We start from the raw sequence: 111672 nt of genomic DNA, 5'->3' as shown, positions 1-111672 counted from the left end.
GCGTCGGCGTTCTGGTGCACCCGATGATGCAGCCCTGTGCTTATCCCTGGACCGATTCGCTGCCGTTGGTGGCGCGTCCGAACGTCGGCGCGCTGCTGGCGCTGTGCGAGGAGAACTTCGCGCGTTTGGGGCGGCTGGCGCCGGATCTCACCGCGCTCAGCGGGCGGCGGTGCTCGAGGCGCCAGGATGGGGTCGATCTGGTGCTCGAGATCGAGTCGCAGACCCGCTACATGACCCTGCTGCGTCTGACCTACCTGTTCCCGGTGGGCGAGACCGGGGTACGGGCCGATCCGGACGCACGTCTACGCGCCTATCACGACGCTCGCCAGCTCGAGGTGCTCACACTCGAGCAATCGCTGTGGTCGATGCGCAATGGATATGCACCGCCAACGCTCGCGCACAAGTGGCGCGCCAACCTCTTTCTCGCCAAGTGGTTGAATTACTGTCTCGGACAGGGCCACTGTTTCCTCCTCGCCCAGCCTCCGTTCCCGGAGCCGGCTCGGCCCGATCGGCAACAGCCGACCTGCCCCTGAATCCCGGCGTACGAGTCCATCCGTCGACATCCACCGTGGCGGATGTATTGAAATAACCCCTTGCTTGACAAATTTACTAGGAGGGTCGGGTGATCGGGTCCTACTCGGTCTCCTTGTCAATCAATACCTTGCATGGGCATGCGACGATGAGACTCTCAACCAAGGGCAGATATGCGGTGACCGCCATGCTGGATCTGGCGCTGCACGCGGGCAAGGGCCCGGTCACCCTGGCCGATATCTCGGCAAACCAGGGCATTTCGCTCTCTTATCTCGAGCAGCTGTTCGCTGCGCTGCGCGCCAAGCAGTTGGTGCGCGGGGTGCGAGGGCCGGGCGGTGGCTACTATCTCGGCAAGCCGGCCGCCGAGATCTCGATCGCCAATATCATCTGTGCCGTCGACGAGTGGGTGGAATTCACCCGCTGTGGTGGGCGCGAGAACTGTCGCGACGGTCAGCGCTGTCTGACCCATCACCTGTGGGATCAGCTCAGCGACCAGATCTTCCAGTTCCTCAGTGACATCTCGTTACAGGATCTGGTCGAGCGTGGCGAGGACGAGGCCTTTGCCGCCGAGGGCAAGCGCCGGGCGGCCTAACCCCGGGTCCGCGTGCCGTCTTCCCCGACCGGGTACGCGGACGGTGCAATCCCCGTAGACGACCGACTGAACAGCGGGAGCCAAGGATGGTATCCTTCGCGGCTTGTTTCCTGGCGTGGCGGATGAGTCCGGGCGCCAGTCCATGTACCGGACCATGCTTGAGCCGCGATGTCAGCACAACCCGACGGTTTGATCACCATCCAGGACTTCGTGCGCTGGGGCGCGAGTCGTTTCAAGGCCGCTGGCCTGTTCTTCGGACACGGCACCGATAACGCCCTCGACGAGGCCGCCGAACTGGTGCTCGGCGCGCTTGACCTGGATCATTCCCTGCCCGCCGCCTTCCATACCAGCAGACTCACCCTCGCCGAGCGCGAGCACATTGCCGCGTTGATCGAGCAACGTGTCGCCGAGCGGGTGCCGGTGGCCTATCTCACCGGTCGTGCCTGGTTCGCCGGGTTCGAGTTCGGTGTCGACCGCCAGGTGCTGGTGCCGCGCTCGCCGATCGCCGAGCTGCTCGAGGTCGGTTTCGATCCCTGGATCGATCCGTCCGAGGTGAGCCGGGTACTCGATCTCTGTACCGGAAGCGGTTGCATCGGTATCGCTGCGGCGCTGTATCTGCCCGATGCCGAGGTCGATCTGGTCGACCTCTCGCCGGCGGCGCTGGCCGTGGCGCGCGCCAATGTCGAACGCTACGGACTCGATGAACGGGTGCGGGCGATCGAGTCCGACCTCTTCGCCGCGCTCGATGGCGTCTGTTACGACGTCATCGTCTCCAATCCCCCCTATGTGCCGCGTGACGAGTACGAGACCCTGCCCGCTGAGTTCCTGCGCGAACCCGAACTCGGGCTGGTCGCCGCCGATGCGGGCTTGGCGCTGGCATTGCGCATCCTTGAGCGCGCCCCGGCGCATCTGAGTGAGGGGGGGATCCTGGTGCTCGAGGTCGGCAACTCGGCCGCCGCGCTCGAGCAGCGCCTGCCCGAGGTGCCCTTCACCTGGCTGGCGTTCGAGCGCGGCGGGGAGGGCGTGCTAGTGTTGACGCGCGAACAGCTGGTGGCGCATCGGGCCGAGATCGCCGCCGCGCTCGCCGCATGAGGGCGGCGCCTGCCGCGCGACCCCCGGGCCGGCGCGAGTCTGGCTGGGCGTGGTCGCGAACGGAGGCGCCGGACCAAGATCGTGGAAGAGATTCCATTCCATACCCTGCTCGTGCAGATCGACGCGCCCCGGTGGGCCTCGGTGAGCGGGGATGATGCCTGAACGGGCGTTACGAAGAATGCCGTACCGGGCCGGACGCACGGCACCGCTCGGCTGGAGGGTTGATTAGGTGGAACAAGGCGTTTCCTTCGACATTGAGCTGATCCGTCGCTACGACCAGAGCGGTCCGCGCTATACCTCGTATCCGACTGCGGTCGAGTTCGCCGCGTCCTTCAACGAGGCGGCCTACCGCGCCGCCTGTGCACGCAGCAACGAGAGTGGGCGCCCGCTCTCGCTCTATTTCCACATCCCGTTCTGCGATACGGTCTGTTTCTACTGCGCCTGCAACAAGATCGCGACCAAGGATCGCTCGCTGGTCGCCCCCTATCTCGACCGCGTCTATCGTGAGCTGGAGATGCAGGCGGCGTTGTTCGACGACTCGCGTGTGGTCGAGCAATTGCACTGGGGTGGCGGCACCCCGACCTTCCTCAACGACCAGCAGATGACCGAGTTGATGGAGACCACGCGGCGTCACTTCAAGCTCGCCGACGACGAGGTCGGGGAGTACTCGATCGAGATCGACCCGCGCGAGGCCGACGCCGATACCATCGCGCTGCTGCGCCGCCTCGGTTTCAATCGCATGAGCCTCGGCGTGCAGGACTTCGACGAGCGGGTGCAGAAGGCGGTCAACCGGGTGCAGAGCGAGGCCGAGACCATGGCCGTGCTCGAGGCGGCGCGCGCCGAGGGCTTCCGCTCGATCAGCCTGGATCTGATCTACGGCCTGCCGTTCCAGTCGGTCGAGACCTTCATGAACACCCTCGAACGGGTGATCGCGGTCGATCCGCAGCGCCTGTCGATCTTCAACTACGCCCACCTGCCCTCGCGCTTCAAGCCACAGCGGCGCATCCGCGACGAGGACCTGCCGACCGCCGAGGTCAAGCTCGATATCCTCCAGGCGACCATCCAGCGGCTCACCGACGCCGGCTACGTCTATATCGGCATGGACCACTTCGCCCGTCCCGACGACGAGCTGGCCATCGCCCAGCAGGCCGGTACCCTGTACCGCAACTTCCAAGGTTATTCGACTCACGCCGACTGTGATCTGATCGGTATCGGTGTGACCTCGATCGGCAAGATCGACAACACCTACGGTCAGAATCAGCGTGAACTCGAGGCCTACTACGCCGACATCGACGCCGGTCGCCTGCCGGTGTTCCGGGGCATCGAGTTGACCCGCGACGACATCATCCGACGCGACGTCATCACCCGGCTGATCTGTAACTTCGTGCTCGAGATCCCCGCTGTCGAGGCGGCCTGGGGTATCGACTTCAAGACCTACTTCGCCGACGCACTCGACAAGCTGCAGGTAATGGTGGAAGACGGTCTGGTCGAACTCGACGCCGAGCGGATCCGCATCCTGCCGCGTGGCCGGCTGCTGGTGCGTAACATCTGCATGACCTTCGACGCCTATCTCGCGGCCAAGAGCGGCCCGGTCGGCTTCTCCAAGGTCATCTGAGTCGCGCGCATGGAGGCAACAATCGAGTTCGCGGACATCCCCGCTCGGTTCCGGGCGTGCGCGGCCCGCTACGGCGAGGCGCCCGCGTTGTACGACGACAGTGGGGTGCTCGATTATGGCGAGCTCGATCGCCTCTCTGATGCCATGGCCGGGGCGCTGGTCGGCGCCGGTCTGCGCCCCGGTGCCCGTGCCGCGCTGCTTTGTGCCAACGGGCGTGAGTTCGTCATCGCCTATCTGGCGATCCTCAAGGCCGGCGCCACCGTGGTGCCGATCAATCTGTTGTCGAGTGCTCAAGAGGTCGCCTATATCCTCGCGGACGCAGCCCCTGTGCTGTTGCTCCACCAGCCGGCCTTCGCCGCGGTCGCTGAGGCCGCCTGTGCCTGCTGTGCGGGGGCGCCGATCCGGATCGAGCTGGCCGCCGACCGGCCCGACTTCGCCGCGTTGCTCGCACACCCGCCGCTGGCGCCGCGATCCGGGGCCGAGGTCGCGGCGGTGCTCTATACCTCGGGCACCACGGGGCGCCCCAAGGGCGCGATGCTCAGTCACGCCAACCTGATCGCCAATGCCGAGGGTTCCTGGCAGGGCTTCGAACTGGTGCCCGGTGATCGTCTGCTGGTGGTGTTGCCGCTGTTTCACTCCTTCGCTGCGACCACCGCGATGCTCACCCCGTTGCTCCACGGCTTGGCGATGATCCCGGTGGCGCGCTTCGAGCCGCGACTGGTCACCCAGGCGATCGCCCGGCACGGTGCCACCGTGTTCCTCGGCGTGCCGAGCATGTACGGGGTGCTGTTGCGCCATGCCGAAGTCCTGGTCGAGCACTGGCGCGGGGTGCGGCTGTGTATCAGTGGCGGGGCCGCGCTGCCGGTGGCGCTGTTGCGTGAGTTCGAGGCCCGCTTCGAGGTGATCCTGCTGGAGGGAGCGGGCGCGACCGAGTGCAGCCCGGTGTTCTGCGTCAATCGTCCGAGTCTGCCGCGCAAGCCCGGCTCGATCGGGCCGGCGCTGCCGGGGGTGGAGCTGTGTGTGCGCGACCCCGCCGGACAGGTGTTGCCCCGTGGCGAGACCGGTGAGCTGTGTGTGCGCGGTCCCAATGTGATGCACGGCTATTTGGGGCTGCCCGAGGCCAGTCGTGAGGCCTTCTACGATGATTGGTTCCGTACCGGTGATCTGGCGCGGATCGATGCCGATGGTCATGTCTATCTGGTCGACCGGATCAAGGACCTGGTCATCACCAACGGCATGAACGTCTATCCGCGGGTGGTCGAGGAGGCGCTCTATGCGCATCCGGCGATCGCCGAAGTGGCGGTGGTCGGTGATCCCGACCCCAAGCATGGCGAGGTGGTGGTGGCGCACGTGTCCCTGGTCGCCGGGGCCGAGGTTAGTACTGCGGCGCTGCGCGCTTGGTGTCGTGATCGCCTCGGTGCGCACGAGGTGCCACGTCGCCTGGTGCAACACGATGCGTTACCGAAGAACGCCTCGGGCAAGATCCTCAAGCGTGCGTTGCGTCGTTACGGTGTCGAGACCGCTGCCGACGGGCCGCCGGAGGGTGGGGCGTCGGTGTAGATGGCGCTTGGTGGGGCAAAAAACCACGCGTTATACTGAACAACTTTTGATCGTGCGGGCGCTTGCCCGCATTCGTTTTTTCAGCAAGGTGCGGGCCTGATCAGATCCCGGCGCCGACAGGAGATGAATCAATGCAAGTTTCGGTGGAATCGGGTGAGGGTCTCGAGCGTCGCTTGAAGGTCGAACTGCCCGCCGAGCAGATCACCGGCGCGGTCGATCAGCGTCTGCAGCAGCTCGCGCGTAGCGCCAAGCTGCCCGGTTTTCGCCCTGGTAAGGTGCCGATGAAGCTGTTGCGCAAGCGCTATGGCGATCAGGTCCTCGAGGAGGTGTTCGGCGAGCAGGTGCAGTCGACCTTCTACGAGGCGCTCAGCCAGGAGTCACTGCGTCCGGCCGGACAGCCGCAGATCGAGCCCGAGATCGACCTCGAGGCCGACCGCTTCGCCTATGTCGCCACCTTCGAGGTGATGCCGGAGTTGGAGCTGGCCGCGCTCGAGGGGCGCGCGCTCAAGCGCCCGGTCAGCGAGCTCGCCGAGAGCGATCTCGACGCACTGCTCGAGCGGCTGCGTGATCAGCACAAGACCTGGAGCCCGGTCGAGCGTGCCGCGGCGCAGGGCGATCAGCTCACCATCTCCTTTGCCGGCACCATCGACGGCGAGGCCTTCGAGGGCGGCTCGGCCGAGGACGTCGAGCTCGAACTCGGTTCCGGGCGGATGATCCCTGGCTTCGAGGACGGCCTGGTCGGTGCCGCCGCTGGCGAGACCCGGACCGTTGAGGTGACCTTCCCCGAGGAGTATCAGGTCGAGGCCCTGGCTGGCAAGCCGGCGAGCTTCGAGATCACCGTCAGCCAGGTCGCCGAGCCGGTGCTGCCCGAGGTCGATGGCGAGTTCGTCAAGCGCTTTGGCATCGAGGACGGTGACGTCGAGCGCTTCAAGAATGACGTGCGCGAGAACATGGGGCGCGAGTTGAAACAGCGCCTCGAGGCCCGCACCAAGGAAGCAGTGATGGACCTGCTGCTGGAGGCCAATCCGGTCGAGGTGCCGCAGGCGCTGGTGCGCGACGAGATCCGCTCGATGCAGGACGAGATGCGTCGCTCGGTGGGCGCGCAGGGCGATGTGCAGCTGCCCGATGCCCTGTTCGAGGAGGCCGCCCAGCGTCGTGTCGCCCTCGGTCTGATCGTCGGTGAACTGATCAAGCAGCATGAACTCAAGGCCGACCAGGAGCGGGTGCAGGCCATGCTCGACGAGGTGGCCGCGACCTACGAGGATCCGCAGGCGGTGGTCGATTACTACAAGGCCGAGCGTGGTCACATGGCCGCACTCGAGGCCGCAGTGCTCGAGTCGCAGGTGGTCGACCTGGTGCTCGAGCAGGTGTCGGTCGAGGACGAGCCGACGAGCTTCGAGGCGCTGACCAACCCGGGCGCCGCGAGCTGAGCGGCACCTAGCCCGCAGGACGTACGCGCCCGCCGCTAGCGGTGGGCGCGTCACAGAGTCAATACCGCAGAGAGTTGAAGGCGTATCCCATGAGCAACATCGAGAGTCGGACCGACTGGAGACCCGAGGGGCTGGGGCTGGTGCCAATGGTCATCGAGCAGACCGCCCGCGGCGAGCGCTCGTTCGACATCTACTCGCGCCTGTTGAAGGAACGCGTGATCTTCCTGGTCGGCCCGGTCGAGGACCACATGGCCAACCTGGTGGTCGCGCAGCTGTTGTTCCTGGAGTCGGAGAACCCGGACAAGGACATCCATCTCTATATCAACTCGCCCGGTGGCGCGGTCACCGCAGGCCTGGCGATCTACGACACCATGCGCTTCATCCGCCCCGACGTCAGCACCATGTGCATCGGTCAGGCGGCGAGCATGGGGGCCTTGTTGCTCGCCGGTGGTGCTGCGGGCAAGCGCTACTGCCTGCCGCATTCGCGGATGATGATCCATCAGCCGCTCGGCGGCTTCCAGGGTCAGGCCACCGACATCGACATTCACGCCCGCGAGATCCTCTACATCCGCGAGCGTCTCAACCAGATCCTCGCCGAGCACACCGGCCAGTCGATCGAGAAGATCGCCGAGGATACTGAGCGTGATCGTTTCATGGGCGGCGAAGAGGCCCAGGCCTATGGGCTGATCGATCGTGTCATCAGCGAGCGAGGGCCTGCTTCGGGGAAGGAGTGAGCGGTACGACGCCTGGCGTCGCAATCGACTGGAGTCTGGAGGCTTGTCGGGCGTCGCCGCAGTGTGACGACTGGCAAGCCTTCGTCTCTTCACTCTCTTGCCATATAAGCGCAAACCGTTATGATTGAATTCGCCTCGATGGGGATTGCCGGATCCCCATCCCCAACCGACCCCCCGGAGAGCTATTCCCGATGAGTGGAAACAAGAGCGACGAAGGCAAGCTGCTCTACTGTTCGTTCTGTGGCAAGAGTCAGCATGAAGTCCGCAAGCTCATCGCAGGGCCGTCCGTGTTCATCTGCGACGAGTGTGTCGAGCTGTGTAACGACATCATCCGCGAGGAGATGCAAGAGGGCGTCGGCGAGGCCGCCAGCAGTCTTCCCAAGCCGCGTGAGATCAAGGCACGTCTCGATGAGTTCGTTGTCGGCCAGGAGTTCGCCAAGAAGGTACTCTCGGTCGCCGTCTACAACCATTACAAGCGTCTCGAGGTGGCCGAGGCCAAGGAAGACATCGAGATCGCCAAGAGCAACATCCTGCTGATCGGTCCCACCGGTTCCGGCAAGACGCTGCTCGCCGAGACCCTGGCGCGACTGCTCAACGTCCCCTTCACCATCGCCGATGCCACGACCCTCACTGAGGCGGGCTATGTCGGCGAGGATGTCGAGAACATCATCCAGAAGCTGTTGCAGAAGTGCGACTACGACGTCGACAAGGCGCAGAACGGCATCGTCTACATCGACGAGATCGACAAGATCTCGCGCAAGTCCGACAACCCCTCGATCACCCGTGACGTCTCGGGCGAGGGCGTGCAGCAGGCGCTGCTCAAGCTCATCGAGGGGACCGTCGCCTCGGTGCCGCCGCAGGGTGGGCGTAAGCACCCGCAGCAGGAATTCCTGCAGGTCGACACCTCCAACATCCTGTTCATCGTCGGTGGTGCCTTTGCCGGCCTCGACAAGATCATCCAGAATCGTTCCCGCAAGACCGGCATCGGCTTCTCGGCCGAGGTCCACAGCAAGGACGACGGGCGGATGATCGGCGAGCTGCTCAGCGGCGTCGAGCCCGAGGACCTGATCCGCTATGGGCTGATCCCCGAGTTCGTCGGCCGCTTGCCGGTGATGGCGACCCTCGAGGAACTCGACGAGGCGGCGCTGATGCGTATCCTCACCGAGCCCAAGCACTCGCTGGTGCGTCAGTATGCGCGCCTGTTCGAGATGGAGGACGTGGAGATCGAGCTGCGAGAGGACGCGCTGCGTGCGATCGCAACCAAGGCAATGGAACGCAAGACCGGGGCTCGCGGCCTGCGGACGATCATGGAGCAGGTGTTGCTCGACACCATGTACGAGCTGCCCTCCATGGAACACGTCAGCAAGGTCGTCATCGACGCCTCGGTGATCGCCGGTGAGAACAAGCCGTTCCTGATCTACGACGGGATGGAGAAGCAGGCGGCATCGGGAGACTGATCGATCGCGCTGTCCCACCCCCAGGAGGCGGACGGACACCCGCCGCTGGACTGTCCGCCCGCCCTCAATCCAGGTGCGTCGGCGCGTTGAACTGCGCGCCGGCCGCCCCGATCCTTTCCCCATCATCCAATCGTACCGACGTCGGCGTCCGTGGAATGGTCCCAGGGCTCGGCCCGATCGTACCGACCACGGCCCCGCGGGCCGTCGCTTTCAATGAGAACGGGTTTCCATGGCGCAACACGATTCCAACCTGACATCCACGACCCCGCAGGAGCTGCCGGTGCTGCCGCTGCGCGACGTCGTCGTCTATCCGCACATGGTGATTCCATTGTTTGTCGGGCGCGACAAGTCGATCCGCGCGCTCGATACCGCCATGGCGAACGACAAGCAGATCCTGCTGATCGCGCAGAAGAGTGCGGAGGTCGATGACCCCGAGGCCGGTGACCTGCATGAGATCGGCACCCTGGCCAACATCCTGCAGTTACTCAAGCTGCCCGACGGCACCGTCAAGGTCCTGGTCGAGGGTAATCAGCGTGCCCGCATCGAGCGTTTCCTCACCACCGAGGATGCCTTCTCGGCAGTGATCGAGCCGCTCGAGGAGACGCTCGAGGCCGACGAACGTGAGCAAGAGGTGTTGATGCGCTCGGCCGTCGGGTTGTTCGATCAGTACGTCAAGCTCAATAAGAAGGTGCCACCCGAGGTGTTGACCTCGCTCTCGAGCATCGACGAGGCCGGGCGTCTGGCCGACACCATGGCTGCGCACATGTCGCTGAAGCTCGACGAGAAGCAGCGGGTGCTGGAGATGACCGATGTGCAGCTGCGCATCGAGCACCTGATGGGGCTGATGGAGTCGGAGAACGACATCCTGCAGATGGAAAAGCGCATCCGTGGGCGCGTCAAGCGCCAGATGGAGAAGAACCAGCGCGAGTACTATCTCAACGAGCAGATGAAGGCGATCCAGAAAGAGCTCGGCGAGCTCGAGGACGCCCCCAACGAGATCGAGGACCTGGCCAATCGTATCGAGGAAGCCAAGATGCCTCGCGAGGCGCACAACAAGGCCCAGTCCGAACTCAACAAGCTCAAGCTGATGTCACCGATGTCGGCCGAGGCCACGGTGGTGCGCAACTATATCGAGACCCTGGTGCAGGTGCCGTGGAAGAAGCGCTCGCGCATCCGCAACGACATCAAGGTCGCCGAGTCGGTCCTCGACAAGGACCACTACGGGCTTGAGCGGGTCAAGGAGCGTATCCTCGAGTACCTCGCGGTGCAGCAGCGGGTGCGCAAGCTCAAGGGCCCGATCCTCTGCCTGGTCGGACCACCCGGTGTCGGCAAGACCTCGCTCGGTCAGTCGATCGCGCGTGCCACCAACCGCAAGTTTGTGCGCATGTCGCTCGGCGGGGTGCGTGACGAGGCCGAGATCCGGGGCCATCGCCGGACCTATATCGGCGCGCTGCCGGGCAAGATCATCCAGAACCTCTCCAAGGCCGGTTCGCGCAATGCGCTCTTCCTGCTCGACGAGATCGACAAGATGGCGATGGATTTTCGTGGCGACCCGGCCTCGGCGTTGCTCGAGGTGCTCGACCCGGAGCAGAACCATGCCTTCGCCGACCACTACCTGGAGGTCGACTTCGACCTCTCCGAGGTGATGTTCGTGGGGACCGCCAACACCCTCAACATCCCCCCGGCGCTGCTCGACCGTATGGAGGTGATCCGGCTCTCGGGCTACACCGAGGACGAGAAGGTCGCCATCGCCGAGCGTTACCTGATCCCCAAACAGATCAAGAACAACGGCCTCAAGCCTGGGGAACTGGTGATCCGCGAGGCGGCGCTGCGCGACATCATCCGTCACTACACTCGCGAGGCCGGGGTGCGCAACCTCGAGCGTGAGATCTCCAAGATCTGCCGTAAGGTAGTCAAGGAGGTGCTGTTGAAGAAGCGCGACAGCGCTACCACGGTCACGGCCAAGTCGCTCGAGAAGTATCTCGGGGTGCAGCGTTACCGCTATGGTCAGGCCGAGGAGCACGATCAGGTCGGGCAGGTTACCGGACTGGCCTGGACCGAGGTCGGTGGCGAGTTGCTGCAGATCGAGTCGGCACTGATGCCGGGCAAGGGTAAGCTCAGTTACACCGGTCAGCTCGGTGACGTGATGCAGGAGTCGATCCAGGCGGCGATGACCGTCGTGCGTTCACGTGCCGCAGCACTTGGCGTCCCGACCGACTTCCACAGCACCTTCGATGTTCACATCCATGTCCCCGAGGGGGCGACCCCCAAGGACGGGCCGAGCGCAGGTGTGGCCATGTGCACGGCGTTGGTCTCGGCGTTGACCAAGATCCCGGTGCGTTCGACGGTGGCGATGACCGGTGAGATCACCCTGCGTGGCGAGGTGCTGCCGATCGGTGGACTCAAGGAGAAGCTGCTCGCGGCACATCGCGGCGGCATCGAGACGGTGATCATCCCGCTGGAGAACGAGCGCGATCTGGTCGAGATCCCTAAGAACATCAAGCAGCACCTGGAGATCCATCCGGTGCGCTGGATCGACGAGGTCCTCGACATCGCCTTGGTCGAATCGCCGCGCCCGGGTGGTGACACGGCCAAGGCCGAGGAGGCCGAGGAGGAGTCGGCCGAAGGTGCCCGTGAGCTGGGGGCGCCACTGCACCATTGAGGATCGGTCCCGATGCCGATCGACGTCGGTTGGCATCGGGGACCATTCAGCCGCCAGCCCGTAGGTTGGGCCGCCCGCGCAACCCCAGCGACATCGCGCCATCCCAGAACGGGCAACCCAACATCGACGCCGCCGCGGCGTTGGGTTGCCAACGGCAACCCAACCTACGTCCGGGCGCATGTGCAGGCTCACTGCTTTGTGTTTCGCCGTTTTATCGACGGAGTCTGAATCGATCGTTAAGCTGTTGGCCGGTGTCAAAGGGCACCCGGGCGGAGAAATCTGCCATGTCAAGGGTCGGTGCTCTGCTTAACGGCGGGTTTTTGTGGTCAACTGGTACAAAAGCCGGTTGCCCTCGCCGAGACTCCGATTTAGCATGCGTCAATCTTGAAGAAGGCTTGCGCACAGGGGCTTTGCCCCGCGTCTGATGCGTGGCATCCGCCTCATCGTCGTCGCGCAGTCAGTGTGTCCCAAACGAGACAGGTAACAGGGGGATCAATGAATAAGTCTGACCTCATCGAAGCCATGGCGGATGCCGCGGATATCTCCAAGGCGGCGGCCGCGCGTGCCCTCGATGCCTTCACCGACTCGGTCGCCGTGACCCTTAAGGACGGCGGTACCGTGTCGCTGATCGGCTTCGGCACCTTCAGCGTGAAGGAGCGCGCAGCCCGCACCGGCCGTAATCCGCAGACCGGCGCGACCATCGAGATCAAGGCCTCGAAGACGCCTGCATTTAAGGCTGGTAAAGCGCTCAAGGATGCCGTACAATAGCGCTTCGCCTTTGGGGGGGAGCAACTCGATGCCTTCCTCCCAAGCCGAAGGGTGGGGTGCTTAGCTCAGCTGGGAGAGCATCGCCCTTACAAGGCGAGGGTCACAGGTTCGATCCCTGTAGCACCCACCAACACCGAAAAAAAGGTGTTGCAACGAAAAACAATTGCTGTATAATGGCAATTCTTCTGGAGCGGTAGTTCAGTTGGTTAGAATACCGGCCTGTCACGCCGGGGGTCGCGGGTTCGAGTCCCGTCCGCTCCGCCAGATTCGATAAAGAACGGGGCATCCGCAAGGGTGCCCCGTTTTTTTTGGCCCACACCTTCGTTTTTGGATCGATCGCCATGCTTCAATCCATCAGGGATCGTGCCCAGGGCTGGATCGCCTGGGTCATCGTCATCTTGATCAGTGTTCCGTTCGCGCTCTGGGGTATCCAGTCCTATCTCGGCATCAGTGGGGAGACGGTGACCGCGACCGTCAACGGTATCGAGATCACCGAGCGCGACCTCGATCGTCGAGTCCAGCAGACCCGTATGGAGCTGCGTGAGCGTCTCGGTGCTGCCTATGACCCGGCGGCCTTCGCTACCGCCGACCTGCGACGCATGGTGCGCGAGGAGATGATCCGCGAGGTCCTGCTCGTTGAGGTCGCACAGCGACTCGGGTTGCGTGTCTCCGACCAAGAGCTCAAGCTGCGCATCCTCTCCGAGCCTGCCTTTCAGCACGACGGCCGCTTCGACAACGAGGCCTTTCAGCGCCTGCTGCAACTACAGGGGTTGAGTGAGCGGCAGTTCGTCGAGCAGCTGCGTCAACAGCTCACCGGCACCCAGTTGATCCGTGCGGTCGTGGCCAGCGAGTTCGCGACCCAGCGTGAACTCGAACAGTTTCAGCGACTCTCGGCCCAGCAACGTGAGATCGACTATGCACGCTTCGCCGCTGCTGATTATCTGAGTGATGAGCCCGTCGCCGATGAAGCGGTCGATGCCTATTATCAGGAGCACGCCGAGCGCTTCCGCAGTCCCGAGCAGGTCAAGCTCGACTACGTGGTCCTCGACGTCGCCGAGCTGGCAGAGGAGATCGAGATCGACGACGCGGCCCTGCGTCAGGCCTACGCCAGTGAGCAGGCGCGTTTCGTCACCCCCGAGCAGCGCCGGGTGCGGCACCTGTTGGTGGCGCTGCCGCAGCAGGCCGATGACGAGCAGGTGGCGGCGGCCGAGGCCGAGATCACGGCACTGCGCGAGCGTATCCTCGCTGGTGAGTCCTTTGCGGAACTCGCCACCGCGCACTCGGATGACCCCGGGAGCGCCGGGGAGGGCGGTGCGCTCGGCCTGATCGAGCCGGGGATGATGGATCCGGTGTTCGATGAGGCGGTGTTCGCGCTGCCCGAGGGCGAGTTGAGTGAGCCGGTGCGGACCCGCTTCGGGTTCCATCTAGTCGAGGTCGAAGCGGTCCGTCCGAGCGAGACCCAGCCGTTCGAGGCGGTCCGTGAGCAGCTCCATGAAGAGCAGGCTCGCGCCCAGGCCGAGTCGCTCTACTACGACCTTGGCGAGCGTCTGGCCACCCTGGCCTATGAGCGACCGGACAGCCTCGAGCCGGTGGTCGAGGAACTGGGGCTGGTGCAGCGTCAGAGCGACTGGATCGGACGCGAGGGCGGTGAGGGGTTACTCGCCGAGCCCGGGGTGCTGTCGGCTGCCTTCAGTGAAGAGGTACTGATCGAGGGCAACAACAGCGAGCTGATCGAGCCCGATCGCGAGCGCTTGCGGGCCGTGGTGGTGCGGGTGCGCGACCATCGTGAATCGGCGCAGCGTCCGCTCGAGGACGTCCGCGAGGACATCGTCACCGCGCTACGTCAGCAACGCGCCGAAGCGGCGGCGCTGGCCGCGGCCGAGACCGCGCTGGCACAGGTCCGTGACGGCGAGGCCGATTGGGCCGAGGCGATGACCGGCGCGACCCTCGAGTCCGTTGGTCTCGTTGGACGTGGTGCGGCGCTGCCCGATGCTGTGCTTGACCTCGCCTTCACGCTGCCGGCACCGCAGTCGGATGCGCCCGAGCTGGAGGCTGCGGCGCTGGCCGATGGTGATGCCGTGGTGGTGCGTCTGACTCGGGTCGAGGATGGTGAGGTGACGGTCTCCGAGGGTGCCACCAGCATCCCTGAGGCCGGGCTGCTCGCCGAACTCGCCGGGCGTGAGCTCTATGATACGGTGCTTGCTGACATCGAGCGTCGCGCCGAGATTACCCGCGAACCGCTGCCGGAGGCGTCTGACGTCGACTGATCCATCGTCGTGACCGGGGGGCGGGTCCCCTCGGTCTGGGGCACGTGTTGTGAGCGTCGTGCCCTGTTGATCGAATCCGAACCGCCAGGGTGTGGGCCCCCGGGAGTCGTCTCGGAGGCGCGTGCCGGGCGGTTTTTCGTATCCGCTGCACGCCTGTCGTGGGGTCGGGCTGGGGCACCGACCGGGTGTGCCCGGTCGGTCCGTGGCAAGGGTCAGCCGAGGCCGAGGATGTGGTAGCCGGTGTCGACGTAGACCACGTCGCCGGTGATGCCGCTGGCCAGATCCGAGCAGAGGAAGGCGGCAGCGTTGCCGACCTCCTCGATGGTGACGTTACGGCGCATCGGGGTGCGCTCCTCGACCTGCTTGAGCATGTCGCGGAAGTCGGAGATGCCGGCGGCGGCGAGGGTGCGGATCGGCCCGGCCGAGACGGCGTTGACACGGGTGCCGCGCGGGCCGAGTGAGGCGGCCAGGTAGCGCACGTTGGCCTCCAGGCTGGCCTTGGCCACGCCCATCACGTTGTAGTTGGGGACCGCGCGTACTGCGCCCAGATAGGTCATGGTGAGCAGCGCGCCGTTGCGCCCTTCCATCATCGCACGGCCACCCTTGGCCAAGGCGGCGAAGCTGTAGGCACTGATCTCGTGGGCGGTGTTGAAGCCCTCGCGGGTGACCGCATCGACATACTCACCCTCGAGCTGATCACGCGGGGCGAAGGCGATCGAGTGGACGATGCCATCGAGCCCGTCCCACTGCTCGCCGAGCGCGGCGAACAGTGCGTCGATATCCTCGTCGCGGCTGACGTCGAGCGGCAGCACCAGATCCGAGCCGCACTTGGCGGCCATGTCGGTGACGCGCGACTTGAGCTTGTCGTTCTGGTAGGTAAAGGCCAGCTCGGCGCCCTGGCGGTGCATCGCCTCGGCACAGCCCCAGGCGATCGAGCGGTTGCTCGCCACGCCGGTGATCAGAATCTTTTTGCCTTCAAGGAATCCCATGTTCGGTAGTCTCTCGCGTTCGCTGGCCGGGCGCAGGGCGCCGGCGACCGTTCGGGTCGGGATCTGATGAAATCCCGTCCCCCCTTGGATTTTCGGTCAGATCATTCGATGATTGGGGCCGCGGATCGGGGCTCGGGCGCGGACGGCCCGGTCCGTTGGGACCGGGGTCGGGGCGCTGGCGCCGGCTGGGGCTCGACGAGCCCCGTGGCCTCGCCGATCGCGACCGATACCCCGTGTTCGGGGACCGATAACAGTACCGAAACTCGTATTGAGGTGAAAGGGTGTGGGCTAGGGAAACAGGTCGCGGTGAGACGCATGCGGGTGGGCTCAGGCACTCATGTCGAGGTGGGTGGCGATGATGCCGTGGCCTGGCAGCGGGGTTCAGGTTGCTTGGGCGTTGGTGCTGGCACTGGTGTTGGCGCCTTGGCTGGTCGGTTGCGATGACCGCCCCTGGAACGATCCCTATCCGCGTGACACGGCCACCAGCAACACCCTCTACAGCTCCTTCGGCGAGCGGCCCAAGCACCTCGATCCGGCGCGCTCCTACACCAGCAATGAAAACACCTTCATCGCCCAGATCTACGAGCCGCCGCTGCAGTATCACTTTCTCCACCGGCCCTACCAGCTGATCCCGCTTGCTCTGGCCGAGATGCCGCGAGTGCGCTTCTACGATGCCGCCGGCGAGCCGCTGCCCGATGACGCGCCCGCCGCGGCGATCGCCCGCAGCGAGTACGAGCTGCGCGTCCGCCCCGGCACCCGCTACCAGCCGCACCCGGCCCTTGCCCGCGACGCCGAGGGTGCGCCGCGCTATCTTGACCTCGATCCCGGCGCGCTCGCCGGGATCGACACCCTCGGCGACTTCGCCGAGCACGGCACCCGCGAGCTGGTCGCCGCCGACTTCGCCTATCAGATCAAGCGTCTGGCCGCGCCCTGGCTGCACTCGCCGATCAACGGGGTGATGCGCGAGCACATCCTCGGCTTCGCCGCGCTCGGCGAGCGGCTCGAGGCCGAGGACCCGGAGCAGGCGCGCGCCCGGGTGGCGCTGCTGCGCGACACTGAGTTCGAGGGCGTCGAGGTGCTCGATCGCTATCGGCTGCGCATCACCCTCGAGGGCAAGTATCCGCAGTTCTCCTACTGGTTGGCGATGCCCTTCTTCGCGCCCATGCCCTGGGAGGCCGAGGCCTTCTACGCCCAGCCGGGGATGCGCGAGCGCAACCTGGTGCTCGACTGGTACCCGGTCGGTACCGGTCCCTACATGCTCACCGAGAACGACCCCAACCTGCGCATGGTGCTCGAGCGCAACCCCAACTTCCACGGCGAGCGCTATCCCGACAGCGGCATGCCGGGCGATCGTGCCACCGGCATCCTCGATGATGCCGGGGCACCGCTGCCGTTCATCGATCGCGTGGTCTACAGCCTGGAGAAGGAGAGCATCCCGCGCTGGAACAAGTTCCTCCAGGGCTATTACGACTTCTCCGGGATCTCCTCGGACGCCTTCGATCAGGCGGTGCGGGTCGACGCCAGCGGCCGCCCCATGCTCACCGAGACGCTGGAGGCGCGCGGGGTCGAGCTGATGACCGCGGTGCAGCCGACGATCTTCTTCATGGGCTTCAACATGCTCGATCCGGTGATCGGAGGCGACGGCCAGCGCGCGCGCCTGCTGCGTCGGGCGATCTCGATCGCGGTCGACATGGAGGAGTTCATCTCGATCTTTCTCAATGGTCGTGGCGTCGTCGCTCAGAGCCCGCTGCCGCCGGGCATCTTCGGCCATCGCGCGGGTGAGGCCGGGATCAATCCCTTCGTCTACCGTTGGGAGGCGGGGCGGGCGGTGCGCCGCTCGCTCGACGAGGCGCGCACGCTGATGGCCCAGGCCGGCTATCCCGGCGGGCGTGATCGCGACACCGGTCGGGCGCTGACGCTCAACTACGAGGCGGTGGCCACCGGCCCCGACGATCGCGCCCGACTCAACTGGCTGCGCAAGCAGTTCGCCAAGCTCGGCATCGAGCTGGTGATCCGCTCCACCGACTACAACCGCTTCCAGGACAAGATCCGCAACGGCACCGGTCAGATCTTCTTCTGGGGCTGGAACGCCGACTATCCCGACCCCGAGAACTTCCTCTTCCTGCTCTACGGCCCCAACGGTCGGGTCGAGCACCAGGGCGAGAACTCGGTCAACTACACCAACCCCGAGTTCGACCGGCTGTTCGAGCGCATGCGCAACCTCGAGGACGGCCCCGAGCGCCAGGCGCTGATCGATCGTATGGTCGAGATCGCGCGTACCGACGCGCCCTGGATCTGGGGCTTCCACCCGCGCGCCTTCAGTCTCTATCACCGCTGGTATCACAACGCCTACCCCAACCAGATGGCCAACAACACCCTCAAGTACCGTCGTATCGATCCGGCGCTGCGCGCCGAGCTGCGCCGTGCCTGGAACCAGCCGGTGCTGTGGCCGCTGGGGGCGGCCGCCGCCGTGCTGCTGGCGCTGCTGCTGCCGGCCTGGTGGCTGGTGCGCCGGCGCGAGCGGAGTCGTGCGCTATGAGTGCCTATATCCTGCGTCGGCTGCTCTATGCCATCCCCATCCTGATCGGGGTCAACCTGCTGACCTTCGTGCTCTTCTTCGTGGTCAATTCGCCCGACGACATGGCGCGCATGCATCTCGGCGAGAAGCGGGTGACCGCCGAGGCGGTCGCGGCCTGGAAGGCCGATCATGGCTACGACAAGCCGATGCTCTACAACGCCGAGGCCGAGGGGCTGGGGCGGCTGACCGAGACCATCTTCTTCGACAAGTCGGTACGGCTGTTCGTCTTCGACTTCGGCAGCTCCGACGATGGGCGCGACATCGGGCGCGACATCGCCCAGCGGATGTGGCCGAGCCTGGCGATCGCGCTGCCGGTGCTGCTGGTGGGGCTGGCCTTCAACATCAGCTATGCGCTGTTCATCGTCTTCTTCCGCGCCACCTATGTCGATCTGGCCAGCGTGGTGCTGCTGGTGACGATGATGTCGATCTCGGGGCTGTTCTACATCATCGGCGGCCAGTTCCTGCTCGGTAAGCTGTTCCAGCTGGTGCCGATCTCGGGCTACGACACCGGGCTCGCCGGGTTGAAGTTCCTGGTGCTGCCGGTGATCGTCGGGGTGATCGGCGGTATCGGTGCGGGGACACGCTGGTATCGCACCCTGTTTCTCGAGGAGATCGGTCGCGACTATGTCCGCACCGCGCGCGCCAAGGGGCTGGGCGAGCGTCTGGTGCTGTTCCGTCACGTGTTGCGCAACGCCCTGATCCCGATCCTCACCGGGGTGGTGGTGGTGCTGCCGCTGTTGTTCATGGGTAGCCTGATCACCGAGTCCTTCTTCGCCATCCCGGGGCTGGGCAGCTACACCATCGATGCGATCAGCAACCAGGACTTCGCCATCGTCCGCTCGATGGTGTTCCTCGGCGCCGTGCTCTACATCCTCGGGCTGATCCTCACCGACATCTCCTACACCCTCGCCGACCCACGGGTGCGGTTGCAATGAGTGGAGCGATGCCATGCCGTTGATGCCGGTGGTGCTGTGGACCGACGCGCTGCTCTATCTGTTGCTGGTGCTGCTCGGCGGGTTCGCCTGGCACGCCGCGCGCCACGAGCACCTGCGCGCGCCCTGGCGTCGGGTGGCGCGCTCGCGCATCGGGGTGGTCACCCTGGTGGTGCTCGGCTGCTATCTGCTGGTCGCGGTGCTCGACTCGGTGCATCTGCGGCTGCGCCTCGCTGACCCGCCCGGCGCGACGAGCGCCGAGACACGCTACTCGCCCGAGGTGCTGAGCCTGCTCGATCTGGCGCTCGATGGGCTGCGCAGCCAGTCGGAGAAGACCTACTCGGCGCCCTTCGCCACCCATCTCTACGTCAAGGAGGCGATCGAGCTGCCCGATGGCCGGGTGCTGCGCGACTATCCCCGCTTGGTGCATGGTGGCGCCCATCTCGACGACCCCGACGCGCGTGGTCTCGACATCCTCTGGCGCGGGCTGCTCGGCGCGCTGCTGGGGCTGGCGCTGTGGGGGGCGATCCTGTTCGCGCTGAGCGCGGCGCTGGCGCGGCGGCGCGGCATCGCCCCGGCTTTGATGCGCGCGCGCATCAAAGCCGGGCGCACCGAGGTGCCGTGGCGCGCGGCCCTGCTCACCCTCGGGCTGATCCTGGCGCTCGTCGGGGCGGTGGCGCTACTTGCCGGTCACTATCATGTCCTCGGTACCGATAAGGTCGGCGAGGACGTGCTCTACCAGGCGCTCAAGAGCGTGCGCACCGGGCTGCTGATCGGCACCCTGACCACCCTGGTGATGCTGCCCGCGGCGCTGCTGCTGGGGATCATGGCCGGTTACTTCAGGGGCTGGGTCGATGACCTGATCCAGTATCTCTACACCACCCTCAACGCCATCCCAGGGGTGTTGCTGATCGCCGCAGCGGTGCTGATGCTGCAGGTCTACATGAGCAACCACGCCGAGGACTTCGCCAGCCTGGTCGAGCGCGCCGACCTGCGCCTGCTCTTTCTCTGTCTGATCCTCGGTGTGACCAGTTGGACCGGGCTGTGCCGGTTGCTGCGCGGCGAGACGCTCAAGCTGCGCGAGTCGGACTATGTCCAGGCCGCCAGCGCGCTCGGGGTCGGTCACTTCACCATCATCGGCCGTCACATCCTGCCCAACGTGATGCACATCGTGCTGATCACCCTGGTGCTCGACTTCAGCGGTCTGGTGCTGGCCGAGGCGGTGCTCTCCTATGTCAACATCGGGGTCGACCCGACCATGAACAGCTGGGGCAACATGATCAACGGCGCGCGGCTGGAGCTGGCGCGCGAGCCGGTGGTGTGGTGGTCGCTGAGCGCCGCCTTCGTGTTCATGTTCACCCTGGTGCTGGCCGCCAACCTGTTCGCCGACGTGGTGCGCGATGCCTTCGACCCGCGCCTGCGCGGCGCCGCCTGAGCCGTCGTGTCCACCCAACCCCGGAGGTCCCTCGCCGTGATCCGCCATCGTCGCCACGCGTCCGTCATCCTCGTCGTCCCGGGGGGCTGGCGATGAGCGCGCCGCTGCTCGAGGTCGAGGGGCTGAGCACCACCATCGGCGCGGCGCGGGTGGTCGACGGGGTGCGACTGGAGCTGGCACGCGGCGAGACCTTCGCGCTGCTCGGCGAGTCGGGCTGCGGCAAGTCGATGACCGCGCTGTCGCTGATGCGGTTGCTGCCGCCGGCGGGGCGGATCGAGGCCGGCGCGGTACGGCTCGACGGGGTCGACCTGCTGCGCCTCAGCGAGGCCGAGATGCGTCGGGTGCGCGGCGCGCGCCTGGCGATGATCTTCCAGGAGCCGCAGACCTCGCTCAACCCGGTGATGCGGATCGGTGCGCAGATCGCCGAGGCGGTGCGGCTGCACGCGGGCGCCGCCGCGGCGGTGGATGCGCGGGTGCTGGAGCTGCTGCGCGCGGTCGGCATCCCCGACCCCGAGCGGCGCGCGCGCGAGTACCCGCACCAGCTCTCGGGCGGGATGAAGCAGCGGGTGATGATCGCCATGGCACTCGCCGGCGACCCTGAGCTGCTGATCGCCGACGAGCCGACCACCGCGCTCGATGTCACCATTCAGGCCCAGGTGCTGGGCCTGCTCAAGACCCTGCAGCAGCAAAGCGGGTTGGCGGTGTTGCTGATCACCCACGACCTCGGGGTGGTGGCCGAGACCGCCGAGCGGCTGGCGGTGATGTATGCCGGCGAGATCGTCGAGACGGCGACCACCGCCGCCTTCTTCGCCGCGCCCGCGCACCCCTACAGCCGTATGCTGCTCGAGAGTCTGCCGACGGCGGACAAGCGCGGCGCGCGGCTCGCGGCCATCCCCGGGCGGGTGCCGCCGCTCGATCGCGCGTTTACCGGCTGTCGTTTCGTCGAGCGCTGTCCGCGCGCGCTCGCGCGCTGCGTCGAGCAGTTGCCGCCCTGGCACGAGGCCGGGGCGGGGCACTGGGTGCGCTGCCATCTGTGGGACGCCGACCTGGTCGACACCGCCACCGTGGCTGAGCCTGCGGTGGCGGAGGGTGAGCAGGTGCCCGTCGGGGAGGATGCCGCCCCGCTGCTCGAGGTGGCCGATCTCAAGGTGCACTTCCCGATCCACCGCGGGGTGCTGCGCCGGGTGGTCGGGCAGGTGCGCGCGGTCGACGGGGTCTCACTGCGGCTGCGCCCGGGGCGCACTCTGGCGCTGGTCGGTGAGTCCGGCTGCGGCAAGACCACCGCCGGCAAGGCGCTGCTGCAGCTGATCGCGCCCACCGCCGGCTCGATCCGCTACCAGGGCCACGAACTCGCCGGGCTCAGCCATCGCCGGATGCGCCGCTTCCGCAAGGACCTGCAGATCATCTTCCAGGACCCGCATGCCTCAATGAATCCGCGCATGCTGGTCGGCGACGTGATCGGCGAGGGGCTGCAGGCGCTGGGGCTGGCGCGCACCCGCCCGGAGCGGCTGCGCCGTGCCGCCGAGCTGCTCGAGCTGGTGGGGATGCCGGGTGCGGCCGTCGAGCGCTATCCGCACGAGTTCTCCGGCGGGCAGCGCCAACGCATCTGTATCGCCCGCGCGCTCGCCGTCGACCCCAGGGTGATCGTCTGCGACGAGCCGACCAGTGCGCTCGACGTCTCGGTGCAGGCGCAGATCCTCAACCTACTCAAGGATCTCCAGGCCCGTCTCGGGCTGTCCTATCTGTTCATCACCCATGACCTGTCGGTGGTCGCCTATCTCGCCCACGAGGTCGCGGTGATGTATCTCGGTCGGGTGGTCGAGCAGGGGCGGGTCGAGGAGGTCCTCGAGCGTCCGCGTCATCCCTATACCCGCGCGCTGCTCTCGGCGGTGCCGGTGGCCGACCCCCGGGCCGAGCGGCGCACCCTGCGTCTAGAGGGTGACATGCCCTCGCCGAGTGCGCCGCCGCCGGGCTGTCACTTCCATCCGCGCTGCCCCGAGGCGCGTCCCGAGTGTGCCCTGGCCTATCCCGAGGGGCGGGCGGTCAGTGCGACGCATCGTGTCCACTGTATCCTCGTCGAGGCCGAGGGTTGAACGCCCACCGAGGGTGTGATCGTTCAGGCCGATCGTTTTGTAAATGAGAATCTATTTCATTTAAGAGTGATCTGGGTCTATCCTTGTCCTCAAGGTAAGCGAGGAGGGTAGCGACCATGATCAAGACACTCACCTTCGGCACGGTGCACATGACGGTGGCCTTCACCGTGGCCTATGTGATGACCGGCAGCTGGGTCGTCGGCGGCGCCATCGCCCTGGTCGAGCCGGTGATCAACACCGTGGCCTATTTCTTCCACGAGTTGGTGTGGGAGCGGATCCGCGCCCGCCCCTCGGCGCTGGCCGCCGGGGAGGCCCCCTAAGGGGAGATGAGACGGCGAGCGCCACTCGGTGAGGGGGGTGTGGACGGGGTCCTGTTGATCTCTGCGATAGGCTTGATCTGGGCCGGCTGCGCGGCGAAAACGCGACTGCGCAGGGTTGCGTTGGCCTGGCGCGCGGCTTATTTTGGGCCCCCAGGACACGCCGTCCGTGCAACCCGTATTCACTGGACCTCGGATGATCGAAGAAAAGCACATCCTGTGTGTTGACCCGGAACCCGTCAAACTCCGTATCCCCGCCCTGCTCAATCGTCGAGGTATCAAGGTCGCCCTGACTGCGATCAGTAGCCAGGATGCGCTCGACCAGGCCCTGCGCGAACCGGGGCGCTGGGATCTCGTGCTTTGCGAGGCTGGCTGCTTCTTCGATCTGGCCTTCGACGAACGTCTCGAATCGATCGGTGACGGCCTCGATGCCTCGATGGTCCTAGTCAAGCCGCGTGATAGTCAGCTCTCGCCGGCCGAGGGGTATCGCTGGGGGGCGGCCGACGTGGTGATGGTCGGCGATACCGATCATCTGCTAATGGTCTGCGAGCGTGAACTCAGCAATGCCGTATTGCGCCGTCGGTTGCGCCAGCTTGAGCAGTCAGGGGCGATGGTGGCCGAGGCCACCCCGCGCGAGCGACGTCGCGATGACGGGCGCGGGATGGTCATCCCCACCATCACCGACCTGAGCAAGGGGCGAGCGGAGGAGTCCGAACCGCAGACCGAGTTCGTTGCCGAGACCACGGTGCACGAGGCCGGGCTGCCCCCGGATCAACTGCGTATCAAGTCGTTGATCGACGATGGTGGACTAACCCTAGAATTCCAGCCGATCGTGCCGCTCAAGGCTCCGGACCAGCCGCGCAGCCAATTCGAGGCCCTGGTTCGGCTCAAGGACGAGTCCGGCGAGCTGATGCTGCCCGGTGACTTCCTGCCGACCATCGTCCAGGCCGGCTGGATGGGTAAGATCGACCTATGGATCTACCGGCGCGCGCTGACCATCCTTGAGGAGCTGCAACGGGCCGGTCGCACCAATGCCATGCTGTTTGTCAACCTCGCCAGCGAGACGCTGCGCTCGAGTGCCTTGATCAAGGCCATCGGGGGGTTCACCGCAGCGGCGCGGATTTCGCCCGGATCGATCGTCGTCGAGCTGCATCGCGATGCCTTCATGCGTGAACCCGAGGGGGTCGAACAGCTTGCCGAGTTGCTGCGTCTCGGTGGTCATGGCCTCCTCCTTGAGGACCCCGGGGTCGGTGACTGTCGTTTCCTCGAGCGCCACGGGGGGCTGATGACCCATATCAAGCTCAACCGCAAGATCACCCGAGGTCTGGTCGAGGGCGGGATCGATCAGCGCGCGCTCGATCATCTCGTCCGTTGTGCCCACGCGCGCGACATCCGGGTGATCGCGCTGGCCGTTGAAAGCGCGCGGCTGCTGCCGATGCTGTTCACCGCCGGGGTCGATGCCATCCAGGGACATTTCGTCAGCATGCCCTACCAGGACCTGATGTACCCGGCGGTTCAGCGCATCGAATCCGAGTCGAGCTTCATCGACACCTGAGGTGACAGATGCGGCAGACGCAGATTTTCGTCGCCAAGGACGGGATTCAGGGGTACACTAGCCCGTATCAGGATTTCCATCCCGTTTTACTGAAGGTCGTTTCCGTCGCATCTCTCCCCCCTGCGGTATCTCCGCCGATCACCCCCAACCTCGCTCATAGACGTTGTCTGGATACACATGCCCATCGGGCTGTGTGGCGCAGGAAAGGTGTATCCGAAGATCGTGTCGGGACAATGACATTGACGACGATCGATCTCGATTGTCGTCATGTGTTGATGGGTACGGCAATGAAGAACACAAAGACGGGTGGATCATGATGCGATCACTATCTCCGGTTTACACTGGTGAAAGAGCATCGCATAATGACGTCGAAGCATTGGTGGTGCAGGATGCATCACCGTTGAGAACGAATACGCCGGATGCGTGTGCTTGATGGAAGGATAGTTGTGCGGGACCCCATGGAATCGGAGTCCGCTGCCGAGCCGTCGACCTTGTCGCGAGTGCTCGATCAGCCGCCCCCGTGTCGCCAGTTTGTCGGCGCTGCGTGGTCGTCCCGCCCGGAACCAATACCGCTCGATCAATCGCATGGGGCCACTGGTCTCGAGGTCGCTGAGGAGGTTGCTGTCGCCCGGAAGGGCGGGTTGCGACGACTCTGTCGGTGCTCGAGCAGGACGATGCCCCTTCCCCCCGGTCACGACTGCCATGGTCATCCCCACGTGGTGACATCGTGTTCGTGCCCGTGGTGGTAAACCGATCCTCAAGACCCTGCTGGCGGGGTTCGCTGATCGGTGTACCAAGCGGAAGCCTGGTCTCGTTCATCGACTGCGGTCGATAACGGATGTGGTGCGACACCCTGTGTCGTGACCGATTTTGCGGGTGCCTTATGGCCCCGTTCGATTCTTCGCCATGTTGTGGCATGGTGACGAAGCCGCTGCCGTATTGCTTGCGGATGGCGGGTTTTTTAGCAATACCGGCGAGATCAATGCCGGTGCTTTATATTGTGATGAGGTTGATATGCCAGGCGAAATGGTTTCCGGGACGGTGAAGTGGTTCAACGACGAGAAGGGCTACGGTTTCATTGCACGTGAAGGCGGCAAGGACGTCTTCGTGCATTACAGCGCGATCAATGGCGCTGGCCGCAAGACCCTGCTCGAGGGCCAGCAGGTGATGATGCAGGTCACCCAGGGCCCCAAGGGTCCGCAGGCCGAGAACGTCACCCCGGCCTAATTCCTGCTCCCACCTGGCCCCGTTGGGCCGAGTGGGTCAGGACGCGGATCGGGTGCTTGCCACCCGATCCGCCTAGCACTCATGACCATGCGCGCGCAGCGGTTGGCGCTGACTCAGTCGGCGCGCTTGCGAAAGTGCATAATCCCCCAGCTCAGATACCCGGCGCGCCCGGCCTCGACCCAGTGCTCGAGTCCGGTCTTCATGCGTGTCACGTAGTCCGTCGATACCTTGCCGGCGAGCTGTTCACGAGAGGCCTCCAGTACTGCGCCGACCCGGGCATAGTGCACCGGAAGCTGATCGGTGAGATCGACGATCTCGACCTCCTCGAGCCCATGGCGTGCCGCGGCCTGACGATAGAAGGCGAACGAGCCCAGGGTGCTGAGATGGATGCGCTCGAGCACCGGCTGTAGCACCCCGGATGGACAGTCATCGGCCTGCATCGGGTCGGTGAAGACGAAGTGCCCGCCCGGGCGCAACACCCGCGCGACCTCGGTGACCACCCGGTCACGCTCGCCGCTATGCAGGATGGCGTCCTGCGACCACACCAGATCGACGCTGGCATCGCCGAGCGGGATCGATTCGAAACTGCCGTCACGTACCGCGATGCGGCCGTCGAGTCCCTGGTCGCGATTCATCGCGCGATTGCGTGCGTTCTCCTTTTCGCTGAGATTCAGACAGGTCACCGTGCAGCCGAAGCTGGCGGCGAGGTAGCGTGCTGCGCCGCCAAATCCCGAACCGATATCGAGCACCCGGGTCTGCGGGGTGATGGGGGCGGCGATCCCGGCCATGCGTTCGATGGTACGGCGGCTGGCCGTGGCGATCGCCTCGTCGGCGTGTCGGTAGAGGCCGATATGGATGTCTTCGCCGCCCCAGATATGGAAGTAGAAGTTGTCGGCATCCTCGCTGTTGTAATAGTTGCGGGCGGTCTCGACGACCTCGGAGTAGGGCGTACTCATGCGTGCTCGTCCTCCTGGCGATAGTGTTTCTCGGCGACGTGGATGAAGAAGTCGGGCTGGTCCTCGCGATAGGTCTCCTTGAAGTCCCCGTAGGTCGTTACCCGCTGGAAGCCGACCTCGTGCAGCAGCCGACGCAGGTAGTCCTTGCGCAGCGGGAACATGTTGAGATGGAAGACGTGATCGCCGGGGAACTCGTAGCGGAAGCGGGCGAGCGAGTCGTCGACGTGCTCGGGGGTGGCGCGGACGTTGTCGCCACAGTAGTAGAAGTTGTGGCTGGGCTCGACCTGGTGATCGAGCAGGGCGTCGTAGTTGCGCTGGTCGATGATGAGGATGCCGTCGTGACGTAGCGTGGCATAGAACTCGGCGAGCGCCTTGCGGCGGTCACGCTCGTCGAACAGATGGGTGAAGGAGTTGCCGAGGCAGATGGCCGCGTCGTAGTAGTCGTGGACGTCCTGATTGAGCCAGCGCCAGTCGGCCTGGACGGTGCGCAGCAGCTTGCCGTGGCTGCGGGCGTTGGCGAAGGCCTTGGCCAGCATGTTGGGGTTGCCATCGGCGCTGGTGACCTCGAAGCCCTCCTTGAGCAAACGGACCGAGTGGAACCCGGTGCCGGTGGCGACGTCGAGGACCTTGCGCGCCCCGTGCTCGCGCAGCATCCGGACGAAGAAGTCGCCCTCGCTCTGGGCGCGCCCGTCCCAGTCGATGAGCTGATCCCACTTCTCGACGAAGGACTGGATGTATTCGGCCTGGTAGTGATCGGTGTGTCTGACCGCAAGTGGGTCGTTGCCATAGTCCTGGTGCGTATGCGTGGGGTTGTACATGGCTGCGCTCCTTGGGGCCGGGTGATGACGGCACGCGTACGGCGCGAGGCTGGCGGCCGTCGTGACAGGTATCGCCGATACTGGCAATACACGATTAGTCTTCGATCGGCACTGGTCTGTGCCGTGATAGGCGGGGCCTGCCCGCGAGATGCTGCGCGAACGCGTACGGATGTGACGGTCGGATGCCGCCGGATGGTGGTCGGTAGGCACCGACCGGAAGAGGTTTTTATCCTACAGGGATGCCCCCTCGAATCAACTAGGTTGGCGGGTTGCAGCCCCTTAAATTTTTGCTTTGTCTATCAGTGGATTTGATCGCCGGGCGTGGCGTGGGCCTGGTGGTCGGTCGGTGCGCGCCGAGCGTCGGTCAAAGGCGAGGGCAGATGGCGACTCAGACGGGCGAGTACGTTGCGTGTTATTTTGCGCTAGGGGCGATGATGACGCCGAGGCGCTGGATCTGGGCTGCGACCTCCGCGAGAGTGGCTGTGGCGCGTTGTGCATCTCCGATGCGTGCGGCCCGTTCGAGTGCAGACAGCTCGGCATCGAGTGCCGGTACGCCGCAGTGACGGATGACGATGCGCATCTGGTGGACGTAGTCGGCCAGCCCGGGCCAGTCGGCTTCGGCGCAGCAGGTCCGTAATGCCTCGAGCTCGGCAGGTAGCTCGGCGAGCAGCACGGTGAACAGCTCAGCGGCCAGAGGGCGGTCGCCGCCAACGCTGGCGAGCGCTGCCGCGGCATCGTGGATCGGCAGTTCGGATCTGGGGGGCTGCATCCGCGCACTCCTCCGGCGGTGATGCGCCGACTCTAACCCGGGTTCGCAGGGGCGTCCAATCAGGGGCATATCGTCATTGCTGGTGCAGCGCCTGTACCGGGTCGAGCCGTGCTGCGCGTAGTGCCGGCGCCACCCCGGCGAGCAGCCCGAGCACGGCGGCGGCGACCTCGGCAAGCAGCACGAAGTCCCAGGCCAGCTGTAGTGGCACCCCTGGTACGACGAGTCCCGAGACCAGGATCAACACGGCACCGGCGCCGAGACCGCCGAGTCCGCCGAGCAGGGCCAGCAGCATCGCCTCGAGCAGGAACAGCCAGCGGATCTGCTCGCGCCCGGCGCCGAGCGCGCGCAGCAGCCCGATCTCGCGTCGACGCTCGCCGACGGCGATGGTCATGATGGTGAAGATGCCGATCCCGCCGACCAGCAGTGAGATCGCGCCGAGTGCCCCGACCACCGTAGTCAGCGCGCCGAGTACCGACCCGAGCACCGCGAGCATCTGGTCCTGGGTGGTGATGGTGAAGTCCTCGGTGCCATGACGGCGGATCAGCAGCGCGCGTATCCGTTCGGCCACCATCGCGCTGTCGGCGTGGCGGTCGTAGAGCAGGTCGATCTCCATCAGGCCGTCGCGGTCGAACAGTGCCAGCGCCCGCTCGGCAGGGATGTAGAGAGTGTCATCGAGGTCGAAGCCGAGCATCTGACCCTTGCGCGCCATCACCCCGATCACCCGATAGGGTTCACCGCCGACGCGGATACGGGCGCCGAGCGGCGAGCGCTGGCCGAACAACTGCACCGCCAGCTCCGCCCCCAGCACCGCGAAGGCTGGCGGATTGGCGCCGCGCTCGGGGAGGAAGCGACCGCTGGCCAGGCGCATCGACCAGATCTCGGGTACCCCGGGACCGGCGCCGAATACCGTGGTGCGGCGGCTGCGCCCGGCGTGCTCGACGGCGACATTGCCCTGGACCACGGGGACCACCGCCTCGACCTCAGGGAGGCGCGCGAGCGCGCGGGCGTCATCCAGGCTAAGAGGTCGGACGTTGGAGACCAGCGCCCCGGACATCCCCAGGGTGGTGGTGCGCCCCGGCGAGACGGCGATCAGGTTGGTACCGAACTGGCTGAACTCGGCGAGCACGAAGCGGTGCACGCCCTCGCCGATCGCCGTCAGCAGCACCACCGCGGCGACCCCGATGGCGATCCCGAGCACCGTCAACAGGCTGCGACCGGGGCGCTCGCCGACCGCGCCCAGGGCATAACGTATCAGGTCCGTGGTGCGCATCCTCACCTCCGCATCAACGACCATCGAGCGCCGCGACCGGGTCGAGTCGTGCGGCCCGTCGTGCCGGCAGCAGCCCGAACACCAGCGCGCTGCCCAGCGCGGTGAGCACCGCCGCCAGGCTCGCCCAAGGGGGCGCGGCGAGGGTGAATCCGGCGAGCTGGCGGTCGATCGCCCAGAGCAGGGCGTGGCCGCAGCCCAGCCCGGTGAGACTGCCGAGCGCGCCGAGCATCAGGGCCTCGGTGAGGAAGAGTGCGCGCACCTGGGCCGCGCTCGCCCCCAGCGCCTTGAGCAGCCCCACCTCGGCGCTGCGCTGCGAGACCGATACCAGCATCACGTTCATGATCAACACCCCGGCGACCACCAGGCTGATCGCGGCGATCGCCGCCACCGCCAGGGTGAGCGTCGAGAGGATCTGGTCGAAGGTGCCGAGCAAGGCGTCCTGGGTGATCACGGTGACATCGTCCTCGCCCTCGTGGCGGTCGCGGACGACGGCGCGAATCTGCTCGGCGGTGACCGCTAGGTCGGCGCCGACTCGCCCCTGGACCAGCACCCTAAACAGCCCGGGATTGTCGAACACCGCCTGCGCCGAGGCCACCGGGATCAGCGCCAGATCGGCCATGTCGGTGCCCAGCGACACACCGCTGCCGGCGAGCACGCCGATCACCCGGAAGCGACGGTCGGCGATCCGGATGCGTCGGCCGAGCGGGTTGGCGGTGCCGAACAACTCGCGCGCCAGGGTCGCGCCGAGCACAGCCACCGGCGTTGCGCGTTCGGGGGCCGCGGCAGGCAGGAAGCGTCCGGCGGCCAGTGCCAGTTCGCGGATGGCGAGATAGTCGGCGGTGGTGCCGAGGATGCCGACCTCGCGCGCTAGCGCCCCGGTCGAGACCGGGGCCTCACCCATCGCCACCGGGGCGACCCGCGCGACCCCTGGGGCGCGCAGCAGCGCCAGGGCGTCGTCCAGGGTGAGGTCGCGTGGGGTCTCGCCGAGTAGTGGTGGAGCGCCCCCGGTGGTCTCGTTGCGCCCGGGGACGACGATCAGCAGCCGGGTGCCGAGCTGGCTGAACTCGTCGAGCACGAAGCGGCGCGCGCCCTCGCCGATCCCGGACAGGGTCACCACCGCGGCACAGCCGAGGGCGACGGCCAGCAGGGTCAACGCGCTGCGGGCACGATGGGCGACGAGCGCACGCAGCGCCATGGTGAGGGTGTCGCGGGGGCGCATCAATCGGATGCCGCTGCGGTGGTGGCCAGGGCATAGCCGTCACGTCCCTGGTGCTTGGCGCGATAGAGCGCCTGATCGATGGCGCGAAAGAATGTCTCGCGATTGCTGTTGGGGCAGAAGGTTCCGACGCCCATGCTGGCGGTGACTCGTCCAGCGCGGGGGTAGTGGTGGGCGCGGATCGTCTTGAGCAGCGTGCGGGCGAGTACCTCGGCCTGATTGAGGTCCGTGTTGGGTAAGATCAACGCAAATTCCTCGCCGCCCCAGCGCGACAAGCTGTCGCTTGCCCGGGTTCGGGTGGTGAGTAGTTGTGCGAACTCACGCAGCACCGCGTCGCCGATGTCGTGTCCGTATTCATCATTGATCCGCTTGAAGTGATCGAGGTCGAGCAGGATCAGTGAGAAACAGTGCTGCTGTCGGCGGCTGACGGCGATCTCGTGGGTGAACATCTCGTCGAACATGGTGCGGTTCCAGATGCCGGTGAGCGGATCGGTCATCGACAGGATGCGTACCCGGTTGAGTGCTGCCTCACGGGTGTGCTCATAGTAATAGATGATGCCGCCGCCGATGAGCAGCGCGATGGTGATGTTGAACAGCGTCTGGGCAGGGTTGCTGATGCTCCAGCGCCCCCAGCCGTAGACGAAGATGGCGAGGACTGCCGCGACGAAGAGGAGATAGGCGAGGGTGGCGGCACGCAGGCCGTGCAGCGGATAGACGAACAGCGGGTAGAGCAACAACAGCACATAGGGGTTGGTGTCGCCCTGGGTGTGGACGATCAGATATAGCAGCATCGCACCGGCGGTGGACGAGGCCAGCCACGCCGGTCCCTGCAGGCTGGCGTGACGACGAAAGCGCCACAGCGCCAGCAGTGTGGCCGTGACCATCGCTAGCTCGATCAGGGCGAGTCTCGCGTCGCCGATGACGAGGAGATTGAACAGTGCGGCGACGCTCATCACCGCAGTCAGTGTCAGCAGGATGAAGTTGAGCAGCTGCGCGCGCCGAAACAACAGCGGGTCGTGGGCGAAGGGCTGCGGGGTCTCGAGCAGGAGTACGAGTGCCGATAGCGGACGGACCATCACCATCTGCTCGGCCGTGGTCGTGGTCTTGCGCATGGGGCGCTGCTGGGGAGAGCGGAAGGTCTGGGGATGATGACGTCCATAGATTGCGGCCCTCGTGCTCGACTCAGGGGGAACGGATGTGACCGTCGTCCATCAGGATACGTCGTCCGGCGCGTTCACCGACGGCTGGGTCGTGGGTGACGATCACCAGGGTCATGCCCTGTTTGTTGAGCGCCTCGAGGGTGGCGATCACCTCCTCGCCCGAGCGTCGATCGAGGTTGCCGGTGGGTTCGTCGGCGAGCAGCAGCCCCGGTCGCATCACCGTGGCGCGGGCGATCGCCACGCGCTGGCGCTGGCCGCCGGAGAGCTGGTCGGGGCGGTGGTCGGCGCGCTCCGTCAGCCCCAGCCGCTCGAGCGCTTGGGTAACCCGCGCGCGGCGCGCGGCGGGTGCGACGCCGGCGAGCATCAGCGGCAGCTCGACGTTCTCCGCGGCGCTCAGTCGCGGGATCAGGTGGAAGGACTGGAAGACGAAGCCGATCCGGCTGCCGCGCAGCGCCGCGCGTGCCTCCTCGTCGAGGCCGGTGGTCTCGATGTCGTCGAGCCGATAGCGGCCCTGGTCCGGGCGGTCGAGCAGACCGAGGATGTTGAGCAGGGTGCTCTTGCCCGACCCCGACGGCCCCATGATGGCGATAGAGGCGCCGCTGTCGATATCCAGGTCCACCCCATGCAGTGCCTGCACCTGTTGCTCGCCGACAAGGAAGCTGCGACTGATCCCACGCAGCACGATCATGGTGCCGGCTCGATACGGACGCCGTCGGTCACCTCCTCGCCGCCGAGTGAGCGCACCACGCGGTCGCCGGGTGCGAGACCGGAACGGATCTCGGTGCGTTCCCAGTTCTCGATCCCGGTGCGGATCTCGCGTCGCTGCAGTCGAGCGCTGGTCGGATCGAACAGTAGTACGCTCGGCGTGAGGCCGGCCTGGATCGCCGCGGTGGGCAGTTGCAGGACCTGTTCGCGGCGCTCGACCACGATCTCCACGTCGGCGCTGTAGCCGGCGAGCAGCGGCGCGTCGGTCGGCGGTTCGGTCATCACCACCTCGATCTCGACGGTGCGCGCCTGCTTCTCCTGATCAAGGACATAGGGGGCAATCCGTCGGACCACGCCGGTGAAGACCCGATCGCCGAAGGCATCGAGGGTGATCCGCGCCTCCAGCCCGAGGGCGATGCGCGCAGCGTCGACCTCGTCGATGGGGGCGGAAATGTAGTAGCAGGCGTCGTCGATGAGGTCGATCGCGGGGGGCGTGGGGATACCCGGCGGTGACGGGGTGACATATTCATTGAGTTCGCCCGAGACCTCGGCGACCACCCCGGCGAAGGGGGCGACGAGCCGGGTCCGCTCCAGCTCGGCGCGGGCCACCCCGACCTGGGCCTGGCTGACCTCGGCGTTGGCGCGCGCCGCCTCGCACTCGGCCGCGCCGGCGCGGGCGGCGGTCAGGGCGCGGTCGAGCGCCTCCTCCGAGGTCATGGCGCGGGTATCGAGCCGGCGCTGGCGCTCGGCCTCGCGCTCGGCCTGCTCGGCGTGCAGACAGGTGGCGCGGGCGCGGGCCGTGGCCGCCTCGGCCTCACGCTCGGCGAGCTCGACGCGGGCGGCGAGGTCGTGGTTCCAGAGTTCGAGCAACAGCTCGCCGGCGCCCACCCGGTCGCCCTCGTGGACCTCCAGTCGGGCGATCTGACCGCCCAGGCTGGGTGCGAGCCGGGCACGCCGACAGGCCTTGACGGTGCCGGCGCGGGTGTTGGCGACGAGACGCTCGATGCCGCCCTCGCTGACCGCGACCAGCTCGACCCGGGGTGGTCCGGGGCGACTGGCGTACCACCACAGCAGCAGCGCACCGCCGAGCGCGAGGGTGAGCAGGAGGGTGGGCGGTGGCCGTTTCATCGGTGGCGGCTTCCGGGACTGGGCGTGGCGTGTTACGGCACTGTCGCCGGGCGTGGCATGTGGCTCAGGCCTCGCGCCTACCGAAGGCCTCGGTCGGCAGCACCAGCAGCAGTAGCAGCAGCAGCAGGTCGAGACCGGCGATCAGCTCGTGACCGAACAGCGCCCCGATGGTCAGACTGAGCAGCGCGATCAACAGCAGTATCCACCAGCCGGGCAGCCCGGCGTCACGGATGCGCTTGGCAGCGATATTGGCCTGGGCGATCAGCAGCACGGCGGCGATGGCGACCAGGACGGCCAGCTTGATGTCGGCGATCAGCGCCGAGTCCTCAGGGCCCTTGGCGAGGCCGAAGCTGGCCAGCACCAGCAGGGCGATCAGGGCGGCGTGACAGCCGAGATAGGCCAGGCGGGAGAGACGACCGTGCTTGATGTCGCCAAAGAAGATCGTGAGCATGTCTGGGTCTCGTTGCGGGGTTCTCGTTCGGGGCGCGATCGGCTGGCGGTGCGCCCCACGGGTGCGGCCGCTCGGCGCGCGTCCCCCAGAGTATACCCGGCCTGCGTCGCCTGCCCGGCTGCGCTAGCATGCACGACGAACGGTCGAAACCTTGGGGATGGACAGTGTCGCAACGCCAGGTCATCGAGTCATTGCGCGCCGCGCCCCTGCTCGCGCGGCTCGAGCCGACGCAGCTCGAGCGGGTCGCCGCGCGGACCACCCGTCTCACCCTGGTCGCTGAGCAGTCGCTGTTTCTCCAGGGCGATGCGGCCGAGCGCTTCTTCCTGGTGTGCGCCGGGCAGATGCAACTCTACCGGCTCGCGCCCGATGGTGCGCGTAAGGTCATCGAGATCGTCTCCCCCGGACAGACCTTCGCCGAGGCGCTGATGTTCCTCAACCGCCCGAGCTATCCGGTGTGCGCCAGCGCGCTCACGCCGACCGAGCTGATCGCGATCGACGCGGCCGACTTCGCCGCCATGCTGCGCGAGTCGGTCGACACCTGCTTCCTGCTGCTCGGGTCGCTGAGTCAGCGGCTGCGTGGGCTGATCGGCGAGATCGACCATCTCACCCTGCATACCGCCAGCGGTCGGCTGGCGCGCTATCTGCTCGAACGCTTGCCGCCGGAGCGGCGCGCGCTGCGCCTGGAGGTGCCCAAGGGGGTGCTTGCCTCGCGTCTGTCGATCCAGCCCGAGACCTTGTCGCGGGCGCTGCGTCAGTTCGTCGACGCCGGGGTGATCGCGCTCGAGGGGCGTCATGTCACCCTGCTCGATCGTCCCCGGCTGGTCGAACTCGCCGCCCTCGAGCCTGGGCTCGGGCCGGACTGAGCCTCAGGCGGCGGCCAGCGCGCGCGCCAGATCGCCCTCGGGGTCCTGGCCGGTGAGACGCAGGTCGTAGCGCTGCTGCAGGATCGCGAACACCCCGGGGGTGATAAAGGCCGGTGGGTTGGGGCCGAGGGTGATGCCGCGCACGCCGAGGTGCAGCAGGCTCAGCAGCACCGCCACCGCCTTCTGCTCGAACCAGCTCACCACCAGGGTCAGCGGCAGATCGTTGATGCCGCACTCGCAGGCCTCGGCCAGCGCGGCGGCGACGGCGATGGCGCCATAGGCGTCGTTGCACTGGCCCATGTCGAGTAGCCGCGGCAGCCCCAGGTGCTCGCCGTAGTCGTGGTCGCGGATGCGGTACTTGCCGCAGCCGAGGGTGAGGATGAAGGAGTCCGGCGGGGTGGCGCGGGCGTAGTCGGTGAAGTAGTTGCGCCCCTTCTCGGCGCCGTCGCAGCCGCCGATGACGAAGAAGTGGCTGATCGCGCCGGACTTGACCGCCTCGACGAGGGTCGGTGCCTGATCGAGCAGCACCTGGCGGTGGAAGCCGATGGTCGACTCACCGGCGGGCGCCTCGGGGCAGGGCGGGCAGGTCTGAGCGGCGGTGATCAGCGCCGAGTAGTCGCCATCGGGGAGACGCCGGGCGTTGGGGACGCCGGTGGCGCGGATGGTGTAGAGCCGGTCGCGATACTGCTCGGGCGGAATCAGCACGCAGTTGGTGGTGGCCAGTACCGGGCCGGAGAAGGCGGCGAACTCGCGCTTCTGATCCTGCCAGGCGCCGCCGTAGTGACCGGCCAGGTTGGGATGATCGCGCAACCTCGGGTACATGTGCGCGGGGAGCATCTCGCCGTGGGTGTAGACGCGGATCGCGGTGCCCTCGACCTGGCACAGCAGCTCCCAGAGATCGAGCAGGTCGTGGCCGGTGACGAGGATGCCGGGACCGGCCTCGGTGCCCTCGCGCACCTGGCTCGGGGCGGGGGCGCCGAAGGTCTCGACATGGGCCGCGTCGAGCAGCTCCATCACCCGCAGGTTCATCTCGCCGCAGCGCAGACAGTAATCGAGCAGCGCCTCGGGGTCGAAGTTGACGTTGGTCATGGTGACGAACAGCGCCTCTTCGATGAACGCCGAGACGGTCTCGTCGTGGTGGCCGAGGCGGCGTGCGTGATGGGCGTAGGCGGCCATCCCCTTGAGGCCGTAGAGCAGGGTCTCTTGCAGCGACTGTACGTCGGCGTCCTTGCCGCAGGTGCCGGGCGAGTTCACACAGGCGCTGTTGCGGAAGGTCTGTTCACACTGGTTGCAGTACATGGGGCGGTCTCCTGTGGGTGGACGGGGCCTGTCCCGCACCTCTGACGGCGGGGGCGGGCGCAGTCTCGTCCGGTCCCGTCGATTACCCCTTGATGGAGGTCAAATCCGCCCCTGCAGGTCAGAACTCGCCGACCGCCGCCCCCTGCATGATGCTCCAGATGGTGTCGCGCACCCGGGTGGCCGATTGCTCTAGCTCGGGGGGCAGACTGGTGCCGCCGTGGATCATCAGGTCGAGGTTCATGCTGTAGAGGTGCAGCCGTCCTGCGGCGTCCTCGACCAGGGCGATGCGACAGGGCATGAAGCCGCTGTACTCGTTGCGGTGCTCGAGCATCTGGCGCCCGACCCGGGCGTCGCAGAAGGAGAGGAAGTTGACATAGCGATAGGGCTCGCCGGTGATCGCCTCGATCTGCTGATAGAAGGGTGACTCGCCGACGAACAGCAGGTTGTTGGAGACGGCCAGGCTCTTGAGCGAGTCGATCACGTCCTCGACCGTCAGTCCCTCCTCGACCGGCACCGACCACATCATCGCCATGCCGGGGTCGCCGGTCGCGAGCAGGCGCTGGCCGAACTCGGCATAGACCCGGGGCGCCTCAGGGTCGAAGGTTGTGATGAGCGGCGCTAGTCGTGCCGCGCCATAGCCGATGGCGAGTGCGCAGAGCACCCCGAAGATGGCGAACAGGTTGCGGGCGAGTTTCATCCGTGATCCCTCCACTGACGCTGATGTACCCCCTGGCGGGGCGGTGCGCGCCGGTGCGCTCGGCACGCGATCGCGCTTGAACGTGGCGGTGGGCCGGGTGCGCTGGTGTCTCGAGGCGCCAGCGCACCCGGGGTATCCCTGCCGCGGCGCGGGGTGTTGTAGGTCGCGCCGCCGGCCTGAGTCAGCCCTGGGTGAGACGCTGCTCGGCCTCGTGGTACTTGGCGGCGGTGCGGTCGATGATCGACTGCGGCAGCTCTGGCCCCGGCGGGGTCTTGTCCCAGTCGAGGGTCTCGAGGTAGTCGCGCACGAATTGCTTGTCGAAGCTCGGCGGGCTGGTGTCGGGACGGTATTCGTCGGCCGGCCAGAAGCGCGAGGAATCGGGGGTGAGTACCTCGTCGATCAGGTGCAGTCGGCCGGCGTCGTCGAGCCCGAACTCGAACTTGGTGTCGGCGATGATGATGCCACGTTCGCGTGCATAGGCCGCACAGCGGGTATAGATGGCGATGGCAGTGTCGCGTACCTGCTCAGCCAGTTCGCGACCGAGCAGATCGACGGTGCGGGCGAAGTCGATGTTCTCGTCGTGATCGCCGATCTCGGCCTTGGTCGAGGGGGTGTAGATTGCCTCCGGGAGCTGGTCGGCCTGACGCAGCCCCTGGGGCAGGGCGATGCCGCACACAGCGCCGCTGGCGCGATAGTCCTTCCAGCCCGAGCCGATCAGGTAGCCGCGCACGATCGCCTCGACCGGCAGCGGCTTGAGACGGCGCACCACCATGGCGCGATCGCCGAGCGCGGCGAGGATCTCGGGGTCGGTGACCACCGCCTCGACCGGGATGTCCGAGAGCTGGTTGGGGATCAGCTCGGCGATGCGTCCGAACCAGAAGTTGGAGACCCGGGTGAGCACCTCGCCCTTGCCGGGGATCGGTTGTGGCAGCACCACGTCGAAGGCAGAGAGCCGGTCGCTGGCGACCACCAACAGGTGATCCTCGCCGACGGCATAGATGTCCCGGACCTTGCCACGGCCGAGCAGCGGGAGTGAGGGGATGTTCGATTCGTAGAGCGCAGGCATGACGGTTGATCCCAGAACGACAAGGCTGAGATTATAACGGTTTACGCCTGGTTCGTGGGCCAGCGGAGACGATCTCCGCCGCCCGTCGGCGTCATCCAGCGCATGTGAGGTCCTTCGATGAACAAACGCGTGATCTCTACCGATCAGGCCCCTCAGGCCATTGGTACCTATTCGCAGGCGGTACGAATCGGCGATACCGTCTATCTTTCGGGTCAGATCCCTTTGATTCCGGAGACCATGGCCCTGGTCGATGGCGATATCGAGGTCCAGGTGCGGCGGGTCTTCGATAACCTCGCGGCGGTCGCCCGTGCCGCCAACGGCACCCTTGCCGATATCGTCAAGCTCAACGTCTTTCTCACCGATCTGGGCCACTTCCCGGTGGTCAACCAGGTGATGAGCGATTACTTCGCCGAGCCCTATCCGGCGCGCGCGGTGGTTGGGGTGGCGGCCCTGCCCAAGGGTGCCGGGGTGGAGATGGATGCGGTGATGAGCCTGAGCGATTGAGCGCGCACCGCCCGGGCGGGCGAATTGTAGTATTCGGCTGATGGCATACCATTGGCGATAGCCGCCCGGGTCTTCCGGGGCGAACGCAGGCCCTCCACGGGCTCTGGTGCGCGGGCATCGGTCATCTCTCAATCTTCACTCAGCCAGGAAGCGGGTCTCCACATGCGTCGTCTCAGTCTCTTTCTCGTGTTCTGCGCGTCGCTGCTGGTCGCCGGCTGCAGTGCCAGTGCCCAGCAACGTGTCGCCCTCGATCCCTTCTCCAGCGCGGCCCTGCCGTTGACTGCCGACGGTGAGCTGGGGGGCGACTTTGCCGCCAGCGCCCCTGCCTCGCGTTTCGTGGTGCGTATGGCCCGGGAGCATGGCTTCGCCCCCGAGGTGATCGCCGGGGTGCTCTCCGAGGCCCAGCGCGAGCAGTGGATCATCGAGCTGATGGACCGTCAGGCGCCACGCGCCTCTCGTTCCCCGAGCGGGGCCTGGACGCGCTATCGCGGCAAGTTCGTGACCGCCGACAATATCGCTGGCGGGGTGCGGTTCTGGCGTGCCCACACCGCACCTCTGGCACGCGCTAGCGCGCGCTACGGCGTGGCCCCGGAGTACATCGTCGCCATCCTCGGGGTGGAGACACGCTATGGCGGTTATGTCGGCACCACCCGGGTGCTCGACGCCCTGGCTACGCTCGCCTTCGCCTATCCACGTCGCGCCGATTACTTTAGCGGTGAACTCGAGGCCTTTCTGCTGATGGCTCGCGAGTCCGGGATCGATCCGCGCGAGCCGCGTGGTTCCTATGCCGGGGCCATGGGGCTCGGTCAGTTCATGCCCACTAGCTTCCAGCGCTATGCGGTCGACTTCGACGACGATGGGGTGCGTGATCTCTGGAACCCGAATGATGCCATCGGCAGCGTCGCCCACTACTTCAAGGCCCATGGTTGGCGCAGCGGCGAACCGGTGGCGGTGCGTGTGTCGGTGCGTTCGGGGCAGGGTGTCGGGGCGCTCAAGACCGGCTTCAGCAGTCGTCATGGTCGTTCCACCCTCAGTGCCCACGGGGTCGACCTCGATGGTGTGCCGGGGCGTGGAGGCTTGAGCCTGCTGTCGCTCGATGCCCGCGGTGGCCCTGAGTATTGGGTAGGCTTCGACAACTTCCGGGTGATCACCCGCTACAACCGCAGTACCTATTACGCGATGGCCGTGCATCAGCTCGCCACCGCGATCCGTGCCCGTCATGGCGCGGCCTTGGCCGGCCGCTGAGTCGGTCTCAGACGCCGTCGAGTGTGAGGGTCAGCCGTCGGTGCTGCGCGCCGGTGCGGTGCTCGTAGAGGTAGACCCCTTGCCAGGTGCCGAGCGCGCAGCGCCCGTCGCTGATCGGGAGGGTGAGGTCCATCTTGGTGAGGATGGCGCGCAGGTGCGCCGGCATGTCGTCCGGACCCTCGGCGGCGTGGGTGTAGACCGGGTCGCCGTCGGGGGCGAGCCGGGCGAGGAAGTGTTCGAGGTCGTGACGCACCGAGGGGTCGGCATTCTCGCACAACAGCAGCGAGGCACTGGTGTGATGCACGAAGACGTGGCAAAGTCCAGTCATGATGCCGCTTTGGCACACCCGTTGCTGTACGGCGTTGGTGATCTCGTAGGTGCCGCGACCCTGGGTCGCGATGCTGAGGCTGTGCTGTTCGATCATCGGCGAGAGGAGGTCGATCTCCGGGGCCAGTGCTGGTGGCGGGGTCGCGGTACCGTACAACGGCGGGCGCCATGACGGGGCCCGCATGGCGATTAGAGCAGATACCAGCGCCTTGATTCAATCCGCACCAGATCGCACGCTTGCCGACACCGAGGCACTCGACCAGATCCCGGTCGAGCGGCTGCATCGGGTCGGCCCTCGTATTGCCGAGCGTCTCGCCCGGCTGGGGATCCATAGTGTCCAGGATCTGCTGCTGCACCTGCCGACCCGCTATCAGGACCGGAGTCGGGCAATACCGCTCGCCGAGCTGCGGGTCGGTCAGGAGGCGTTGGTCGAGGCCGAGATCAGCGAGGCCGGGATCGCCCTCGGGCGCCGGCGCTCGTTCAAGGTGTGGCTCACCGACGGTGGTCTCGGTGCGCTGATGTTGCGCTTTTTCCACTTCTCTAGTCAGCAGGTCACGGCGCTGCACCCGGGGGTACGGCTGTCGTGCTACGGCGAGGTCCGCCAGGGGCCGCGCGGCCTCGAGATGGTGCACCCAGAATATCGCATCCAGGGGGCGGGGCAGGAGGGGCTCGAGCCTGGGCTGACCCCGGTCTATCCCGCGACCGAGGGCCTGAGTCAGGCGTCGCTGCGTGGTCTGACTGAGCAGGCGCTGGTGTTGCTCGAGACCCGTGCCCCGGCCGAGTGTCTGCCGGCGACTGTGCTCGCGCCGTTGGGGTTGCCGACGCTGAGCGAGGCGCTGCGTTATCTCCACCGTCCACCCGCCGAGGCGACGCTAGAGGCGCTGGTCGAGCGCCGTCACCCGAGCTTCCAACGACTGGCCTTCGAAGAGCTGGTGGCACACCAGGTGAGCCTGCGACGCTTGCGCGAGACCCAGGCGGCGCAGACCGCGCCGCCGCTCGTCGGCGACGGCGCGCTGCGCGCGCGCTTGCGCGCGCGCTTGCCGTTCTCACTGACCCCGGCGCAGGAGCGAGTGGTCGGTGAGATCGCTGCCGATCTCGGCCTCGCCCGGCCGATGCATCGGCTGTTGCAGGGGGATGTCGGTGCAGGCAAGACGGTGGTCGCCGCCCTCGCTGCGCTGCAGGCGATCGAGTGCGGACATCAGGCGGTGCTGATGGCCCCCACCGAGCTGCTCGCCGAGCAGCACCATCGTACCCTTGGTGGTTGGCTCGGCGAACTCGGTATCACTACGCTGTGGCTGACTGGTCGTCACAAGGGGCGTGAGCGCGCCGAGCTGCTGGCGCGCATCGCCTCGGGCGAGGCGCGACTGGTGGTCGGCACCCATGCGCTGTTCCAGGACGAGGTGCGCTTCGCCGAGCTGGGGCTGGTGATCATCGACGAGCAGCATCGTTTCGGTGTGCACCAGCGCATGCGGCTGCGTGAAAAGGGTGGGGGAGAGGGCGCGCTAGCCCATCAGCTGATCATGACCGCTACGCCCATCCCGCGTTCGTTGGCGATGACGATGTACGCCGATCTCGACCTCTCGGTGATCGATGCCTTGCCGCCGGGGCGTCAGGCGATCACCACGGTGGCGGTGCCCGATGGTCGTCGTGAGGAGGTGATCGAACGGGTGCGCGAGGCCTGTGCCCAGGGGCGTCAGGCCTACTGGGTCTGCACCCTGATCGAGGAGTCGGAGGTGCTCGAGTGCCAGGCCGCCGAGGAGACCGCGCGCCAGCTCGCCGAGCGGCTCAGCGGGCTGCGCGTGGGGCTGGTGCACGGACGCATCCGTGGCGCCGAGCGCGAGGCGGTGATGGCCGCCTTCGCTGGCGGTGAACTCGACCTACTGGTGGCGACTACGGTGATCGAGGTCGGGGTCGATGTGCCCAATGCCAGTCTGATGATCATCGAGAACCCCGAGCGCTTGGGGCTCGCCCAGCTCCATCAACTCCGGGGCCGGGTCGGGCGCGGTGCGGTCGAGAGCTACTGCCTGCTGCTCTATCGCGCGCCGCTCTCGGCAGTGGCGCGCGAGCGCCTGGGGATCCTGCGCGCCACCAACAGCGGCTTCGAGATCGCCGAGCGCGACCTGGCGTTGCGCGGTGCCGGTGAGGTGCTGGGCACCCGCCAGACCGGGGCGGTGCAGTTCCGTATCGCCGATCCGCTGCGTGACCAGCAACTGCTCTCAGCCGCCCAGCAGGCCGCCGACCGGGTGCTGAGCGAGCATCGGGGTCTGTTCGAGCCGCTGGTACAGCGCTGGCTCGGGGACCGGGTCGACTACGGGCGTGCTTGAGCGCGGGCGTTGGGCGTCTGTCGGTTCGATCGCGTGCGGCTGTGCGATAATCCCCGCACCTGCAGACGATGCCGGGGCCCGTCTGCTGCGGCCACGTCGTCACGATCCCTGACCGTTCCCCCATCCGCCGTGCCGGCGGGCATCGTCGCCAACTTCACGAATCGGGTGAGAGTCGACCTGCGATATGAGTCTTCAAGAGGTAACAGCTAAGGCGCTGCGTCCCGCCTTCTGGCGTGAGCGGTTGCATGAATATCTGCTGCTGGTGCGGTTCAACCGGCCGATCGGCAGCCTGCTGCTGATGTGGCCGGCGCTCTGGGCACTGTGGTTGGCTGGCGCGGGGCAGCCGCCCTGGTCGGTCGTGCTGATCTTTGTGCTCGGGGTGCTGCTGATGCGCTCGGCCGGGTGCGCGATCAACGACTATGCCGATCGCGACTTCGACGGTCATGTGCGGCGGACCAACCAGCGTCCACTGGCCACCGGTCGAGTGAGCGCCGGTGAGGCGCTGGGCGTGTTCATCGCCCTTTGTCTGGCCTCCTTCGGGCTGGTGTTGATGCTCAACTGGCAGACGGTGGCGCTGTCGGTGGTGGCGGTAGTGCTGACCGCGCTCTATCCGTTCATGAAACGCTATACCCATCTGCCACAGCTCTTTCTCGGTGCCGCCTTCGGTTGGGCGATCCCGATGGCCTTCACTGCGGTGACCGGGACCATCCCCTTCTATGCCTGGGTGTTGTTCGTCGCCACCTTGATCTGGGCGCTGATCTACGACACCCAGTACGCCATGGTCGATCGTGATGACGACCTCGAGATCGGGGTGAAGTCCACCGCGATCCTGTTCGGGCGCTGGGACCGTGTCATCATCGGGCTGTTGCAGCTCATCATGCTGGCGCTGTTGCTGTGGGTCGGCACGGTCACCGGGCGCGGTGGCTGGTACCTGCTGGGGTTGGCGGTCGCCGCCGGGCTCGCCCTCTACCAGCAGTGGCTGATCCGCAAGCGTGAGCCTGGCCCCTGCTTCGCCGCCTTCCTCAACAACAACTACTTCGGCATGGCGGTGTTCGTCGGGCTGGTGCTCGACTACGCGCTCGGCTGAGCGTCGTCATCGATCCGTTGCGCGGCTGGGGCGGGGTAGCGCGCCACCACCCAGGCCGGTAGCCGTGCCTCGTGGGCGTGGTAGAGGGCGTCGGACTCGACGATCACCAGTACCAGTACGGTTGCCATCACCGGCAGGATGCCGGTGCCGGCAACCAGTGCCCATACCGCCTCTTGCATCATCCCACCATAGGTGTAGCCGACCCAGCCGAGGGTTGCGCTCGCCACCAACAGCGACAGCATGGTCAGGAAGATGCGGCTGCGCCGCGCGCACACCTGCCAGTGACACATCACGTACCAGGGGTCGCGCCCGCGGGCGCGGCGCGCGCGCCACAGGGTGAAGCCGAGGATGGCAAAGGAGGTCGTCGGGATCAGCGCCAGCAGCCAGGGGAAGCTGCCGGCGATGCCGCCGATGGCGACCGTCATCAGGATGTGGTTACCGATCAGATTGGTGAGAAAGAGTTCGTGCGGTACCTTGGCGCGGCGAAGTTGGTCGGGGCTGACTGCGAATCGCATCTGAGAGGTCTCCGGCTGTCGGGGCGCGTGGCGCGGCTTGCTGGTCATCCGTGCCCGCCGCACACCGGGCAGTCGGGGTCGGGGGGGAGGGTCAGGCTGCGCCACTGCATGCGCAGTGCATCGAGCAGCAGCAGCCGACCGAACAGCGGCTCGCCGAGGCCGGTGAGGATCTTGATCGCCTCGGTGGCCTGGGTGGCGCCGATGATGCCGACCACCGGTCCGAGCACGCCGCGCACCGCGCAGCCCTCCTCCTCGCCGACCTCGCGCGGATAGAGGCACTGGTAGCAGGGGCCGCCGGGACGCCCGGAGAAGGCGCTGACCTGGCCCTCGGTGCCGATCGCCGCGCCCGAGATCAGGGGCACGCCGGCGTTCATGCAGGCGGCGTTGATGGCGAAGCGGGTGGCGAAGTTGTCGCAGGCGTCGATCACCAGGTCGACATCGGCGACTAGCTCGGGCAGCCGGGCGGCGGTGGCGCTGCCCTTGAGTGGCACCAGCTCGACCTCGGGGTTGAGCGCCGCCAGTCGAGTCATCGCCGAGTCGACCTTGGGTTGGCCGACGGTGGTGGTGTCGTGGACGATCTGGCGGTGCAGGTTAGAGAGATCGACGGCGTCAAAGTCGGCCAGGTGGAGCTTGCCGACACCGGCTGCGGCGAGGTACATGGCGATCGGCGAGCCGAGTCCGCCGAGCCCGATCAGCAGCACGCGCGCCTGACGCAGGCGTTGCTGACCGTCCTCGCCGAACCCGGGGAGCAGGATCTGGCGGCTGTAGCGTGGGTCTGGGGTCATGGTACGGCGTGCGGGACAGCCCCGGCGGCGGGTCTGCCTAGAGATAGCGCCGCCAGTGCTCGGGGCGCTGGTCGCGACAGCCGTGCTCGATCAGCGCGTAACGCTTGGCGAACACCTGCTTGAGACAGTTGCCCTTGCACCTGGGATAGCCGAGATTGGCCCGCTGGGTCTCCTCTGTGTAGTCGTAGAGCGCGCGCTTGACCCTAGGGAGCAATCCGTTGTCGAGGTGCAGCCCGAGTTCGGCGAGTGCCTCTTCGATCTCCCGCAGGGTGAGCTGGAGGACATCGTAGCGTATCCGCAGCAGGGTCGGTGAGGAGGTCTCGGTGAGGAGCACCCCCTCGACCTCGGCGAGAAAGGCCGCCGCGGTCGCGGCCTGATCGGGGTTGGGGTGCAACTCCTGGAACGGGATCTCGCGCTCCTTGATACGGTCGGCGTCGACGCTGTCCATATGGCTGCCCAATGCTGGTCGTGGTCGCGGGCATCGACCCGATCGGGGGGGCCGGCCTGCTGCAATGGTGGCGATATAATCGGGCCTGACGGCGGTTGGGGCGGTCGCCTCCGGGCGGTCGACGCTCGGCCCGCTGTCGAAGAGATGGGAGCACATTTGCCGATGTACAACGACAAGGCCGACCTGGAGGTGTGGCTGCGCAGCCTCCTGTTCTTCGTCCTCTACAACCTGATGGGGATCGTCCACAGCCTGCTCGCGCTGCTGCTGGCCCCCTGGATGGACTTCGCGCAGCGCTATCGTTTCGTCAATCTGTGGTCGCGCGCCACCATGTGGCTGTTGCGCCGGCTTAACGGCATCGAGATCGTCGTCGAGGGGCGCGAGCACATCCCCGCCGGTGAGGCGGTGGTGGTGATGGCCAATCACCAGAGCCAGTGGGAGACCTTCTATCTGCAGTTGCTGGTCTCGCCGCAGGCCACGGTGCTCAAACGCGAGCTGCTGTGGGTGCCCTTCTTCGGCTGGGGGCTGGCGCTGCTCAAGCCGATCGCGATCGATCGCGGCCGCCCGGTCAACGCCTTCAAGACCATCCTCAGGATCGGGCGCGAGCGGTTGCGTGCGGGCATCAGCGTGGTGATCTACCCCGAGGGTACGCGTCAGCCGCCGGGGCGGATCGGACGCTTCAACGGGGGGGGCGCCAAGCTCGCCTGCAAGGCGGGGGTGCGGGTGTTGCCGATGGTGCACGATGCCGGTCGTTGCTGGCCGGCGCGTTCGCTGTTGCGTCGTCCCGGGCGCATCCGGCTGATCATCGGGGCGCCGATCGGCTGTGACGACGGTGATCCTGAACGGCTCAACGCGCGGGTCGAGCAGTGGATACGCGAGACTGCGGTGCGGCGGCTGGGGATGGGGGGCGAGGCGCCGGGGCCGCGTTCAGCGGCGCCCGAGCGTGACCCGGTCGAGTCCGGCGAGATCGTTTAGGGTCGCGACCTCGACGAGCCCGGCGGCGTTGAACAGGGTACGCGCCGCGGCCCCCTGGTCGTAACCGTGCTCGACCATCAGCCACCCGCCCGGACGCAGGCAGCGCCGGGCGTCGGCGAGGATGGCGCGAATCGCCGCCAGTCCGTCGGCGCCCGGGGTCAAGGCGTTGCGCGGCTCGAAGCGCAGGTCACCCTGGTCGAGATGGGGGTCGGCGCCGTCGATATAGGGCGGATTGCTGAGGATCAGGTCGCAGCTCCGGGGGGCGATGGTGGCGAGCCAGTCACTGGCGAGCAGGTCGAGGTCGAGTCCCAGACGGTCGCGGTTGGCGCGTGCCACGGCGAGCGCCGCGCTGCTGCGATCGGTAGCGGTGACCCGCCAGTGCGGGCGTTCGCTGGCCACGGCCAGCGCGATCGCGCCGCTGCCGGTACCGAGGTCGAGCACGGAGGCCCTGTCCGCCGGGCCTCGCGCGAGCGCGGTCTCGACCAAGAGTTCGGTCTCTGGGCGTGGGATCAGGGTCGCGGGGGTGACCCGCAGCTCCAGGGTCCAAAATGCCTGGGTGCCGCGGATGTAGGCGATCGGTTCGCCGTCGAGTCGCCGTCCGAGTTGGGCGGCGAAGGCCGTGGCGGTGGCCGGGTCGAGCCGGCGTTCTGGCCAAGCGCGCTGGCTGGTGCGTGACCAGCCGCTGCACTGCTCGAGCAGTAGCTCGGCCTCAAGTCGCGCCGCCGTGCCAGCTGCCTGGGCCAGCGCCGCGGTGGCCCGGGTCAGGCTCTCGTCGGTGCGCTGCTCGATGAAGAGGCCGGGGGAGGGCGGTCGCTCCACCCTCAGGCGCTCATCATCGCGGCGAGCTGTTCGCCACGGTACTCGGTGAGCAGCGGCTCGATGACCTGGTCGAGCGCCCCAGCCATGATCTCGTCGAGCTTGTAGAGGGTCAGGTTGATGCGGTGGTCGGTGACCCGGTTCTGCGGGAAGTTGTAGGTGCGGATGCGCTCGGAGCGATCGCCGCTGCCGACCTGTAACCGGCGGGACTCGGACTGCTCCGTGGCCTGGCTGCTCTGGGCCTCGGCGAGCAGCTTGGCCTGTAGCAGCGACATTGCGCGCGCGCGGTTTTTGTGTTGCGAACGCTCCTCCTGACACTCCACCACGATGCCGCTGGGCAGATGGGTGATGCGGATCGCCGAGTCGGTCTTGTTGACGTGCTGACCGCCGGCGCCGGAGGCGCGATAGGTGTCGATGCGCAGATCGGCGCTGTTGATCTCGATCGAGTCGATCGCCTCGACCTCGGGCAGCACGGCGACGGTACAGGCCGAGGTATGCACCCGGCCCTGCGACTCGGTCTCGGGGACGCGCTGCACACGATGGGCGCCGGGCTCGAACTTGAGTCGAGAGAATACGCCGCTACCGCTGATGCGCAACACCACCTCCTTGTAGCCGCCGAGTTCCCCGGGGCTCTCGGCGATCGGCTCGGCGCGCCAGCCGAGCAATTCGGCATAGCGCATGTACATGCGCATCAGGTCGCCGGCGAACAGTGCCGCTTCGGCCCCGCCGGTCCCCGCGCGGACCTCGAGGAAGGCGTTGCAGCGGTCGTTGGGGTCGGGTGGGATCAGCAGGGTGATGAGTTCGGGTTCGAGCGCCGCGCAGCGTGCCTCGGCCTCGGCCAGCTCCTCGCGGGCGAGCGCGGCCATCTCGGCATCGGCGAGCATCTCGCGGGCCGTGGCGATGTCGTCCTCGGCCTCGAGATAGCGCCGATAGCAGGCCATCAGCGGATCGAGCTGGGCATACTCGCGGCTGAGATCCCGGAAGCGGTTGGGGTCCGCCTGGGTCTCGCCGTCCGCGAGCAGCGCCATGAGTTCGTCGAAGCGATCCGAGATACGCTCCAGCTTGCCCCGGATCGATGGGTTCATGAATTGGCGGTACGGTTGTTGGTGGTATCGAGCTGGAACAGCTCGTTGGCCGCCTCGAGGATCTCCGCGTCACCGTTACGCGCTGCCTGACGCAGCCGCGAGCTGGGGGTGTGCAGCAGCTTGTTGGTGAGGGTATGGGCGAGGAACTTGATGATCTCGGCCGGGGGCTTGCCAGCGTCGAGCTGGCGCAGTGCGCGGGCCAGCACCTCGTCGCGCAGCACCTCGCCACGGTGACGGTAGTCCTGGATCAGGCCGGCGGCATCGAGCGAGCGCAGCCAGGCGAGGAACTCCTCGGTGTGGAAGGCGATGATCTCCTCGGCCTGCTCGGCGGCGGCCTGACGCGAGCGCAGGTTCTCGTCGATGACCTCCTTGAGGTCGTCGATGGTGTAGAGATAGACGTCGTTGAGGTCGGCGACCTCGGGCTCGATGTCACGCGGCACGGCGATGTCGACCATGAACACCGGACGATGCTTGCGCTTCTTGAGCGCGCGTTCCACCGTGCCCTTGCCGAGCACTGGCAGCGGGCTGGCGGTGGAGGCGATGACGATATCGGCATCGGCGAGATGACCGGCGATCTCGGTCAGGGCGATGGCGAAGCCGTCGAACTGGGCGGCGAGTTCGTGTGCGCGCTCGACGGTGCGGTTGGCGACGATGATCCGTCCGACGCCGTTGTTGTGCAGGTGGCGGGCGGCCAGTTCGATGGTCTCGCCGGCGCCGATCAGCAGCGCGGTCTGCTGCGACAGGTCGCTGAAGATCTGGCGCGCGAGGTTGACGGCGGCGAAGGCGACCGAGACCGGGTTGCTGCCGATGGCGGTCTCGGTGCGGACCGTCTTGGCCACCGAGAAGGTGTGCTGGAACAGTCGACCGAGCAGCTTGCCGGTGGTACCGCAGTCCTTGGCGGTCTGGTAGGCGTTCTTGACCTGGCCGAGGATCTGCGGCTCGCCGAGCACCAGCGAATCGAGACCGCTGGAGACGCGCAGCAGATGGGTGACGGCGTCGCGTTCGGCGTAGGCGTAGAGGAAGGGGTCGATGCGCTCGAGTTCGATGCCGTGGAACTGGCTCAGCCAGTGGCGCACGGACAACTCGGCGCCGTCCTCGACGGCACAGTAGAGCTCGGTACGGTTGCAGGTGGAGAGGATCACCCCCTCGCTCACGTCCTGGCATCCGGTCAGGTCACGCAGGGCACCGGCGATGATGTCTGGACCAAACGCCAGCCGTTCGCGGATGTCGACCGGGGCGGTCTTATGGTTGAGTCCGAGAACAAGCAGCTTCATATCGGTATCTGTCTTGGAATTTCGCTCAGCGATAGGAGAGGTCGGGCTGCCGTTATCGGCGCCGGCCCGGCCATGGGGCGTCACGGTCGCATCATCTCTAAGGGCGTTTACGTCCGAGTTCCTGCCACCGATAGACTGCGCATCCAATGGGTGCAAGCAGCAACATAGTAGCAATTTTTGGGCGCTTCGGACCAATGCCGTTGGCCTGGCTCGCGTCGCAAAAAGGAGGGTGGATTGACCTGGCGCAGTCGTCGTCGAGGTTTCTTCCATCGGCGTGGCGGTGTGGTCATCCGGCCGTCAGGGCGGCGCTTGCCGGTTGCGCGCCGCTGGCGCATGTTGATGCACAATAGAGCCGGCCGGCTGCCGCGTGCAAGCGCCCGAGGCGTCGACGCCATGTCCCGCAGTGTCGCGAGACCCCATTTACCAGAGGCCAAGTGCCGGAAGCCCATGTCATCGATCCCTCTCAAGCCCATCCTCGCCAGTCTGCTCGGACTGTCGCTGGTGTGGTTGCAGCCGCGCCCGGCCGCCGCCGGGGCGGACGGCACCACCCCGGATGCCGAGCGGGTGTTTGCCGTACTCGCCGCCGAGATCGCGGTGCAGCGTGGCGAGCTGGTGCGCGCGCACCACTATTACATGCAGGCCGCGATGCTGACGCGTCGTCCACGCTTGGCCGAACTGGCCGTGCGCAGCGCGATCGCCGCCGACGACGATGAGGCCGCTTGGCGCGCGTTGCGATTGTGGCTGGAGCTTGCCCCCACGGCGGAGGCGGCACACCAGGTGGCCGCCTTCCTCAGTCTCCGTGCCGACGACATGGCCGCAGCGCTCACCCATCTGCGCCGGCTCGTCGAGCTGGCCGGTGACGGGATCGCCGAGGCCTATGCCCAGGTGGTCTCGATCGTCGCCCGTGCCCCCGATGTCGAGACCCGGTTGGCGCTGATGCGCGCGCTGGTCGAGGCTTTCCCGGAGAGTGCCGAGGCCCGCCAGTCGCTGGCGATGGTGGCGGCCAGCGCCGGGCGCTTCGAGCTTGCCGCTACGGCGGCGCGACATGCCTTGGGGTTACGCCCGGACTGGAACAAGCCGCGGTTGTTCCTGGTTCGACTGCTGCTCTCGGAGGGGCGGCGTACGGAGGCCCGGGAGCTGATCGAGGACTTCGTCGCCAACAGCCCGGATGATGCCGCCTTGCGCATGCTCTACGGTCAGCTGTTGGTCGATGATCGCGACTACGGGAGTGCGCGCGAGGTGTTCGCGCGACTGCTCGCCAATCAACCTAAGCAGCCCGATGTGCTCTTTGCGCTCGGTATCCTGTCGCTGCAGCTCGATGATCTCGAGGCCGCATGTGGCTACTTCGAGCGGCTCTACGCCACCGGCCAGCGGCGCGATGAGGCGGCCTTCTATCTCGGTCAGGCCGAGGAGCGTGCTGGGCGCGATCGCCAGGCGGCGTCCTGGTACGCGCGGGTGGGGGATGCCAACCACACCGATGCCCAGGTGCGGATCGCGTTGATCGAGGCCCGCGGTGGCGATCTCGCTCGTGCCCGCGAGATCCTGCAGCGGTTGCGTGATCGCGCCCCCGAGGATGCCATCGCGCTGTACATGGTCGAGGCCGAGATCCTCGCCGAGGTCGGGCAGCCGGGACAGGCGATGGCGGTCTATGCTGCGGCCCTCGAGGTCTATCCGGAGGAGCCGAACCTGCTATATGCTCGCGCGCTCTATGCCGTGGAGCGTGATCGACTCGAGCTGGCCGAGCGCGACCTTCGTCAGATCATCGCCAATGATCCCGAGCACGCCGATGCGCTCAATGCACTTGGTTATACCCTCGCCGATCGCACCGAGCGCTATGACGAGGCACGTGGCTACATCGAACGCGCCTACGCGCTCAAGCCCGACGAGCCGGCGATCCTCGACAGCATGGGCTGGGTGCACTACCGCCTCGGCGACTATGACACCGCGCTCGAGTATCTGCAGCGTGCCTTCGCCGCCCTCGATGATGGCGAGATCGCTGCGCACCTGGGCGAGGTGTTGTGGGAGCTGGGGCGCCACGACGAGGCGCAGGCGGTGTGGGCGCGCGCGCTCGAGGCGCATCCAGGGCATGCCTACCTGACGGATGTGATCGAGCGTTATCGCTCTTCACGGACCGCCGCCGATGACAACCAATCGCAGCCAAGAGAATCGCAACCATGATCGATGCAGCCCTCACCGACAACGACGCCTGGACCGCCTGGCCGGCACCGGCCAAGCTCAACCTGATGCTGCGGGTGGTGGGGCGGCGCGCCGATGGCTATCACGAGTTGCAGACGGTGTTCCAGTTCGTCGATCGTTGCGACCGGCTGCATCTCCGGGTGCGCGATGATGGTGCGGTGTGCCGTGCCGGCGAGCTGCCCGGGGTCGCCGCCGAGGCCGATCTCACGGTCCGTGCGGCGCGGGCGCTGCAGATGGCGAGCGACTGCCGGCTCGGGGTCGATATCCGCTGTGAGAAGGTGTTGCCGATGGGTGGCGGGCTCGGCGGTGGTAGCTCGGACGCGGCCACCACCCTGGTGGCGCTGAACGCGCTCTGGGGCACTGGGTTCGACACCGAGGCGTTGGCTCGGCTGGCACTGCCGCTGGGGGCCGATGTGCCGGTGTTCGTGCGTGGTCAGGCCGCCTGGGGCGAGGGGGTCGGCGAGCGGCTCAGCCCCGTTGAGCTGCCCGAGCCCTGGTTCCTGGTGCTGGCGCCGCCCTGCTCGGTGTCGACCCAGGCGGTGTTCACGCATCCGCGATTGACACGCGACTCGAAACCGATCACACTTGCGAACTTTCTAGACGGGGATGTCGTCAACGACTGCCTCCCTGTCGTCCGCGACGAGTATCCAGCGGTTGCCGACGCCCTCGAGTGGTTGTCTCGATGGGGGGAGGCCAGGCTCACCGGGACTGGGGCCTGTGTATTCGCGGCGTTCGCTGAGCGTGATCAGGCGCTCGCTGCCTGGGAGCAGCGACCGGCCGGGATCGACGGCTTTGTGGCGCGTGGCTGCAATCGTTCTCCGCTGCTCGATCGACTCGATGATTTCTCCGGTCAGGTCGAACGGGTCTAGATTAAGGAACTACGCGACTCGTTGTGTCGCATCCGAACATCGTCTTTCATCTTTTGGGGCGTGGCCAAGCGGTTAAGGCACCGGGTTTTGATCCCGGCATCCCCAGGTTCGAATCCTGGCGCCCCAGCCATATCAGCTCTGCAGCCGCGCAGACAGGAAGATGCCAGTGCCCGCCAGCCACATGATGGTCTTCTCCGGGAATGCCAACCCGGAGCTTTCGGCTGAAATCGCAAGTCGCCTCAATCTCCCGTTGGGCAAGGCCGTCGTCGGCCAGTTCAGCGACGGTGAGGTGATGGCCGAGATCCAGGAAAACGTGCGTGGGCGCGACGTCTTCGTCGTCCAGCCGACCTGTGCCCCCACCAACGACCATTTGATGGAGTTGCTGGTGATGGTCGACGCCCTGCGCTGGGCCTCGGCCAAGCGCGTCACCGCGGTGATCCCCTACTTCGGCTATGCCCGCCAGGATCGGCGTCCGCGCTCGGCGCGGGTGCCGATCAGTGCGCGGATGGTCGCGAAGATGATCGGTAAGGTCGGCGCCGACCGCGTGCTGACCGTCGATCTGCACGCCGATCAGATCCAGGGCTTCTTCGACATCCCGGTCGACAACGTCTATGCCTCGCCGATCCTGCTCGGTGACATCTGGCGCCAGAAGTACGACGACCTGATGGTGGTCTCGCCCGACGTTGGTGGTGTGGTGCGTGCTCGTGCCGTGGCCAAGCGTCTCGACGATGCCGACCTGGCGATCATCGACAAGCGCCGACCGCGGGCCAACGAGGCCCAGGTGATGAACATCATCGGTGACGTGCGAGGTCGCTCCTGCGTGATCGTCGACGACCTGGTCGATACCGCCGGTACCCTGTGTCGGGCAGCCGAGGCGCTGAAGAACCATGGTGCCAAGATGGTGGCGGCCTACTGTACCCACCCGGTGCTCTCCGGTCCGGCCATCGACAACATCACCAATTCGGTGCTCGATGAGCTGGTGGTGACCAACACCATCCCGCTGCGCGGGCCGGCGGCGGAGTGCCCAAAGGTGCGCCAGCTCCATATCGGGGAACTGCTTGCCGAGACCATGCGGCGCATCTCGACCGAGGAGTCGGTCAGCTCGCTGTTCGTCGACTAAAACCGCTTGTGTCGTGTCTTGCTCCGGCGAGACGCGCGACCTGGTCACCTGTTCGAGTGACCACCGAGCGCCGGGGTCCTGGTCGCGGGACCCCGGCGTATTTCATTTGAGTCCCTTATCGATTTGGAGAACGCCAATGAGCGTCGATTTCAACGTCATTGCGCAGCCGCGCGAAACCGTGGGGAAGGGTGCGAGCCGCCGCCTGCGTCGCGCCGGCGAGGTGCCCGCTATCGTCTACGGTGGTCACCAGGAACCGCAGATGGTCACCGTCTCCCACAACGAGATGCTCAAGCACCTCGAGCACGAGGCCTTCTACTCGCACGTGCTCAATCTCACCATCGGTGAGGAGACCTCGACCGTGGTGCTCAAGGACCTGCAGCGTCACCCGGCCAAGCCCTTCATCCTGCACGTCGACTTCCAGCGTGTTACCCAGGACGAGCAGCTGCGCATGAGCGTGCCGCTGCACTTCCTTAACGAGGAGGAGTGTGTCGGGGTTAAGGCCGGTGGTCAGATCGCCCGCTCGCTGACCGAGGTCGAGGTGAGCTGCCTGCCTAAGGATCTGCCTGAGTTCGTCGAGGTCGACATGGCCGCGATGGAGATTGGCGCCATCGTTCACCTCTCCGAGCTGGCGCTGCCGGCCGGTGTGGAGCTGGCTCATGCCGCTGCCGGTGACGAGGTGGTGGTCGCGGTCCACGCTGCCCAGGGTGGTGATGCTGACGACGACGCGTCCGAGGAGGGCGCCGAGGAGGCCTGATCGGTCTCCTGTGTCCGGCGGCATCGGGCCGCCGGGCGCATAATCATCCCTCCCTTCCTGTGGTGTCTTCTGCACCCTGCCTGTCCCTTCAGTACGGAAAGCCCTCTAGATGTCGGATGATGGCATTCGCTTGATCGTCGGTCTCGGTAATCCTGGTGCCCAGTACGAGGCAACACGCCATAACGTCGGTTTCTGGTTCGTCGATGCCTTGGCCAGGTCGGCCAATGCGGACTTTCGCCCCGAGAGCCGTTTCCACGGTGCGCTCTGTCGCTGTGTGGTCGGGGGGTACGATCTGCGTCTGCTCAAGCCCTCGACCTATATGAACCACAGTGGCCGCTCGGTGGCGGCGGTGGCGCATTATTTCGATATCCCGACCGAGCGTATCCTGATCGCCCACGACGAACTCGACCTGCCGGTTGGTACGGTGCGACTCAAGCAGGGCGGGGGGCACGCCGGCCACAATGGTTTGCGTGACTCGATCTCGGCCCTCGGGGGGCGGGATTTTTGGCGTCTGCGGATCGGGATCGACCACCCGGGTGATCGTTCGCTGGTCACCGGTTACGTGCTTGGACGGCCCTCCGGCGCTGATCGTCAGGCGATCGATGGGGCCCTGTGCGATGCCGAGCGTGTGCTCGAGCAGCTACTGCAGGGGCGCTTCCAGCAGGTCATGAATCATCTGCACGCGGGGCGTTGAGCCTCGTGGCGTGAGGACCTCGGTCTGCGTTCCTGCCTGCCGATCCACTCCCATCCGATCTCATGCTGCTGGCGTGAGCATTGCCTGTTCTCATGTTGACGATTGTCGGTCTTTGACAAATCGCAACCGTTCCAGCAGCATCCTTTCCTAACCCCTTGATCAGTCGTCGCCCTGCAGGTGTTGCCAGGCTCGGCGTATGCCTGGGTGGCGTGGTCGCGGTACAGGGAGTGCTCCGCTTGTCGAATACATCGTCTCAGCTCGCGCAATGGAGGGGTCGTGGATGGGATCAACGTTTCGAGGGGCCCTGGTGGTGTCCCTGGTGTTGGGGGGTGTGCCGATGCTTGCGTCGGCGACCAATGGTTATTTCGCGCACGGCTGGGGGGCGCGTTCCAAGGCGATGGCGGGGGTCGCGGCTGCGCTCCCTCAGGATACCCTGGCCGCGGCGACCAATCCCGCAGGGATGGCCTTTGTCGGTGAGGGATTCGACCTCGGTGTCGCCTTTTTTCGTCCGTCGCCGCGTGGTTATGTGGCCAATCCCGATTTCACTGTCGATCCGGCCAGTGGTTTTCCGGCCGGTCCTTTCGTCACTCCCGGCGACTATGACAGTGATGCCGACTGGTTCCTGATCCCGAGCTTTGGCTACAACCGTGCGCTCGGTGCCAACGCTACCATCGGGGTCAGCCTTTTCGGCAACGGCGGCATGAACACCCGCTATCGCGATCGTGCGGTGTGGGAGAATTTCGCCGCGGCGCCGGATCAGCTCGCCGGGCCCCCGGGCGCGGGTGAGATCGCCAGTCCGGGTGGCTTGCTGTTCCTGCCGACCAACCCGCCGCAGCCGGTGACCGATCCCGGTGTGCCGCCACCGCCGGCGGGTAACAACGCCAACCCCAGTGGCTATTTCACCGCCACCACTCCAACCGGTGTCGATCTCGAACAGCTGTTCATCGAGATCCCCTACACCTATCGGCTCGCCGCTGGTCGTCAGGCGCTGGGGGTCGCGCCGGTGTTTGCCATCCAGCGCTTCGAGGCCGAGGGGCTTGAGCCCTTCCGGGGCGCTTCGGTCGCGCCGACCCGGGTGACCAACAGGGGTGGGGCGTGGTCCTATGGCGCGGGCCTGCATCTGGGGTGGTACGGACGGGTGGGCGAGCGTCTGGCGCTCGGCGCCTCTTACCGCACCCGGATCTTCATGACCGATCTCGATGACTACGAAGGACTGTTCGCCGGGGGGGGTGAGTTCGACATTCCGGCGATGCTCAATCTTGGTTTGAGCTATCGACCTACACGTGACTTGACCCTGGCGTTCGACTACCAACGCATCTTCTATGGCGACATCGACGCCATCGCCAATTCCAACGCGCGCGATATCTCCGCTTGCTTCATGCCTGGGAAGAAGCCGTCCTACTGTCTCGGTGGCGACGACGGCTTAGGGTTCGGTTGGAAGACCATGGATGTCTTCAAGTTCGGTGCGCGCTATGACGTCGACGAGCGGCTCAGCCTGATGGGTGGGGTGAGCTACAACAGCGACTTCACCGATGGGTCCGAGGCGCTGTTCAATATCCTCACCCCGGCGACCATCCGCTGGCACCTGACGCTGGGGGCGAGCTATCAGGCAAGTGACCGCGATCGCTTTACCCTGGCCGTGTCCTATATGCCGGAGGAGCGGCTCGACGGCGTCAATCCGAGCCTCACCCAGGGGCAGACTGGCGAGCTCTACATGCAACAGCTCGATATCGAGCTCGCCTGGAGTCGACGGTTCTGAGGGCGAGGAGGGCGGCCGCGCCGAGGCGCGACCGCATGGCGAGAGGTCTTAGGCGGGGGTGGCCGGTGCGCGACCGATCGAGAGGTAGGTCAGGCCGGCGGCGGTGACCTGTTGCGGGTCGAGGATGTTGCGTCCGTCGAGTAGCAGTGGCCGGGTTAGGGTGTCGCGGATGAGGCGGAAGTTGGGGCTGCGGAACTGCGCCCATTCGGTGACGATCACCAACGCATCGGCGCCGACGAGCGCGGCATTGGCGTCCTCGGCGAGAAGGAGGTCGGGGCGCTCGCCGTAAATGCGTTGTGCCTCGTCGGCGGCCACCGGGTCGAACGCCTGCACCTTGGCGCCGGCCGCCCACAGCGACTCCATCAGCACCCGGCTCGAGGCCTCGCGCATGTCATCGGTGTTGGGCTTAAAGGCCAGCCCCCAAAGCGCGATGGTGCGTCCGGCAAGGTCGCCGTCGAACTGGGCCTTGAGTTTGTCGAACAGCAACTCCTTCTGGCGGAAGTTGACTGCCTCGACCGCCTGTAGCAGCTGTGGCTCGTAACCGAGTCCGCGCGCGGTGCGCTCGAGCGCACGGACGTCCTTGGGGAAGCAAGAGCCGCCGTAGCCGCAGCCGGGATAGATGAATTGGTAGCCGATCCGAGGGTCGGAGCCGATGCCGACACGCACTTTCTCGATGTCGGCGCCGACGGTCTCGGCGATGTTCGAGAGTTCGTTCATGAAGCTGATCTTGGTCGCCAGCATGGCGTTGGCGGCGTATTTGGTCAGCTCGGCTGAGCGCACGTCCATCACCATCAGTCGATCGCGGCTGCGGTTGAAGGGGGCGTAGAGCGCACGCAGCAGCTCTGCGGTGCGTGGGTTGTCGGTGCCGACAATGATGCGGTCGGGGCGCATGAAGTCCTCGATTGCTGCCCCTTCCTTGAGAAACTCTGGGTTGGAGACGACGTCGAAATCGGCACTTCGGCCGCGCTCGCTGAGGGCAGCGCGCACGGTGTCGGCGACCTTGTCGGCGGTGCCGACGGGGACGGTCGATTTGTCGACCAGGATGCGGTAGCCGTCCATGTGCTGACCAATGGTGCGCGCGACCGAGAGCACATATTGCAAGTCGGCCGAACCGTCCTCGTCGGGCGGGGTGCCGACGGCGATGAACTGGAATAGCCCGTGCTTGACCCCGGCCTCGGCGTCGGTCGAGAAGTGCAGGCGGCCGGCCTCGCGATTGTTGCGGATGAGTTCGTCGAGCCCGGGTTCATAGATCGGCACCCCGCCGCTGTTGAGTAGATCGATCTTGTCAGGGTCGACATCGATGCAGAGCACGTCATTGCCCACCTCGGCGAGGCAAGCGCCAGTGACCAGGCCGACATAGCCGCTGCCGAAAATCGTTACTTCCATCAGGAGACCTCCGAGTCTGAGTGAATTGATATGAGATGGATTGGGTTGCGTACGGGGGCATGAAGAGAGTATCTTAGGGGACTACTCCGGCGCTGACGAAGGGACGACCTTGGCAAGGGTTTCGAGTCGGCAATCGGTCTCTTGAGTTCCGTCTTCAAGCTTCGCGAGCCATAGTACCAGCTCACGGTGCCCCAGGCGTTAACAAGACCAAGCGGCAGCTAGAGTAAAAAGTTTCAAAAGGGCGTTGACAGGCGCTGTGTAGGCGTCTAAGATAAGCAGCTCTTTTGGAGGGGTTCCCGAGCGGTCAAAGGGATCAGACTGTAAATCTGACGGCTCAGCCTTCGGAGGTTCGAATCCTCCCCCCTCCACCAAGTTTCCTACCTGCGGGTAGGCGTCGCGATGCGGTCGCGACACTGCGGTGATCGGCCTTATGTTGAAGGCGAGCGTCGCAGGCTGGTTCGCCAGTCTTGCGGGTGTAGTTCAACGGCTAGAACCTCAGCCTTCCAAGCTGATGATGTGGGTTCGATTCCCATCACCCGCTCCAAAGAAGAAGGCGCCGTTAGCGCAGTAATAAAGAAAGCAAGTTTGCCCATGTAGCTCAGATGGTAGAGCACACCCTTGGTAAGGGTGAGGTCACCGGTTCAATTCCGGTCATGGGCTCCATTTTCTCGGTACGGTTGCGCGCATCCAGGCGCGCCTGGTCGATTTGAAACATGCGGGGAGCCGTTCATGTCCAAAGAAAAATTCGAACGTAGTAAGCCACATGTCAACGTTGGCACCATTGGCCACGTCGACCACGGCAAGACCACGCTGACGGCTGCGATGACCACGCACCAGGCGCGCAAGTACGGTGGTGAGGCACGTGCCTACGACCAGATCGACAACGCACCCGAAGAGCGCGAGCGTGGTATCACCATCGCCACCGCGCACGTCGAGTACGAGTCCGATACGCGTCACTATGCACACGTCGACTGCCCCGGCCACGCCGACTACGTGAAGAACATGATCACTGGTGCGGCGCAGATGGACGGCGCGATCCTGGTGGTGTCGGCCGCTGATGGCCCGATGCCCCAGACCCGTGAGCACATCCTGCTCTCCCGTCAGGTTGGCGTGCCTTACATCATCGTCTACCTGAACAAGGCCGACATGGTCGACGACGCCGAGCTCCTCGAGCTGGTCGAGATGGAAGTGCGCGAGCTGCTCTCGAGCTACGACTTCCCCGGCGACGACACCCCGATCATCACCGGTTCGGCGAAGCTCGCCCTCGAGGGTGATACCTCCGAGATCGGTGGTCCGTCGATCGACAAGCTGATCGAGGCACTCGACAGCTACATCCCCGAGCCGGAGCGTGCCGTCGACGGCGCCTTCCTGATGCCGATCGAGGACGTGTTCTCGATCTCGGGCCGCGGCACCGTGGTGACCGGTCGTGTCGAGCGTGGCGTGATCAAGGTCGGTGAAGAGATCGAGATCGTCGGCATCAAGGACACCACCAAGACCACCTGCACCGGTGTGGAGATGTTCCGCAAGCTGCTCGACCAGGGCGAGGCCGGTGACAACGTCGGCGTGCTGCTGCGCGGCACCAAGCGTGACGACGTCGAGCGTGGTCAGGTGTTGGCCAAGCCCGGCACCATCACCCCGCACACCCACTTCGAGGCCGAGGTGTATGTGCTGAGCAAGGAAGAGGGCGGTCGTCACACCCCCTTCTTCAATGGCTATCGTCCGCAGTTCTACTTCCGCACCACTGACGTGACTGGTGCCTGCGAGCTGCCCGAAGGCATCGAGATGGTCATGCCTGGCGACAACGTGAAAATGACCGTCAAGCTGATCGCGCCGATCGCGATGGAAGAAGGGCTGCGCTTCGCCGTTCGCGAGGGTGGTCGTACCGTCGGCGCCGGCGTGGTCTCCAAGATCATCGAGTAATACTCGATCTCCGATCGCGCACCCAGAGGGTGCGCGATCCGGAAAACCTAGTTTCTAGGCCAGTAGCTCAATTGGCAGAGCAGCGGTCTCCAAAACCGCAGGTTGGGGGTTCGAGTCCCTCCTGGCCTGCCATACAACCCATCGCTTAGGCGACACGCGATTCCATGAATTCACGCGCAGAAGCCCGTGGCGCCAGCTTGGATACCCTCAAGCTGGTCGCTGCTGCTTTTTTGTTGGTCGGCGGTATCGTTGCCTTCTACCTCCTCAAGCCCCTCTCGACCCTGTTGGCGGTTGTCGGCCTGCTGATCATCTGTGGTGTCGCGGCATTCGTGGCCTTCAAGACCGAGCGTGGTCGGACCTTGTGGCAGTTTGCAGCTGACGCCAGGATGGAGGTGCGTAAGGTCGTCTGGCCTTCGCGGCAGGAAACCACTCAGACCACCTTGGTGGTTATCGTCATGGTGCTGATCGTCGGTATCGTGCTCTGGTTGTTCGACATGATGCTGATGTCGATCCTGCGTCTCCTCACTGGACAAGGTGGCTGAAGATGGCGAAGCGATGGTATGTCATCCATGCCTACTCGGGTTTCGAGGGGCAGGTCAAACGTTCACTCGAAGATCGCATCAAGCGTGCGGGTCTCGAAGAGCTGTTCGGCATGATCCTGGTGCCGACCGAAGAGGTCGTCGAGGTGCGCGGCGGTCAGCAGCGCAGGAGTGAGCGTAAGTTCTTCCCGGGTTACGTCTTGGTCAATATGGAGATGACCGACGAAACCTGGCATCTCGTCAAGAGCGTTCCCAAGGTCATGGGCTTCATCGGCGGAACCGGTGATCGTCCGGCACCCATCCCCGAATCCCAGGCTCAGGCCATCCTGCAGCGTCTTGAGGAAGGCGGCGAAAAGCCACGTCCGAAGGTGCTCTACGAGCCGGGAGAAGTCGTGCGCGTGATCGATGGTCCCTTCACCGATTTCAACGGTGTGGTCGAGGACGTCGATTACGAGAAGAGCCGGGTCAAGGTCTCGGTGCTGATCTTCGGGCGTGCCACTCCAGTCGATCTCGAGTTCTCTCAAGTCGAGAAGGGTTGATCGCAGTCCGTTTCGCCCCCGCCTGGGTGCGATACGGTGCATCCCGGTCGTTGCCGCTGTGGTGGCGACCTTCGTACCAACCCCCCGCCCGGGGGTGTGACATGGGGAGCCAAGGTCTCAGTCCCCTGGCGTTTGCACCCATTGGAGAATCATCGTGGCAAAAAAGATCACAGCCTATATCAAGCTGCAGGTCAAGGCAGGTGAGGCCAACCCGAGCCCGCCAGTCGGTCCTGCACTCGGTCAGCACGGCGTCAACATCATGGAGTTCTGCAAGGCGTTCAACGCCAAGACGCAGGACGTCGAGAAGGGTCTGCCGATCCCGGTGGTCATCACCGTCTACTCCGATCGCAGCTTCACCTTCATCACCAAGACGCCGCCGGCCGCCATTCTGCTGAAGAAGGCCGCAGGCATCGGCAAGGGCAGTGCTACGCCCAACACCGCCAAGGTTGGTGTGGTGACCCGTGAGCAGCTCGAGCAGATCGCAACCACCAAGATGCCCGATCTCACCGCCGCTGATATGGACGCCGCCGTGCGTACCATCGCAGGTAGTGCGCGTGCAATGGGTCTCGACGTCGAGGGGGTGAACTGATGGCCAAGCTGACCAAGCGTACGCGCGCAATCCGTGAGCGTGTCGAGCCGGGCAAACTCTATGCACCCGAAGAGGCCTTCGCGCTGCTCAAAGAACTCTCCCAGGTGAAGTTCTCCGAGAGCGTTGACGTCGCCGTCAACCTCGGTGTCGATCCGCGTAAGTCGGATCAGGTCGTGCGTGGCTCCACCGTGCTGCCCAACGGCACCGGTAAGACCGTGCGTGTGGCGGTCTTCACCCAGGGCGCCAACGTCGAGGCAGCCAAAGAAGCCGGTGCCGATAAGGTCGGTTTCGAGGATCTGGCCGAAGAGGTTAAGGCCGGTAATCTGGACTTCGATGTGGTCATCGCCTCCCCGGACGCGATGCGTATCGTCGGCCAGCTCGGTAAGGTGCTCGGTCCCCGCGGCCTGATGCCGAACCCGAAGGTTGGCACCGTCACCGCCGACGTCGCCGAGGCCGTGCGCAATGCCAAGGCCGGTCAGGTGCGCTATCGCACCGACAAGGCTGGCATTATCCACTGCCCCATCGGAAAGGCCGACTTCGAGCCGGCGCAGCTGCGCGAGAACCTCGAGGCCCTGTTGGCCAATCTGGTCAAGGCCAAGCCGGCTAGCGCCAAGGGCGTATACATGCAGCAGGTCACGGTCTCCACCACCATGGGGCCGGGCCTGACCGTCGACCACTCGGCCCTGGTCTGAGTTCGACGTCTCCGGGCCGCGAGGTCCGGAGTGCGGAGGCCCGACCTCCGCGTCAAAACATCTTTGGGGCCCCGGTCGATTGACCGGGGACCGTCAAAGACCGCAGGTGTCGCCGGGCACGCAGTGGACGTGCGTCTCAGCGACTCAATGGGATCCCCGCCTGCGCAGACGGTGCTCCAGAATCAAGTCAGTGACTGATGACGGCGCACGCTCTCTGCTCGTCGTGGAGACGCAGGATGCGTATTCATGTCGTGCGCCCCGGTAAGACCGGGGTTTATACACTCAGGAGGTGACGAAGTGGCGCTGAATTTCGCCCAGAAAGAAGCGATCGTCGCCGAAGTCGCGGAAGTCGCCAAGAGCGCTTACTCGGCCATCGGTGCCGAGTACCGGGGCTTGACCGTCGACGAGCTGACTCAGCTGCGCGTGGAAGCACGCAAGGCCGGCGTCTATGTTCGTGTGGTCAAGAACACCCTGGCACGTCGCGCGCTGGAGGGCACGGACTTCGCGTGCATGCAGGAGGGCCTCACCGGTCCGCTGATCCTTGCATTCTCGCAGGAAGATCCGGGCTCGGCCGCTCGTGTTGCCGAGGCCTTCGCCAAGGACCATGACAAGTTCCAGGTGCGTCTCATCGCCCTGGGCGGCAAGCTGCTCCCCGCCACGGAGCTCGGCAATCTCGCGAAGATGCCGACCTACGATCAGGCGATCAGCATCCTCATGGCCACCATGAAGGCTCCGGTGCAGAAGCTCGCAGCGACCATCAACGAGGTGCCGGGCAAGCTCGTGCGCACCGTTGCCGCGATTCGCGATGCCAAGGAAGCCGCCTGATAGGCGCTTCCAACCCCGTACCAGTTCGATCAACAGTATTCATCCCTAGGAGATCCCCATGGCCGTTTCGAAAGACGAGATTCTCGAAGCGATTGGTAACATGACCGTGCTCGAGGTCGTGGACCTGATCGAAGCGATGGAAGAGAAGTTCGGCGTGACCGCCGCTGCCGCCGTCGCTGCTGCCCCGGCCGCCGCTGGTGGCGAGGCTGCCGCCGCTGAAGAGAAGACCGAGTTCGACGTCGTGCTCGCCTCGTTCGGCGCCAACAAGGTTGCCGTCATCAAGGCTGTCCGTGGCCTCACCGGCCTCGGCCTGAAGGAAGCCAAGGAGGCCGTCGAAGGCGCTCCGGCGACCCTGAAGGAAGGCGTGTCGAAGGACGAGGCCGAAGAGGCCAAGAAGCAGCTCGAAGAGGCTGGCGCAAGCGTCGAAATCAAGTAAGGGCGCATTGCCTCGCCACGTCTTCGGCGGAGCGTTCGGGCTGGCGGCGACGAGCCGCCGGCCTTTTCCCGTTGGGGCCGAACAACCCCGCGGCGTCTCGCATCGAGGCTCCGACGCCGAGGTTGGCGCTAGATCCCAGATCGGCTGCGCGGCTGATCCTCGCCGACCGCAACCTGCACCAGAGTCCATGCCCCGTTAGGGACCATAGTAAGCACCTCGAGGGAAGGCATAATGGCCTATTCGTTCACCGAAAAAAAGCGCATCCGCAAAGACTTCGGCAAGCGTCCCAGCATCCTGGACGTGCCGTTCCTGCTGGCCACGCAGATCAACTCTTATCGCGAGTTCCTGCAGGTCGATACCCCTGAGCGGGGGCGGCGGGACGTCGGATTGCATGCCGCCTTCAAGTCCGTTTTCCCGATCGAGAGCTATTCCGGCAATGCCGTCCTCGAATATGTGAAGTATCGGCTCGGCGAGCCGGTCTTCGACGAGCGCGAGTGTCACCTGCGCGGCGCCACCTTCGCCGCACCGCTGCGCGTGCTGCTGCGCCTGGTGATCTACGACAAGGATGCCCCCGCCGGCACCAAGGTCGTCAAGGACGTCCGTGAGCAAGAGGTCTACATGGGCGAGCTGCCGCTCATGACCGAGACCGGCACCTTCATCATCAACGGCACCGAGCGCGTCATCGTCTCGCAGTTGCACCGCTCGCCCGGTGTCTTCTTCGACCACGACAAGGGCAAGACCCACTCCTCGGGTAAGCTGCTGTTCTCCGCGCGCGTCATCCCCTATCGTGGTTCCTGGCTCGACTTCGAGTTCGATCCCAAGGACAACGTCTTCGTGCGTATCGACCGTCGCCGCAAGCTGCCGGCGACCGTGTTGCTACGTGCACTCGGTTATACCGTCGAGGAGATCCTCGAGCGGTTCTTCGAGACCGACACCTTCCATCTCGCCAAGCGTCAGATCTCCTTCGACCTGGTCCCCGAGCGGTTGCGCGGCGAGACCGTCGGCTTCGACGTCAAGATCGGCGACGAGGTGCTGGTCGAGTCCGGTCGTCGCGTCACCGCGCGCCACATTCGTGAGCTGCAGAAGGCCGGCGTCGAGCAGCTCGAGGTCCCGATTGAGTTTCTGCTCGGACGCATCCTCGCGCGTGATCAGATCGATACCGATACCGGTGAGGTGCTGGCCGAGGCCAACAGCATCGTCACCCCCGAGGTGTTGCAGACCCTGTTCGAGAAGGGCATCGAGCGCATCGATACCCTGTTCGTCAACGACCTCGACCAGGGCCCTTATATCTCCGAGACCCTGCGCATCGACAACACCACCAGCGATCTCGACGCCCAGATCGAGATCTACCGGATGATGCGCCCGGGTGAGCCGCCGACCAAGGAGGCCGCCCAGAACCTGTTCCACAACCTCTTCTTCACCCCGGATCGCTACGACCTCTCCGCAGTCGGTCGGATGAAGTTCAACCGTCGTCTCGGTCGCGAAGACGAGGAAGGTCCGGGTGTGGTCTACGACGGTCACTACTTCCGTGACCGGGCCGATAGCTTCTCCCAGGAACTCGTCGCCAAGTACGGCGACAGCTCCGACATCATCGATGCGCTTAAAGTGCTCGTCGAGCTGCGCAACGGTCGCGGTGCGGTCGACGACATCGACCATCTCGGCAATCGCCGCATTCGCTGTGTTGGTGAGATGGCCGAGAACCAGTTCCGCGTCGGCCTGGTGCGTGTCGAGCGTGCGGTCAAGGAGCGTCTCTCGCTGGCCGAGTCCGAGGGGCTGATGCCGCAGGAGCTGATCAACGCTAAGCCGGTCTCGGCGGCGATCAAGGAGTTCTTCGGCTCCAGCCAGCTCTCGCAGTTCATGGACCAGAACAACCCGCTCTCCGAGGTCACCCACAAGCGCCGTGTCTCGGCCCTCGGCCCGGGCGGTCTGGCCCGTGAGCGCGCCGGCTTCGAGGTGCGTGACGTGCACCCGACCCACTATGGTCGCGTCTGCCCGATCGAGACCCCGGAAGGCCCGAACATCGGCCTGATCAACTCGCTAGCGGTTTACGCTCGCACCAACGCCTACGGCTTCCTCGAGACCCCCTACCGGCGGGTCGAGAACGGTCGCGTCACCGACGAGATCCACTATCTCTCGGCGATCGAGGAGGGCAACTATGTCATCGCTCAGGCCAACGCCGCGCTCGATGAGCATGGCCAGCTGAGCGACGCCCTGGTCTCCTGCCGTCACGCCAACGAGTTCACCATGAAGGCACCCGAAGAGGTGAACTACATGGACGTCTCGCCGCGTCAGGTGGTGTCGGTGGCCGCCTCGCTGATCCCCTTCCTCGAGCACGACGACGCCAACCGCGCCCTGATGGGCTCGAACATGCAGCGCCAGGCGGTGCCGACGTTGCGTGCCGAGAAGCCGTTGGTCGGCACCGGCATCGAGCGCGTGGTGGCCAAGGACTCCGGCGTCTGCGTGGTGGCGCGTCGCGGTGGTGTGATCGAGTCGGTCGACGCTGCGCGTATCGTGGTTCGGGTCAACGACGACGAGGCCCTGCCCGGCGTGCCTGGTGTCGATATCTACAACCTCACCAAGTACACCCGTTCCAACCAGAATACCTGCATCAATCAGCGCCCACTGGTACGCCCCAACGATGTGGTGGCGCGTGGTGACGTGCTCGCCGACGGGCCCTCGACCGATATGGGTGAACTCGCCCTCGGCCAGAACCTGCGCGTGGCCTTCATGCCCTGGAACGGCTACAACTTCGAGGACTCCATCCTCATCTCCGAGCGGGTGGTGCAGGAGGATCGTTTCACCAGCATCCACATCGAGGAGCTCTCCTGTCTGGCGCGCGACACCAAGCTCGGCCCGGAGGAGATCTCCAGCGATATCCCCAACGTCGGCGAGGCGGCGCTCTCCAAACTCGACGAGTCGGGCATCGTCTACGTCGGTGCCGAGGTGCGCGACGGTGACATCCTGGTCGGCAAGGTCACGCCCAAGGGCGAGACCCAGCTCACCCCCGAGGAGAAGCTGCTGCGCGCGATCTTCGGTGAAAAGGCCTCGGACGTGAAGGACACCTCGCTGCGCTTGCCCACTGGTATGAACGGCACCGTGGTCGACGTCCAGGTGTTCACCCGCGACGGCGTGGAGAAGGACAAACGTGCCCAGCAGATCGAGGAAATGGAACTCGATCGTGTGCGCAAGGACTTCGCCGACCAGCAGCGGATCATGGAGAACGACACCTTCCACCGTGTCGAGCGCATGCTCGTCGGCAAGGTTGCCGACGGTGGTCCTGGTGGTTTGCGCCCCGGCGCCGAGGTCACCAGCGAGTACCTGAGCGACCTGGTGGCACGCGGTTCGCGCGATCTCTGGTTCGAGATCCGTATGCAGGACGAGGACATCGCCACCCAGCTCGAGGCGGTTGCTGCGCAGGTCAAGCAGCAGCGCGAGGAGTTCCGCGAGCGCTACGAGACCAAGAAGCGCAAGATCGCCAGCGGCGACGACCTCGCCCCGGGCGTGCTCAAGATGGTCAAGGTCTACGTGGCGGTGAAGCGGCGCATCCAGCCCGGTGACAAGATGGCCGGTCGTCACGGTAACAAGGGTGTCATCTCCAAGGTGGTGCCGATCGAGGACATGCCGTTCTCGGCTGACGGTGAGCCGGTCGACATCGTCCTCAACCCGCTCGGCGTGCCCTCGCGCATGAACGTCGGTCAGGTGCTCGAGACCCATCTCGGCTGGGCCGCCAACGGTCTCGGCGTGAAGATCGGCAAGATGCTCCAGGCCCAGGCCAAGGTCGCCGAGCTGCGCGAGCTGCTCGACAAGATCTACAACAGCAGCGGCAAGCGTGAGTCGCTCGACGATCTCGGTGACGACGAGGTCCTGGAGCTTGCCCAGAACCTCACCAAGGGCGTGCCGCTGGCCACCCCGGTGTTCGACGGCGCTACCGAGCAAGAGATCAAGGCCATGTTGCGTCTGGCCGATCGTGACAACACCGCGCAGGGCGTGCCTAGTGGTCAGACCATCCTGTTCGACGGCCGCACCGGTGAGCAGTTCGAGCGTCCGGTCACCGTCGGCTACATGTACATGATCAAGCTCAACCACTTGGTTGATGACAAGATGCACGCCCGCTCCACTGGCCCCTACAGCCTGGTCACCCAGCAGCCGCTCGGCGGTAAGGCGCAGTTCGGTGGTCAGCGCTTCGGTGAGATGGAGGTCTGGGCATTGGAGGCCTATGGTGCCGCCTACACCCTGCAGGAGATGCTCACGGTGAAGTCGGACGACGTCAACGGTCGGACCAAGATGTACAAGAACATCGTCGACGGTGACCATCGCATGGAGGCGGGTATGCCCGAGTCGTTCAACGTGCTGGTCAAGGAGATCCGCTCGCTCGCGATCAACGTCGAGTTGCAGCAGGACTAACCGAGCCATCAAGCCGCGGGACGCATTCCCCCTCGCGGGAGGGGGAGTGCGTCCTTTCAATGATCTGGCGACCGTGCGGTTCGTGCCTCACCGCACCCTACGCACCACGCACGTGACGCATGTGGGGCTAGCGCTTAGCCGGTTATCGCAGGCAGGAGATTAAGGTCTTGAAAGATCTACTGAAAATCATCAAGCAACAGGGCCAGGCACTCGAATTCGACGCGATCAAGATCGGACTTGCCTCCCCCGAGATGATCCGTTCCTGGTCCTTCGGCGAGGTCAAGAAGCCCGAGACCATCAACTATCGCACCTTCAAGCCGGAGCGCGACGGGCTGTTCTGCGCCAAGATCTTCGGCCCGATCACCGACTACGAGTGCATCTGCGGCAAGTACAAGCGCCTCAAGCACCGTGGTGTGGTGTGCGAGAAGTGTGGCGTCGAGGTGACCCTGGCCAAGGTGCGCCGTGAGCGCATGGGGCATATCGATCTCGCCAGCCCGGTGGCGCACATCTGGTTCCTCAAGTCGTTGCCCTCGCGCATCGGCTTGCTGCTCGACATGACGCTGCGCGATATCGAGCGCATCCTCTACTTCGAGTCCTTCGTGGTCATCGACCCGGGTCTGGTGCAGGAACTCGAGCGTGGCCAGCTGCTCAACGACGAGCAGTACCTAGAGGCGCTCGAGGCCTATGGCGACGAGTTCGACGCGCGCATGGGTGCCGAGGCGGTCTACGAGCTGCTGCGCACCATCGACATGAACGCCGAAGTGCGGCGGATGCGCGAGGAGATCGAGAGCACCAACTCCGAGACCAAGATCAAGAAGCTCTCCAAGCGTCTCAAGCTGCTCGAGTCGTTGCTCGAGTCGGGCAACCGTGCCGAGTGGATGATCCTCACTGTGCTGCCGGTGCTGCCGCCGGAGCTGCGTCCGCTGGTGCCGCTCGACGGTGGCCGCTTCGCGACCTCGGACCTCAACGATCTCTACCGTCGCGTCATCAACCGCAACAATCGACTCAAGCGTCTGCTCGATCTGGTCGCACCCGACATCATCGTGCGCAACGAGAAGCGCATGCTCCAGGAGTCGGTCGACGCGCTGCTCGACAACGGCCGTCGTGGTCGGGCCATCACCGGCACCAACAAGCGTCCGCTGAAGTCGCTCGCCGACATGATCAAGGGCAAGCAGGGTCGCTTCCGCCAGAACCTGCTCGGTAAGCGTGTCGACTACTCCGGGCGTTCGGTCATCGTCGTCGGTCCCTACCTCAAGCTGCACCAGTGCGGCCTGCCCAAGCGCATGGCCCTGGAGCTGTTCAAGCCGTTCATCTTCAGCAAGCTGCAGTTGCGTGGTCAGGCGGCCACCATCAAGGCCGCCAAGAAGATGGTCGAGCGTGGTACCCCCGAGGTCTGGGACATCCTCGAGGAGGTCATCCGCGAGCACCCGGTGATGCTCAACCGCGCGCCGACCCTGCACCGTCTCGGCATCCAGGCCTTCGAGCCGGTGTTGATCGAGGGCAAGGCGATCCAGCTCCACCCGCTGGTCTGTACCGCCTTCAACGCCGACTTCGACGGCGACCAGATGGCCGTGCACGTGCCGCTCTCGCTCGAGGCTCAACTCGAGGCGCGGGCGCTGATGATGGCCTCGAACAACATCCTCTCGCCGGCCAACGGTGAGCCGATCATCGTGCCCTCGCAGGACGTGGTGCTCGGGCTCTACTACATGACCCGTGAGCGCATCGGCGCCAAGGGTGAGGGGAGCCTGTTCTCTGGGATCGACGAGGCGCGCCGTGCCTACGAGACCGGCCACGCCGACCTGCAGGCGCGCTGCCGGGTGCGTATCCACGAGGTGATCCAGGACCAGGACGGCAATCGCCGTGAGCAGACCTCGATCAAGGAGACCACCTTGGGGCGCGCCCTGGTGTTCGCCATCGTGCCCAAGGGCATGCCCTTCGACCTGGTCGATCGCGCCCTGGGTAAGAAGCAGATCTCGCGCCTGATCAACGTCTGCTATCGCCGTCTTGGTCTCAAGGACACCGTGGTCTTCGCCGACCAGATCATGTACCTGGGCTTCCGCATGGCGACCCGTGCCGGGGCCTCGATCGGCCTCGAGGACATGGAGGTGCCGGAGGAGAAGACCGAGATCCTGGCCAGCGCCGAGAAGGAGGTCAAGGAGATCCAGGATCAGTACTCCTCAGGTCTGGTCACCAACGGCGAGCGTTATAACAAGGTCGTCGACATCTGGTCGCACACCAACGACCGGGTCGCCAAGTCGATGATGAGCAAGCTCGGTGGCTCGGTGGCTGAGACCCGCCCGGCTTACGAGGCGCTGCGTTTCCTCGGCGAGTATCGCCAGGCCGTCTACGAGCTGGTCGCCGATGACGCCGAGCAGTATCTGGCCGCGCGTCGGCTGTTCGACCGGCTGCAGGGCACCGCGCTCGAGATCTGTGACCGCCTCAAGCGCGGCGCGCTCGACACCGCAGCCTTCGCCGCCGAGATCGATGCCCTGGTCGCCGGCGCACGCGCCGAGATCGATGTCTTCGGTGACCTCGATCAGGTCGACTCGGTGGAGATACGTACCCGGGTCAAGAGCGCCCTGGCCGCGCTCGATCAGCGTCTGGCCGAGCAGCGTCGTCAGGACTCGTTCAACTCGATCTTCATGATGGCCGACTCCGGCGCACGTGGTTCGGCGGCGCAGATCCGTCAGCTCGCCGGTATGCGTGGCCTGATGGCCAAGCCAGACGGTTCGATCATCGAGACGCCGATCACCGCGAACTTCCGCGAGGGTCTGAACGTCATCCAGTACTTCATCTCGACCCACGGTGCGCGTAAGGGTCTGGCCGATACCGCGCTGAAGACCGCCAACTCGGGTTACCTGACCCGCCGTCTGGTCGACGTCGCCCAGGATATGGTGGTGCTTGAGCAGGATTGCGGCACCGACCAGGGCCTACTGATGGCACCGATCATCGAGGGTGGTGACGTGGTCGAGCCGCTACGCGAGCGCATCCTCGGTCGCGTCGCCGCCATCGACGTCTATCGTCCCGGTACCGACGAGCTGGTCTGCCCCGCGGGCACCCTGCTCGACGAGCGCTGGGTCGAGCGCTTCGAGGAGAAGGGCATCGACCAGGTGCGGGTGCGCTCGCCGATTACCTGTGAGTCGCGTCTCGGCGTCTGTGCCCAGTGCTACGGTCGTGACCTCGCGCGTGGCCATCGGGTCAACATCGGCGAGGCCGTTGGTGTCATCGCCGCGCAGTCGATCGGTGAGCCGGGTACCCAGCTCACCATGCGCACCTTCCACATCGGTGGTGCGGCCTCGCGTGCCGCGGCAGTCAGCAGTATCGACATCAAGAACAGTGGTTCGGTGCGGCTGCACAACATCAAGACCGTCGAACACCACTCGGGTAACCTGGTGGCCGTGTCGCGATCCGGTGAGCTGACCGTGGTCGACGAGCGCGGCATGGAGAAGGAGCGCTACAAGGTGCCCTACGGCGCCACCCTGCGGGTGGCCGATGGTCAGCAGGTCAGCCCCGGCGACGTGGTCGCGACCTGGGATCCGCACACCCATCCGGTGGTCACCGAGGTGGCCGGTAAGCTCGCCTTCGTGGACTTCATCGAGGGTGTCACGGTGCAGGCCCAGACCGATGATGTGACCGGTCTGACCTCGCGCGTGGTCATCGACCCCAAGCAGCGTCCTGCCGCCGGCAAGGATCTGCGCCCGATGGTCAAGCTGCTCGACGAGCAGGGCAACGAGCTCAACATCGCGGGCACCGATCTGCCGGCGCGTTACTTCCTGCCCTCGGGCGCGATCGTCAGCGTCGACGACGGTGCCCTGGTCGGGGTCGGTGACGTCCTTGCCCGTATCCCGCAGGAGTCGAGTAAGACGCGTGACATCACCGGTGGTCTGCCGCGCGTGGCCGACCTGTTCGAGGCGCGCAAGCCGAAGGAGCCGGCCCTGCTCGCCGAGGCCAGCGGGACCATCAGCTTCGGTAAGGACACCAAGGGCAAGCAGCGCTTGGTGATCACCACCGACGATGGCGAGACGGTCGAGGAGCTGATCCCGAAGTGGCGTAACGTCAACGTGTTCGAGGGTGAGCGTGTCGAGCGGGGTGAAGTGATCGCCGATGGCGAGCTGGCACTGCACGATATCCTGCGCCTGAAGGGCGTGACTGCGCTGGCCGAGTACCTGGTCAAGGAGATCCAGGATGTCTACCGGTTGCAGGGCGTGAAGATCAACGACAAGCACATCGAGGTGATTGTTCGCCAGATGCTGCGCAAGGTCGAGATCACCGCCTCGGGCGACACCCGTCTGTTGCGTGGCGAGCAGGTGGAGTACACCACTGCGCTCGACGAGAACAAGCGGATGATGGCCGAGGGCAAGCAGCCGGCGCTCTACGAGCCGCTGTTGTTGGGGATCACCAAGGCCTCGCTCGCCACCGAGTCGTTCATCTCGGCGGCCTCCTTCCAGGAGACCACCCGAGTGCTGACCGAGGCGGCGGTGCGGGGCTCCGTGGACCACCTTGCCGGCCTCAAGGAGAACGTCATCGTTGGTCGTCTGATCCCCGCCGGTACCGGCCTGTCGTCGCACATCGAGCGGCGGCGCAAGCGTCAGCTCGAGCTGCAGGCCGCGGGTGGCAAGGTCGAGATGGATGCCGAGGAGTTGGAAGAGGCACTGAAGAAGGCACTCAACACCTCTGCGGCGGACTGACCGCAGCATGCCGAAAGGCATTTCATTCCAAGAAAGATCGGGCAGTTAGGGAGGTTGACACGTCTTTGGTCACTCCCTATACTGCTCTGTCTCAGCTAGCCGGCCGAAGGGTTGGCTGGCCTTATTTTTTCTTGGTCCGGTTCCTTGGTCTGGGCAAACCCGCCCGGTCCCCGAGTCAATCGATCGAATCCGTGCGGACGTACTGGCTGCGATGCGGCCTGCTGCCGTGCAGGCGTCGTTTGACTCCCTGAATTTGGCGCCTGGGCGCCCCTGGAGACTGATTGCATGGCAACGATCAACCAACTCGTGCGGAAGCCCCGCAAGCGGAACGTGGCGAAGAGCAATGTGCCGGCCCTCGAGGCTTGTCCGCAGCGTCGTGGTGTCTGCACCCGTGTGTACACCACCACCCCGAAAAAGCCGAACTCCGCACTGCGTAAGGTCGCTCGTGTGCGTCTGACCAACGGCTACGAGGTGGCTTCCTACATCGGTGGTGAAGGGCACAACCTGCAGGAGCACTCGGTGGTGCTGATCCGCGGTGGTCGTGTCAAGGACTTGCCGGGTGTTCGCTACCACACCGTGCGCGGTACGCTGGATACCTCGGGTGTCGAGAAGCGGCGTCAGGCACGTTCCAAGTACGGCGCCAAGCGCCCGAAGAGCTGAGTCAGTATCCCAGATTAGGTCGGAGTAGATCATGCCGAGAAGACGCGTTGCCGCCCGTCGCCAGATCCTGCCGGATCCCAAGCACGGAAGCGAGCTGTTGACCAAGTTCATCAACATGATGATGGAAGACGGAAAGAAGTCCGTCGCCGAGCGCATCATTTATAACGCGCTCGATCAAGTCGCCGAGAAGAAAGGCGCCGAGCCCGTCGAGCTGCTCGAGCTGGCGATGGAGAACGTGCGCCCCGCAGTCGAGGTCAAGTCCCGCCGTGTCGGTGGTGCGACCTACCAGGTTCCGGTTGAGGTGCGTCCCGCGCGTCGCAACTCGCTGGCGATGCGCTGGCTGATCGATGCTGCGCGTAAGCGCTCCGAGAAGTCCATGGCGCAGCGTTTGGCCGGTGAGCTGATGGACGCGGCAGAGTCGCGTGGCTCCGCGGTCAAGAAGAAAGAAGATACGCACCGCATGGCCGAGGCCAACAAGGCCTTCTCGCACTACCGCTGGTAGTTTCGCAACGCATTTTTTGATCAATCAGGGCGGATTCAGTCGTGGCACGTAGCACCCCAATCGAGCGGTATCGCAACCTTGGCATCATGGCGCATATCGATGCCGGGAAGACCACCACCACAGAGCGCATCCTGTTCTACACCGGGGTCTCTCACAAGATTGGTGAAACGCATGATGGCTCGGCCACCATGGACTGGATGGAGCAGGAGCAGGAGCGTGGTATCACCATCACCTCCGCAGCGACCACCTGCTTCTGGAAAGGCATGGATCGCGACCGCCCTGAGCACCGCATCAACATCATCGACACCCCCGGGCACGTCGACTTCACCATCGAAGTCGAGCGTTCGCTGCGTGTGCTCGATGGTGCTTGCGCCGTGTTCTGTGCCGTCGGTGGCGTCGAGCCCCAGTCCGAGACGGTGTGGCGTCAGGCCGACAAGTACGGCGTGCCGCGTATCGCCTTCGTCAACAAGATGGACCGCATGGGCGCCAACTTCCTGCGCGTCGTCGGTCAGGTCGAGGATCGTCTCGGCGCCAACCCGGTGCCGATCCAGATTCCGATCGGCGCCGAGGAAGACTTCAAGGGTGTCGTCGACCTGGTGCGCATGCAGGCGATCTACTGGGACGAAGACAGCCGCGGCATGGAGTACGAGGCGCGCGACATCCCCGAGGATCTGGTCGAGCTTTGCAACGAGTGGCGTGAGAAGATGGTCGAGGCCGCGGCCGAGGCCAACGAAGCGCTGATGGACAAGTACCTCGAGGGCGAGACGCTCAGCGAGGACGAGATCAAGGCCGCGCTGCGTGAGCGTACCCTGAAGAGCGAGATCGTGCCGATGATGTGCGGCTCGGCCTTCAAGAACAAGGGTGTGCAGGCAATGCTCGACGCCGTGCTCGACTACATGCCCTCGCCGGTCGACGTGCCCGCCATCCGCGGCATCCTCGACGACAAGGACGAGACCGAGGCGACCCGTGAGTCTAACGACGATGCGCCCTTTGCCGCGCTGGCGTTCAAGATCGCGACCGACCCCTTCGTTGGCACCCTGACCTTCTTCCGCGTGTACTCGGGTGTGATCAGCTCGGGCGATACCGTCTTCAACCCGGTCAAGGGTAAGAAGGAGCGTGTCGGCCGCATCCTGCAGATGCACGCCAACGAGCGTAAGGAGATCAAAGAGGTCCGCGCTGGCGACATCGCTGCGGCAGTCGGTCTGAAGGACGTCACCACCGGTGATACCCTGTGCGACCTCAATCAGGTCATCACCCTCGAGCGCATGGAGTTCCCCGATCCGGTGATCTCGGTGGCGGTCGAGCCTAAGACCAAGAGCGACCAGGAGAAGATGGGCATCGCGCTGCAGAAGCTGGCGCAGGAAGACCCCTCGTTCCGCGTCCACACCGACGAGGAGTCGGGTCAGACCATCATCTCCGGTATGGGTGAGCTGCACCTCGAGATCATCGTCGACCGTCTGCGTCGCGAGTTCAAGGTCGAGGCCAACGTCGGCGCACCTCAGGTCAGCTATCGCGAGACCATCCGCGCGACCGTCGAGCAGGAGACCAAGTTCGCCCGTCAGTCCGGTGGTCGTGGTCAGTACGGTCACGTGCACATCCGCATCGAGCCGCAGGAGGCCGGTGCCGGTTACGAGTTCGTCAACGCCATCGTTGGTGGCGTGGTGCCGAAGGAGTACATCCCTTCGGTCGACAAAGGTATCCAGGAGGCCATGAAGAACGGCATCATTGCCGGCTTCCCCATGGTCGACGTCAAGGTCACCCTCTACGACGGTTCCTACCATGAGGTCGACTCGAGTGAGATGGCGTTCAAGATCGCCGGCTCGATGGCGATCAAGGAAGGTGCTGCCAAGGCCAAGCCGGTGCTGCTCGAGCCGGTCATGAAGGTCGAGGTGGTGACCCCCGAGGAGAACATGGGCGACGTCATGGGCGACCTGAACAGCCGTCGCGGCATGATTCAGGGAATGGAAGACGCGCCTTCCGGCAAGATCATCCGTGCCGAGGTTCCGCTGTCCGAGATGTTCGGCTATGCGACCGACCTGCGCTCGGCGACCCAGGGTCGCGCGACCTACAGCATGGAGTTCTGCAAGTACAACGAGGTGCCCGCCAGCATTGCCGAAGCGGTCTCCAAGAAATAGTAACGATTGTTAAGGGTAGAGCGGGATGTCCAAAGAGAAATTCGAACGTAGCAAGCCGCACGTCAACGTTGGCACCATTGGCCACGTCGACCACGGCAAGACCACGCTGACGGCTGCGATGACCACGCACCAGGCGCGCAAGTACGGTGGTGAGGCACGTGCCTACGACCAGATCGACAACGCACCCGAAGAGCGCGAGCGTGGTATCACCATCGCCACCGCGCACGTCGAGTACGAGTCCGATACGCGTCACTATGCACACGTCGACTGCCCCGGCCACGCCGACTACGTGAAGAACATGATCACTGGTGCGGCGCAGATGGACGGCGCGATCCTGGTGGTGTCGGCCGCTGATGGCCCGATGCCCCAGACCCGTGAGCACATCCTGCTCTCCCGTCAGGTTGGCGTGCCTTACATCATCGTCTACCTGAACAAGGCCGACATGGTCGACGACGCCGAGCTCCTCGAGCTGGTCGAGATGGAAGTGCGCGAGCTGCTCTCGAGCTACGACTTCCCCGGCGACGACACCCCGATCATCACCGGTTCGGCGAAGCTCGCCCTCGAGGGTGATACCTCCGAGATCGGTGGTCCGTCGATCGACAAGCTGATCGAGGCACTCGACAGCTACATCCCCGAGCCGGAGCGTGCCGTCGACGGCGCCTTCCTGATGCCGATCGAGGACGTGTTCTCGATCTCGGGCCGCGGCACCGTGGTGACCGGTCGTGTCGAGCGTGGCGTGATCAAGGTCGGTGAAGAGATCGAGATCGTCGGCATCAAGGACACCACCAAGACCACCTGCACCGGTGTGGAGATGTTCCGCAAGCTGCTCGACCAGGGCGAGGCCGGTGACAACGTCGGCGTGCTGCTGCGCGGCACCAAGCGTGACGACGTCGAGCGTGGTCAGGTGTTGGCCAAGCCCGGCACCATCACCCCGCACACCCACTTCGAGGCCGAGGTGTATGTGCTGAGCAAGGAAGAGGGCGGTCGTCACACCCCCTTCTTCAACGGCTATCGTCCGCAGTTCTACTTCCGCACCACTGACGTGACTGGTGCCTGCGAGCTGCCCGAAGGCATCGAGATGGTCATGCCTGGCGACAACGTGAAAATGACCGTCAAGCTGATCGCGCCGATCGCGATGGAAGAAGGGCTGCGCTTCGCCGTTCGCGAGGGTGGTCGTACCGTCGGCGCCGGCGTGGTCTCCAAGATCATCGAGTAAGGATATGAGCAGCCAAAGAATTCGTATTCGACTGAAGGCGTTCGATCATCGTCTGATCGATCAGTCCGCACGCGAGATCGTCGATACCGCCAAGCGCACCGGCGCCCAGGTTCGTGGTCCGGTTCCGCTGCCTTCCAAGAAGGAGCGCTTCACGGTGCTGGTCTCCCCGCACGTCAACAAGGACGCGCGTGATCAGTACGAGCTGCGCACCCACAAGCGCCTGATGGACATCGTCGATCCGACCGACAAGACGGTCGATGCGCTGATGAAATTGGATCTGGCCGCGGGCGTCGACGTCCAGATCAAGCTGAGCTGAGGACGAAACGATGACGATCGGAGTTATCGGGCGTAAGGCTGGCATGACCCGGCTGTTCAACGAGGACGGGGAGAGCATCCCGGTCACCGTGATCGAGGTCCAGCCTAACCGTGTGAGTCAAGTCAAGTCCGCCGAGACCGATGGCTACCGCGCCATCCAGGTCGCCTTCGGATCGCGTCGCGCCTCGCGCGTGACCAAGCCGATGGCGGGCCACTTCGCAAAGGCCGGAATCGAGGCCGGCGAGGTGCTGCGTGAGTTCCGTCTCGAAGACGAAGAGGGTACCGACCTCGAGGTCGGTCAGGAGATCTCGGTCTCCATCTTCGAGGCTGGCCAAAAGGTCGACGTGCGTGGCGTGACCAAGGGTCGCGGCTTCGCCGGCACCATCCGCCGCCACCACTTCCGTGGTCAGGATGCGACCCACGGCAACTCGCTGTCGCACCGTGCGCCGGGTTCCATCGGGCAGAACCAGAGCCCGGGCCGCGTGTTCAAGGGCAAGAAGATGGCCGGCCAGCTTGGTGCCGCCAACCGCTGCCAGCAGGGTGTCGAGGTCGTGCGTGTCGACGCCGAGCGTAACCTACTGCTGGTCCGTGGCGGCGTGCCCGGCCCGGCTGGTGGCCGCGTGGTCGTGCTGCCGTCCGTGAAGCAGAAGAACAAGGGTTAAGTCCATGGAACTCGCCATTCGAAACGACAACGGCGGTGCCAGCGTGCAGGTCTCGGACACCGTTTTCGGGGCCGACTTCAAGCCCGGTCTGATTCACCAGGTGGTCACCGCCTACATGGCCGGCGCCCGCGCCGGCACCAAGGCCCAGAAGAATCGCTCCGCCGTCTCCGGCGGTGGGGCCAAGCCGTGGCGCCAGAAAGGCACTGGTCGTGCTCGCGCTGGTACCAGCCGTAGCCCGCTGTGGCGCTCCGGCGGCGTGACCTTTGCTGCGCAGCCGCGTGATTACAGCCAGAAGGTCAACCGCAAGATGTATCGCGGTGCCGTGCGCTCGATCCTCTCCGAGCTGGTGCGCAGCGAGCGTCTGGTGGTGGTCTCCGAGCTTGCGCTCGCCGCCCCCAAGACCAAGGAGCTGCTCGCGCTGCTCGCTGGCCAAGAACTCAACGACGTGCTGATCCTCACCGACGGCATCGATCCGAACCTGTTCCTGGCCGCGCGCAACCTCAAGGGCGTCGACGTGATGTCGGCTCAAGAGGTCGATCCGGTGAGCATGATCGCCTTCGAGAACGTGCTCGCGACCGAGGCGGCAATCAAGAAACTCGAGGAGCGCCTGGCATGAACAATGAGCGTCTGATGAAGGTGCTGCTCGCGCCGATCGTCTCCGAGAAGTCGACCCGTGCCGCCGAGTCTGGCCAGGTCGTGTTCCGGGTCGCAACCGACGCGACCAAGCGTGAGGTGAGCCAGGCCGTCGAGCTGCTGTTCGAGGTCAAGGTCGACAGCGTGCAGATCCTCAACGTCAAGGGTAAGGCCAAGCGCTTCGGTCAGCGCCTGGGCAAGCGTCAGGACTGGCGCAAGGCCTATGTGCGCCTGGAGGCTGGTCAGGATATCGATTTCGGCGGCGGCGCGTGAGCGCAGCGGCGGACAGCAACGGATAGACCAAGATGGCAATCGTAAAGACCAAACCGACGTCCGCCGGGCGCCGCTTTGTCGTGAAGGTGCAGTCCCCCGAACTGCACAAGGGCGCCCCCTACGCGCCCCTGATCGAGAAAAAGACAAAGAACGGCGGACGTAACAACTTCGGACGCATTACTGTGCGCCACCAAGGTGGTGGTCACAAGCAGCGTTACCGTGTTGTTGATTTCAAGCGTAACAAGGCTGGTGTGCCGGCAGTGGTCGAGCGGCTCGAGTACGACCCGAACCGCACGGCTCACCTGGCACTGCTGAAGTATGCCGATGGCGAGCGCGCCTACATCATCGCCCCCAAGGGCTTGACTGCAGGCGATCGCGTGCAGGCTGGTGAAGACGCTCCGATCAGCGTCGGCAACTGCATGCCGCTGCGCAACATCCCGGTCGGCACCCTGGTGCACTGCATCGAGATGCGTCCGGGCAAGGGCGCCCAGCTCGCCCGTTCGGCCGGTGCATCGGCCCAACTCGTCGCGCGTGATGGCGCGATGGCCACCCTGCGCCTGCGCTCCGGTGAGATGCGCAAGGTGCACGCCGACTGCCGCGCCGTGATCGGCGAGGTCGGTAACTCCGAGAACAGCCTGCGGAAGCTCGGTAAGGCCGGCGCGACCCGCTGGCGTGGCGTGCGTCCCACGGTGCGTGGTGTCGTCATGAACCCGGTCGATCACCCGCACGGCGGTGGTGAGGGCCGGACCTCTGGTGGTCGTCATCCGGTCACCCCCTGGGGTGTGCCGACCAAGGGCCATAAGACGCGTAAGAACAAGCGGACCGATGGCATGATTGTGCGTCGTCGCGGCCGCAAGTAAATAAGGCGAGGTTGAGCAAGTGCCACGTTCGATTCGAAAAGGACCCTTTGTGGACCACCACCTGATCAAGAAGGTGGAAGAGGCGGTCGCCCAGAACAGTAAACGGCCTATCAAGACCTGGTCGCGTCGCTCCATGGTGTTGCCGGAAATGGTTGGGCTGACCATCGCAGTCCATAACGGGCGTCAGCACGTGCCGGTGCTCGTCAACGAAAACATGATCGGCCACAAGCTCGGCGAGTTCGCGCTGACGCGCACCTTCCGCGGGCACGCTGCCGATCGCAAGGCGAAGAAGCGCTAGTCGGAGACCCGCAATGCGAGCCGAAGCAACATTGAAATACGCACGGGTCTCTGCCCAAAAGGCCCGTCTGGTCGCCGATCTGATTCGCGGCCAGCATGTCGAGGAGGCCCTGAATACCCTGACCTTCAGCAACAAGAAGGGCGCCGAGATCCTCAAGAAGGTCCTGGAGTCCGCGATCGCCAACGCCGAGCACAACGAAGGCGCTGACATCGACGAGCTGAAGGTCGCTGCGATCCAGGTCAACGAGGGTCCGACCATGAAGCGGATTCGTGCACGTGCCAAGGGCCGTGCCAACCGCATCATGAAGCGTACCAGTCACATCAGTTTGACGGTGTCGGAAGCGTAAGGAATTTCAGGGGACCAGTATGGGACAGAAAGTTAATCCGAACGGCATCCGACTTGGCATCGTCAAGGACTGGACGTCCAAGTGGTATGCAAGTTCGAAAGACTATGCCGATCTGCTCAACACCGACCTGCAGGTGCGCGGCTTTTTGCGCAAGAAGCTTGCAAAGGCCTCGGTGAGTCGCATCCAGATCGATCGTCCGGCGAAGAACGCCCACATCACCATCCACACCGCGCGTCCTGGCGTGGTGATCGGCAAGAAGGGTGAGGACATCGACAAGCTGCGTGTGCAGGTCTCGAAGATGATGGGGATCCCGGTGCACATCAGCATCGAGGAGATCCGCAAGCCTGAACTCGACGCTCAGCTCGTCGCTGAGGGTATTGCCCAGCAGCTCGAGCGCCGCATCATGTTCCGTCGTGCGATGAAGCGCGCGCTGCAGAACACCATGCGTCTGGGTGCCGAGGGCATCAAGATCAACGTCGCCGGTCGTCTGAACGGTGCCGAGATCGCCCGCAGCGAGTGGGCCCGTGAGGGTCGCGTGCCGCTGCACACCCTGCGTGCCGATATCGATTACGGCTTTGCCGAGGCGCAGACCACCTATGGTGTGATCGGCGTTAAGGTCTGGATCTTCAAGGGCGAGGTGTTCGGCGACCAGGTCCCCGAGGAACCGGCATCCAAGGCGGCCGGAAGAAAGGGTTAAGTCATGCTGCAACCGAAACGCACCAAGTTCCGAAAGCAACACAAGGGCCGCAACCGCGGTCTTGCCCAGAGCGGCAACGAGGTCAGCTTCGGCGAGTTCGGCCTCAAGGCCGTCGGCCGTGGTCGGTTGACCGCACGCCAGATCGAGGCAGCGCGTCGTACCATCACCCGTCGCGTCAAGCGTGGCGGTAAGCTGTGGATTCGCGTCTTCCCTGACAAGCCGATCTCCAAGAAGCCTCTCGAGGTTCGAATGGGTAAAGGTAAGGGTAACGTCGAGTACTGGGTCGCTCCGATCCAGCCCGGTCGGATGCTCTACGAGATCGAGGGCGTCAGCGAGGAGCTGGCACGAGAGGCCTTCAAGCTCGCCGCCGCCAAGCTGCCCGTGCAGACCACCTTTGAGAAGCGGACGATCCTGTGATGAAGGCTAACGAACTCCGACAGAGCAGCCTCGACGAGCTGCAGACGCGGCTGATGGACCTGTTGCGCGAGCAGTTCAACCTGCGGATGCAGCAGGGCACCGGTCAGCTGTCCAAACCCTCGCAGATGAAGGCCGTGCGCCGGGATATCGCCCGGATCAAGACGGTCATGGCGGAAATGGCGGGCAAGCAAGCATGAGCGACGAGAACAACAGCAACCGCATCCAGGAAGGACGCGTCATCAGCAGCGCGATGGACAAGACCGTGACCGTGCTCATCGAGCGTCGCGTTAAGCATCCGCTCTATGGCAAGTTCATGCGTCGTTCGACCAAGATTCATGCCCACGATGAAGAGAACATCTGTAACCAGGGTGATCTCGTCCGTGTCGAGCAGTGCCGGCCGCTCTCCAAGACCAAGACGTGGCGTCTGCTCGAGGTCATCGAAAAGGCGCGCTGAGGCGACGCGCTTCGACAATGTCCCGGACGTTCGCTCGTTTCGTCGCTCGTCCGTCTCGCGATTCGCTCAGCAGCCGGTTTAGCCCCGGAATCAGCAATAGGCGTAGGTAAACAAACATGATTCAGATGCAGACCAATCTCAGCGTCGCTGACAACAGCGGCGCCCGGAGCGTGCAATGCATCAAAGTGCTTGGCGGATCGCATCGGCGCTACGCGGGCATCGGCGATGTCATCAAGGTCACGGTCAAGGACGCGATCCCACGCGGCAAGGTCAAGAAGGGCGACGTGTTCAACGCCGTCGTTGTCCGCACCCGTAAGGGCGTGCGTCGTCCCGACGGTTCCCTGATCCGCTTCGACGGCAATGCCGCCGTGCTACTGAACAACCAGCTCCAGCCCATCGGCACCCGCATCTTCGGCCCCGTCACGCGCGAACTGCGTGGCGAGCGCTTCATGAAGATCATCTCGCTGGCGCCCGAAGTGCTGTAAGGAGACGACGGCATGCAAAAGATCAAGAAGGGTGATGACGTTACCGTCATTACCGGCAAAGACAAGGGTAAACGTGGTACTGTGCTGCGCGTCGTTGACGCCGAGCACGTCATCGTTGAGAACGTGAACATCGCGCGCAAGCATCAGAAGCCGAACCCCCAGGCCGGCGAGCCTGGCGGTATCGTCGACAAGCCGATGCCGATGCACGTCTCGAACGTGGCGCTCTACAACCCGCAGACAGGCGGGCCGGACCGCGTCGGTTTCAAGATCCTGGAAGACGGTCGCAAGGTTCGCGTGTTCAAGTCGAACGGCGAAGTCGTCGACGTCTGACCGAAGGAAGCGAGATGTCCACCAGACTACAGACAGAATACGAACAGCGCATCGTCGGTCAGCTCAAGGAGCGTTTCAGCTTCAAGAGCGTGATGCAGGTGCCGCGCATCGAGAAGATCACGCTGAACATGGGTGTGGGCGAGGCCGTGGCCGACAAGAAGGTCATGGACAACGCCGTTGCCGATATGCGTGCCATCGCTGGTCAGCAGCCGATCGTCACCTACGCCCGCAAGTCGGTCGCAGGCTTCAAGATCCGTGAAGGCTGGCCGATCGGCTGCAAGGTGACCCTGCGTCGCGAGCGCATGTACGAGTTCCTCGATCGCCTGATCAATGTTGCCATCCCGCGTATCCGCGACTTCCGCGGTCTCAGCCCCAAGGCCTTCGACGGGCGCGGCAACTACTCGATGGGTGTGCGTGAGCAGATCATGTTCCCCGAGATCGATTACGACAAGATCGACGCGCTGCGCGGGCTCGACATCACCATCACCACGTCGGCTCGGACGGACGAAGAAGGACGGGCTCTGCTCGAGGCGTTCAACTTCCCCTTCCGTACCTGAGGTAGAGACCATGGCGAAAAAGAGCATGATCGCGCGCGATCGCAAGCGCACCCAGATCGCCGCCAAGTTCAGCGCCAAGCGTGCCGAGCTCAAGGCTGTGATCAACGACCGTAACGCCACCCCTGAGCAGGTCGACGAGGCCGTGCTGAAGCTGCAGAAGCTCCCGCGCGATGCCAGTCCCTCGCGTCAGCAGCGTCGCTGCCGCATCAGTGGTCGTCCGCATGCCGTCTACCGCAAGTTCGGTCTGGCGCGCAATAAGCTGCGTGAGGCCGTGATGCGTGGCGATGTCCCTGGCGTTGTCAAGGCAAGCTGGTAGAATTCCCGCCTCGGGCCTTCTGGCCCGAGCACACTGAAAACCCAAACCCCCCCAATGGGTATCGCACCCCCAGCGGTGGTCTGACCCGAGGAGAAGCCAATGAGTATGTCGGATCCGATTGCGGATATGCTGACGCGTATCCGTAACGGCCAGCAGCGCGGCAAGTTCACCATCGTGATGCCGTCCTCCAAGCAAAAGGTTGCGATTGCGAACCTGCTGCAGGAAGAGGGCTATATCGCCGACGCGCAGGTCGAGGAGAACGAGGGCAAGCCCCAGCTGGTCCTCAGACTCAAGTACTATCGCGGCAAGCCCGTGATCGAGTACCTCAAGCGCGTCTCGCGCCCCGGTCTGCGTATCTATCGCAGCAAGGACGAGCTGCCCCAGGTCTGGGCCGGTCTCGGCGTTGCGATCGTCTCCACCTCCAAGGGTCTGATGACCGACCGCGAGGCCCGTAAGGCGGGTCACGGCGGCGAGATCATCGCCTACGTCGCCTAAGGGAGGGTCGGTACTATGTCACGCATTGCAAAGGCACCGGTCACCATCCCCAACGGGGTCAAAGTCGAGCTTCAGGGTCAGGACGTCAAGGTCTCCGGCCCCAAGGGTTCGATGGAGTGGACCGTGCATCCGGCGGTCCGCGTCTGTGAGCAGGACGGTCAGCTGCTGGTCGAGCGTGCCGAAGGGTACGAGAAAGACTGGGCCATGGCCGGTACCACCCGGGCGCTGATCAACAATATGGTTGTGGGTTGTGGCACGGGCTTCACCCGTAAGCTGACCCTGGTTGGCGTGGGTTATCGCGCCCAGGCCAAGGGCAAGGTGCTCAACCTCAACCTTGGCTTCTCGCACCCGATCGATTTCCCGGTGCCCGAGGGCATCACCATCGAGACCCCGAGTCAGACCGAGGTCGTCGTCAGCGGTGCCGACAAGCAGCAGGTCGGCCAGGTCGCGGCGAAGATCCGTGGGTTCCGTCCGCCGGAACCCTACAAGGGCAAGGGCGTGCGTTACGCGGACGAGAACGTCCTGCGTAAGGAAGCCAAGAAGAAATAAGGGGTCTAGGCAATGGATAAGAAACAAGCTCGTCTGCGCCGCGCGGCGCGGGCTCGCGCCAAGATCCGGGAGCTCAGTGTCTTCCGTCTGTGCGTGCACCGTACGCCTCGGCACATCTACGCCCAGGTCATCGCCCCCGAGGGCGACAAGGTCGTGGCCAGTGCCTCGACCCTCGACAAGGACCTGCGTCAGTCGATCGAGGGCCACAAGGGCAACATCTCCGCCGCGGCCATCATCGGCCAGGCGATCGCCGAGCGTGCCCGCTCCGCTGGTGTGGAATCGGTCGCCTTCGATCGTTCCGGCTTCCGCTATCACGGCCGTGTCAAGGCGCTTGCCGATGCCGCCCGTGAACACGGACTGAAATTCTAAGGACTCGACCATGGCGAACTTCAATCCAAAGACAGAAGGCGACGAGCTTCTGGAAAAGCTGGTAACCGTCAACCGGGTTGCCAAGGTGGTCAAGGGCGGACGTCAGTTCGGCTTTGCGGCGCTGACCGTGGTCGGTGACGGCAAGGGTCGGGTCGGCTTCGGTCGCGGCAAGGCGCGTGAGGTGCCGGTGGCGATCCAGAAGGCGATGGAAAACGCCCGCAAGAACATGATCGAGGTCAAGCTCAACGGCACCACGCTGCAGTATCCGCTGCAGGGGCGTCACGGCGCGGCTCGCGTGTTCATGCAGCCGGCCTCCGAGGGTACTGGTATCATCGCCGGCGGCGCGATGCGTGCTGTCTTCGAGGTGCTCGGGGTGCAGAACGTGCTGGCCAAGTGCATCGGCACCAACAACCCGATCAACGTCGTCCAGGCGACCATCGAAGGCCTGCGCAAGATGAACGACGCCGAGCTCGTCGCTGCCAAGCGCGGCAAGACCGTCGAAGAGATTCTGGGGTAAGCGATGGCTGACAAGAAGATGATGAAGGTCAAGCTGGTGCGCAGTGTCCATGGACGTCTCGAGCGTCACCAGGCCTGCGTCCGCGGCCTCGGTCTGCGGCGCATGCACCAGGTCGTCGAGGTCGAGGACACCCCTTGCACCCGCGGCATGGTCAACACCGTGTCCTACATGGTTAAGGTCGTGGAGGAGTCTTGAGATGCGACTCAATGAGCTGAAGCCCAACGAGGGCAGCCGCAAGGCCGCCAAGCGCGTCGGTCGTGGAATCGGCAGCGGACTCGGCAAGACCTGTGGCCGTGGCCACAAGGGTCAGAAGTCGCGTTCGGGCGGTTTCCACAAGGTCGGCTTCGAGGGCGGTCAGATGCCGCTGCAGCGGCGCTTGCCGAAGGTCGGTTTCCGGTCGCGTAAGGCGCTGGTCCAGGCCGAGGTGCGACTCAACGAGTTGGCCCTGGTCGAGGGCGATACCGTCGATCTCGGCGCACTGATCGCTGCCGATGTGCTGAATCGTCGCATCCAGTCGGCCAAGGTCATCGCCTCGGGCGAGATCTCGCGGCCGGTGACCGTGCGCGGTCTGGGCGTGACCAAGGGCGCGCGCGCAGCGATCGAAGCGGCGGGCGGCAAGGTCGAGGACTAATCGGGAAGGCGCGTAGCAGATGGCCAAGAACGTCGGATCCATGGGAAGTGCGCTCGGTGGCATGGGGCGGTTGACCGAATTGCGGCAGCGCTTGCTGTTCGTGCTCGGCGCACTGCTCGTCTATCGTATCGGTACCTTTATTCCGGTCCCGGGCGTCAACCCCGAGGCCTTGGCCATCCTGTTCGACCAGAACCAGGGGTCGATCCTGGACATGTTCAACATGTTCTCGGGTGGGGCCCTGGAGCGCGCCAGTCTGTTCGCGCTGGGCATCATGCCCTACATCTCCGCTTCCATCATCATGCAGCTGATGACGGCAGTCCTGCCGAAGCTCGAGCAGCTGAAGAAGGAAGGGGAGTCGGGACGGCGCAAGATCACCCAGTACACCCGCTACGGCACCGTGGTGCTCGCAACCTTCCAGGCTATCGGTATCTCGATGGCGTTGCAGGGGCAGACTGCGGGTGGCTCGGCGCTGGTCTCTCACACCGGGCCCGGGTTCGTGTTCACCGCGACCGTGTCGCTGGTGACCGGGACCATGTTCCTGATGTGGCTGGGCGAGCAGATCACTGAGCGCGGCATCGGCAACGGCATCTCGCTGATCATCTTCGCGGGTATCGTCGCCGGTCTGCCCTCGGCGCTCGGCGGCACCCTGGAGCTGGCTCGCACCGGTGAGATGAACTCGCTGGCGGTGCTCGCGTTGTTCGCCCTGGCGCTGGCGGTCACCGCGTTCGTGGTGTTCGTCGAGCGGGGTCAGCGACGGATCACTGTCAACTATGCGCGGCGCCAACAGGGGCGGCGGATGATGCAGGCGCAGAGTACGCACCTGCCGCTCAAGCTCAACATGGCCGGTGTCATCCCGCCGATCTTCGCCTCCAGCATCATCCTCTTCCCGGGGACGCTGGGGCAGTGGTTCGGTAGCAACGAGGATCTGCGCTGGCTGGCTGACATCACCGCGAAGCTCTCGCCCGGTGAGCCGGTCTACGTGCTCTTCTACGCGACGGCGATCATCTTCTTCTGCTTCTTCTACACCGCGCTGGTGTTCAATGCGAAGGAGACGGCCGACAACCTCAAGCGCTCTGGGGCTTTCATTCCGGGGATCCGTCCGGGGGAGCAGACGGCGCGCTATATCGATACCGTCATGACCCGGTTGACGGCAGCAGGCGCGATCTACATCACCGCTGTCTGCTTGCTGCCTGAGTTCCTGATCGTGGGTTACAACGTGCCGTTCTATTTCGGCGGCACCTCACTGTTAATCGTAGTGGTCGTGGTCATGGACTTCATGGCGCAGATTCAGGCTCACCTGATGTCGCATCAGTACGAGGGCCTGATGAAGAAGGCCAATCTGAAGTCGCCCGGCGCCGGCATGTTGCGCTGAAGAAGGCCCCGACTCTTAGGAGACAAGAATGAAAGTGCGAGCATCGGTCAAGAAGTTGTGCAGAAACTGCAAGGTGATCAAGCGGAATGGAACGGTGCGGGTCATCTGTTCCGACCCCCGTCACAAGCAGCGCCAGGGTTGACGGGATCCCGTTGACTACAGTAGGTATTTTGTTATACTGCGCGGTTTACCCGCTGAGCATTTAGGACTGAGGGGTTCGTAGCTATGGCCCGTATCGCCGGCGTCAACATTCCCGACAAAAAGCACGCCGTGATCGCGTTGACCGCGATCTACGGCATCGGCCGCACCCGCGCGGGCGAGATCTGCGACGCGGCAGGCATTCCGCGTGACACCAAGATCCAGAGCCTCACCGAGGAAGAGGTCGAGAAGCTGCGCAGCGAGGTTGCCAAGTTCTCCGTCGAGGGCGATCTGCGTCGCGAGGTGTCGATGAACATCAAGCGCCTGATGGACCTCGGCTGCAACCGCGGCATCCGTCATCGTCGCGGTCTGCCCCTGCGTGGTCAGCGCACGCGCACCAACGCACGGACCCGTAAGGGGCCGCGTCGTCCGATCAAACGCTAAGCGCTCAGGCGCAGCAGATTAGCTGGATTACGTCGAATGGCTAAACCGATTCGCAGCACCAAGAAAAAGGTCAAGAAGCAGGTTGCAGACGGCATTGCGCACGTCCATGCCTCCTTCAACAACACCATCATCACGATCACCGATCGTCAGGGCAACGCCTTGGCCTGGGCCACCGCTGGTGGTTCGGGCTTCCGCGGTTCGCGCAAGAGCACGCCCTTCGCGGCTCAGGTCGCCGCCGATCGTGCCGGTCAGGCCGCCAAGGAATACGGCCTGCGCAACCTGGACGTGAACGTCAAGGGTCCGGGGCCGGGACGTGAGTCCGCCGTGCGCGCACTCAACAACGCGGGTTTCAAGATCACCAGCATCACTGATGTGACCCCGATCCCGCACAACGGCTGCCGTCCGCCCAAGAAGCGGCGCGTCTGACAGATCAACAGGAAGAGACATGGCACGTTACACAGGCCCAACCTGCAAGCTGGCGCGTCGCGAGGGGACCGATCTCTCCTTGAAGAGCCGCGCGCGCGCTCTGGATACCAAGTGCAACCTCGAGAAGCAGCCCGGGCAGAGCACCGACCGTCGTCGGCGTCTCTCCGACTACGGTCTGCAGCTGCGCGAGAAACAGAAGGTGCGTCGCACCTACGGTGTGCTCGAGAAGCAGTTCCGCAATTACTACAAAAAGGCCGCTGCCACCAAGGGTGCCACCGGCGAGAACCTGCTCCAGCTGCTCGAGCGTCGTCTCGACAACGTCGTCTACCGTATGGGCTTTGGTGCTACTCGCGCCGAGGCACGTCAGCTGGTCAGTCACAAGGCCATCCTGGTCAACGGCCGTATCGTCAACATCCCCTCCTTCCAGGTTGGGATCGATGATGAGATCGAGGTCCGTGAGGCGTCGCGTAAGCAGGTCCGCGTGCAGAATGCACTGTCGCTGGCCGAGCAGTACGGCTTCTCCGACTGGGTCGAGGTCGATACCAAGGCCATGAAGGGCGTCTTCAAGCGTGTTCCCGATCGTTCCGATCTGCCGGCGGACATCAATGAATCGCTGATCGTCGAGCTGTACTCCAAGTAAGGAGCTTCCAGAGGGGCACTAATGACTGACGCTATTGGCGAATTTTTGAAACCACGCATCGTCAAGGTCGACCTGGTCGATGGCAGCCCGAACCACGCCAAGGTTTCGCTAGAGCCCCTGGAGCGTGGTTTCGGGCACACCCTGGGCAATGCGCTGCGCCGTATCCTGCTCTCCTCGATGGACGGCTATGCCGTCACCGAGGTCGAAATCCAGGGCGTCCTTCACGAGTACACCACCCTTGAGGGGGTGCAGGAAGACGTGCTCGAGATCCTGCTCAACCTCAAGCAGCTTGCGATCACGCTCGACGGCAAGGACGAAGCGACCTTCACCCTGAGCAAATCCGGCCCGGGGCCAGTGACCGCCGCTGACATCGAACTCGACCACTCGGCCACCATCGCCAACCCCGAGCTGGTGATTGCCAACATCACCGAGGGTGAGTTGAGCATGACCTTGACCGTGCGTCGTGGCCGTGGCTACGAGCCGGCGACCGCGCGTGAGGGTGAAGAGGGTGAGGAGCGACCGATCGGCAAGCTGCCGCTCGATGCTTCCTACAGCCCGGTGCATCGTGTCGCGATCGATGTACAGTCGGCGCGTGTCGAGCAGCGTACCGATCTCGACCGTCTGGTGATCGACCTGGAGACCAACGGCACCATCGACCCCAAGGAGTCGATCCAGCGCGCCGCGACCATCCTGCGCGATCAGCTCTCGAGCTTCGTCGTGCTCGAAGGGACCGGGGCCGCGGACAGTCAGTCCGTCGAACAGCGCGATGAGTCGCCCTACGACCCGATCCTGCTGCGCCCGGTCGACGACCTGGAGCTGACGGTGCGTTCGGCGAATTGCCTGAAGGCCGAGAACATCTACCTGATCGGCGATCTGATCCAGCGCACCGAGGTGGAGCTGCTCAAGACCCCGAATCTCGGCAAGAAGTCGCTCACGGAGATCAAGGACGTGCTCGCCACGCGCGGTCTCTCGCTGGGGATGCGGCTCGAGAACTGGCCGCCTGAAAACATCGCCGAACTGAGCGTCCGCTGAGCGCGTTCAGGTTCTAGAAAACAACACTCGATCACAAGATATTCGGGAAAAGGATCATGCGTCACCGCAAAGCCGGAAGGCATTTGAATCGCACCAGCTCGCACCGCGAGGCGATGTTTCGCAACATGGCAGCCTCGTTGTTCCAGCACGAGCTGATCAAGACGACGGTGCCGAAGGCAAAAGAGCTGCGTCGGATCGCCGAGCCGCTGATCACCCTGGCGAAGGAAGATTCGGTTCACACCCGCCGTCAGGCCTTCGCACGTCTGCGCGACAAGGACGCCGTGGGCAAGCTGTTCGCTGAACTCGGTCCGCGTTACCAGGGCCGCCCCGGCGGCTATCTGCGCATCCTCAAGTGTGGCTATCGTTCCAGCGACGCGGCCCCGATGGCCTATGTCGAGCTGGTCGACCGCCCGGTGCAGACCGAGGTCGAGGACGAGGACTGAGTTCCGACGTTTCCGGCGTGGCCGCATGAAAAAAACCGGGCATCTGCCCGGTTTTTTTTCGTCCCGAGGTTGTCTGCATGAGGTCCATCGTGATGGAGATCCCGGCCATCGAACGTATTGCCCTGGTCACCGATTTCGGCGCCGGCCCCTATCTCGGGCAGATGCAGGCCGCGCTCGATGCCTGCCTGCCCGATCATGCGGTGATCGACCTGATCCACGATCTGCCGCCCTTCCGTCCCGATCTCGCCGCCTATCTGCTGCCGGCGCTGGTGCGCGACATGCCCCCACGTACCCTCTATCTCTGCGTCGTCGATCCCGGTGTCGGTGGGGTGCGTGACGGTGTCATCGCACGCATCGGCGAGGACTGGTTCGTTGCCCCGGACAATGGTCTGCTCGCGCCGCATCTGATGGCCGGGGTGGGGCAATGCTGGCGGATCGGCTGGTTGCCGCCACGGCGCAGTGCGACCTTCCACGGGCGCGACTGGTTCCTGCCGGTAGCCGCGCGATTGTGCCGGGGCGAGGACGTCGGCCCCATCCCGCTCGACCGGCCCGTAGGGCACGACTGGCCGGGGATGCTCGATCGGGTCCTCTATGCCGACCATTATGGCAATCTGATGACCGGTCTGCGGTCGGCCGACCATGCGCAGTGCCTGCGCGTCGGCGAGCGTCTGTTGCCCTGGGCGCGCACCTTCTGTGCGGTCGAGGCAGGCGGGGCCTTCTGGTACGAGAATGCGCTCGGGCTGGTCGAGATCGCGGTCAACCAGGGCCGCGCTGATCGAGTCCTTGGCCTGGCTCCCGGCGACCCGGTTGGGCCATTCGTCATGCCGGAGTGACGGCGCTGCGCGTTCCGGGTGCTAGAGTGATGGCATCCGTGCGCGGCATCGGTCGCGCCCAACTCGGCGGGAGTCAAGGCATGGCAGGTTTCGGCGATCTACTCGGTTCACTGTTGCAGAACAACCTCTCCAGCACCGGGACGCAGCGTCTTACCCAAGGGCTGGGGCAGCACTCCGCTACGTCCGCTGAGGGTGGTGGCGGCGGTCTGAGCGCACTGCTTGATGGCGCGCGCGGGGTGCTCGGTCAGGCTGCCGACAACCCGCTCCAGGCCGGTGGGCTGGGGGCGGCGCTTGGCTCGGTGCTCGGTGGCGGCGGGGATGCGGTACGTGGTGCGCTCACCGGCGGTGCCCTGGCGATGCTCGCCGGGGTGGCCTACAAGGCGCTCGCCAACGCCGAGGGGCAGGGCGCTGCCCAGCCACCGGCGCCACCGGCGGCGCTGCCCGAGCCGGTGCAGGCTGATGCCGCGCGTGACGACAAGGCGCGGTTGTTGGTGCGGGCGATGATCAATGCCGCCAAGGCCGACGGCCAGATCGGGGTCGACGAGATGCAGCGGATCGTCGACCAGGCCGCGGCGAGCGGACTCGAGGCGCAGGTGCGTCAATGGCTCGCCGACGAACTGCTGCGCCCGCTCGACCTCGACGCTTTTGCCGCCGAGATCCCGGACCGGGAGACGGCCGCCGAGGTCTATGCCGCCTCGCTGCTGGCGATCGAGGTCGATACCCCGGAGGAGCGCGCCTATCTCGACGGCCTGGCCGCGCGCACTGGGCTGGGCTCCGAGGTTACCGCCCAACTCCAAGGCGCCCTCGGGGTCGCTGGCTGAGCGCGCGCCCGGCTCGACTCAGCGCTCCTCCGTCCCGCCCTCGTCACGACGCTTGCGGCTCAGCGGGGCGTGGCCGGCCTCGACCCCTTTGCTCGATGGGGTGCGGCGCTTGCCGATGTTCTTGCGATCACGGTGGCGCTGCTTGTCCTTGGTCTTGGCCGCACTGCGCGCTGTCACCTTCTTGGTCTTGGCGCGATCAGCCGGGGTCTTGCGCCGCTTTTTCGCCGCCGCCCCCTTGAAACGCGCCTCCAGCCCGTCGATCGCGCGCCACTCGAGGTCGAGACCGAGGAAGCGGCTGATGCTCTCCATGCGATTCCATTCGGTCGAGCCGACCAGGTTTACGGCGACGCCTTGCTCACCGGCGCGGCCGGTGCGACCGGTGCGGTGTAGATAGTCCTCGCCGTTACGTGGTACCTCGAGGTTGAACACCCGCTCCACCCCGGGGACGTCGATCCCGCGCGCGGCCAGATCGGTGGCCACCAGTACCCGCACCTTGCCTTGGTGCAGCAGCCCCATCACCCGGTTACGTTCACGCTGCTCAAGCTCGCCGTGGAGCACGGCGACCCGCTCGCCTTGAGTGCCGAGCCAGGCGCCGAGTTCGGTGGCCAGGTTGCGGCTGTTGACGAACACCAGCGCCTTGTCGAAGGACTCATGGGTGAGCAGCCAGCGCAGTTGCTCACGCTTGTGCGCGATCTCGTCGCTGAGTAGGCACTGGTGGCGGATGTCGGGGTGGGCCTCGCGCACCGCGTCCAGGGTTAGTCGCAGCGGATCGTCGAGCAGGATTGAGGTGATGCGTTCCAGGCCTCGCCGTTCCAGGGTGGCCGAGAACAGCAGTGACTGGCGTGCCGGATTGCTGTTCTCGATGATGGTCACCACGTCCTCGACGAAGCCCATCTCGAGCATCCGGTCGGCCTCGTCGAGCACCAGGAACTCAAGCTCGTCGAGCTCGGTGCGGCTGTGCTCGAGCATCTCGCGAAACCGCCCCGGGGTGGCGATCAGGAACTCCGGGTTCCTGCGTAGGGTGGCGATCTGGTGGGCGCGCGAGTCACCGCCGGTGATGACCCCGACGCCGAGTCGGGTGTGGCCGCCGAGGCGCATGAAGTGTTCACGCACTTGGCGTGCCAGCTCGCGGGTCGGCACCAGGATCAGCGCCCGGGTGCCGCCGTCGGGCTTGGGGGTCTCGAGCATGTGCTGCATCAGCGGCAGCAGGAAAGCGGCGGTCTTGCCCGAGCCCGTGGCGGCGCAGACCATCAGGTCGCGCCCGTCGAGGGCGGGTTCGAGGACCGCCTGCTGGACCGGGGTGGGTTGCTGATAGCCGGCCTGCTCGATGCCACTCAGTAGAGTCGGATCGAGCGGATAGTCGGTGAAATGCATGTTCATGAGGGGAAACCTGGGGGTTCTGGCGCCCGCCCGGGGTGGGCGCGGGCTTCAGGCGCGCACGCCGGGGGCGGCGCGGTCCTGGCGTTCGAGGGAGACGAAGCGCTGGTCGTCGTCGACGGTGAGGCAGAAGTCGCCGTGGATCCCGGCGCTGCTGACGAAGCGGCGCAGATTCACTGCAGGCAACGACAGGGTGCGCCCGTCCTGCACCCTGACCAAGACCCGTGCCGCAGCACCGCTGTAGTAGCGCAGGTATTCGCTGGCCGGGATGTCAAGGGAGAAGTAGTAGCGTTGCATCGTCGGGTCTGGGGCGCGGTGATCGGCACATTGTAGCCGCATGATCGGCTCCTGTCCGGGGGACGTACCCGTTGAAAAGTAAATGAGAGGCGTTATTTGTATTGATGAGAGCATTGATGCCGACACGGCAAAAACGGTTGCCTCGGTGCTCGTCGATTCGATTGCAGATCGTGGGGCTCGCCCCGAAGGAGAAGTGGAGATGCGTGCGTTCCTGGGTGGTTCGATGGCTGCGGGTATGGTGTTGGTATCGCTGATGGGGTTGGGTTGGACCCAGGGCGTCGAGGCGGCAGTATCCGGGGTGTTCTAGGGCGGGTGTTGCGACCCTCGAGCGGGGCGTTCACCATCGTCCCGTCATCCACTCACTGAAACGTCGTGATGCACACCCTCAAGCTCAATATGCGCGATATCGCCCGTTCCGGGCACGTCACCCGCTGGCACTCGGTGCGCTGTGCCCGCAACCAGACCCTGGCCGAGCACCACTATCTGGTGGCGATGATCACTCGCGAGCTGCTCACTCGGGTGATGCCCGAGGCGCCGGGGCCCGAGGTGCGGCTACAGGCGCTCGAGTATGCGTTGGTGCACGACGCCCCTGAGCTGCTGATGGGCGACATGCCCTCACCGCTGAAGCGCCGCGTCGCCGAGGTGGCGGGTCGCGCCGATCCGCTCGAACGGATCGAGCGCGAGATCGCCCCCGAGGTGGTCGCGCGTAAACAGGCGTTGCGCCATACCCCGTTGGCCTTCATCGTCAAGCTCGCCGATCTGATGGATGCCTGTCTGTTCATCCGTGAGGAGGGCATCGGAGCCCATGCCGCAGCAGTCGCCGACAAGAGCGAAGCGGCGCTGCGCGACAAGCTCGCCGAGGCACGTGGCGCCTTCCCGACGCTCGACTGGACCGAGGTCGAGCGTCTCTATGCCGAGATGGCCGGTTGCGCTGGGACCGACAACCGAATGCTGCTGGAGTGAATAGCGGGCACGCTCAGACGTGTTGACGCACCGCGCGGGGGCGCACGCTGCCGACCACCGCCTCGGCGGCGAGGCGACCACCGACCAACGCCCAGTGGATCGAGGTCGGTCCAGCCGCTTCTCCGCACAGCCATAGCCGTTCACCGCGCTGGGGTGCCTTGGTCTGCGCCATCACCGGCGGGCGCTGTAGCGGTAGTGCCTGGGGGATGCGATGGACCGCAAGCCGCTCCCACTCGGCGACCGACTCCCCGAACCAGGTCACCAGTTCACGCCTGAGCTGGGTCTCGAGGGTGTCCGGGTTGTGGCTAGCGCCGAGACAGTTGACCGTCACCAGGGCGCGTTCCGGTGGGGCATAGTATTCGGAGAGGTTGCTCGGGCACAGCAGGCTGTTGATCACCCCTCGACCGCTGCCGTTGATCACCAGCTCGTTGCCACTGAACGGTGGGTGGGGGGCGGCGAAGTGGATGCTGGTGGTGGCGCGCATCGGTTGCTGGGGCTCGCCGAGCAACGTCGCGGCGGTGTTGCCGTCGGTGGCGATCACCACCGCCCGGGCGCGCAGCCACTGCCCTGAGGCGAGCTGTACCCGCCCGCGTTCGAGTCGCTCGACCCGACTGCCGAGCCGGATCACGCCGCTGGGCAGACGTGTGGCGAGTTGGCGTGGGAGCTGTTCCATGCCCTGGGCAGGGAGTGCGGTGTCGCCGAGCGCGAAGGCGCGGAAGACGAACTCGAAGGCGTGACTCGAGATCTCGAGTTTGGGGTCGAAGAAGACCCCGGAGAAGAACGGCAGGAAGAAACGCTCGCGGATCCGTGGCGAGAAGCCGAGTGCCTCGAGGCGTGAGGCGGCGCTGGTTTCGGGGCGGGTGTAGAGCGTGGTGAGATCGCCGGCGAGTGCCTGGTGGCGGAATCGCAGCAGCCGCCACTTGTCGGCGACTGTGCCGACGGGGGAGGTGATCATCTGGGGGAGGCGCAGTGGGCGGCGCCAGACGTCGCTGACGCGATGCAGGCGGCCGTCGAACCAGCTCAGTGCGCCGGGGTAGAAGGGGCGCAGGTCGAGTCGCTGGTAGTCGAACATGCGTCGTGCCTCCGGGTACCAGGTCTGAAGCACCTGGAAACCGCGGTCGAGCAGGAAGCCGTCGCGTCGCTCGGTGGCGACGCGTCCGCCGATGCGTTCGCCGGCCTCGAGCACCAGGGGGGTGAGCCCGGCCTCGTGAAGATGGACGGCGCAGGCGAGGCCGGAGAGCCCGGCGCCGATGACGATGACGTCTGCGTCCATGGGGTGCCTCGATCTGATTGCGTCGCTAGCGGTGACCCCGGACGGGGGCGACGCGCGATTGGGTGACTCAGGGATTGAGGTTGTGGCGATCCGGGGTGAGTTCCAGCGTCGCGCGTCGCGGTGTTGCGGTCAGCTCGGTGTCAGGCAGGAAGGGCCGGCACAGGCGTTGACCTCGACGGTGAGGTGGGCGATGCGGTCGAAGTCGGCAAGCAGCTGCTTGTAGTGTTCCACTGGGCGTGGCTCGTGGGTCACCAGCGAGATGATGGCGGCATAGTGGTTGGCGCCGACGCGCCACACGTGCATGTCGGCGACGCGGTTGTCGGCATCGGCCTCGATTGCCGCACGCATGGCCTCGCGGTAGCGGGGCTCGATGCTGGTGTCGACCAGGATCGGTGTGGTCTCACGCAGCAGCCCATAGGCCCAGACGGTGATGATGGCAGCGCCGACCATACCCATCACCGGATCGAGCCAGTGCCAGCCGAGCAGCTTACCGGCGAGCAGCGCGGCGATCGCCAGCAGCGAGGTCAGCGCATCGGCGATGACGTGTACATAGGCCGCGCGCAGGTTGTGGTCGTGATCGTGGTGGTGGGCGTCGGGGCCATGGTGGTGGGCATGGCCATGGTGGTGGTGAGCGTCCTTGAGCAGCAGGGCGCTGGCGAGGTTGACCCCGAGCCCGAGCAGGGCGACCAGGATCGACTCGTTGAAGTGGATGGTCTGCGGGTCGATCAGCCGCTGCAGCGACTCGATCAGCATCATCAGCGCGACGGTGCCGAGCGCGATCGCGCTGGCGAAGCCGCCGAGCACGTTGATCTTGCCGGTGCCGAAGCTGTGCGCGGGGTCGTGGGCGTGACGAGCGGCATAGCGATAGGCGAGGATGGCGATGAGAAAGGCGGCGACATGGGTGCCCATGTGCCAGCCGTCGGCGAGCAGGGCCATGGATCCGTAGACGGTCCCGGCGCCGATCTCGACGACCATGGTGACTGCGGTCAGGGCGAGCACGTAGTAGGTGTTGCGTTCGCCGCGATCGTTGTGGACTGCGAAGTCGTGGCTGTGTTGCCAGCGCTCGAGGGTATGGACGTGCATCTTGGGGCTGGTTGAGTGGGGTGGTTGTCTATGGACCGGTCGATTCTGCTCCGGTCCTCTGTGCTTGCCAGGCCCCGCTCAGACTGGAGCGGGGCGGGCTGGGTCGACGGTGATGGGCTCAGAACTCGACGGCGAGTTGCGCCAGGATGGTATTGGCCGACTCGCCGGTGCCGCCCTCGGCACGGTCGTAGTCGGTATCGTACGACCATTCCAGCGACAGTGCGGTGTTGTCGAAGATGCCGACCGAGACGCCGACCAGCCAGCGCTCTTCCGGCAGCTCCAGTGCGAGGGCCTCGGTGGAGCCCTGGTAGGCTGCTGCGGCGACCACCTCCTTGCCCATCACCTCGAAGGTATAGCCGGCCTCGATGTTCCAGGCGGTGGGCTTGGCGCCCTGGCCCTCGAAGCTGAGGCTGCCGACCTCGAACTCCTCGGTGGCGGCGAGATACTCACCGATCAGGTTGAAGGGACCGAAGGCCGCTGCGGCACTGGCGGTCCAGCCGCCGGTGCGCTCGGTGGCGTCGCCCAGCCCGGCGCGATTGTCGGCGATCACGTCCTGCAGGGTGTCGGAGTCGCCAAGGTCGCTGATGTAGCCCACACCGAGACTCCAGGCCCGGTCGTCGAAGGCTTGGGCGAAGCCGAGGTTGGCGCCCCAACTGCCGATCTCGTTCTCGCCATCGATCTTGCGATCGCCGTTGAAGGTGTAGACGCTGCCGTTGAAGTCACCGTGGACGAAGCCAAACTGGGCGCTGGTCTCGCGGGTCTCACCGATCTCCTTGGTCAGCGGGCTGGAGATCAGGTTGCTCTCGTAGTTGCCGAAGGGGACATAGAACTGACCGGCGCTGAGGAACAGCGGGCTGTGATCGAGGTTGGCGATGGTGACATAGGCGTTGTCGACCTCGAGGTCGGTGTCGTCTTCCTCGTAGAGCAGCGAGGCGTTGGCCTCGACCCAGTCGTTGACCTGCGCCGCGATGCCGAGTTCGAAGGTCGCCAGCACGATGTCGCTCTCGTCGCTGCCGGTATAGGGGCTGGTGTGGTTGGCCTCGACCTCGATCAGGCCGGCGATCTCGATGTTCTGGAACCAGCCGCCGCCCCAGTTCTGCGCCATCCGCTTGTCCTCGAGCGTGGTCTCGAGACGCTTGATGCGTTCGGGCTGGCCCGCGAGTGCCGCCTGCTGTTCTGCGATCAATCTTGCCTGTGTCTGATTCTCTTGCTCGAGGCGCATGACGCGTTGCTCGAGGGTGTCGGCATGGGCTGGGATCTGACCGGCGAGCGCGAGCGTGATGGCGGCCGAGACGGTGCGTACGGACATGTTGCTGACTTCTCCTGCGGGATAGTGACAAACGCGAGCGGGTGCGTTACGTAAAGACGGCAAAGCATACATTAACGCGAATCGTTTTTGTTTATGATTTAATGACAGGGTACTTGTCAAGCATGACCGTCGTTCACGACGAGGTCGTGAACAGGAGGTGTCAGGGGGGTGATATCGCTGCTTGAGGGGCGTCGAGCGGGGCAAGGAGCCCGGCGCCTGAGAGGCGCCGGGTCGAAGGATCAAGCGCTTTCGCGGGCGATCTCAGGCTGTCGGAGTTGATCGATCGAGGGGGCCGCCTCGGTCCGCAGGCGGTGGGCAACTAGGTCCTCGATGGTCAACACCGGCATCTGGTGACGCAGCGCGAAGTCGACGATCTCGGGTAGCCGCGACATGGTGCCGTCAGGGTTGGTCAGCTCGCACAGTACGCCAGCGGGGGCAAACCCGGCCAAGCGCATTAGGTCGATCGTGCCCTCGGTGTGGCCGCGGCGGGCGAGGACACCGCCGGGACGGGCTCGTAGCGGGAACACATGTCCTGGGTGGGACAGGTCCTCGGGGCGGGCGTCGGGGGCGACAGCGGTGCGGATGGTGGTGACGCGGTCGGCCGCCGACACGCCGGTGGTCACGCCCTCGCGCGCCTCGATGGTGACGGTGAAGGCGGTGCCGTTACGGCTGGTGTTGTGCTCGACCATCATCGGTAACTCGAGCTGGCGCAAGCGCTCTTCCTCGAGGCAGAGACAGACGATGCCGCTGCACTCGCGGATGAGCAGCGCCATCTGTGCCGGCTCGATGGTTTCGGCCGGGAAGATGAGGTCGCCCTCGTTCTCGCGGTCTTCGTCGTCGACGAGCAGCACGCCGGAGCCTGCGCGCAGGGCGGCGATGGCGTTGGCGACACGCGTTTCGGGGTCACCGAAGCGGTTGAGTAAGGGAAATGCTTGGATCTGATTCATGGCTCGCTGAAACGACGTCCGAGTGATCTGAATCAGGGCAGTGAAGGGGAGCGGGCACAGCACGGTCGCGCCCCCACGAGGGGACGGACCGGGTCGCGACCCTATCCTCTGTCATCCGGACTCTCACCGTCGGCCCCGGAGTCTCACCGGATCTGCTGACCCCGCCGTTGGCGGCGGGCGCTCGCGGGCTGTCCGCATCTCGCGGAGTCACCGCCGGTCGGGAATTTCACCCTGCCCCGAGAATAGGTGCGCCTTGAGTTTGGTCGAGTCGATGTCCGCACGCTGCGAGCATCGGCGAGGCCGGATCCGGCCGGTGTGGCCCGGGCGGCGTCTCCCAAGGTGCTGAGTGCGGGGTCGCTTGGATCCCGCGCGCGATCGTTCACTCAAATGGTTGCATGGATTGCGGGTGGCGACGTACGACCGTTGGTCGGTGTCGCGACACTGAACGGGGGCTGGCCCCGTCGGTCCGTCGCTGCGACCTGGGGGTCGCGCCGACGCCGCCTCCCTGCGGCGTCCGGATGCCGGAGGGGTCCGGCATCAGGGGAAGCGGCGGGTGCCGATTCCCCTAAATACTATGGGGTCTAAGTTTGGGCTTGGCAATCCCGTGGGAGTCAGCTCAGGCTCGGCTCGGCGTTGCTCGCGGCGGCACTAGCGCGTCGCTTGGCGGCCTGGCTCAGCCATTTGTCGACCAGGTTCTTGAGTGCGATCAACAGCCCCAGGCCGATGAAGGCCCCGGGTGGCAGGATCGCGATCAGCGCGCCCTGGAAGTCATCGCCGAGGGTCATGGTGAGCCCACGCGCGGCCTCGCCGAGCAGCAGGTGGGCCTGGTAGAAGAGGGTGCCTTGACCCGCCAGCTCGCGTAGCGCGCCGAGTGCCATCAGCACCAGGGTGAAGCCGGCCCCCATCGCCAGTCCGTCGACCAGGGCACGATCGACCCGGTTCTTCGAGGCGAAGGCCTCGGCACGACCGATGATCGCGCAGTTGGTGACGATCAAGGGGATGAACAGCCCCAGCACTAGATAAAGCTCGTAGAAGTGCGCCTGGATGGTCAGCTCGACGGCGGTGACGAAGGAGGCGATCACCAGCACGAACACCGGCAGCCGCACCTCGGGGCGTACCAGGTTACGGATCAGCGAGATGGTGACGTTGGAGAGCACCAGCACCGCGGTGGTCGCCAGGCCCATGCCGAGGCCGTTGGTTGCGCTGGTGGTGGTCGCCAGCAGCGGACAGAGTCCGAGCAGGGCGACGAGTGCCTGGTTGTTGTGCCACAGCCCCTCGGTGACGAGTGACAAATAACCTTGCTCCTTCGCCATCAGGAGGCCTCCTGGTCGGTCGTGGTGCGCCGCGTCGCGGTCTGGGTCGCGGGTTGTTCGTAGAGACGCTCCCCCTGTTGCTCGACATAGATCAGGGTGTTCTTGACCGCCTTGACGATGGCGCGTGGGGTGATGGTGGCGCCGGTGAACTGATCGAAGTCGCCGCCATCGCGTTTCACCGCCCAGCGCTCGAGCGGTGGATCGCCGAGCGAGGTGCCGGCGAAGTCGTAGACCCAATCCGACTTGGCCTCCTCGATCTTGTCGCCGAGCCCGGGTGTCTCGTGGTGGGAGAGCACCCGCACGCCGCCGACGCTGCCGTCGGTGAGCACCGAGACCAACAGGCGGATGGGGCCGGCGTAGCCGTCCGGGACCACCGGTTCGAGGATGACCGCCACCGGTGCCTCGCCCTTGCGGACCCGGTAGACGCGGGTGGTGTCGGCGCCGAGCAGCTCGCGGGCGCTGACCTCGATGGTGTCGGTGAGCGGGTCGTTGTCGGACTCCCCGGCGGGGAGGATGGCTGCGAGTTTGCGCTCCATGGCCTGGCGCTGGTTCTCGGCGATGCGATCGGCCATCACCGTCTGGGTGATCACCACCAGGGCGACACCACTCACGGCGAAGGCACTGAGTACGAAGGCGGCGAGCAGGATGGGTTTGATCTTCATCGGGCGCGTTCTCTACCGTGTCCGAAGACGCGAGGCTGGGTGTAGTAGTCGATGGTGGGGGCGGCGATGTTCATCAACAGCACCGCGAAGGCGACCGCGTCGGGGTAGCCGCCCCAGGTGCGGATCACGAACACCGTGGCGCCGATGCAGGCGCCATAGATCAGCTGGCCGCGGCGGGTGGTGGTCGCAGTGACCGGGTCGGTGGCAATGAAGAAGGCGCCGAGGATGGCCGCGCCGCTGAACAGATGGAAGGCCGGGAAGGGATGGGTCTGGGGGTCGATCAGCCAGAACAGGGTGGCTAGCGAGAGCAGCCCGGCGAGCATCGACACCGGGATGTGCCAGGTGATGGTACGTCGCCACAGCAGGTAGAGCCCACCGAGCAGGAAGGCGGCGCTGATCCACTCCCAGCCACGCCCACCGAACACGCCCCAGAGCGCGCTCTGGTCGCGGATCTCGGCGATGGTCAGCTGCTCGTCGAGCTGGGTGCGCATCTCGTCGAGTGGGGTCGCGGCGGTCACCGCGTCCCAGTCGACCCCGGCGGGCAGCACCTGATGGAGGATCATCGCCAGCGAGTCGCTGAACGACAGGTCGATCCCCGAGAGCAGCTCGGGGGCGAGCCAGTTGGTCATCGCCACCGGGTAGGAGACCAGCAGGAAGACATAGGCGGCCATCGCCGGGTTGAAGGGGTTGTAGCCGAGCCCGCCGTAGAGCTGTTTGACCAGCACGATGGCGAACAGCATCCCCAACAGCGTCATCCACCAGGGCAGGGTCGGCGGTATCGAGATGGCGAACAGCACCGCGGTGACCACCGCGCTGAGATCCCCCAGCGCCGGTAGCACCGGACGACGGCGCAGCAGCAGTACCAGTGCCTCGGCGAGCACCGCGAAGCCGACTGCGAGGATGACGTTGACGAGCACGCCCCAGCCGAAGAACCAGATCATCGCCAGCACCCCGGGCATCAGCGCGAGCAGCACCTGGAGCATGACGCGATCGACCCGGTTGACCCGAGGGACGTGGGGGGAGGAGATCAGTGTGCTAGTCATGCGGATTCACGAAGCTCGAAAGGGGTTGCGGGATCTGGGGGAGTGGCGCCGGCGGCGCTCAAGCGCCGTCGGCCGGCTCGCCGGTGCCCTGTTGCTTGGCCGCGGCGCGGGCGCGCGCCGCGGCGATCGCCGCCTGCTTGGCCTCGCTGCCGGCGTTGTCCCCGGCCTCGGCCTTGGCCTTGGCGGCGAGCGCCTCCTTCTTCTGGCGCAGTCGCGCCTGGCGCTCGCGCTCCTGGCGCTCGAGACGGGCCTGCTTGGCCTCGTGGCGTTGGCGTGCCTCCTCGGCCTTGCGCTTTTCCTGCTCGCGCGCCCACACCTCGGTCTTGGCGTAGCGGTAGTACTGCACCAGCGGGATGTGACTGGGACAGACCTGGGCGCAGCAGCCGCACTCGATGCAGTCGAACAGGTTGTAGTCCTGGGCGTGGTCGAAGTCCTTGGCGCGGGCGAACCAGTAGAGCTGCTGGGGCAGCAGGTTGGCCGGGCAGGCGTCGGCACAGCGTCCGCAGCGGATGCAGGCGAGCGCTTGGCCGGGATCCGGGGCCTCGGCGGCGGTGAGCGCCAGCAGGCAGTTGACTGGCTTGGTCACCGGGACGACCTGATCGTGTAGTTCGAAGCCCATCATCGGGCCGCCGCAGACGAGCTTGCGCGGCTGTTCGCGATAGCCGTCGCAGTGGGCGATGAGCTCGGCCGCCGGGGTGCCGATGCGCGCCGCGAGGTTGCGCGGGGTGGTGATCGCGCGCCCGGTGACGGTGACCACGCGCGAGATCAGCGGGCGACCCTCAAGCACCGCCTCGGCCACCGCGTGCGCGGTGCCGACGTTCTGGCAGACGATGCCGATCTGCGCCGGGATGCCGTGGCTCGGCACCTCCTTGCCGGTGAGGATGCGGATGAGCTGCTTCTCGCCGCCGCTCGGGTAGCGCGTGGGGATGGCCACCACCTCGGCGCTGGCGCGCAGGTCACTCTCGCCGAGGGCGAAGCGCATCGCCGCGATCGCCTCGGGCTTGTTGTCCTCGATACCGATCAGTACCCCGGGGCCGCCGAGCAGGTGGCGCATGATCCGCACCCCCTCGAGGATGCGGCTGGCGCGCTCGCGCATCAGGCGGTCATCGCAGGTGATGTAGGGCTCGCACTCGGCGCCGTTGATCACTAGGGTGTCGATGCGCCGGTCGGGTCCGGGGTTGAGCTTGACCCCGGTGGGGAAGGAGGCCCCACCCATGCCCACGACCCCGGCCCAGCGGATACGCTCGCGCACCTCGGCCGGATCGAGCTGGGCGTAGTGGGTCAACGGCTCGGGTAGTTCGGCCCAGGTGTCCTCGCCGTCGGTCTCGATCACCGCGCAGAGCGCCGAGAGCCCGGAGGGATGGGGGACTGGGCGCGCCTCGATGGCGATCACGGTACCCGAACTCGAGGCGTGCACCGGGGCGCTGACATAGCCGTCGGCGGCGGCGATGCACTGGCCCTTGAGCACGCGCTCGCCGACCTCGACGAGCACCCGCGCCGGGGCCCCGATGTGCTGCTGCAGCGGGATCACCAGCTGCTTCGGGATGGGGGCGACGGTGATCTCGCTGGCGTTCGACAACGCCTTCTCGTCGGCGATGTGGATGCCGCCGTGGAAGGTCCACAGGCGACGCTCGCTGGTGGGTACGGGGGTGGCTGCCATGTCGGGTCCTCGGGATCAGGCGGCCGCGCGCCGGGTGTCGGCCTGCTGCTGCGGATAGGGCCAGCGCCAGGAACGGATGTCGGTGGCCACCGGCACCATGCGGATGCAGTCGACCGGGCAGGGGGCCAGGCACAGCTCGCAACCGGTGCAGGCCTCGTCGAGCACGGCGTGGAGTTGCTTGGCGGCACCGACGATGGCATCGACCGGGCAGGCCTGCAGGCACTTGGTGCAGCCGATGCAGTTCTGCGGGTCGATGTGGGCGACCGCCGGCAGCTTCTCCTCAGCGTCGAGTGCCACCGGGTCGCGCCCGAGTAGGTCGGCCAGCGCCTGGACGGTGGCCTCGCCGCCCGGTGTGCATTTGTTGATATCGTCCTCGCCCCGGGCGACGGCCTCGGCATAGGGACGGCAGCCGGGGTGGCCGCACTGGCCGCACTGGGTCTGCGGCAGCAGGGCGTCGATCTGATCGGCGATCGGATCGCCCTCGATGTGGAAGCGGATCGCCGAATAGCCGAGCAGCAGCCCGAACACGGCGGAGAGTGCGGCGAAGGCGAGGATGGCGGTCAGCATGGTTCTCAGACGTTCAACTCAGTTCGCGACCAGGCCGGCGAAGCCCATGAAGGCGAGCGACATCAGGCCGGCGGTGACCAGGGCGATGGCGCTGCCCTGGAAGGGTTCGGGGACGTCGGCGACGGCCACCCGCTCGCGAATCGCGGCGAACAGGGCCAGCACCAGCGAGAATCCGAGTGCGGCGCCGAAACCGTAGAGGGTGGCCTCGACCAAGGTATGCTCGGCCTGCAGGTTGAGCAGCGCGACGCCGAGCACGGCACAGTTGGTGGTGATCAAGGGAAGGAAGATCCCGAGCACCTGATAGAGCACCGGGCTGGTCTTGTGCATCACCGTCTCGGTGAACTGCACCACCACGGCGATCACCAGGATGAAGGCGATGGTGCGCAGGTACTCGATGCCGAGCGGCTCGAGCAGATACGCGTTGACCAGCCATGAACTGACCGAGGAGAGGGTCAGCACGAAGGTGGTGGCCAGACCCATGCCGGCGGCCGTCTCGAGCTTCTTCGACACCCCCATGAAGGGGCACAGGCCGAGGAACTTGACCAGGACGAAGTTGTTGACCAGGACCGTCCCGACCAGGATGAGCGCGTATTCAGTCATGCCGTCTTCGTATCGGAATTGAGACTCGGGGTCGGCGACGCGCTCGCGCGCGAGGGGCACCGACGAGGCGGGCGAAATTCTCTAAGAATACGCGCCCGCATGAACCGCGACAACCGCTGCAACCGATCGCGCATCCTCTGCCAGGATGCAGGGTGCTATATCCAGTCTGAACCCGTCGGGTTCGGGCTGTCACCGTGCCGATTGTGGGGATTGATGCGAGAGGGCTCCACCGCATTCGTCAACCGCTGGCGCCTGCGGGTTCCCGGTCGAGCCGGGGCCGCACGCCCCGGCTACGCGGTCACTTCACCCGCATCCCCGGCTCGGCGCCGCTGTCGGGCGAGAGGATGAAGAGGTCGCTGCCGCCGGGGCCGGCGGCCAGCACCATGCCCTCGGAGACGCCAAAGCGCATCTTGCGTGGGGCGAGATTGGCGACCATCACCGTCAGTCGACCCTCGAGGTCGGTCGGGTCGTAGGCGGCGCGGATGCCGGCGAAGACGTTGCGGGTCTCGCCGCCGAGGTCGAGGGTGAGGCGCAGCAACTTCTTTGCACCCTCGACCTGTTCGGCCGCAGCGATGCGGGCGATGCGTAGATCGAGCTTGGCAAAGGTGTCGAAGTCGATGGTCTCGGCGATCGGATCGGCCTCGAGGTGCGGATTGACTGCCATCGCCGGTTGTGGCGCGGGTGTGGAGGCGGCCAGGTCGGCCTTCGATGCCTCGATCATGGCCTCGATCTGGTCCGATTCGATGCGCCGCATCAGCGGCTTGAAGCGGGCGATCTCATGGTCGAGTAGGGGCGTGGCGAGGGCCGACCAGGTCAGCGGCTCGACCTGGAGGAAGGCCTCGGCCTCGGCAGCGGTGCCGGGCAGGATCGGGCGCAGATAGCCGATCAGCAGCCGGAACAGATTGATCCCCATCGAGCAGATGCCGTGCAGCTCTTGCTCGCGCCCGTCCTGCTTGGCGACCACCCAGGGCGCCTGCTCGTCGATGTACTGGTTGGCGCGATCGGCCAGGGCCATGATCTCGCGCACCGCGCGGGCGTATTCACGGCCCTCGTAGGCGGCGGCGATGCGCTCGCCGGCGGCGGCGAACTCGGCAAACAGCTCGGGCGCGGCTAGGGTCTCGGCGAGCCTGCCGTCGAAGCGCTTGGTGATGAAACCGGCGCAGCGGCTGGCGATGTTGACCACCTTACCAACCAGGTCGGCGTTGACCCGGGCGGTGAAGTCCTCGAGGTTGAGGTCGATATCGTCGACCCCGGCGCCGAGCTTGGCGGCGAAGTAGTAGCGCAGATACTCGGGGTCGAGGTGGTCGAGATAGGTGCGCGCCTTGATGAAGGTGCCGCGCGACTTCGACATCTTCTGCCCATCAACGGTGAGGAAGCCGTGGGCGAATACCGCGTTGGGGGTGCGGAACCCGGCGCCGTGGAGCATCGCCGGCCAGAATAGGGCGTGGAAGTAGACGATGTCCTTGCCGATGAAGTGGTAGAGCTCGGCCTCGGAGTCGCTGCCCCAGAAGCGGTCGAAGTCGAGCCCGGGCTGGCTGGCGCCGAGCCGGTCGCAGAGGTTCTGGAAGCTGGCCATGTAGCCGATCGGGGCGTCGAGCCAGACGTAGAAGAACTTGCCGGGGTGATCGGGGATCTCGAAGCCGAAGTAGGGGGCGTCGCGCGAGATGTCCCAGGACTGTAGTCCGGCCTCGAACCACTCGTCGAGCTTGTTGGCCACCTGGGTCTGCAGCCCACCGCCGTGGGTCCACGCCTTGAGCATCTCCTCGAAGTCGCCGAGCTTGAAGAAGTAGTGATCGGACTCGCGCTGCTCGGGTACCGCACCGGAGACGGCCGAACGCGGGTTCTTCAGCTCGTTGGGCGAATAGCTCGCACCACAGGCCTCGCAGTTGTCGCCGTACTGATCGGCGGCACCGCACTTGGGGCACTCGCCCTTGATGAAGCGATCGGGTAGGAACATCTGCTCGACCGGGTCGTAGGCCTGGGTGATGGTGCGCCGCTCGATATGGCCCGCCTCGCTGTTGCGGGCATAGATCAGCCCGGCGTAGTGCCGGTTCTCCTCGGAGTGGGTCGAGTGATAGTTGTCGAAGCCGATGCGGAAGGCGGCGAAATCGGCCTGGTGTTCGGCGCTGATGCGCGCGATCAGCGTCTCGGGTTCGATGCCCTCCTGACGCGCGCGCAGCATGATCGGGGTGCCGTGGGCGTCATCGGCGCAGACGTACCAGCAGTTGTGCCCGCGCATCTTCTGAAAGCGCGCCCAGATGTCGGTCTGGATGTACTCCACCAGGTGTCCGAGATGGATCGGGCCGTTGGCATAGGGGAGGGCGCTGGTGATCAGGATGTCGCGGGTCGTGCTCATGAATGGGCTCGGATGATTCGGGAACGGGGGGTGAATGCCCGCTATTATTCCACGACTGGCGCGATAGCGGCCATGGGGGCGTCGGCGGTCAGCTTCCAGCCCCCAGCTGCCAGCCGCCGGCGCCAAGTTTCTCCACTGGAGGCTGAGAGCTGGAGGCTGGAAGCTTGCAATCAGCCGTCAGCCGTCAGCCGTCAGCCGTCAGCCGCCAGTCACCAGCCATCAGCCATCAGCTGTCAGCTGTCAGCTGTCAGCCGCCGGCGCCAAGTTTTCCCACTGGAGGCTGAGAGCTGGGGGCTGGAAGCTTGCAATCAGCCGTCAGCGTCAAGTTTTCCCGCTGGAGGCTGCGGGCTGGGGGCTGGCCGCTGATGGATCCGCTTGCCCCGCCGCGCGGCTTTGCGCTTGAATTAGCAGTTTCTGATACCAACACTGGCGTCAAGCCCGCGCGGCGTCGTCGCCGACGGATTCCCCGCGCGCCCGCCCCGACCCTCTGGCGCGCGGACCTGTCCTCACACGGAGTACCGCATGTCCGAACCCACCAGAGAAGCCATCGAGACCGCTATCAAGTCCTACCGGGAGCCGCACCTGGGGCGTGACCTGATGGCCGCGCACGCCGTGCGCGACATCACCATCGACGCGGGGCGGGTACGCATCGCCATCACCCTCGGTTTCCCCGCCGCCGGGGTCCGTGCCGAGATCGCCGAGGCGGTGCGTGCGCCCGTGGCCGCGCTGCCCGGGGTCGATCAGGTCGAGGTCGAGGTCGTCAGCGAAATCAAGGCGCACGCGGTGCAGAAGTCGCTCAAGCCGATCGACAACGTCAAGAACATCATCGCCGTGGCCTCGGGTAAGGGAGGTGTCGGCAAGTCGACCACCGCAGCCAATCTGGCCCTGGCGCTCGCCGCCGAGGGCGCCAAGGTTGGGCTGCTCGATGCCGACATCTACGGTCCCTCGCAGCCGCGCATGCTCGGCATCACCGGTCAGCCTGAGTCGCGCGACGGCAACACCCTGGAGCCGATGCAGCGCTATGGTCTGCAGGCGATGTCGATCGGTTTTCTGATCGACGAGGAGACGCCGATGATCTGGCGTGGCCCGATGGTCACCCAGGCCCTCGAGCAGCTGCTCAAGGACACCAACTGGTCGGCGCTCGACTATCTGGTGATCGACCTGCCGCCGGGCACCGGCGACACCCAGCTGACCCTGGCGCAGAAGGTGCCGGTCTCGGGCGCGCTGATCGTCACTACGCCCCAGGACATCGCCCTGCTCGACGCGCGCAAGGGCCTGAAGATGTTCCAGAAGGTCGAGGTGCCGGTGCTCGGTATCGTCGAGAACATGAGCATCCACATCTGTTCCAAGTGCGGCCACGAGGAGCACATCTTTGGCGAGGGTGGTGGCCAGGCGATGTCCGAGCAGTACGGCGTCGAGCTGCTCGGTGCGCTGCCGCTCGACATCGCCATCCGTGAGCAGGCCGATGGCGGTAAGCCGACAGTGGTTGCTGCCCCCGAGTCGCGCTCGGCCGAGATCTATCGCGAGATCGCCCGCAAGACCGCCGCCAAGCTCTCGCTGCAGGCCAAGGACTACGCGGCCAAGTTCCCGCGCATCGTGATCGAGAACAACTGAGGCTCGAGTCGCCTGCCGCCAGCCGCCGGGAAGTTTGAACCGCAAAGCCGCGAAGGGCGCGAAGAAGGGAAGAGCCTCCAGTGATCAGCCTCCAGCCGCCAGTGGCTGCCTGTCTTCGAGTGTTGGCCGGAAACGCACGCCAACCGATAGCCGGCAGTGAATGGGGAGGGGCGCTATCGTCGAGGCCAGTCCCTCCACTGGCGGCTGGCCGCTGATGGCTGGCAGCTTGAATCCTTTGCGTGCTTTGCGGCTTTGCGGTTCAAAGCAGCCTCCAGCGATCAGCCTCCAGCCGCCAGTGGCTGCCTGTCTTCGAGTGTTGGCCGGAAACGCACGCCAACCGATAGCCGGCAGTGAATGGGGAGGGGCGCTATCGTCGACGCCGACCATCCACTGGCGGCTGATGGCTGGCAGCTTGAATCCCTTCGCGCCCTTCGCGGCTTTGCGGTTCAATCTCCTGGCCGCTGGCCGCTGGCCGCTGGCCGCTGGCCGCTGGCCGCTGGCCGCTGGCCGCTGGCCGCTGGCCGCTGGCCATTCGCTTGCTTTGTGTTCTTCGCGTCTTCGCGGTTCTATCCATGCTTCCTTGACGTGCGCTAACGGGTTAAAGTAACCGGTTTTTTCACGAACGAGGATGCCGCGATGGCCATCAAATCAGATCGCTGGATTCGGCGCATGGCCGTCGAGCACGGGATGATCGATCCCTTCGAGCCCGGGCAGGTGCGCGAGGGCGAGGGGGGGCGCATGATCTCCTACGGGACCTCGAGCTATGGCTACGACGTCCGTTGCGCCGACGAGTTTAAGATTTTCACCAACATCAACTCGGCGGTGGTCGACCCCAAGGCGTTCGACTCCAACAGCTTCGTCGACATCCAATCCGATGTCTGCATCATCCCACCCAACTCCTTTGCATTGGCTCGGACGGTGGAATATTTCAGGATCCCGCGCAACGTGCTGACCATCTGTTTGGGCAAGAGCACCTATGCGCGCTGCGGGATCATCGTCAACGTTACCCCGCTCGAGCCCGAGTGGGAGGGGCACGTGACGCTCGAGTTCTCCAATACCACGCCGCTGCCGGCGAAGATCTATGCCAATGAGGGTGTGGCGCAGATCCTCTTCCTCGAGTCCGACGAGGTCTGCGAGACCTCTTACAAGGATCGTGGCGGCAAGTATCAGGGCCAACGCGGGGTGACCCTACCCAAGTCCTGACCGACCTGGGCGGGGACATCTCTCAGGGAGGAACCCGCCCATGACCTTCGATCGATCGACCAAGCTGTTCGTCGTCCTCGGCGGCTTCTTCGTCTGCAATGCGCTGATCGCCGAGCTGCTCGGGGTGAAGATCTTCGCCCTGGAGCCGACCCTGGGGATGGCGCCGCTCGACTGGCAGCTGTTCGGCCAGAGCGGCTCGCTCAATTTCACCGCCGGGGTGTTGTTGTGGCCGGTGGTGTTCGTGATGACCGACATCATCAATGAGTACTACGGGCGTCGCGGGGTGCGGCTGCTCTCCTATCTCACCGTCGGGCTGATCGTTTACACCTTTGTCTTCGCCTATCTGGCGATCCTGCTCGCCCCGGCCGAGTGGTGGGTGGGCATCCAGTCTGCGCGCGGGGTGCCGGACATGCAGGCGGCCTTTGCGGTGATCTTCGGTCAGGGGATGTGGATCATCGCCGGTTCGGTGATCGCCTTCCTGATCGGTCAGCTGATCGATGTGACGGTCTTCCACC

112 protein-coding genes, 7 tRNA genes and 1 riboswitch (1 of these 120 only partly in view) are annotated in these 111672 nt (G+C 65.5%); of the genes, 85 read left to right on the top strand and 34 right to left on the bottom strand.

What is annotated here, in order from left to right:
- The first annotated feature begins 23 nt into the window (after window positions 1–23).
- The 13 genes from HF203_RS03175 (at window position 24) to HF203_RS03115 (ending at window position 14708) form a co-directional block, all read left to right on the top strand.
- On the top strand, window positions 24–533 hold the full coding sequence (locus tag HF203_RS03175) for a DUF1249 domain-containing protein (protein WP_343043870.1): 510 nt from the start codon (window positions 24–26) through the stop codon (window positions 531–533).
- Between the two features lie 146 nt (window positions 534–679).
- Window positions 680–1123 carry an Rrf2 family transcriptional regulator gene (locus HF203_RS03170; protein WP_168666482.1) on the top strand — a complete coding sequence of 148 codons (444 nt, stop codon included), beginning with the start codon at window positions 680–682 and terminating at the stop codon, window positions 1121–1123.
- Window positions 1124–1291: 168 nt separating this feature from the next.
- Window positions 1292–2215 (top strand): 50S ribosomal protein L3 N(5)-glutamine methyltransferase, encoded by a 924-nt coding sequence (gene prmB / locus HF203_RS03165; protein ID WP_168666480.1) that lies wholly within the window; start codon window positions 1292–1294, stop codon window positions 2213–2215.
- Window positions 2216–2444: 229 nt separating this feature from the next.
- Window positions 2445–3830: an oxygen-independent coproporphyrinogen III oxidase gene (hemN, locus tag HF203_RS03160; protein WP_168666478.1), complete on the top strand. Its 1386-nt coding sequence runs from the start codon at window positions 2445–2447 to the stop codon at window positions 3828–3830.
- Between the two features lie 9 nt (window positions 3831–3839).
- On the top strand, window positions 3840–5390 hold the full coding sequence (locus HF203_RS03155) for a long-chain-fatty-acid--CoA ligase (protein WP_168666476.1): 1551 nt from the start codon (window positions 3840–3842) through the stop codon (window positions 5388–5390).
- Window positions 5391–5521: 131 nt separating this feature from the next.
- Window positions 5522–6820, top strand: coding sequence for a trigger factor (gene tig, locus HF203_RS03150; RefSeq protein WP_168666474.1), 1299 nt, complete (start codon window positions 5522–5524; stop codon window positions 6818–6820).
- 89 nt (window positions 6821–6909) lie between these two features.
- On the top strand, window positions 6910–7554 hold the full coding sequence (gene clpP, locus HF203_RS03145; protein ID WP_168666472.1) for an ATP-dependent Clp endopeptidase proteolytic subunit ClpP: 645 nt from the start codon (window positions 6910–6912) through the stop codon (window positions 7552–7554).
- A gap of 191 nt (window positions 7555–7745) precedes the next feature.
- Window positions 7746–9011: an ATP-dependent Clp protease ATP-binding subunit ClpX gene (gene clpX / locus HF203_RS03140; RefSeq protein WP_062275383.1), complete on the top strand. Its 1266-nt coding sequence runs from the start codon at window positions 7746–7748 to the stop codon at window positions 9009–9011.
- 229 nt (window positions 9012–9240) lie between these two features.
- On the top strand, window positions 9241–11673 hold the full coding sequence (gene lon, locus HF203_RS03135) for an endopeptidase La (RefSeq protein WP_168666470.1): 2433 nt from the start codon (window positions 9241–9243) through the stop codon (window positions 11671–11673).
- Window positions 11674–12135: 462 nt separating this feature from the next.
- Window positions 12136–12441: an HU family DNA-binding protein gene (locus tag HF203_RS03130; protein ID WP_343043869.1), complete on the top strand. Its 306-nt coding sequence runs from the start codon at window positions 12136–12138 to the stop codon at window positions 12439–12441.
- A gap of 54 nt (window positions 12442–12495) precedes the next feature.
- A tRNA-Val gene (locus HF203_RS03125) sits at window positions 12496–12571 on the top strand.
- A gap of 57 nt (window positions 12572–12628) precedes the next feature.
- A tRNA-Asp gene (locus HF203_RS03120) sits at window positions 12629–12705 on the top strand.
- Between the two features lie 77 nt (window positions 12706–12782).
- Window positions 12783–14708: a SurA N-terminal domain-containing protein gene (locus tag HF203_RS03115; protein WP_168666467.1), complete on the top strand. Its 1926-nt coding sequence runs from the start codon at window positions 12783–12785 to the stop codon at window positions 14706–14708.
- 212 nt (window positions 14709–14920) lie between these two features.
- On the opposite strand, the gene HF203_RS03110 is transcribed toward HF203_RS03115, so the two are convergent.
- Entirely contained in the window at window positions 14921–15697 is a 777-nt protein-coding gene (locus tag HF203_RS03110) for an enoyl-ACP reductase FabI (RefSeq protein ID WP_168666465.1), read from the bottom strand.
- A 355-nt stretch (window positions 15698–16052) separates the two neighbouring features.
- Between HF203_RS03110 and HF203_RS03105 the strand changes: the two genes are divergently transcribed.
- From HF203_RS03105 to HF203_RS03075, 7 genes are all read left to right on the top strand, one after another.
- Complete coding sequence (locus HF203_RS03105; RefSeq protein ID WP_246221619.1) at window positions 16053–18236, top strand: ABC transporter substrate-binding protein; 2184 nt, start codon at window positions 16053–16055, stop codon at window positions 18234–18236.
- The gene (locus tag HF203_RS03100) at window positions 18233–19210 is read left to right on the top strand and encodes an ABC transporter permease (protein ID WP_168666463.1); all 978 of its coding nucleotides are present in this window, start codon (window positions 18233–18235) and stop codon (window positions 19208–19210) included. The genes HF203_RS03105 and HF203_RS03100 overlap by 4 nt, the downstream gene beginning before the upstream one ends.
- A gap of 13 nt (window positions 19211–19223) precedes the next feature.
- The gene (locus HF203_RS03095) at window positions 19224–20642 is read left to right on the top strand and encodes an ABC transporter permease (protein WP_168666461.1); all 1419 of its coding nucleotides are present in this window, start codon (window positions 19224–19226) and stop codon (window positions 20640–20642) included.
- Between the two features lie 92 nt (window positions 20643–20734).
- A complete protein-coding gene (locus tag HF203_RS03090; protein ID WP_168666459.1) occupies window positions 20735–22735 on the top strand; it encodes an ABC transporter ATP-binding protein in 2001 nt (666 codons plus the stop codon).
- 116 nt (window positions 22736–22851) lie between these two features.
- The gene (locus tag HF203_RS03085) at window positions 22852–23055 is read left to right on the top strand and encodes a DUF2061 domain-containing protein (RefSeq protein WP_168666457.1); all 204 of its coding nucleotides are present in this window, start codon (window positions 22852–22854) and stop codon (window positions 23053–23055) included.
- A 193-nt stretch (window positions 23056–23248) separates the two neighbouring features.
- Window positions 23249–24607 (top strand): EAL domain-containing protein, encoded by a 1359-nt coding sequence (locus tag HF203_RS03080; RefSeq protein ID WP_168666455.1) that lies wholly within the window; start codon window positions 23249–23251, stop codon window positions 24605–24607.
- A 1014-nt stretch (window positions 24608–25621) separates the two neighbouring features.
- Window positions 25622–25834, top strand: a complete 213-nt coding sequence (locus HF203_RS03075; protein ID WP_168666527.1) for a cold-shock protein — start codon at window positions 25622–25624, stop codon at window positions 25832–25834.
- 113 nt (window positions 25835–25947) lie between these two features.
- Here HF203_RS03075 and HF203_RS03070 read toward each other — a convergent pair whose 3' ends face one another.
- From HF203_RS03070 to HF203_RS03030, 9 genes are all read right to left on the bottom strand, one after another.
- Entirely contained in the window at window positions 25948–26790 is an 843-nt protein-coding gene (locus HF203_RS03070) for an SAM-dependent methyltransferase (protein ID WP_168666453.1), read from the bottom strand.
- Entirely contained in the window at window positions 26787–27608 is an 822-nt protein-coding gene (locus tag HF203_RS03065) for a glycine/sarcosine N-methyltransferase (protein WP_168666451.1), read from the bottom strand. Before HF203_RS03065 ends, HF203_RS03070 begins: the two co-directional genes overlap by 4 nt.
- A 412-nt stretch (window positions 27609–28020) precedes the next feature.
- Window positions 28021–28377 carry an Hpt domain-containing protein gene (locus tag HF203_RS03060; protein ID WP_210424597.1) on the bottom strand — a complete coding sequence of 119 codons (357 nt, stop codon included), beginning with the start codon at window positions 28375–28377 and terminating at the stop codon, window positions 28021–28023.
- A 73-nt stretch (window positions 28378–28450) separates the two neighbouring features.
- A complete protein-coding gene (locus HF203_RS03055; protein ID WP_168666449.1) occupies window positions 28451–29647 on the bottom strand; it encodes an ABC transporter permease in 1197 nt (398 codons plus the stop codon).
- A gap of 13 nt (window positions 29648–29660) precedes the next feature.
- Complete coding sequence (locus tag HF203_RS03050; protein WP_168666447.1) at window positions 29661–30866, bottom strand: ABC transporter permease; 1206 nt, start codon at window positions 30864–30866, stop codon at window positions 29661–29663.
- On the bottom strand, window positions 30866–31975 hold the full coding sequence (locus HF203_RS03045; RefSeq protein ID WP_168666445.1) for a GGDEF domain-containing protein: 1110 nt from the start codon (window positions 31973–31975) through the stop codon (window positions 30866–30868). The genes HF203_RS03050 and HF203_RS03045 overlap by 1 nt, the downstream gene beginning before the upstream one ends.
- Window positions 31976–32045: 70 nt before the next feature.
- Window positions 32046–32711: an ABC transporter ATP-binding protein gene (locus HF203_RS03040; RefSeq protein ID WP_168666443.1), complete on the bottom strand. Its 666-nt coding sequence runs from the start codon at window positions 32709–32711 to the stop codon at window positions 32046–32048.
- On the bottom strand, window positions 32708–33856 hold the full coding sequence (locus tag HF203_RS03035) for an efflux RND transporter periplasmic adaptor subunit (protein ID WP_168666441.1): 1149 nt from the start codon (window positions 33854–33856) through the stop codon (window positions 32708–32710). The genes HF203_RS03040 and HF203_RS03035 overlap by 4 nt, the downstream gene beginning before the upstream one ends.
- Before the next feature lie 64 nt (window positions 33857–33920).
- Window positions 33921–34307, bottom strand: a complete 387-nt coding sequence (locus HF203_RS03030; RefSeq protein WP_168666439.1) for a DUF805 domain-containing protein — start codon at window positions 34305–34307, stop codon at window positions 33921–33923.
- Window positions 34308–34471: 164 nt separating this feature from the next.
- Here HF203_RS03030 and HF203_RS03025 point away from each other — a divergent pair, with 164 nt between their 5' ends.
- Window positions 34472–35170 (top strand): Crp/Fnr family transcriptional regulator, encoded by a 699-nt coding sequence (locus HF203_RS03025; protein ID WP_343043868.1) that lies wholly within the window; start codon window positions 34472–34474, stop codon window positions 35168–35170.
- 3 nt (window positions 35171–35173) lie between these two features.
- Here HF203_RS03025 and hcp read toward each other — a convergent pair whose 3' ends face one another.
- The 3 genes from hcp to HF203_RS03010 form a co-directional block, all read right to left on the bottom strand.
- Window positions 35174–36469, bottom strand: coding sequence for a hydroxylamine reductase (hcp, locus tag HF203_RS03020; protein ID WP_168666435.1), 1296 nt, complete (start codon window positions 36467–36469; stop codon window positions 35174–35176).
- A 118-nt stretch (window positions 36470–36587) separates the two neighbouring features.
- Window positions 36588–37166: a DUF302 domain-containing protein gene (locus HF203_RS03015; RefSeq protein ID WP_168666433.1), complete on the bottom strand. Its 579-nt coding sequence runs from the start codon at window positions 37164–37166 to the stop codon at window positions 36588–36590.
- Window positions 37167–37347: 181 nt separating this feature from the next.
- Entirely contained in the window at window positions 37348–38232 is an 885-nt protein-coding gene (locus HF203_RS03010) for a phosphoribosylaminoimidazolesuccinocarboxamide synthase (RefSeq protein WP_168666431.1), read from the bottom strand.
- Between the two features lie 117 nt (window positions 38233–38349).
- Between HF203_RS03010 and HF203_RS03005 the strand changes: the two genes are divergently transcribed.
- Together HF203_RS03005 and mltB are read left to right on the top strand one after the other, a co-directional pair.
- On the top strand, window positions 38350–38736 hold the full coding sequence (locus HF203_RS03005; protein ID WP_168666429.1) for a RidA family protein: 387 nt from the start codon (window positions 38350–38352) through the stop codon (window positions 38734–38736).
- 162 nt (window positions 38737–38898) lie between these two features.
- Window positions 38899–39981 (top strand): lytic murein transglycosylase B, encoded by a 1083-nt coding sequence (gene mltB, locus HF203_RS03000; RefSeq protein WP_168666427.1) that lies wholly within the window; start codon window positions 38899–38901, stop codon window positions 39979–39981.
- Window positions 39982–39988: 7 nt separating this feature from the next.
- Here mltB and HF203_RS02995 read toward each other — a convergent pair whose 3' ends face one another.
- Window positions 39989–40405: a secondary thiamine-phosphate synthase enzyme YjbQ gene (locus HF203_RS02995; RefSeq protein ID WP_168666526.1), complete on the bottom strand. Its 417-nt coding sequence runs from the start codon at window positions 40403–40405 to the stop codon at window positions 39989–39991.
- A gap of 85 nt (window positions 40406–40490) precedes the next feature.
- On the opposite strand from HF203_RS02995, the gene recG reads away from it, so the two are divergent.
- Together recG and ubiA are read left to right on the top strand one after the other, a co-directional pair.
- Window positions 40491–42632 carry an ATP-dependent DNA helicase RecG gene (gene recG / locus HF203_RS02990; protein WP_246221618.1) on the top strand — a complete coding sequence of 714 codons (2142 nt, stop codon included), beginning with the start codon at window positions 40491–40493 and terminating at the stop codon, window positions 42630–42632.
- A 184-nt stretch (window positions 42633–42816) separates the two neighbouring features.
- Window positions 42817–43719, top strand: a complete 903-nt coding sequence (gene ubiA / locus HF203_RS02985) for a 4-hydroxybenzoate octaprenyltransferase (protein WP_168666425.1) — start codon at window positions 42817–42819, stop codon at window positions 43717–43719.
- Here ubiA and HF203_RS02980 read toward each other — a convergent pair.
- Genes HF203_RS02980 through HF203_RS02970 form a run of 3 tightly spaced genes read right to left on the bottom strand, consistent with a single transcriptional unit; the run spans window position 43704 to window position 45467 of the window.
- On the bottom strand, window positions 43704–44234 hold the full coding sequence (locus HF203_RS02980) for a hypothetical protein (RefSeq protein ID WP_168666423.1): 531 nt from the start codon (window positions 44232–44234) through the stop codon (window positions 43704–43706). The genes ubiA and HF203_RS02980 overlap by 16 nt on opposite strands.
- Before the next feature lie 44 nt (window positions 44235–44278).
- Window positions 44279–45019 (bottom strand): HesA/MoeB/ThiF family protein, encoded by a 741-nt coding sequence (locus tag HF203_RS02975; RefSeq protein WP_168666421.1) that lies wholly within the window; start codon window positions 45017–45019, stop codon window positions 44279–44281.
- A gap of 37 nt (window positions 45020–45056) precedes the next feature.
- Window positions 45057–45467 carry a hypothetical protein gene (locus tag HF203_RS02970; protein WP_168666419.1) on the bottom strand — a complete coding sequence of 137 codons (411 nt, stop codon included), beginning with the start codon at window positions 45465–45467 and terminating at the stop codon, window positions 45057–45059.
- 162 nt (window positions 45468–45629) lie between these two features.
- On the opposite strand from HF203_RS02970, the gene HF203_RS02965 reads away from it, so the two are divergent.
- Window positions 45630–46439, top strand: a complete 810-nt coding sequence (locus HF203_RS02965) for a lysophospholipid acyltransferase family protein (RefSeq protein WP_168666417.1) — start codon at window positions 45630–45632, stop codon at window positions 46437–46439.
- Here the strand turns inward: HF203_RS02965 and prmC are convergent.
- The 3 genes from prmC to hemA are packed head-to-tail and all read right to left on the bottom strand — an operon-like array spanning window position 46392 to window position 49614.
- Entirely contained in the window at window positions 46392–47258 is an 867-nt protein-coding gene (gene prmC, locus HF203_RS02960) for a peptide chain release factor N(5)-glutamine methyltransferase (protein WP_168666415.1), read from the bottom strand. The two genes, HF203_RS02965 and prmC, sit on opposite strands and share 48 nt — an antisense overlap.
- Window positions 47259–47260: 2 nt before the next feature.
- Window positions 47261–48340, bottom strand: coding sequence for a peptide chain release factor 1 (prfA, locus tag HF203_RS02955; protein WP_168666413.1), 1080 nt, complete (start codon window positions 48338–48340; stop codon window positions 47261–47263).
- A complete protein-coding gene (gene hemA / locus HF203_RS02950; protein ID WP_168666410.1) occupies window positions 48337–49614 on the bottom strand; it encodes a glutamyl-tRNA reductase in 1278 nt (425 codons plus the stop codon). The genes prfA and hemA overlap by 4 nt, the downstream gene beginning before the upstream one ends.
- A gap of 447 nt (window positions 49615–50061) precedes the next feature.
- On the opposite strand from hemA, the gene HF203_RS02945 reads away from it, so the two are divergent.
- The 7 genes from HF203_RS02945 to HF203_RS02915 all read left to right on the top strand — a co-directional run bounded on the left by HF203_RS02945 (window position 50062) and on the right by HF203_RS02915 (window position 57006).
- Complete coding sequence (locus HF203_RS02945) at window positions 50062–51792, top strand: tetratricopeptide repeat protein (RefSeq protein WP_168666408.1); 1731 nt, start codon at window positions 50062–50064, stop codon at window positions 51790–51792.
- The gene (gene ispE / locus HF203_RS02940; protein ID WP_168666406.1) at window positions 51789–52679 is read left to right on the top strand and encodes a 4-(cytidine 5'-diphospho)-2-C-methyl-D-erythritol kinase; all 891 of its coding nucleotides are present in this window, start codon (window positions 51789–51791) and stop codon (window positions 52677–52679) included. Before HF203_RS02945 ends, ispE begins: the two co-directional genes overlap by 4 nt.
- Before the next feature lie 54 nt (window positions 52680–52733).
- Window positions 52734–52809, top strand: a tRNA-Gln gene (locus HF203_RS02935).
- Between the two features lie 36 nt (window positions 52810–52845).
- On the top strand, window positions 52846–53799 hold the full coding sequence (locus tag HF203_RS02930) for a ribose-phosphate diphosphokinase (protein WP_168666404.1): 954 nt from the start codon (window positions 52846–52848) through the stop codon (window positions 53797–53799).
- 136 nt (window positions 53800–53935) lie between these two features.
- Entirely contained in the window at window positions 53936–54553 is a 618-nt protein-coding gene (locus tag HF203_RS02925; protein WP_168666403.1) for a 50S ribosomal protein L25/general stress protein Ctc, read from the top strand.
- Between the two features lie 109 nt (window positions 54554–54662).
- Window positions 54663–55247, top strand: coding sequence for an aminoacyl-tRNA hydrolase (pth, locus tag HF203_RS02920; protein ID WP_168666401.1), 585 nt, complete (start codon window positions 54663–54665; stop codon window positions 55245–55247).
- A 337-nt stretch (window positions 55248–55584) separates the two neighbouring features.
- On the top strand, window positions 55585–57006 hold the full coding sequence (locus tag HF203_RS02915; RefSeq protein ID WP_246221632.1) for an OmpP1/FadL family transporter: 1422 nt from the start codon (window positions 55585–55587) through the stop codon (window positions 57004–57006).
- A gap of 48 nt (window positions 57007–57054) precedes the next feature.
- Here the strand turns inward: HF203_RS02915 and HF203_RS02910 are convergent, their stop codons facing one another.
- The gene (locus tag HF203_RS02910) at window positions 57055–58392 is read right to left on the bottom strand and encodes a UDP-glucose dehydrogenase family protein (RefSeq protein ID WP_168666397.1); all 1338 of its coding nucleotides are present in this window, start codon (window positions 58390–58392) and stop codon (window positions 57055–57057) included.
- 286 nt (window positions 58393–58678) lie between these two features.
- Here HF203_RS02910 and HF203_RS02905 point away from each other — a divergent pair.
- The 47 genes from HF203_RS02905 to HF203_RS02675 all read left to right on the top strand — a co-directional run bounded on the left by HF203_RS02905 (window position 58679) and on the right by HF203_RS02675 (window position 92890).
- Window positions 58679–58763 (top strand) — tRNA-Tyr (locus HF203_RS02905).
- 98 nt (window positions 58764–58861) lie between these two features.
- Window positions 58862–58936: transfer RNA gene (locus tag HF203_RS02900), tRNA-Gly, on the top strand.
- A gap of 43 nt (window positions 58937–58979) precedes the next feature.
- A tRNA-Thr gene (locus HF203_RS02895) sits at window positions 58980–59055 on the top strand.
- 66 nt (window positions 59056–59121) lie between these two features.
- Window positions 59122–60312, top strand: a complete 1191-nt coding sequence (tuf, locus tag HF203_RS02890) for an elongation factor Tu (RefSeq protein ID WP_168666376.1) — start codon at window positions 59122–59124, stop codon at window positions 60310–60312.
- A 56-nt stretch (window positions 60313–60368) separates the two neighbouring features.
- A tRNA-Trp gene (locus tag HF203_RS02885) sits at window positions 60369–60444 on the top strand.
- A 32-nt stretch (window positions 60445–60476) separates the two neighbouring features.
- Complete coding sequence (gene secE / locus HF203_RS02880) at window positions 60477–60854, top strand: preprotein translocase subunit SecE (RefSeq protein ID WP_168666395.1); 378 nt, start codon at window positions 60477–60479, stop codon at window positions 60852–60854.
- 2 nt (window positions 60855–60856) lie between these two features.
- Complete coding sequence (gene nusG, locus HF203_RS02875) at window positions 60857–61390, top strand: transcription termination/antitermination protein NusG (protein WP_168666393.1); 534 nt, start codon at window positions 60857–60859, stop codon at window positions 61388–61390.
- 154 nt (window positions 61391–61544) lie between these two features.
- Window positions 61545–61979, top strand: a complete 435-nt coding sequence (rplK, locus tag HF203_RS02870) for a 50S ribosomal protein L11 (RefSeq protein ID WP_168666391.1) — start codon at window positions 61545–61547, stop codon at window positions 61977–61979.
- A complete protein-coding gene (gene rplA / locus HF203_RS02865; RefSeq protein WP_168666389.1) occupies window positions 61979–62671 on the top strand; it encodes a 50S ribosomal protein L1 in 693 nt (230 codons plus the stop codon). Before rplK ends, rplA begins: the two co-directional genes overlap by 1 nt.
- A 297-nt stretch (window positions 62672–62968) precedes the next feature.
- Entirely contained in the window at window positions 62969–63496 is a 528-nt protein-coding gene (gene rplJ / locus HF203_RS02860; protein WP_168666387.1) for a 50S ribosomal protein L10, read from the top strand.
- A 58-nt stretch (window positions 63497–63554) separates the two neighbouring features.
- Window positions 63555–63932 carry a 50S ribosomal protein L7/L12 gene (gene rplL, locus HF203_RS02855; protein WP_168666385.1) on the top strand — a complete coding sequence of 126 codons (378 nt, stop codon included), beginning with the start codon at window positions 63555–63557 and terminating at the stop codon, window positions 63930–63932.
- 231 nt (window positions 63933–64163) lie between these two features.
- Window positions 64164–68336 (top strand): DNA-directed RNA polymerase subunit beta, encoded by a 4173-nt coding sequence (gene rpoB, locus HF203_RS02850; protein ID WP_168666383.1) that lies wholly within the window; start codon window positions 64164–64166, stop codon window positions 68334–68336.
- A 167-nt stretch (window positions 68337–68503) separates the two neighbouring features.
- Window positions 68504–73024, top strand: coding sequence for a DNA-directed RNA polymerase subunit beta' (gene rpoC, locus HF203_RS02845; protein ID WP_168666382.1), 4521 nt, complete (start codon window positions 68504–68506; stop codon window positions 73022–73024).
- Window positions 73025–73309: 285 nt separating this feature from the next.
- The gene (gene rpsL, locus HF203_RS02840; protein WP_168666380.1) at window positions 73310–73684 is read left to right on the top strand and encodes a 30S ribosomal protein S12; all 375 of its coding nucleotides are present in this window, start codon (window positions 73310–73312) and stop codon (window positions 73682–73684) included.
- A 31-nt stretch (window positions 73685–73715) separates the two neighbouring features.
- Window positions 73716–74186: a 30S ribosomal protein S7 gene (rpsG, locus tag HF203_RS02835; RefSeq protein ID WP_168666378.1), complete on the top strand. Its 471-nt coding sequence runs from the start codon at window positions 73716–73718 to the stop codon at window positions 74184–74186.
- Between the two features lie 41 nt (window positions 74187–74227).
- Complete coding sequence (gene fusA, locus HF203_RS02830; RefSeq protein ID WP_168666377.1) at window positions 74228–76321, top strand: elongation factor G; 2094 nt, start codon at window positions 74228–74230, stop codon at window positions 76319–76321.
- 25 nt (window positions 76322–76346) lie between these two features.
- Entirely contained in the window at window positions 76347–77537 is a 1191-nt protein-coding gene (gene tuf / locus HF203_RS02825; protein ID WP_168666376.1) for an elongation factor Tu, read from the top strand.
- 4 nt (window positions 77538–77541) lie between these two features.
- Window positions 77542–77853, top strand: a complete 312-nt coding sequence (gene rpsJ / locus HF203_RS02820) for a 30S ribosomal protein S10 (RefSeq protein WP_005224322.1) — start codon at window positions 77542–77544, stop codon at window positions 77851–77853.
- 10 nt (window positions 77854–77863) lie between these two features.
- Window positions 77864–78514: a 50S ribosomal protein L3 gene (rplC, locus tag HF203_RS02815; protein ID WP_168666375.1), complete on the top strand. Its 651-nt coding sequence runs from the start codon at window positions 77864–77866 to the stop codon at window positions 78512–78514.
- A 4-nt stretch (window positions 78515–78518) separates the two neighbouring features.
- Entirely contained in the window at window positions 78519–79130 is a 612-nt protein-coding gene (gene rplD, locus HF203_RS02810) for a 50S ribosomal protein L4 (protein ID WP_168666374.1), read from the top strand.
- Window positions 79127–79420, top strand: a complete 294-nt coding sequence (gene rplW, locus HF203_RS02805) for a 50S ribosomal protein L23 (RefSeq protein ID WP_168666373.1) — start codon at window positions 79127–79129, stop codon at window positions 79418–79420. Before rplD ends, rplW begins: the two co-directional genes overlap by 4 nt.
- Window positions 79421–79452: 32 nt before the next feature.
- A complete protein-coding gene (rplB, locus tag HF203_RS02800) occupies window positions 79453–80280 on the top strand; it encodes a 50S ribosomal protein L2 (RefSeq protein ID WP_168666372.1) in 828 nt (275 codons plus the stop codon).
- Window positions 80281–80299: 19 nt separating this feature from the next.
- Window positions 80300–80578, top strand: a complete 279-nt coding sequence (gene rpsS / locus HF203_RS02795) for a 30S ribosomal protein S19 (protein WP_025275092.1) — start codon at window positions 80300–80302, stop codon at window positions 80576–80578.
- Between the two features lie 13 nt (window positions 80579–80591).
- Entirely contained in the window at window positions 80592–80924 is a 333-nt protein-coding gene (rplV, locus tag HF203_RS02790; RefSeq protein WP_168666371.1) for a 50S ribosomal protein L22, read from the top strand.
- A gap of 19 nt (window positions 80925–80943) precedes the next feature.
- Entirely contained in the window at window positions 80944–81621 is a 678-nt protein-coding gene (rpsC, locus tag HF203_RS02785) for a 30S ribosomal protein S3 (RefSeq protein ID WP_168666368.1), read from the top strand.
- Window positions 81622–81624: 3 nt separating this feature from the next.
- Entirely contained in the window at window positions 81625–82038 is a 414-nt protein-coding gene (rplP, locus tag HF203_RS02780) for a 50S ribosomal protein L16 (protein ID WP_168666366.1), read from the top strand.
- Entirely contained in the window at window positions 82038–82235 is a 198-nt protein-coding gene (rpmC, locus tag HF203_RS02775) for a 50S ribosomal protein L29 (RefSeq protein ID WP_168666364.1), read from the top strand. The genes rplP and rpmC overlap by 1 nt, the downstream gene beginning before the upstream one ends.
- Window positions 82232–82492 (top strand): 30S ribosomal protein S17, encoded by a 261-nt coding sequence (gene rpsQ, locus HF203_RS02770; protein WP_062274094.1) that lies wholly within the window; start codon window positions 82232–82234, stop codon window positions 82490–82492. The genes rpmC and rpsQ overlap by 4 nt, the downstream gene beginning before the upstream one ends.
- Window positions 82493–82608: 116 nt before the next feature.
- Complete coding sequence (rplN, locus tag HF203_RS02765; protein ID WP_005224333.1) at window positions 82609–82977, top strand: 50S ribosomal protein L14; 369 nt, start codon at window positions 82609–82611, stop codon at window positions 82975–82977.
- Window positions 82978–82989: 12 nt separating this feature from the next.
- Window positions 82990–83307 carry a 50S ribosomal protein L24 gene (gene rplX / locus HF203_RS02760; RefSeq protein ID WP_168666362.1) on the top strand — a complete coding sequence of 106 codons (318 nt, stop codon included), beginning with the start codon at window positions 82990–82992 and terminating at the stop codon, window positions 83305–83307.
- A 14-nt stretch (window positions 83308–83321) separates the two neighbouring features.
- Window positions 83322–83864 carry a 50S ribosomal protein L5 gene (gene rplE, locus HF203_RS02755; RefSeq protein ID WP_168666360.1) on the top strand — a complete coding sequence of 181 codons (543 nt, stop codon included), beginning with the start codon at window positions 83322–83324 and terminating at the stop codon, window positions 83862–83864.
- Between the two features lie 10 nt (window positions 83865–83874).
- Window positions 83875–84180: a 30S ribosomal protein S14 gene (gene rpsN / locus HF203_RS02750; RefSeq protein ID WP_168666358.1), complete on the top strand. Its 306-nt coding sequence runs from the start codon at window positions 83875–83877 to the stop codon at window positions 84178–84180.
- Window positions 84181–84279: 99 nt separating this feature from the next.
- The gene (rpsH, locus tag HF203_RS02745) at window positions 84280–84675 is read left to right on the top strand and encodes a 30S ribosomal protein S8 (RefSeq protein ID WP_168666356.1); all 396 of its coding nucleotides are present in this window, start codon (window positions 84280–84282) and stop codon (window positions 84673–84675) included.
- A 15-nt stretch (window positions 84676–84690) separates the two neighbouring features.
- Window positions 84691–85224, top strand: coding sequence for a 50S ribosomal protein L6 (rplF, locus tag HF203_RS02740; protein ID WP_168666354.1), 534 nt, complete (start codon window positions 84691–84693; stop codon window positions 85222–85224).
- 12 nt (window positions 85225–85236) lie between these two features.
- Window positions 85237–85593 carry a 50S ribosomal protein L18 gene (gene rplR, locus HF203_RS02735; protein WP_168666352.1) on the top strand — a complete coding sequence of 119 codons (357 nt, stop codon included), beginning with the start codon at window positions 85237–85239 and terminating at the stop codon, window positions 85591–85593.
- Window positions 85594–85603: 10 nt separating this feature from the next.
- Complete coding sequence (rpsE, locus tag HF203_RS02730) at window positions 85604–86110, top strand: 30S ribosomal protein S5 (RefSeq protein ID WP_168666350.1); 507 nt, start codon at window positions 85604–85606, stop codon at window positions 86108–86110.
- A gap of 3 nt (window positions 86111–86113) precedes the next feature.
- Window positions 86114–86305: a 50S ribosomal protein L30 gene (rpmD, locus tag HF203_RS02725; RefSeq protein ID WP_005224341.1), complete on the top strand. Its 192-nt coding sequence runs from the start codon at window positions 86114–86116 to the stop codon at window positions 86303–86305.
- A gap of 1 nt (window position 86306) precedes the next feature.
- The gene (gene rplO / locus HF203_RS02720) at window positions 86307–86741 is read left to right on the top strand and encodes a 50S ribosomal protein L15 (protein ID WP_168666348.1); all 435 of its coding nucleotides are present in this window, start codon (window positions 86307–86309) and stop codon (window positions 86739–86741) included.
- A gap of 19 nt (window positions 86742–86760) precedes the next feature.
- Window positions 86761–88113, top strand: a complete 1353-nt coding sequence (secY, locus tag HF203_RS02715; protein ID WP_168666345.1) for a preprotein translocase subunit SecY — start codon at window positions 86761–86763, stop codon at window positions 88111–88113.
- Between the two features lie 28 nt (window positions 88114–88141).
- Window positions 88142–88255 (top strand): 50S ribosomal protein L36, encoded by a 114-nt coding sequence (rpmJ, locus tag HF203_RS02710; RefSeq protein WP_005224344.1) that lies wholly within the window; start codon window positions 88142–88144, stop codon window positions 88253–88255.
- 83 nt (window positions 88256–88338) lie between these two features.
- Window positions 88339–88695 carry a 30S ribosomal protein S13 gene (gene rpsM, locus HF203_RS02705; protein WP_168666343.1) on the top strand — a complete coding sequence of 119 codons (357 nt, stop codon included), beginning with the start codon at window positions 88339–88341 and terminating at the stop codon, window positions 88693–88695.
- A 36-nt stretch (window positions 88696–88731) separates the two neighbouring features.
- The gene (gene rpsK / locus HF203_RS02700) at window positions 88732–89121 is read left to right on the top strand and encodes a 30S ribosomal protein S11 (protein WP_005224346.1); all 390 of its coding nucleotides are present in this window, start codon (window positions 88732–88734) and stop codon (window positions 89119–89121) included.
- Window positions 89122–89140: 19 nt separating this feature from the next.
- Window positions 89141–89761: a 30S ribosomal protein S4 gene (gene rpsD / locus HF203_RS02695; RefSeq protein ID WP_168666341.1), complete on the top strand. Its 621-nt coding sequence runs from the start codon at window positions 89141–89143 to the stop codon at window positions 89759–89761.
- Window positions 89762–89782: 21 nt separating this feature from the next.
- The gene (locus HF203_RS02690; protein ID WP_168666339.1) at window positions 89783–90793 is read left to right on the top strand and encodes a DNA-directed RNA polymerase subunit alpha; all 1011 of its coding nucleotides are present in this window, start codon (window positions 89783–89785) and stop codon (window positions 90791–90793) included.
- A gap of 56 nt (window positions 90794–90849) precedes the next feature.
- Window positions 90850–91236, top strand: coding sequence for a 50S ribosomal protein L17 (rplQ, locus tag HF203_RS02685; protein WP_168666337.1), 387 nt, complete (start codon window positions 90850–90852; stop codon window positions 91234–91236).
- A gap of 77 nt (window positions 91237–91313) precedes the next feature.
- Window positions 91314–92069, top strand: coding sequence for an SAM hydrolase/SAM-dependent halogenase family protein (locus HF203_RS02680; protein WP_246221617.1), 756 nt, complete (start codon window positions 91314–91316; stop codon window positions 92067–92069).
- A gap of 80 nt (window positions 92070–92149) precedes the next feature.
- The gene (locus tag HF203_RS02675; protein WP_168666335.1) at window positions 92150–92890 is read left to right on the top strand and encodes a tellurite resistance TerB family protein; all 741 of its coding nucleotides are present in this window, start codon (window positions 92150–92152) and stop codon (window positions 92888–92890) included.
- Window positions 92891–92908: 18 nt separating this feature from the next.
- Here HF203_RS02675 and HF203_RS02670 read toward each other — a convergent pair whose 3' ends face one another.
- Window positions 92909–94270: a DEAD/DEAH box helicase gene (locus tag HF203_RS02670; protein ID WP_168666333.1), complete on the bottom strand. Its 1362-nt coding sequence runs from the start codon at window positions 94268–94270 to the stop codon at window positions 92909–92911.
- 48 nt (window positions 94271–94318) lie between these two features.
- Window positions 94319–94606: a DUF2835 domain-containing protein gene (locus tag HF203_RS02665; RefSeq protein WP_246221616.1), complete on the bottom strand. Its 288-nt coding sequence runs from the start codon at window positions 94604–94606 to the stop codon at window positions 94319–94321.
- 40 nt (window positions 94607–94646) lie between these two features.
- Between HF203_RS02665 and HF203_RS02660 the strand changes: the two genes are divergently transcribed.
- Together HF203_RS02660 and HF203_RS02655 are read left to right on the top strand one after the other, a co-directional pair.
- Window positions 94647–94871, top strand: a complete 225-nt coding sequence (locus tag HF203_RS02660) for a hypothetical protein (RefSeq protein WP_168666331.1) — start codon at window positions 94647–94649, stop codon at window positions 94869–94871.
- A 68-nt stretch (window positions 94872–94939) separates the two neighbouring features.
- On the top strand, window positions 94940–95527 hold the full coding sequence (locus HF203_RS02655) for a YfbR-like 5'-deoxynucleotidase (protein ID WP_168666329.1): 588 nt from the start codon (window positions 94940–94942) through the stop codon (window positions 95525–95527).
- A gap of 13 nt (window positions 95528–95540) precedes the next feature.
- Here the strand turns inward: HF203_RS02655 and HF203_RS02650 are convergent, their stop codons facing one another.
- The 11 genes from HF203_RS02650 to metG form a co-directional block, all read right to left on the bottom strand.
- Window positions 95541–96800, bottom strand: a complete 1260-nt coding sequence (locus tag HF203_RS02650) for an NAD(P)/FAD-dependent oxidoreductase (protein WP_168666327.1) — start codon at window positions 96798–96800, stop codon at window positions 95541–95543.
- Window positions 96801–96929: 129 nt separating this feature from the next.
- Complete coding sequence (gene dmeF, locus HF203_RS02645) at window positions 96930–97883, bottom strand: CDF family Co(II)/Ni(II) efflux transporter DmeF (RefSeq protein WP_168666325.1); 954 nt, start codon at window positions 97881–97883, stop codon at window positions 96930–96932.
- A 118-nt stretch (window positions 97884–98001) separates the two neighbouring features.
- A complete protein-coding gene (locus HF203_RS02640) occupies window positions 98002–99192 on the bottom strand; it encodes an LbtU family siderophore porin (RefSeq protein ID WP_168666323.1) in 1191 nt (396 codons plus the stop codon).
- Between the two features lie 239 nt (window positions 99193–99431).
- Window positions 99432–100139, bottom strand: a complete 708-nt coding sequence (gene ribB, locus HF203_RS02635) for a 3,4-dihydroxy-2-butanone-4-phosphate synthase (protein WP_168666321.1) — start codon at window positions 100137–100139, stop codon at window positions 99432–99434.
- Window positions 100140–100238: 99 nt separating this feature from the next.
- Window positions 100239–100387, bottom strand: a riboswitch (FMN riboswitch).
- A 363-nt stretch (window positions 100388–100750) separates the two neighbouring features.
- The gene (locus HF203_RS02630) at window positions 100751–101452 is read right to left on the bottom strand and encodes an electron transport complex subunit E (protein ID WP_168666319.1); all 702 of its coding nucleotides are present in this window, start codon (window positions 101450–101452) and stop codon (window positions 100751–100753) included.
- A complete protein-coding gene (rsxG, locus tag HF203_RS02625; RefSeq protein ID WP_168666317.1) occupies window positions 101452–102114 on the bottom strand; it encodes an electron transport complex subunit RsxG in 663 nt (220 codons plus the stop codon). Before rsxG ends, HF203_RS02630 begins: the two co-directional genes overlap by 1 nt.
- Window positions 102111–103157 (bottom strand): electron transport complex subunit RsxD, encoded by a 1047-nt coding sequence (gene rsxD / locus HF203_RS02620; protein WP_168666315.1) that lies wholly within the window; start codon window positions 103155–103157, stop codon window positions 102111–102113. The genes rsxG and rsxD overlap by 4 nt, the downstream gene beginning before the upstream one ends.
- A 58-nt stretch (window positions 103158–103215) precedes the next feature.
- Entirely contained in the window at window positions 103216–104817 is a 1602-nt protein-coding gene (gene rsxC, locus HF203_RS02615) for an electron transport complex subunit RsxC (RefSeq protein WP_168666313.1), read from the bottom strand.
- A 15-nt stretch (window positions 104818–104832) separates the two neighbouring features.
- Complete coding sequence (gene rsxB / locus HF203_RS02610) at window positions 104833–105384, bottom strand: electron transport complex subunit RsxB (RefSeq protein WP_168666311.1); 552 nt, start codon at window positions 105382–105384, stop codon at window positions 104833–104835.
- Between the two features lie 18 nt (window positions 105385–105402).
- Window positions 105403–105984, bottom strand: coding sequence for an electron transport complex subunit RsxA (rsxA, locus tag HF203_RS02605; protein WP_168666310.1), 582 nt, complete (start codon window positions 105982–105984; stop codon window positions 105403–105405).
- A 298-nt stretch (window positions 105985–106282) separates the two neighbouring features.
- Window positions 106283–108340: a methionine--tRNA ligase gene (metG, locus tag HF203_RS02600; RefSeq protein ID WP_168666308.1), complete on the bottom strand. Its 2058-nt coding sequence runs from the start codon at window positions 108338–108340 to the stop codon at window positions 106283–106285.
- Between the two features lie 522 nt (window positions 108341–108862).
- On the opposite strand from metG, the gene apbC reads away from it, so the two are divergent.
- The 3 genes from apbC to HF203_RS02585 form a co-directional block, all read left to right on the top strand.
- Window positions 108863–109954, top strand: coding sequence for an iron-sulfur cluster carrier protein ApbC (gene apbC / locus HF203_RS02595; RefSeq protein WP_168666306.1), 1092 nt, complete (start codon window positions 108863–108865; stop codon window positions 109952–109954).
- Between the two features lie 636 nt (window positions 109955–110590).
- On the top strand, window positions 110591–111157 hold the full coding sequence (dcd, locus tag HF203_RS02590) for a dCTP deaminase (protein ID WP_168666304.1): 567 nt from the start codon (window positions 110591–110593) through the stop codon (window positions 111155–111157).
- Window positions 111158–111197: 40 nt separating this feature from the next.
- Window positions 111198–111672 carry the 5' portion of a queuosine precursor transporter gene (locus HF203_RS02585; RefSeq protein WP_168666302.1) on the top strand. It continues 293 nt past the right edge of the window, so only the first 475 of its 768 coding nucleotides appear in the window; the start codon lies at window positions 111198–111200; its stop codon lies beyond the right edge, outside the window.

The organism is Marichromatium bheemlicum, from assembly GCF_012276755.1.
Lineage (GTDB): Bacteria > Pseudomonadota > Gammaproteobacteria > Chromatiales > Chromatiaceae > Marichromatium > Marichromatium bheemlicum.
This window is presented reverse-complemented; position numbering and strand designations above follow the sequence as displayed.

Excerpts from the sequence above, each read along its gene's own strand:
- HF203_RS03175 (WP_343043870.1), top strand. The coding sequence starts at position 24 with ATGATGCAGCCCTGTGCTTATCCCTGGACCGATTCGCTGCCGTTGGTG.
- HF203_RS03170 (WP_168666482.1), top strand. The coding sequence starts at position 680 with ATGAGACTCTCAACCAAGGGCAGATATGCGGTGACCGCCATGCTGGAT.
- prmB (WP_168666480.1), top strand. The coding sequence starts at position 1,292 with ATGTCAGCACAACCCGACGGTTTGATCACCATCCAGGACTTCGTGCGC.
- HF203_RS03155 (WP_168666476.1), top strand. The coding sequence starts at position 3,840 with ATGGAGGCAACAATCGAGTTCGCGGACATCCCCGCTCGGTTCCGGGCG.
- tig (WP_168666474.1), top strand. The coding sequence starts at position 5,522 with ATGCAAGTTTCGGTGGAATCGGGTGAGGGTCTCGAGCGTCGCTTGAAG.
- clpP (WP_168666472.1), top strand. The coding sequence starts at position 6,910 with ATGAGCAACATCGAGAGTCGGACCGACTGGAGACCCGAGGGGCTGGGG.
- clpX (WP_062275383.1), top strand. The coding sequence starts at position 7,746 with ATGAGTGGAAACAAGAGCGACGAAGGCAAGCTGCTCTACTGTTCGTTC.
- lon (WP_168666470.1), top strand. The coding sequence starts at position 9,241 with ATGGCGCAACACGATTCCAACCTGACATCCACGACCCCGCAGGAGCTG.
- HF203_RS03115 (WP_168666467.1), top strand. The coding sequence starts at position 12,783 with ATGCTTCAATCCATCAGGGATCGTGCCCAGGGCTGGATCGCCTGGGTC.
- HF203_RS03110 (WP_168666465.1), bottom strand. The coding sequence starts at position 15,697 with ATGGGATTCCTTGAAGGCAAAAAGATTCTGATCACCGGCGTGGCGAGC.
- HF203_RS03105 (WP_246221619.1), top strand. The coding sequence starts at position 16,053 with ATGATGCCGTGGCCTGGCAGCGGGGTTCAGGTTGCTTGGGCGTTGGTG.
- HF203_RS03100 (WP_168666463.1), top strand. The coding sequence starts at position 18,233 with ATGAGTGCCTATATCCTGCGTCGGCTGCTCTATGCCATCCCCATCCTG.
- HF203_RS03095 (WP_168666461.1), top strand. The coding sequence starts at position 19,224 with ATGCCGTTGATGCCGGTGGTGCTGTGGACCGACGCGCTGCTCTATCTG.
- HF203_RS03090 (WP_168666459.1), top strand. The coding sequence starts at position 20,735 with ATGAGCGCGCCGCTGCTCGAGGTCGAGGGGCTGAGCACCACCATCGGC.
- HF203_RS03085 (WP_168666457.1), top strand. The coding sequence starts at position 22,852 with ATGATCAAGACACTCACCTTCGGCACGGTGCACATGACGGTGGCCTTC.
- HF203_RS03080 (WP_168666455.1), top strand. The coding sequence starts at position 23,249 with ATGATCGAAGAAAAGCACATCCTGTGTGTTGACCCGGAACCCGTCAAA.
- HF203_RS03075 (WP_168666527.1), top strand. The coding sequence starts at position 25,622 with ATGCCAGGCGAAATGGTTTCCGGGACGGTGAAGTGGTTCAACGACGAG.
- HF203_RS03070 (WP_168666453.1), bottom strand. The coding sequence starts at position 26,790 with ATGAGTACGCCCTACTCCGAGGTCGTCGAGACCGCCCGCAACTATTAC.
- HF203_RS03065 (WP_168666451.1), bottom strand. The coding sequence starts at position 27,608 with ATGTACAACCCCACGCATACGCACCAGGACTATGGCAACGACCCACTT.
- HF203_RS03060 (WP_210424597.1), bottom strand. The coding sequence starts at position 28,377 with ATGCAGCCCCCCAGATCCGAACTGCCGATCCACGATGCCGCGGCAGCG.
- HF203_RS03055 (WP_168666449.1), bottom strand. The coding sequence starts at position 29,647 with ATGCGCACCACGGACCTGATACGTTATGCCCTGGGCGCGGTCGGCGAG.
- HF203_RS03050 (WP_168666447.1), bottom strand. The coding sequence starts at position 30,866 with ATGCGCCCCCGCGACACCCTCACCATGGCGCTGCGTGCGCTCGTCGCC.
- HF203_RS03045 (WP_168666445.1), bottom strand. The coding sequence starts at position 31,975 with ATGCGCAAGACCACGACCACGGCCGAGCAGATGGTGATGGTCCGTCCG.
- HF203_RS03040 (WP_168666443.1), bottom strand. The coding sequence starts at position 32,711 with ATGATCGTGCTGCGTGGGATCAGTCGCAGCTTCCTTGTCGGCGAGCAA.
- HF203_RS03035 (WP_168666441.1), bottom strand. The coding sequence starts at position 33,856 with ATGAAACGGCCACCGCCCACCCTCCTGCTCACCCTCGCGCTCGGCGGT.
- HF203_RS03030 (WP_168666439.1), bottom strand. The coding sequence starts at position 34,307 with ATGCTCACGATCTTCTTTGGCGACATCAAGCACGGTCGTCTCTCCCGC.
- hcp (WP_168666435.1), bottom strand. The coding sequence starts at position 36,469 with ATGTACTGCAACCAGTGTGAACAGACCTTCCGCAACAGCGCCTGTGTG.
- HF203_RS03015 (WP_168666433.1), bottom strand. The coding sequence starts at position 37,166 with ATGAAACTCGCCCGCAACCTGTTCGCCATCTTCGGGGTGCTCTGCGCA.
- HF203_RS03010 (WP_168666431.1), bottom strand. The coding sequence starts at position 38,232 with ATGCCTGCGCTCTACGAATCGAACATCCCCTCACTCCCGCTGCTCGGC.
- HF203_RS03005 (WP_168666429.1), top strand. The coding sequence starts at position 38,350 with ATGAACAAACGCGTGATCTCTACCGATCAGGCCCCTCAGGCCATTGGT.
- mltB (WP_168666427.1), top strand. The coding sequence starts at position 38,899 with ATGCGTCGTCTCAGTCTCTTTCTCGTGTTCTGCGCGTCGCTGCTGGTC.
- HF203_RS02995 (WP_168666526.1), bottom strand. The coding sequence starts at position 40,405 with ATGATCGAACAGCACAGCCTCAGCATCGCGACCCAGGGTCGCGGCACC.
- recG (WP_246221618.1), top strand. The coding sequence starts at position 40,491 with ATGGCGATTAGAGCAGATACCAGCGCCTTGATTCAATCCGCACCAGAT.
- ubiA (WP_168666425.1), top strand. The coding sequence starts at position 42,817 with ATGAGTCTTCAAGAGGTAACAGCTAAGGCGCTGCGTCCCGCCTTCTGG.
- HF203_RS02980 (WP_168666423.1), bottom strand. The coding sequence starts at position 44,234 with ATGCGATTCGCAGTCAGCCCCGACCAACTTCGCCGCGCCAAGGTACCG.
- HF203_RS02975 (WP_168666421.1), bottom strand. The coding sequence starts at position 45,019 with ATGACCCCAGACCCACGCTACAGCCGCCAGATCCTGCTCCCCGGGTTC.
- HF203_RS02970 (WP_168666419.1), bottom strand. The coding sequence starts at position 45,467 with ATGGACAGCGTCGACGCCGACCGTATCAAGGAGCGCGAGATCCCGTTC.
- HF203_RS02965 (WP_168666417.1), top strand. The coding sequence starts at position 45,630 with ATGTACAACGACAAGGCCGACCTGGAGGTGTGGCTGCGCAGCCTCCTG.
- prfA (WP_168666413.1), bottom strand. The coding sequence starts at position 48,340 with ATGAACCCATCGATCCGGGGCAAGCTGGAGCGTATCTCGGATCGCTTC.
- hemA (WP_168666410.1), bottom strand. The coding sequence starts at position 49,614 with ATGAAGCTGCTTGTTCTCGGACTCAACCATAAGACCGCCCCGGTCGAC.
- HF203_RS02945 (WP_168666408.1), top strand. The coding sequence starts at position 50,062 with ATGTCATCGATCCCTCTCAAGCCCATCCTCGCCAGTCTGCTCGGACTG.
- ispE (WP_168666406.1), top strand. The coding sequence starts at position 51,789 with ATGATCGATGCAGCCCTCACCGACAACGACGCCTGGACCGCCTGGCCG.
- HF203_RS02925 (WP_168666403.1), top strand. The coding sequence starts at position 53,936 with ATGAGCGTCGATTTCAACGTCATTGCGCAGCCGCGCGAAACCGTGGGG.
- pth (WP_168666401.1), top strand. The coding sequence starts at position 54,663 with ATGTCGGATGATGGCATTCGCTTGATCGTCGGTCTCGGTAATCCTGGT.
- HF203_RS02915 (WP_246221632.1), top strand. The coding sequence starts at position 55,585 with ATGCTTGCGTCGGCGACCAATGGTTATTTCGCGCACGGCTGGGGGGCG.
- HF203_RS02910 (WP_168666397.1), bottom strand. The coding sequence starts at position 58,392 with ATGGAAGTAACGATTTTCGGCAGCGGCTATGTCGGCCTGGTCACTGGC.
- tuf (WP_168666376.1), top strand. The coding sequence starts at position 59,122 with ATGTCCAAAGAAAAATTCGAACGTAGTAAGCCACATGTCAACGTTGGC.
- secE (WP_168666395.1), top strand. The coding sequence starts at position 60,477 with ATGAATTCACGCGCAGAAGCCCGTGGCGCCAGCTTGGATACCCTCAAG.
- nusG (WP_168666393.1), top strand. The coding sequence starts at position 60,857 with ATGGCGAAGCGATGGTATGTCATCCATGCCTACTCGGGTTTCGAGGGG.
- rplA (WP_168666389.1), top strand. The coding sequence starts at position 61,979 with ATGGCCAAGCTGACCAAGCGTACGCGCGCAATCCGTGAGCGTGTCGAG.
- rplL (WP_168666385.1), top strand. The coding sequence starts at position 63,555 with ATGGCCGTTTCGAAAGACGAGATTCTCGAAGCGATTGGTAACATGACC.
- rpoB (WP_168666383.1), top strand. The coding sequence starts at position 64,164 with ATGGCCTATTCGTTCACCGAAAAAAAGCGCATCCGCAAAGACTTCGGC.
- rpsL (WP_168666380.1), top strand. The coding sequence starts at position 73,310 with ATGGCAACGATCAACCAACTCGTGCGGAAGCCCCGCAAGCGGAACGTG.
- rpsG (WP_168666378.1), top strand. The coding sequence starts at position 73,716 with ATGCCGAGAAGACGCGTTGCCGCCCGTCGCCAGATCCTGCCGGATCCC.
- tuf (WP_168666376.1), top strand. The coding sequence starts at position 76,347 with ATGTCCAAAGAGAAATTCGAACGTAGCAAGCCGCACGTCAACGTTGGC.
- rpsJ (WP_005224322.1), top strand. The coding sequence starts at position 77,542 with ATGAGCAGCCAAAGAATTCGTATTCGACTGAAGGCGTTCGATCATCGT.
- rplC (WP_168666375.1), top strand. The coding sequence starts at position 77,864 with ATGACGATCGGAGTTATCGGGCGTAAGGCTGGCATGACCCGGCTGTTC.
- rplD (WP_168666374.1), top strand. The coding sequence starts at position 78,519 with ATGGAACTCGCCATTCGAAACGACAACGGCGGTGCCAGCGTGCAGGTC.
- rplW (WP_168666373.1), top strand. The coding sequence starts at position 79,127 with ATGAACAATGAGCGTCTGATGAAGGTGCTGCTCGCGCCGATCGTCTCC.
- rplB (WP_168666372.1), top strand. The coding sequence starts at position 79,453 with ATGGCAATCGTAAAGACCAAACCGACGTCCGCCGGGCGCCGCTTTGTC.
- rplV (WP_168666371.1), top strand. The coding sequence starts at position 80,592 with ATGCGAGCCGAAGCAACATTGAAATACGCACGGGTCTCTGCCCAAAAG.
- rpsC (WP_168666368.1), top strand. The coding sequence starts at position 80,944 with ATGGGACAGAAAGTTAATCCGAACGGCATCCGACTTGGCATCGTCAAG.
- rplP (WP_168666366.1), top strand. The coding sequence starts at position 81,625 with ATGCTGCAACCGAAACGCACCAAGTTCCGAAAGCAACACAAGGGCCGC.
- rpmC (WP_168666364.1), top strand. The coding sequence starts at position 82,038 with ATGAAGGCTAACGAACTCCGACAGAGCAGCCTCGACGAGCTGCAGACG.
- rpsQ (WP_062274094.1), top strand. The coding sequence starts at position 82,232 with ATGAGCGACGAGAACAACAGCAACCGCATCCAGGAAGGACGCGTCATC.
- rplN (WP_005224333.1), top strand. The coding sequence starts at position 82,609 with ATGATTCAGATGCAGACCAATCTCAGCGTCGCTGACAACAGCGGCGCC.
- rplX (WP_168666362.1), top strand. The coding sequence starts at position 82,990 with ATGCAAAAGATCAAGAAGGGTGATGACGTTACCGTCATTACCGGCAAA.
- rplE (WP_168666360.1), top strand. The coding sequence starts at position 83,322 with ATGTCCACCAGACTACAGACAGAATACGAACAGCGCATCGTCGGTCAG.
- rpsN (WP_168666358.1), top strand. The coding sequence starts at position 83,875 with ATGGCGAAAAAGAGCATGATCGCGCGCGATCGCAAGCGCACCCAGATC.
- rpsH (WP_168666356.1), top strand. The coding sequence starts at position 84,280 with ATGAGTATGTCGGATCCGATTGCGGATATGCTGACGCGTATCCGTAAC.
- rplF (WP_168666354.1), top strand. The coding sequence starts at position 84,691 with ATGTCACGCATTGCAAAGGCACCGGTCACCATCCCCAACGGGGTCAAA.
- rplR (WP_168666352.1), top strand. The coding sequence starts at position 85,237 with ATGGATAAGAAACAAGCTCGTCTGCGCCGCGCGGCGCGGGCTCGCGCC.
- rpsE (WP_168666350.1), top strand. The coding sequence starts at position 85,604 with ATGGCGAACTTCAATCCAAAGACAGAAGGCGACGAGCTTCTGGAAAAG.
- rpmD (WP_005224341.1), top strand. The coding sequence starts at position 86,114 with ATGGCTGACAAGAAGATGATGAAGGTCAAGCTGGTGCGCAGTGTCCAT.
- rplO (WP_168666348.1), top strand. The coding sequence starts at position 86,307 with ATGCGACTCAATGAGCTGAAGCCCAACGAGGGCAGCCGCAAGGCCGCC.
- secY (WP_168666345.1), top strand. The coding sequence starts at position 86,761 with ATGGCCAAGAACGTCGGATCCATGGGAAGTGCGCTCGGTGGCATGGGG.
- rpmJ (WP_005224344.1), top strand. The coding sequence starts at position 88,142 with ATGAAAGTGCGAGCATCGGTCAAGAAGTTGTGCAGAAACTGCAAGGTG.
- rpsM (WP_168666343.1), top strand. The coding sequence starts at position 88,339 with ATGGCCCGTATCGCCGGCGTCAACATTCCCGACAAAAAGCACGCCGTG.
- rpsK (WP_005224346.1), top strand. The coding sequence starts at position 88,732 with ATGGCTAAACCGATTCGCAGCACCAAGAAAAAGGTCAAGAAGCAGGTT.
- rpsD (WP_168666341.1), top strand. The coding sequence starts at position 89,141 with ATGGCACGTTACACAGGCCCAACCTGCAAGCTGGCGCGTCGCGAGGGG.
- HF203_RS02690 (WP_168666339.1), top strand. The coding sequence starts at position 89,783 with ATGACTGACGCTATTGGCGAATTTTTGAAACCACGCATCGTCAAGGTC.
- rplQ (WP_168666337.1), top strand. The coding sequence starts at position 90,850 with ATGCGTCACCGCAAAGCCGGAAGGCATTTGAATCGCACCAGCTCGCAC.
- HF203_RS02680 (WP_246221617.1), top strand. The coding sequence starts at position 91,314 with ATGAGGTCCATCGTGATGGAGATCCCGGCCATCGAACGTATTGCCCTG.
- HF203_RS02675 (WP_168666335.1), top strand. The coding sequence starts at position 92,150 with ATGGCAGGTTTCGGCGATCTACTCGGTTCACTGTTGCAGAACAACCTC.
- HF203_RS02670 (WP_168666333.1), bottom strand. The coding sequence starts at position 94,270 with ATGAACATGCATTTCACCGACTATCCGCTCGATCCGACTCTACTGAGT.
- HF203_RS02665 (WP_246221616.1), bottom strand. The coding sequence starts at position 94,606 with ATGCGGCTACAATGTGCCGATCACCGCGCCCCAGACCCGACGATGCAA.
- HF203_RS02660 (WP_168666331.1), top strand. The coding sequence starts at position 94,647 with ATGAGAGGCGTTATTTGTATTGATGAGAGCATTGATGCCGACACGGCA.
- HF203_RS02655 (WP_168666329.1), top strand. The coding sequence starts at position 94,940 with ATGCACACCCTCAAGCTCAATATGCGCGATATCGCCCGTTCCGGGCAC.
- HF203_RS02650 (WP_168666327.1), bottom strand. The coding sequence starts at position 96,800 with ATGGACGCAGACGTCATCGTCATCGGCGCCGGGCTCTCCGGCCTCGCC.
- dmeF (WP_168666325.1), bottom strand. The coding sequence starts at position 97,883 with ATGCACGTCCATACCCTCGAGCGCTGGCAACACAGCCACGACTTCGCA.
- HF203_RS02640 (WP_168666323.1), bottom strand. The coding sequence starts at position 99,192 with ATGTCCGTACGCACCGTCTCGGCCGCCATCACGCTCGCGCTCGCCGGT.
- ribB (WP_168666321.1), bottom strand. The coding sequence starts at position 100,139 with ATGAATCAGATCCAAGCATTTCCCTTACTCAACCGCTTCGGTGACCCC.
- HF203_RS02630 (WP_168666319.1), bottom strand. The coding sequence starts at position 101,452 with ATGGCGAAGGAGCAAGGTTATTTGTCACTCGTCACCGAGGGGCTGTGG.
- rsxG (WP_168666317.1), bottom strand. The coding sequence starts at position 102,114 with ATGAAGATCAAACCCATCCTGCTCGCCGCCTTCGTACTCAGTGCCTTC.
- rsxD (WP_168666315.1), bottom strand. The coding sequence starts at position 103,157 with ATGACTAGCACACTGATCTCCTCCCCCCACGTCCCTCGGGTCAACCGG.
- rsxC (WP_168666313.1), bottom strand. The coding sequence starts at position 104,817 with ATGGCAGCCACCCCCGTACCCACCAGCGAGCGTCGCCTGTGGACCTTC.
- rsxB (WP_168666311.1), bottom strand. The coding sequence starts at position 105,384 with ATGCTGACCGCCATCCTCGCCTTCGCCGCACTCTCCGCCGTGTTCGGG.
- rsxA (WP_168666310.1), bottom strand. The coding sequence starts at position 105,984 with ATGACTGAATACGCGCTCATCCTGGTCGGGACGGTCCTGGTCAACAAC.
- metG (WP_168666308.1), bottom strand. The coding sequence starts at position 108,340 with ATGAGCACGACCCGCGACATCCTGATCACCAGCGCCCTCCCCTATGCC.
- apbC (WP_168666306.1), top strand. The coding sequence starts at position 108,863 with ATGTCCGAACCCACCAGAGAAGCCATCGAGACCGCTATCAAGTCCTAC.
- dcd (WP_168666304.1), top strand. The coding sequence starts at position 110,591 with ATGGCCATCAAATCAGATCGCTGGATTCGGCGCATGGCCGTCGAGCAC.